Here is a 115,343-nt window from a genome sequence, read left to right on the forward strand (position 1 = left end):
GTGGAATACTCAACGGTTACCATCAATATTGAGCAAGCCCAGAGTAACTTGACGGTTAAGGATCCCTGGCAGCCCATATCGCTGAATAATACCTTGATTGCCGTAAAGAATGCTTTGATCAAGACCATAAGCTTCCTCTGGAATGCGCTCAACTATGTGCTGGTCTTCATCGGCTATGCGCTGCCGGTATTGGCGGTTCTGCTGCTGATCTGGCTGGTCTGCCGGATCATTAGAAAACGCAGGATGCTTTCGGAGAAAAGTTTTAGACGAAATAAGGAAGATGAAGAATAAAACCTTATATTTATAACGAAACGATTGATGAAAAAGCTGGGATGTCGTTGTACGACGCTACATCCCAGCTTATTTTTTATCAATTTATTTTAAATAAAAAAGCAGAGAAATTCCTGGAATTAGAAAAATAATCACTAATTAGTAGCTACTAAGAGATATTACGTATTACAGATATATAATGCGAGTGACTTGAGTTTATTTTATAGACTCGATGTGAAAAAGTATGGAAAGGGGGTGTTAACGTGTTGAATGTAGTTCTCATTTTTGTTGTTGGAATGCTCTTTTTAGCAGGTATTTTAGCCCTGAGACCTTACGCAAACAAGACGGACAAAAAGAAAACTGTGCTTAATTGGTTTCTGTATTTGGTATGGTTTCTGATTACTTGTATCGGGCTATCTTTCATTGTGCTTAATGCTCAGATTGGTCATGTCAAAGCTACGAGTACCGGAATCTTTCTCTTTTTTGGGCTATCTATCGTCATCGGAATCGTATTAGCAAGATTAGTGGGATTGATAGGTCTAGGTAAGAAACAGAAAAGTTCTAATTTGACGAGTTAAGAGGTGAAAAGTAATGTCGAAATTTCTAGAAGAAAAACAGCAGGAACAAGGATTCCAGATGAACCGACGTAAATTTTTAAAGGCAGGGGCTGCTTCTGCACTGGCAGTAGGGATTGTTGGCGCAATCGGAGTTTTGCCGTCAGAAGCTATGGCAAGCCAGACAGGTTCTCAAAACGGAGCCAAATCCAAGCTGCATCCCAATGTAGATTATGGTGGTGCCACTGTCCGATTCGTTGAGAATAACGATCAATGGCTTGGAACTTCAAAGATCGTCGGTTCTATTAAAAACACCCATGCAGCAGACGCGGGATTCAATTATGCTATTCGTGGTAAACTAACCCCCGAAGCTCGAAAAGAATCCTTCCACTATCACTTTGTTGGTAAGCATCCTTTTAATGCTGCTCTTATGGGATTTGTCGGTGTTATCGCTCCAGACGCAATGTGCGGTGGAAAACCGGCTCCTGAAAAGCTGCCGATTCCTGATCCTGAACAAATGTCCCAGCACATTAAGGATTGCGCGTATTATTTACGCGCTGACGAAGTTGGAATCGGCAAGATGCCCTCTTATGCTTATTATAGTTACAGGTCCCCTTCGCAGGATGATTTGTTTAAGAATGGGGATGATTTGTCTAAGTCAATTCCGGTCACGGAGAGGATGCCTTATGTCATTACGTTTATGGTTGACCAGCATTTGGAAACGATGTTGGGTTCGACCGGATATGATGGTATCAGTGCTGGTCAATCCTTCCGTTCATACCATGCGTCCGGTGTTATTGCTGTCATCTTAGCGAGTTATATTCGTAACCTGGGTTATAATGCCAGGGCAAATCATATTTCCAACTATGAAGCAGTCATGGGTCCCTGCCTGATAGCGTCGGGATTGGGCGAGTTATCCAGAACAGGAGACTGCGTAGCTCATCCCCGTCTGGGATTCCGCCATAAGTGTGCAGCTGTAACCACGGATTTGCCGCTCGTTCCCGATAATCCCATTGATTTCGGCTTGCAGGATTTTTGCCGGGTGTGTAAAAAATGCGCGGATAACTGTCCAGGGGGCGCTATTACATTTGATGATGATCCAGTCGAGCACAACGGATACTTGCGATGGAACACTGACTCTCTAAAATGCACAATATTCCGGTCAACGAACAAAGAAGGTTCTTCCTGCGGCAGGTGTATGAAAGTATGCCCTTGGGACTCAAAAGAACAATCCTGGTTCCATGAAGCAGGTACTTGGATCGGCAGTAAAGGTGAGACCTCATCCAGATTGCTTAAGACAATCGATGATATGTTTGGCTATGGTACGGAACAGATCGAAAAATATAAATGGTGGCTGGAATGGCCCGAGAGGTATTAGCCATCAAACAATAATCGATTCAGTTTTCTCATTAGGTGTATCTTTAAGCGGCCGGGGCTTTATCTTGCCGCTTAAAGATATAAATGTCTATTACTTGCAATCGGTCTTCATCAAAAAATATTGCAGAGATTTAATCGTCATTTGAAAAGAATCTTCCTTCTTTTTTCTAATGACTTTTTTGGTTTCAGCAAATAGCCAAGGGACTAATAATCTATTAAATTTTAGAAGACTAGGCTTAAAACAACAAGAAAACTACCATAACGGGTATAATGAGGGTGACCACAGTATTATATTTTTTTTTAAAAGGTGGGGATAACTTTGGAAAACGGGAAACTATCGGATTGTATAATAAAGATGCCTATTATTCCAACATTTGATCCCATTGAAGAGCTAAACATGTATACTTCTCTTGGAAGCCTGCATACATTTGCAAGAGGAAGCAAGATCGTTTCGCCCGGCATACCTTTTAGCAATGTTATTTTCTTGATTTCGGGACAACTTGACGTGAGTATGGTATCGCGGAATGGTGAGGAAAAGTATCTACTTGAAGTTTTTAAGAACGGTATAGCGGTGGCTTTAAACCAAAATGATGATCATGAATTTCAAATTACTGCAGTAAAAGATTGCACTGTTTGTTTTTTTTCTTTGGATATAATGATTGCAATATTATCGCAGAATACCCGTTTATTTAAAAATTTTATCTTGAATCTTATACAAAAAACGCAATACTTCATGTATCAATCAAGGGACTTATATCAAAGCCGTCCTTCTGCTAGGGTATTCTCTTTTCTATATAACCTCTGTCTGACAAAAGGAAATCGGGTGAATGACTATTATGAGTTAGCGGTTGAGAATGTGTCTCAAAAGACGATTGCCAAAATAACAGGAACCCATCCTGTGACGGTTTGTAAATTATTTACTTATCTTAGTAAAGAAGGCATCATAAAAAAGAATAGAAAAGTCATAAAGGTTTACGATCTCAATAAATTATGTAACCTTATTGCGAATGAGGAATTAACGTATTAAATCACCCGGATAATTAAAAATGCGGCGGGGTAATGTAAAATATCAAGGGATCTGTCCCTTGATATTTTACATTATGATATGCTTTAATAAAACTTTTTATATCTTTTGATTTGTGTAAAATTTTATCTCCCTAACTCGCTTTTTCGGGTATTGTATTCTTCCAGATCGATTTCCCCTTTGGCATATCGTTCGCGCAAGATGGCCATAGCGTGGTCTTCCGGTTTACCGGAGGTGTTCTGTCTGTCCAGATAATTTCTAATCAGCCTGACTGCAAGAAAAATAATTCCCAGCCAGAAAAGCAATTGGATGATCATGACTGCAAATCCCATCCAGGAATAATTGCCTCCCATCATCCAGTCTCCACCTGGTCCATACCAGCCTCGCATCATTTTTAGTTACCTCCTTTTATATTCTCTTGGATTTTCTAGGCCATTAAAAAAGTAAATCCTAGTTTTGAAAACTATTTTTTTGATTAAACCATTGTCATCAATATCTTGTACCATTTGTACCTGATTTATGATGGTTGCAAATCTGAGGGAAGGAAATCAAATCAATGAAATAGGTAATGAATATGCTGCAGGTTTTTGGCAAGTATAGTGACAGAATGAAAGCCTTGCAGTTTGATCCTAGGAATATTTGTGAAGAAAGTACTGCATGAACGATGGCAGGAAAAAATAATTTTTCGCGTGTAAAGGGGATTTCTAAAAATTAGCGAAACAATATGTTTAAAACTAAACCATGCCAGTGGATGAACAGAGAAAAATGATCGAGAAAATGACCGAGAAAAACTAAGATGATAGGAAGATGAGAATGAGCCAGCAGAAATCGCAGAAATCATGGTTTGCTGTTGTGAATCCCCGGTCAGCAAATGGAAAAACGCAGGGACTTTGGCCAGGGTATTACCAGCAGCTTCAGCAGGCGGGAATACAGGTCGATTATGCGCTGACCTCCCGCTCCGGGGGAGGAACAGAAATAACACGTATGGCTCTGGACGAAGGGTATCGGAGGATGATTGCGGTCGGAGGAGACGGAACTGTCAATGAGGTGCTTAATGGTCTTATTGAGAATGACCGGCTTGTCGCGGACGATATCGAACTGGCTGTTTTTGAACAGGGAACAGGCGGGGATTTTGTAAGGACAATAAAAACAGGCAAAGAAAAAGGTCTGAACGCCTTGATCAGGATGCTGAAGGAGCCCAATATTATTCTTTCTGATCTTGGCCGAGTCGACTTTCTGAATTTTGAAGGGGAAGAACGGACACGTTATTTTCTGAATGCATCCAATGTCGGAGTCGGCGCGGAAGCGGTCCACAGGACCAATTGCCGGAGTAAAGCGATGGGTAGCAAGCTCTCTTATCTGACCAGTACTTTAGAAGCCGTTCTATCGTACAAGAGCGTCTGTGTTTCTCTGAAAATGGACCAGGATACATTCTGGGAAGGGAATATCTGGGGGCTTATGGTCTGCAACGGTCAATATATTGGCGGCGGAATGCGTATTGCGCCTGATGCCCGCCTGGATGATGGTTTGTTCGATCTGGTTGTGATAAAAGAAATGAAGCTGTCCAGACTCTTTTCACGCTTTCCGCTGCTTTATAAAGGGCAACATATCCATCTTCCTGAAGTCCAAGTGTTCCGCTGTAAGGAAATTGAACTGCATATGCCGGATTCCATACTTTTTGAAACCGACGGGGAGATCCCGGGGGTATGTCCGAAGGCATACCGGGTAATCCCTAAGTGCTTGAAACTATGGGTATAAGTTTCCGTTAACGTTAAAACCATACGGATGAATACGCATATAGATGAAGATTCTGCAAGGTCAGCTGAAGACAAATATATGTCTGACCAATATTGACCTTTAAAAGGATTTTGCATATAATACAATTAATGGGTAAGGAAAGCAGTTTTGAGGTGGTGAGGACAGTGGATTTTAAAGATTATTATCAAATCTTAGGCGTTTCTCCGGATGCAGACAATAAGGCCATCAAAAAAGCATACCAGGCACTGGCCAAAAAGTATCATCCTGATTTAAACCAGGGTGATAAAGCCTCAGAAGAGAAATTTAAGGAAATTAATGAAGCCTATCAGGCGATATCCGATCCTGCCAAAAGAAAAAAATATGATGATTTAAGGGCAAACTACCAGCAATGGCAGTCGCACGGCGGCAGAGGGAATTCTTTTGACTGGTCGGCCTGGCAGGAATCACCGGGGAGCAACCGCTATACCCGTACAATGACGCCGGAAGAGTTCGCGGAAACATTTGGGGACAGAGGTTTTGGCTCTAGTGCCGGCAGGGGTATGGGGGGATTTTCTGATTTCTTTTCCTCTATCTTTGGCATGGGAGCAGACTATGCTGATGAGTCCGATGATTATTATTCGAATAGGATCAGAAGACCGCAGGCCGGCAGGGACATTGAAGGTGAAATCAGTATTACGCTTGAAGAAGCCTATCATGGAACCAAACGGATGATTGAAGTCGGCGGCCGGAGAATTGAAGCCACTGTTCCGAAAGGTATTAAGAATAACAATAAAATTAGGCTCAGCGGACAGGGACAAGCAGGAGCGAAAGACGGAAACAAAGGAGACCTTCTGTTAACGGTAAAAATCGTTCCACATCCTGTCTATACCCGGGACGGAGATGATTTGTCCGCCAACATCGAAATCGATTTCTTCAAGGCTGTACTTGGCGGAGAAGCCCGAGTCAAAACATTAGGCGAAGAAATATCCATCAAGATTCCTCCGCGCACCCAAACCGGAAAAAGTTTCCGTCTGAGAGGGAAAGGAATGCCTATTCTCAATAAATCCGGCCATTTTGGCGATTTTTACGCAAAGATTACGCTTGTCCTGCCCGAAGAGATGTCTGAGAAAGAAATTAGTATGCTTCAGGAATTAAGCCAGGAAAGAAACAGCTGATTACTCCAGAGTTAGGTCTGCATGCCGCAATTACCGGCGTCAAGCGGAGCATGGAGTGCGCAGCGCGGCTGTTTGACAGCCACGGATGGACTAATGTTGCGATGCCATGGATGGCAAGGAGCGACTCGCCATGGAGGGCGCAACCTGCCGAAAACGGCTATATATTCCGTTGACCTACCACAAATACCGGTATGTTAACTCAAAGGAGTGATACGCATGGCTTTTGATACCAACCGTTTTACCCAAAAATCCCAGGAGGCAATCATCGCTGCGCAAAACAACGCAGAAAGTAACCATAACAGTCAGGTGGAACCCGAACATCTGCTACTAGCCTTATTGGAACAAAATGAAGGCGTTGTGCCTCAAATCCTGAATAAATTAAATATTTCGCTAGCTAGCGTCAGCGAGAAGACCAAATCCAGCATCGCAAGACTGCCCAGAATGATGGGAGCGGCTTCTCAGTTGAGCATTTCTCCGAGAATGAGAACCGTTTTGGTTAACGCTCATGATCAAATGGAGCCGTTTGGAGATGATTATGTCAGCACGGAACATCTTTTACTGGCCGTTGCTGATCAGGCCGGCGGAGATGCCGGAAAGATCCTGAAAGAAGCCGGAGTTACCCGGGAAGCCCTGTTGAAAGTTCTAAAGGAAATCCGCGGATCTCAGCGGGTTACCGGTCAAAATCCGGAAGGAACCTATGCTGCCCTGGAACAGTACGGCCGAAATCTCGTGACACTGGCCAGAAGAGGAAAACTAGACCCAGTTATCGGCAGGGATGAGGAAATCCGCAGAGTACTGCAGATTCTGTCCCGCCGGACGAAAAACAACCCGGTTTTGATTGGCGAACCAGGCGTAGGAAAGACGGCTATTGTCGAAGGGCTGGCCCAGCGAATCGTGCGCGGTGATGTTCCTGAAGCGATTAAGAATAAAGAAGTAATCTCCCTTGATATGGGCGCACTGATTGCCGGGGCCAAATACCGCGGGGAGTTTGAAGAGCGGCTGAAGGCTGTTTTAAAGGAAGTTGAAAGCCGCGAAAATATTATTTTGTTTATTGATGAACTGCACACCGTCGTCGGGGCAGGAGCTGCCGAAGGCGCAATGGATGCCGGCAATATGCTGAAACCGATGCTGGCCCGCGGGGAGCTCAGGATGGTTGGGGCAACGACCTTGAACGAATACCGCAAGCACATCGAAAAAGATGCGGCGCTGGAAAGACGTTTTCAGACGGTGATCGTTGCACCGCCGACAGTCGAGGATACGATCTCGATCCTGAGGGGCTTGAAAGAACGTTATGAGACGCATCATGGCGTCAGGATTACCGACAGTGCGATCATCGCAGCGAGTATCCTTTCCGACCGCTATATCAGTGAACGGTTCCTGCCGGACAAGGCGATCGACCTGATTGATGAGGCAGCAGCCAGGCTGCGGATGGAAATCACCAGTGAGCCGCAGGAACTCGACGATATCAAACGCAGAGTCATGCAGCTCGAGATTGAAAGGGAAGCTCTGAAAAAAGAAAAAGACAAAGCGAGTCAGGAAAGACTGGCCAATATTGAAAAGGAACTTGGGGACCTGAAGGAAAAAAGAAGTGCCCTAGAGGCCCAGCTTCAGGAAGAACGCGAAAAATTGGGCAATATTCACAAGCTGAAGGAAGATATTGACCGGACGAGGGTGGAGATTGAAAATGCCCAGCAAAAATACGACTACAATAAGGCTGCCGAACTTCAGTACGGCGTACTGCCAAAGCTTGAGAAAGAGCTGGCCGAACTTGAACAGCTCGTATCGGGCCGGGAGAATACGCTGCTGAAGCAGGAAGTCTCAGAAAGCGATATTGCTGAGATCGTTGCCAAATGGACGCATATCCCAGTCTCCAAGCTTCTGGAAAGTGAAGCCGAAAAACTGATTACGATGGAGGAAAACCTGCATCAACGGGTCATCGGTCAGGACAAAGCTGTCCAAGCGGTAGCTGATGCGGTCCGGAGAGCTCGTACCGGTTTGCAGGACCCTAACCGTCCACTGGGTTCATTCCTGTTCCTCGGCCCTACCGGAGTAGGGAAGACAGAGCTGGCCAAAGCCCTGGCAGAATTTCTGTTTGATAATGAACAAGCCCTGATCCGGATTGACATGTCGGAATATATGGAGAAGCATTCCGTGGCCCGGCTGATTGGGGCCCCTCCCGGCTATGTCGGCTATGATGAAGGCGGACAGCTGACGGAAGCAGTCCGCAGAAAACCGTACGCCGTCATTTTACTTGACGAGGTTGAAAAAGCGCATGGTGATGTCTTTAATGTTCTGCTGCAGCTGCTTGATGACGGCAGACTCACAGACGGCCAGGGCAGGATTGTCAATTTCAAGAATACGGTTGTGATCCTAACCAGCAATATTGCCGGACAGGAGATCCGGGAAATGAATGAAAACCACAGCAGTCGGGAATTGATTCGTAAAACCATTGAAGCCGAGTTAAGCCGGTATTTCCGGCCGGAATTTATCAACAGGCTTGATGAGACGATCATCTTTGATCCGTTAAAGAAAGAAGATCTTGTCCGGATTGTGGAAATTCAGCTTGACCTGCTACGGAAACGGCTGAAAGAAAGAGGACTTACCCTGACTTTATCCGATAAGGCTTTGTACATGCTCACCGAGGAAGGTTATGATCCCGTATTCGGGGCCAGACCGCTGAAGAGAGTGATTCAGCAGCGAATCCAGAATCCGCTGGCTAAACAGATTCTGCAGGGCGAATTTCCAGAAGGCACCAAAATCCTCGTGGATTATGACCAGGACTATCAGTTTAAGAAGATTTAACAAAAAAACGATCGAACGAGTCTGAAACATTAATATAAAAAAACAACATGGGTTTTATCTGTTAAACCCATGTTGTTTTTATTATTATGACAGGGAATAATGCATAAATTCAGCTCTTTTTGTATATCCTGAAAATACTTAATTCTAAAATACTTAAGAATTTTGGAAGGTGGGATATCATGCAGCATAGTCAAAGCGAAATCAAGAAAATTCTCGATCAGGGAATGATAACAAGATCTTTAGTTGAAAGCGAAGTATCGATGAGGAAATGTGAAATGTTCAGTGAAATGGCTCACGACAGGGAAGTAAAAGCATTTTTTAAGGATCAGGCAAGCGCACTCGAGGGAGTAACCGGCTTCCTTAAAAGTAAACTTGCTCAAATCATGTAGGAAGGGGATTATTAAGTTTATGAGTAATTTTTCGGATCTAGATATGATGTATGACTACGAAAAAGATGTCTCGGCAGCGGCTTCCGGGTATATGACATTTGCCACCAAAGCCTCGAATGATGAAATCCGGCACCGCTATCTTCAGCTGGCGAATGAAGCAAGCAAAGTCTATGAACGTCTGGGAAAACTTATTGAAAAATCCGGAGGATCGATCTAAGATTATTTGTTAGCAAGTGGAGATCCATGCGTAAAAAAGACGGGTAAGGTTATATAGCGGTATATCCTTCCCGTCTTTTATTTGCCTTGTTTTAAGAATCGATCTACTACGCAAGCTGCTTAAACAGATTCGCGGTTTCAATCGCGGTTACGGCAGCATCAAAACCTTTATTGCCGGATTTCGTGCCTGCCCGTTCAATGGCCTGCTCAATCGTGTCGGTGGTCAGAACGCCGAAGATCACAGGAACGCCTGTTTCCAGACCGACATTAGCGACACCTTTGCTGACTTCGCTGCTGACATAGTCAAAATGCGGCGTAGCCCCCCTGATCACTGCACCAAGGCAGATGACCGCATCAAACCGTTTTTGTTCAGCAATTTTTTTGGCGGCCAGCGGAATTTCAAAAGCACCGGGGACCCAGACGAGCTCGATATTGTCTTCATCAGCGCCATGTCTTTTCAGCGCATCCAAAGCGCCGCCAATAAGTTTATTCGTAATAAACTCATTAAATCTTCCGGCAACAATCGCAAATTTGAGGTTTTCGGCCAACAGTTTTCCTTCAATGGTTTTCAAATGATATCCTTCCTTTCTTTTACAGCCTGTTTGGTCTTATTTCTTTTATGCTATTTGGTCTCTTTCGTTCTCTATTTTCTTTAATGTCTTTGTCATTCGTCAATTAAGGATTGCCGATTATCACTGGTCAGCGAATATTGGTCAGAAAATGGCCCATTTTTTCTTTTTTGGTTGTCAGGTAGTATTCATTTTCCGGTTTCGCGGGCATTTCGATCGGGACGCGTTCGGTGACTTGAATGCCGTAGCCTTCCAGACCTACGATTTTCTTAGGATTATTCGTCATCAGACGGACTTTGGTGATACCGAGATCAGCTAATATTTGGGCGCCGACGCCATAATCACGCAGATCAGGAGGGAAACCCAGCGCCAGATTTGCTTCGACAGTGTCTTTGCCTTCTTCCTGAAGTTTATACGCTTTCAATTTATTCAGAAGTCCGATTCCGCGGCCTTCCTGGCGCATATAGAGAAGTAGGCCGCGCCCTTCGCGTTCGATTTGCTGAATGGCTGCCGTTAACTGGTCCCGGCAGTCGCATCTTCGCGAGTAGAAAACGTCTCCGGTCAGACATTCGGAGTGGACTCTGACCAAAACGGGTTCCCCGTCGTCGACATTGCCTTTGACCAGGGCCAGATGTTCCTTGCCGTCAATTTTGCTTTTAAAACCGACTGCTTTAAACGTCCCAAATTCTGTTGGAAAATCAATACTTTCGGCTCTTTCAATAAGTCTTTCGTTCAGGCGGCGGTAACTGATCAAGTCTTTGATCGTTACCATTTTCAGATTATGTTTCTCCTTGAATTTCAGCAGGTCGTTCACCCTGGCCATGGTCCCGTCTTCATTCATGATTTCACAAAGGACACCAGCCGGTTCAAGACCGGCCAGCCGGGCCAGATCGACCGATCCTTCGGTGTGGCCGGCTCTGACCAGGACACCGCCTTCCCGGGCCTGCAGCGGAAAAATATGACCCGGTCTGCGCAAATCCTGCGGTTTGCTGTCTTTGTTAATCAGAACCTGAATCGTATCGGCTCTTTCAAACGCTGAAATCCCGGTGGTACTGGTTGCGGCATCGACGCTTATCGTAAAAGCTGTGCCGTGGGGATCTGTGTTGTTCTGGACCATCAGATCCAAATTCAGCTCTTTAAGCCGTGCAGCAGTCAGGGAAGTACAGATCAATCCCCGGCCGTAGGTGGCCATAAAATTGATCCCTTCGGGAGTCACCTTGGAAGCAGCCATGATAATATCGCCTTCATTTTCCCTGTCTTCATCATCGACGACGATAATCATTTTGCCCTGACGAATATCTTCGATGGCTTCCGGAATGCTTGCAAAAATATTTTCTTGTTGTGTCATCTGTTTAAGCTCCTTTCGTTAGATAAAACGTTTGCTAAACGTTAGATAAAACCATTTTCAGTTAAGAATTCAACGGATATATCTTTTTTGGTTTGGGGTGGGCTGTGGTCCTTTTGCAGGAATCTGGCCACATATTTTCCGATGATATCGGTTTCCAGATTCACCGTAGAACCAATGCGTTTAAAGCCGAGTGTCGTATGCTGAAAGGTGTGGGGGATCAGGGAGACCGTAAAAAAGTCATCCCCGACATCAATGACCGTTAACGAGATTCCATCGATGGCCACTGACCCTTTCGGCAGCAGGGAGGAGGTTATCTTCGGGGACGTTTGAATTCGATAGGTTTGAGCAATGCCGACTGGAGTCATTGCAGTAATTTTTCCGATGCCATCGACATGGCCGCTCACCAGATGGCCGCCCAAACGGCTTTGCAGCTGCAGTGCTCTTTCCAGGTTGACTTTGGTATGCTGCTTTAATTCTTGAAGGTTTGTTCGCTGGAGCGTTTCGTACATAACATCGACAGAAAAACTTCCGGAACCGATGGCGGTCGCTGTAAGACAGACCCCGTTGACGGCAATGCTGTCTCCGATTTGGGATCCCTTCAGTACGAAAGAAGCTTCAATCGTTAATCTGGCGGAGTCTTTCAGCAGATCTAGACTCTTTATTATGCCCAGTTCTTCAATGATTCCTGTAAACATCATTTGTCACTTCCCATTTTGTTGGTATGGTTATAGTCAACTGTCCCGGTAAAACTATAATTTCCTCCCAGTTCGCAGACCACCAGTTGACTGACAGTTACTGCCTCGGACATGCTGGCGAGGTGCAGGCCTGAGAGCGGGGAGAAGCCGGATCCGGCCAGTTTCGGGGCCAACATAAACATGATTTGATCAATCAGCCTGGATTCCAGCATTTTACCGGCGAGCGTGCCGCCGCCTTCCAATAAGATGCTGTTTAAGCCTCTGGCCGCGATATCTCTCAGCAGGTCCGGCAAGGGAACCTGCCTGGACGTATCATACTGCCAGATCTCAACCTTGTCGGCAGCAAATGTTTCACGCATCCGCAGCAGTTTATTCTCGTCAGCAGCCTTTGTTGTCGCGATGATGCAGCGGCTGGCGGATTCGTTCCGGAGGATCTGAGCGTTTAAAGGAACAGACAGGGAACCATCGACGATCAGCCGGACCGGGTCCCGGCCATTCTCAATATTGCGGCAGGTTAAGAGCGGGTTATCCTGAAGGACTGTTTGACTGCCGACCATAATGACGTCAAAAGTATTTCTTAACCCATGAACGAAATGTCTGGCCTCTTCCGAAGTGATCCATTTGGAGTCTCCTGATTCTACGGCAGTCCGGCCATCGAGCGTCATTGCAGCTTTATACAGTACAAAGGGCATTTTTGTGATAATCGCTTTCAGAAAAGGCTCATTAATTTTTCGAGCTTTTTCAGCCAGCAGACCGGTTTCGACAAGAATACCGGCATCCTGCAGCTTTTTCACACCCTGACCGCTGACCAGCGGATTCGGGTCCGTCATCGCGACAATCACTTTCTTTACGCCTGCTGCAATCAGCGCATCGGTGCAGGGAGGTGTACGGCCGTAATGGGAGCAGGGTTCCAGTGTGACATAGACATCGGCACCTTCTGCGCTTGATCCTGCAGCATTTAAGGCATGGACTTCCGCATGCGGCGTACCGGCTTTCCTATGGCAGCCTTCCCCGACAATCTGCCCATCCCGGACAATGACACAGCCCACAAGCGGATTTGGACTGGTTCTGCCTGCTGCCAGTAAGGCAAGATTCAGCGCGCGTTCCATGTAGTTTTTATCTTCTGCGGTAAAACGATCAGGCAATGGATGTACCCTCCAGTCATTAGCGTGTCAACGACAAATGAAAATATAAATCATTGATAAATCATAGAAAAAATAATAAAAATGCCCGGAAATACTCCGGGCGTCATCATTCAGATCAACAGTCATTCAAAACAAGCAGGTGAGAGGCTACGCGACAAACACGACAAGCACGTGCACGATCACACCATGTTTTGCTCTTTCCATCCAGACTTTAACTGTCGGCTTCGTAATTTCAACGAATCTGCCATAAGGCTCGCGGGCTGTACCGCCGGTAAGGAATTACACCTATCCCCAGAGTAAAGAACGTATTCAGTTTTACTGCATAGATCGGTCAAGCTGCAATTATCATACTGCAATCCTGTCAAGAATGCAACCATTTTGCACAGAGATCAAGAGAGTCTAAAGGCGGACGACCTCGGCATAATCTTTTTTTAATAAACCTAAGATGATTGCGTCATAATATTGCCCTTCCACATAATAGGCTTCACGCAGCCTGCCTTCGGCAATGAAGCCGAGCCTTTCATAGCAGGAGAGAGCTCTGGTGTTATTGACCCAGGTTTCGGCGGTCAGTCTCCGGAAATTCCACTGGCCAAACAGGTAGCGGATAAAAGCAGTCAGCGCATCGGTCCCATAACCCTTTCCCCAGTAATCTTGGAGACCAATTCCGATATAGATGCGGGCCGATCTGGCCGGAATATTGACCTGATCGAAACCAATTGTACCGATAAGGCTGCCTTGTAAATCCGTAATCGCATAGCGGTTGGTATCCTCTTCAAAAAGTTTGCTCTCCAGATCTTCCCGGCGCAGCAAGGTTGCAAGCGGCCAATTGCCGCTGATCCAGTAAGAGAAGTCGTGATCATTATACCATTCATACAAGGTGTCCAGATCATCAATTTCGAGCGGACGGATTCGGGTTAATTTGCCGTTTAACATGGCAGTCACCTTCCAAACAAAAATGCGTTTAAGTAATCATAGTTTAGCATGTAGAGAAATAAGATCAAGTAGAAGGAGAAGCAATTGCAAAATTAGGTAAAATATAGCAAAAATGCTTGAATTTTGTTGCTTCTTTCGTTAAGATGAAATTATTCATCTGGAGTCATCATTAATAATTTTGAAAGGGGACTAGAAAATGCTTGAAAACAAAGAATTAAGAGCCATGGCCCGCATCCAGTTAAAAGGGCACTGGCTGAGACCAATCCTGGCCTGTCTGATTTATGCCGTAATCGTGTTCATCCTGTCTTGGATCCCGTGTGTTGGTCCGATTATTACGATTTTAATTGCGGGCCCGCTCATGATTGGTCTGGTGACCTTTACCTTAAAGTTCTGCCGTGCGGAAGACCCGAATGTTGAAGTGGTCCTTTCTGGATTTAAAAATGCCATTAATTGCGCCGGGCTATATCTCTGGTATATGCTGTGGACACTTTTATGGTCACTGCTACTGATTATTCCGGGGATCGTTAAAGCATACGGCTATATGATGAGCTTTTATATTTATGCTGATAATCCTGATATGGGTATCAGAAAGGCCTTTGATCTCAGTAAAAAAATCAGCTATGGCTATCGCGGCAAGCTATTCCTGCTTACGCTCAGCTTCATTGGCTGGGCGATCCTGGCCACGATCCCGTTCTGTCTTGGCTATATCTGGCTGATGCCTTACATGCAAATTACGTTTACAAATTTCTATCAGGAACTGAAAAAAGAAAGCATCAAAAATGGTGTCTGTACTGCGGAAGAGTTTTGAGTCATATTTTGAGTTATATAATAATTTACTCCGGGCAAAAACCCGGAGTAAATTATTTTTTATTGGCTTGATGACTAGATTCTACTGTTAATATATTCAAAAGTTTTCTTAACCATACTGCCCCCAACAGAGCCATTCTGTCTTGCGGAGGTGTCTGGGCCTAGGTTAACATTAAGCTCGCTGGCAACACTTTGTTTGTTAACCGGCAGTTTATACTTAGCCATTCAATATCCCTCCTTTTTATTTATTATTTATTTATCTGTAGTATCTGCATATAGGAATAAAATACACAGGTAGTTTATTTTAGTTCAGTAAGTTTTTAACATTTAACCTAAATATGACAATTCATAAAGAGGTTCAAAAGTGGGTCAAATATATAAATATAAAAAATAAGCTCCGGGTAAAAACCCGGAGTTTCTTTTGAGTTTCAATGGTCGGGGCGACAGGATTCGAACCTGCGGCCTCTTGGTCCCGAACCAAGCACGCTACCAAACTGCGCCACGCCCCGATGTCTCTTTTAAAGAACAAATAAAATCATAACAAAAGGCTGAATTCATGTCAAGGATAAAATGCTTTGAATATTTGTTATTGAGCGATAGCTAACCTTTGTTTGACAATAACTTTTCTTAAAAGAGGGGACACTTTCGAGGAAAATAAAAGATTGATCAGGTTTTGTGCTGATAATTCCAAATAATAATCTGGCTCGTAAAGCGGGATTATTTTTACTTTGTTGAAAAGTTGAATCTATTTTGATATATTTTCTTTATAAACATAGGGGGAATTGCATGAAACGTTGCCTCATCTGCCTAGAAGAATTGGATCTGTTTCGGGGTCTGGAAAAAGAACAGATTACAAACTTGTGTCAATGTACAAATAAAAAACGGCTGTCCAAAGGACACTATCTTTTTTATCAAGGGGATATTACAAGTACTATATTTCTTGTGAAATCAGGAAAACTTAAACTTGTGCAAAGTGCTGAAGATGGACATGAAACAATTCTGGATATCTGTGGTCCCGGTGAGGTACTAGGTGAGTTGTCGCTATATCAAGAACAAAAGGAATGTTCTAGCGCGTTAGCCATGGAAGAGGCTTGCATCTGTTGCTTTAGTAAAATGCAATTTGAAATGTTAATTAAGAAAGATCCTTCTTTTGCCTTAAGGATAATTGATTACCTTGGGCAAAAGCGTTATGCCAATATGAATTCAGATAAGGAAACTAGACGAACTGTAAAAGAAAGATTATTAGGTCTATTTTATAACCTTGCCAACCAATATGGGAAAAAGCTGCCAAACGCGACAATGATCGATTTAATAATTACGCAGCAGGAATTAGCTGATATGATTGGTTCTTCACGGGTAATGGTCATTCAGGCCCTTAATGAGTTAAAAGAAGCCAAAATAGTCGACCGCACTAACAGATATTACATATTAAAAGATGACCCTTGTCTTAGTACGCACATATTTAAATAATAGGGTCAAGCAGCTACTTCTCTGATTTTTAGGTATGGAAATTCAACTTTTCAAATTTTTTTATTAATTGTTAAATACTTAACAGTATTAGAAACATAAATCACCTTATAATAAATCATAATTATATTTTAGGAGGGATTTTCTTTGATAGCTTTAGGTCCTATAGAAATAATGAATCATACTCCCTGGCATTTTCTGGCTGCATGTGTGCTCCTGGTCTTATTTTTTATCGCTACTTTTAGTGATGACCAAAACCTAAAAACAAAACTCCGTAAAATCATGTATGTTGTCTTTGGCTTCGCAGTATTAACAGGATGCTATGTTTGGACACTTGTTGATTTTAGCCTTCCATTGTTAATCAAGAGCATTGGAGGTTTCGCACTCTTTTGGGTGATGATCCAACTCACAAAGAACCGATTCAATAAACTTTATTGGGGGTTATTTATTTTAATTGCCGCTGTAGGTTTGACATTGGCTTTCGTCTACATTTAATTGAATTAATTAACCTGTTATAAGACTAATTATCCGAAACAATATCAGGCCGCTTCTAACGGAGTAAAGGGTTGAACAAAGGGAAATACAAACGCTGTCAAGTAGTAAAATATACTATAGAAATTGATTAAAATGGGGGGCTGTAACGAAACTTAGCCCCAAGCGAAAGACGTCAATTATGGCGTCTATTCTTTTTGGGGTGTTGCAGGGTTGCATAGATTTTCCGCTCCCCCGTTCCCGCAAGCTAAAACCAGAAATCCGCGCTAACCTGCCAAAACCCCGCTGCTTACAGCAAGTTAACCGTTGGCAGGTCTTAACGCTCGAATTTCTGGTTTCTTACGCTTACTCCCACTAACGTTCGCTTGTAAATCTATGCAACCCTGCAATATTTGAAGAAATAATAAGATATATGGAGATATTTTGGTATGAATGTGGCATAATGTTCATAGATATAAAGATTGCCATATTGGGAGGTATTTGAGTGTCTAAGAAAGGACAGAAAGTACATACCAAGAAAGTATTCAAACCTTATGTGCAGGAACAACAAACCCTGCCTTTAAGCATCGACAGCCTGATCCCACAAAATCATGTCGTCCGCGTTGTGAATCGCGCCATCGATCGCATGAATCTTGAACCCTTGTTTGCCAAATATCCTGGAGGCGGCCGTTCCAGCTTTCACCCTGTCATGATGACCAAATTATTGGTTTATGCGTATACAGACAGGGTTTTTTCATGCCGCAGGATAGCGAAAGCAGCCCGTGAAAATATTATGTATATGTGGCTCTGTGGCGGCAATAAGCCGGATTTTATGGCGATCAACCGCTTTCGGTCTCAGCGGATGAAAGAGGTTATCCTGGATGTATTTGCGGAAGGATTTAGAAGAACTGGGCAATGGCAAACCAATCGACACAGAGGCGATTGAGGAAGCCGTCAGAAAGATCGACGAGAGACTGGCCAAAAAATCGGAAGAAGAGAAAACAGACGCTGAAACCAAAAAGTTAAAGAAAACAAGAAATACCCTTACGAAAGATTATCTGCCCCGCATGCAAAAATATGAGCAGCAAGAGCATATCTTGGAGGAAAGAAACAGTTATTCCAAGACAGATCATGATGCCACCTTTATGCGGATGAAAGAAGACCATATGAAAAATGGCCAGTTAAAGCCGGGTTACAATGTTCAGATCGGGACAGAAAACCAGTTTGTGGTCGGTTACAGTATTCATCAGAGGCCAGGCGATACCAGCTGTATGAAAGACCACCTGGAAGAATTAAAATCGATTCTCCATGGCAAATTACCAGAAAACATTATTGCCGATGCCGGGTATGGCAGCGAAGAAAACTATGACTATCTGCAGGAGAAAAAGTTAAAGCATTACGTCAAATACAATACCTTCCACAAAGAAGCCAGTAAGAAATGGAAAGACGACATAATGAAGCCGCAGAACTTCACCTACGATCATGAAAACGATGAATATATCTGCGGTTATGGGAGAACACTTAATTTCTTATATGAGCGGCACCAAAAAAGTGATAACGGCTACAGGAGTTTAATCCGAATCTATGAATGCCTGAATTGTTCCGGTTGTCCTCATAAGAACCAGTGCGTGAAGTCGTCGGATCCACACGCCAACAGAAGAATATATGTCAATCGGAGACTGAATGCTTATAGAGAACAGGCTCGCAGGAATTTATGTTCAGAAGAAGGTTTGCGCATGAGGAGCTTGAGGCCGGTCGAGGTTGAAAGCGTCTTTGGAGACATTAAAGGGAATCACGGTATGCGAAGATTCCTGTTAAAAGGGCTAGAAAAGGTTAAAATCGAGTGGGGATTACACTGCATCGCTCATAATATGAGGAAGATGGCGCTGAGTACAGAGTAGAAACTTACTTTTTAAAAAATTTCTCCATAAAAGTGAGAGGGGACGTAACTGAAACATAAAGTTTCGTTACATCCCCTTTTATTTATAAAGTATGTGATCATCGTTTAATCTCGACCTTTGCTACTCGCTACAAGTTTCCAGTTCACCAGTGCTTTAGGTTTACTTAGGTTTTCTGCGATTTGCCGAATATTTATATACCATAGACATTGACAAGTATCAATGTCTTGACTAATATATAAACATATTGATGTTTATCAATATATAAACCTACAACAGGGGCGGTTGAATTGGAACAAAATTATCAAGCTTATGCCTTAGCGATGAGAGCATTATCTGATGAAACAAGATTGAAAATATTTGACATGTTGGGCAATGGGGAACTATGTGCTTGTAAGATACTCGAAGCGTTCAACATAACCCAATCCACGCTTTCTTATCACATGAAGATCTTATGTGAAAGCGGTCTGGTGAATGGCAGGCGGGATGGCATCTGGATGCGGTATTCTATCAATGAAAGTAAACTTGAAGTCATTGCCGGCTTTTTAATAAGGTTACAAAAATCAATGTAACAAAAAGTAAAAAAAATAACTATTGAATTAAACAAATAAACAGCAAGAAGGTGACTTAGATGGTATTTGAATGGCTAAACAACCAATTGCTCAGGATGGAATGGCTTTCAAATTTGGTAAAGCGCTTGGTTGAGAATGTATTAGGGTTTAGTATCCAGGATCGCTGGGGAGGCGGTCTCCATTTTTTTATCTATGACGTTCTTAAAATATTTATTTTGCTAGCCGTCCTGATTTTTGTCATTTCTTATGTCCAAAGCTTTTTCCCGCCGGAGAGAACAAAAAAAATACTCGGCAGGTTTAACGGTATTTCAGGAAATATTATTGGCGCTTTACTCGGTACGGTAACGCCTTTTTGCTCCTGTTCTTCTATTCCGCTTTTTATTGGCTTTATTAGTGCGGGGCTTCCCGTCGGTGTTACTTTCTCGTTTTTAATATCATCCCCCCTGGTGGATTTGGCTTCGGTGCTTTTGCTGGCAAGTATCTTTAATTGGACCATTGCCATTGCCTACGTTGTCGTCGGCTTGATTCTGGCAGTGATCGGCGGAACCGTGATTAGCAAAGCAAAGCTGGAAAAGTATGTAGAACCGTTTGTATTCAGCAATAAAATGCCGGAAATAGAACCGGAGCAGTTAACAGCCCGGGAAAGGCTGGACTTTGCTAAAGATCAGGTTCGTGATATTGTGAGAAGAGTGTGGGTCTATATTCTAATAGGTGTCGGTATAGGTGCCGTGATTCACAATTTTATTCCTGAAAACGTGATTTCCTTGCTTCTGGGTCAGGATAAATGGTATTCGGTATTGCTGGCTACATTGGCAGGGGTTCCAATGTATGCGGATATTTTTGGGACGCTGCCGATTGCGGAAGCGTTAGTGGCCAAGGGAGTTGGTCTGGGAACTGCTTTATCCTTCATGATGGCTGTAACTGCACTTTCTCTCCCGTCGTTGATCATGCTCAAGAAAGTTGTAAAAATGAAACTGCTTATCATATTTGCAGGGATTGTAACCATTGGTATTCTTATCATCGGTTATACATTTAATGCCTTCGGATATTTGCTCATATAAGAGGTTATAATATTTGAATTTTCAAGTAAAAGGAGTGTATTGAATATGATGATTAAAATTTTAGGAACCGGCTGCAAAAATTGCGTTACCCTTGCTGAAAACACGAAAGCTGCTTTGGAAGAGACGGGCATTGCTGCCGAAGTAATCAAAGTTACCGATATTAAAGACATCATGGCCTATGGTGTGATGTCCACGCCGGCCCTGGTTATTGACGAAAAGGTGGTATCTTTTGGGAAAGTTCTAAAACCCAAGGAAATCGTAAAGATTCTAGAAACTGCGAAGTAGAAAAAAATGAAGCTATCGCTAGCATTTGGCTTGTAGTGATTGAATAAAATAATTTTGGTATGATTAAAAGCGAGTACGATGAAAAAGTACTCGCTCGTTTTTTGCAGCTTACTGCAGATACTTTCATATTTCACACGTGTTTAAGTAGGAAATATCAAGAAAATGTCGAATCAAATATAATTAACCCATTCAAAGATTATTGGGGAGTTACGCCATGGATAAATTAACAGTCATTTTTGAATCAACGCTCAAAGCAATCGAGAACAGTAAAGAAGAAATATTCAATATTTATGAGATGACCCGCAATGAAATACAACGGTTAAAAAAAGAGCTGGAATTTATGCGCAGGGAAATCGAAGACACCATCAAAATGGTGGATACCCAGTTTATGAAAGAAAAACGCTTCCGTCGGAAGCTGATGGAAGTCAACAAGAACTTCGATAAGTTCAATGAGAAGCAGATGCTCGAAGCGTATTCGGAAACAAAGGATGCACAGGTAGAGCTGCAACTGCTCCAGGCGAAAGAGCTTCAGCTGCGTTCCCGCAGGGATGAAATCGAAAGAACGTTAAAAAATTTGGATATCACAGTGATTAAGGCTGAGGACCTGATGAGCCAGGTCAGTCTTGCCCTGCGGCTTTTAAAAGAAGGAATCAGTGAGATCAGTCAGTTCTATAGCAGTGACCAGAGAAAAGAAACCGCTTTTCAGATCATCAAGGCCCAGGAAGAAGAACGCCTGAGGGTCGCCCGTGAAGTTCACGACGGTCCCGCCCAGAGTCTGGCCAACATTGTTCTGCGTCTGGAAATAGCGGAGAAGCTTCTGGAGCTTGATCACCGCCAGGTGAAAAAAGAATTGAAAGAACTGAATATGCTGGTCAGGGATAATCTGAAGGATATCCGCAGAATCATTTTCGGACTCAGGCCAATTCCTTTAAATGGGGCGGGAATTGTTGATACCATCAATCATTATATGAAAAATTTTGAAAAAACGTATGGGCTGACCTGTGAACTTATCGTGGAAGGACAAGAAAGGGAGCTTGATTCTTCCGTAGAAGTGGCCCTTTTCCGACTGGTTCAGGAAGGGATGACCAATGTGGCCAAACATGCGGAATCTCCGAAGTGCAGGGTTCATTTGAATTTTCAGGATGACAGAATTGTCGGTCAGATTATCGATGATGGTAAAGGATTTGATATCAGCAATGGCTTGGATAATTCCGGTGCCCATTTCGGCTTGATTGGAATTAATGAGCGAATTCAGGCTTACTCCGGACAATTATCGATTCAATCAGAACTGGGCAAGGGCACTGTTGTTACGTTTAACATTCCATATTCTGAATAAAGGAGGAAAGGATCAAGATGATAAGGGTTGTAATTGCCGATGATCACCCGCTTCTCAGGGAAGGATTACGAAGAATTCTGGAATTTGAAGAAGGCATTCAGGTTGTATCCGAAGTTGGAGATGGTCAAGGGGCAATTAATATGGCGAGGAAGACGCCGTTTGATGTTCTGCTGATGGATTTGAATATGCCTGGGGTAAATGGTCTTGAAGCCTGTAAAGTCATCAGAAGGGAATTCCCGAACATTGGGATTTTGATTCTTACTGTTGATGACTCGGATGAAAAGGTGTTCCAGGTATTACAGCTCGGGGTAGCTGGATACCTGCTGAAAGACGTTATTCCGAAAGCTCTGGTTGATTCCATCCGCAAAGTATATGCTGGAGAACCCATTCTGTCCCCGTCGGTAACCGGCAAACTGCTTGGCCAGCTTTCCAATCCGAACAGTCCAAAAGATCATTTCGGATTAAGCAACAGGGAAATGGAGATACTTACCTATGTGGTCAAAGGCTCGTCAAACAAAGATATTGGCTTAACTCTGTTTATAAGTGAAAAAACAGTCAAAAATCATCTTTCCAGTATTTTTAGAAAACTAGAGGTTGAAGACCGCACCCAGGCTGCTTTGAAAGCAGTGAAGACGAAACTTATTACACTGGAATAAATTTTTTGTGGCTTCACAAGGCTGCAGAAGGGAATACGCATGAAGCTTTGTTTTTATGGTGCCAGTCAGACTGTGACGGGGTCCTGTTATTTGCTGGAAACAACAGATACCAGAATCCTGATTGACTGTGGAATGTTTCAGGGTTCCAAAATCATGAAAGAACTGAATTACGGCGCGTTTCCGTTTGATCCCAACCTTCTTGACGCTGTGATTTTAACGCACGCCCATATTGACCATTCCGGGCTTATTCCGAAGCTCATCAAAAAAGGTTTCAGCGGGCCGATCTATGCGACGACGGAAACCATAGAACTATGTTCTGTGATGCTGCCGGACAGCGGGCACATCCAGGAAATGGAGGTCACCAGAAAAAACCGCAAGCAGAGCAGGATGGATGTTCCATTAATCGAACCGATTTACACGGTTGAAGATGCAGTGAATGCTCAAAAGCACTTTGTCGAGGTGGCCTATAATCAAAAGACCGCGATCTCGCAATCGCTGTCCTTTCAGTTTGCCGATGCCGGGCATATCTTGGGCTCGGCCCATGTCATTGTCAGCGTCAAAGAAAACAACACGATGAAAAACATTGCATTTTCCGGAGATATCGGGACTTCCGGTCAGCCTTATGTCGAAGACCCCAAAGGAATTAAAGAAGCGTGTATGCTTAAGGATCCTGATGGTATACGAGATGCCTGTATGATTGTGATGGAAACAACCTACGGCAATCGGATTCATCCGGATAAAACCAATCGAATGGAAAACCTGGCCAGGGTCATTAATAATGCCCACCAAAAAGGCGGCAATATTATCATTCCGGCTTTTGCTATAAATCGGACACAGGACCTTTTGTACTACCTGCGCAAACTTCAAGATGACAAGAAAATTCCGGTAATGCCGATTTACATCGATAGTCCGCTGGCTGTTGCAGCGACGAGAATATTTGGGCGGAATACCCGGAATTTTGATCAGGAAACAAAGCAGCTGCTGGAGGCGGGACAAAGCCCGTTTGCCATGACGAATCTTCATTTGAGTGAAACCGCAGAGGATTCGATCCGGCTGAATGCGATACAGGGCGGCGCGATTATTATTTCGGCTAGCGGGATGGCTGATGCCGGAAGAATCAAGCATCATTTAAAACATAATCTGTGGCGGCACGATGCCACGGTCATCTTTGTCGGTTATCAGGCTCAAGGGACACTTGGCCGGTTTTTAACTGACGGTGCCAAAGAAGTGACCATCCATGGGGAGAAAGTGGCGGTCAACGCCGAAATCGTTGCGTTCCAAGGTTTTTCAGCGCATGCGGACCAGAATGAATTGCTGGCCTGGCTTAAAGCCGCCGGCGGCAACGCAGAGCATCTCATCCTGGTCCATGGCGAAGATGATGCGATTCAGGCGTTTTCATCTCTGGTCCAGCAAAAATTCGGAATTGCGTCAATCATTCCGGAACTGGGTGAATGCCTGGAGATAGCGGACGGTGAAATCAAGCGTCTGAAGCCTTCCAAGCCCTGGCTAAAGGAAATTGAAGATAGGATGGGTTATCCTGCGCCTCAGGAATGGCAGTCACATCTGTCCAAATCTGTTAAGCAAAGATCTTCAGAAGAAGGATCAGGGGGAAGAACGTTCAAACGCCGGAGAAAAGTTCTGCTTTCCGAAGCAAACAGAGCCTATACAAAACTGCGCAAAGACCTGAAACTATTCATTGATAGGAGCAATGAGCGCAAAGACTATGAAAACCTGATTGATACCTTTGAGAGCATTTCTGATCTTTTAAAAACAAGAATGAAACGGTAAAACGAATCAGATCCAGGCATACTCCGAGGTCTGACGCTTAATCCCTGACAGAAAACGCATGATCTCTTCGCGCCGTTTGACAGCGATTCTCCTGCCGGTCTTGGAGTACACTTTTTTGGGCAGTGCTTCAGCAAAGGTCTGCGCCCGCATTAAAGCCTCATCGGGACTCGGGATCAGCTCGTCCTGTCCGACAAGGCTCAGTAGTTTCATTAATCCGATGTTTCCGAGATTATCGAGGATATTGGCGTCCCTTAAATAAATAGCCTCGTCACTGTTCCCCGGCTCGGAATAATACATGTGGCATTCAATGGCGTCCAGAATTTTTGCCAGTTTTTCCTGCTCAAAGTGATAGCTCTTCAACAGGTTCATCGCGACGCCTTTTGATCTGAGGGTATGATCGACGTTGGGAAGCGCGTACATCGGGTACTTTCCCGTATCGTGAAGCATTGCAGAAATATAAAGTACTTCATCATTCAGGTTGAGATGCTGAGATAATTCTTTGGATAAATGATAGACCCGCTGACAGTGTTTCCAGCCAAGAGCCGGATGAGCACCGGATTGGTTGATAATTTGAAATAGTTCTTTGGAGATATCCATATCCTGCACCACCTTTCTGTTAAGTATTACGGCAAAAAAACGCAAAAGTCCTTCCAATACATGGAAAAAATGTCGTCAAAAAAATTGTTTTTCCTCCTAAAATCTTTAGGATTTCAGGACAGTAATAGTGTAATATATAGAATAGTAGCAATAATGCCAATAATTTTTTTCTAACATCAATGAATGGTATGAGGTGGTAGCATTGTCAAAAAACAAGGTATACGGGGGCTTTTGTCAAGCTCTTTTATTTTCCGGTTCTGTTTCAATTCCTGATTTTATTCTTAATCATTATACGGAACTTGGAATCGGTCACAAGGAAATGATGCTGATAATTCATATGATGACTGAGTCAAGTACGAACAGTGATCGTATTGAGGAACAGATCACCAAGAAAATGGGACTCTCGCTTGAAGAATACAATATCATGATCCAGAATCTTCAGACCAGGGGACTGCTTTCTGTCAATAGTCGCAAAGCGAAAAACGGCACGAACCGTGAATATGATTTCAGCGGGCTGATCGATCAGTTATTGGAATTATGGGGAATCAATGAGTTTAAGCAGATGTCCTTAGGCAGTGAACGTAATGGCAAAACGAGCACAGAGAATATGCCGGACCTTTCTCAGGCTAAGCTGACTTCGCTGTTTGAACAGGAATTAGGGAGGCCGTTAACCGGTCTGGAGTGTGAACATATTGAAAAATGGCTGATGGCCTCGTATTCCGAAGAACTGATAATTGAGGCTTTACGAAGAGGCGTTGGCGCCGGGATTCGGAGTTTCCGCTATCTCGATTCTATTTTAAGAGAGTGGGAGAAGAAGGGGATCAAAACGCGTCTGGAAGTCGAGGCTGAGGATCAGAATTTCCAGTCCAGACAAAACAGGAAAAATGTCAAGCCGTTGAAAGGCTTACCAAAAACGAAAAGCAAATATGATAATATTTATCTTTAGTAGCGCGTTCTGAGAATGATTATACAAATTGTAGAGATAAGCTCTTGTATATGAACTATTTTATTAGGGCTTGTCTGCGTGCCACAATTTCGCTTTCGGCCGTTGCGTCCTCCGTGACGCGTCGCTCCTTGCCATCCATGGCATCGCGACATTAGGCCATCCGTGGCCGTCAAAAGGCCGCGCTACGCACTCCATGCTCCGCTTGACGCTGGAACTGTGGCACGCAGACTAATAACAAGCATGTTAGGGCTTGGCTGTGATCCCCAGACTGATTATTGGCTTAGACAAGCAGGTCTGATCGTCGGAATGTATCTCATTATTTGTGGGGTTATTTTAAGAACATTTTCTCGCATGTTAAAATGGTATTTGAAACATAAGTAGATAGAGATCATTGAAAGGTAACGAGATTGTTGTCAGAGGAGGGATTTGATCTGGAAAGAACGGATCGTATCATGGAGAGAGTGCTGCCGAATCAGGGAAACGCGAACATTGAAGATCGGACTGGAATCCAGACTACAACGGATCTAAATCCAGTCAATCAGCAGAAAACGGAGTCAAAGGTTCAGTTAAATATTCAGCCTGAAATGAATACCGAGTCTGGTGCCGTATGCCCGCTCTGCGGAGACAGGGGAATCGTCCTGAATGGAGATACGGCGGCACCCTGTTCGTGTATGGAGAAAAAGAGGATTGAAAACAGCTTTAAATATGCACGTTTGTCCAGGGAACTGATGAACTGCCGTTTTGAAAAATTCAGCCTCGAATACTATAGGAACGCAAACACACAGCAGGATCAGGAAGATTACCTGAATGCCCAAAAAGCACTGAGGGCCGCCAGGGAATTTGTAAAAAATGTCCGGACAAATCCCCATGAAGTCGGGCTGCTCTTCACCGGCTCCGTCGGAAGTGGCAAAACGTTTTTGGCAGCTTCCATCGCGAATGAGATTCTGGAAAATAATCACAAGCTGCTCTTTTTGATTGTCCCGGACCTTTTGGATGAACTGCGCGCTACATTCAGCAATAAAAGTGAAAATACGGAATACGACTTGCTGGATATTGCCAGAACCGTACCAATTTTGATTCTCGATGACCTGGGTGCGCATAATTATACCGAATGGTCCCGCAACCGGATCTACTCTATCTTGAATTACCGTATGAACGAGCAGCTGCCGACTGTCATTACGACCAATCTTGATTTTGATGAGATCGATCATTATTTGGGAGAACGGACCTGCTCCCGGCTTCTTCAGATGTGCAGGATTTTCCGCTTGTCTGCACCGCAGGACATCCGGATGCAGAATTATTTAAAACGGGAAGGATTAAAAAAGGATAAAAAATAAGAGTACAATCAGAAAAACGCTAAGATATTTTCCTAAGCTGTCTGCTTAAGGCGAATTTCCTCAAACCATAAGGATTTTTCGGGTATAAACCTATGCATGTCCATGAAAAGCATGCATAGGTTTTCTATTAGAAATGGTTTTATGGAGGTGCAGACACTTGGCTAAATTCTTCATTATTAAAAGAAGGTATTTGTTTGTCGGAGGACTGGTCATATTGGTTGCTCTTATTGGCCTTATGGGCAGCTTGATCGGAAATACGGAGATCGTTTCCACTCCGGAACAAACAGAACCTGAGATTAAAATTGTAAGTATTGATTTTGATCCTCAAATTGTCATCCGGGACATCACTTATGGGGAGGAAATGTTTAAGGGAGTTCAGATCCTACCGGCAAGTCATTTTAAAGTCTCTGCGATCATTCAAAACATGACCGAGAACACGATGACCAATGTGCCGGTTGTCCTGACCATTCAGTCCCTGGAAGATAAAAACAAACAGATCAGCAAGGAAGGGATTATACCGACACTGGAACCCGGAGCAACAGCTAAAATTGCCTTTGAAAATATTGAAGCATTAGGTGATGCAACCGGTAAGAGTGCGACGGCAGGCCAGCATGAGATGGTACTGGCGATCAAAGCCAATCTTGAAGGCGGTGCGTCTCAAAATACGGAAGCCAGGGTGGTTTTCAATGTCGATTCGTCAATAAAGTCCTGACTTTATCGAACCATGTAACCATAGTAAAACAAAGTGTAAGGAAAAATCATTGCTTAGAAGCTTATAAATATAGTATCATTAAGTGCCTGGTACCTTGTTATCCAAAAAATTCTTGGTACAAAGCACTTATTTTTTTTTGCCTTGCCAAATAGTATAATAGAACTGTTGACCGATTTCTTGATGGAGTAAAGAGACTAAATGAAAAGAGCCATACTGATTAGCCAGGAAAAACAAATTAATGAATTGAATGCCATCCTGCCTTTAGCCAATTATCAGGCGATTGCAAGGACCGACAGCGGTATAGAGGCTCTGCGCATGGCGCAGCGGGTTGAGCCTGACCTGATCATTTGCGGAGGGGATATCCATGGGATTTCGCCGCTTGATCTTGTTCAGAATCTCGTACACGCCAATATTTGTCCGGTTATTTTCGTGCTTGATCAAAAGGATTATGTGAACCTGGATTTTGCGCTGAAAACCAATGTCCACCATATCATGACGGCTCCGCTCAGAGCGATAGATGTCGTCTCCGGGATCGCCCAGGCTGAACACCGGTTTAACAGAGAAATAGAACTGCGCAAAGAAATGAATAAATTAAATGATGAACTTAAAACAAGAAAACTGGTGTATCAGGCAATTTTAATCCTGATTGCAGCCGGGACGGATGAAGAAACAGCCTATGCCTCGATTCGAACAGAAGCGATGACCTCAAGAAAAACAATTCGGGCAATCGCTGCCGAAGTCGTAAAAGGAACGTGGAGACCTTGATAACAAAAAAACAATTTCTGATCCGGTTCATCGTTGGGAATATGTTGTTGTTCATCCTCTTAGGACCTTTCATTGTTTTTTACGGTCCTTTTCATTCGTTGACTTATGTTACAGTCAGTACGATTCTGTCGTCCCGCCATCCTCAAGTCGCGGATTTTTTTTTAGCGGATCAAAAAATTGCTGAGATCACTCAGAAATATGGAAATACATCAGTTACCGTGGAACCTGTCATCCAGCATATTGACCATCAAATTGTGGATGAAGAAAACGGGATCAGGCTAGAGAATATTCAAGGTAAATATTTTAAAGGCATTGTCATGCTCGTACGTAATCCTCTTCAGATTGAAGTAGCGGCTACCAAAGAGATTGGCGTAGCCGGACAACGCTTATCAGAACTGGTCACTGCGGAGGGTGCGGTAGCCGGTATAAATGGCGGAGGCTTTTATGATCCAAATTCTCAGGGGAACGGCGCTTATCCGGATGGGATCACCGTCAGGGATGGGCAGCTCATTCATGAAAACCTGAACGCAGAAAGTAGTGCGAATCTGATCGGTTTTAATAAGGAAGGCAAGCTGATCCTCCGGACAGTATCTGCCCAGGAACTCTCGTCCGGACTGATCGGGAACTTAGGGATTCAGCAGGCTGTCAGCTTCGAGCCAAACCTTATCCTGAACGGAGAACCTCAGATCAAAGGTGACGGAGGTCAGGGCCTTGCTCCCAGAACAGGAATCGGGCAAAAAGCCGATGGTACGGTTGTTTTTGTTGTGATCGACGGCAGACAGCCTGAATGGAGTATGGGAGCCACACTGCGGGATCTGATGAATGTATTTATAGAATACGGGGCTGAAAATGCAGTGAATCTTGACGGCGGTTCTTCAACGGAATTGTTCTATCAAGGTCAGATTATCAATCAACTGTGGAACATCTACGGTGAACGTTATATGCCTACAGCTTTTGTGGTCATGCCAGGAAAGAATCAGAGTGGGGTGGGGCAGAATTGAAAAGACGATGGATGATCTGGCTGATAATGCTTTCCCTGGTCTTACAGCTTGCTGTTTATGCGCTGCTGAACTGGAAAGCAGATCAGCTGTTAAACCCTTCTTTGCACATTAATCAGGTTTATGTTTTGAAGACGGATCTCAGTCAGGCTGATAGTTTCATGCTGTCATACAATAAAAAGTTTTTGGCTTATCAAACTGGACGTTATCTTGAAGTCATTGACTTGACGACCAACACGAAAATTTTTGCGGAGAGTCCGGAAAAGGACACGGCAAAGATTGTTGGCTTCGCTTGGCTTCCGGACCGGAACGGTATGGTCTATCTGATAAGGGAGCAGAACAAGAACGCCGTAACAAGCTTATATTCAGTGGATTTCAGCACCGGCTCTTCTGAATTGAACAGCTTTAAACCGATGCTGGACAGGGAATTAAGTCTTGCGGTCGATCAGGTGCTGCAAATTGAAATGTCGACGTATACGAACAAGCTATTTATCTTGTTTAAGGATGACAATCAGACTCACCAGCTGATTACAATGGATATTATGAAGACCCTGAACAGGGTGAATCAGCAGGGAGAAGAAATTCTAAACATTGCGGTTTCCAATAAATTCGGCAGCATCTATGCAGAGAGCAGAATGGGGATGAACAAGACGATTGATGTTTATCAGGCCGGCAGTAAGAATCATATTTCTGTTGATCCTGAAGATACGCTGCTTGGCTGTCGTGACGACAAAATCTATGTTGGCAAAATCAGCGGGAACATTCTTCAGGAGGTGACCGTTTATCAAGTACAGCCATCCGGCCCGGCGATGACGGAAACCGTGGTCTGGCAAGGGGAGATTCCGTATGCGGAGACAGAAACAAAAATCAGCAATACGAATCAGGTCATGATCAAAAGCAAGGGACGCCTGGACGTCATTTCCGCTAACGGTAAACATCAATGGCTGAGATTACCGGATGTGTCCGCTACAGAATCCAATACGGTCATCATCTTAGCTCCAACGGGTGATTTGTACCTGGAGCTTTTGCCGGGAAACGAGAAGTCTGTTTATTACTGGAGGGAAGTATAGTTCATGTCAATTTTAAAGTTAACGAGGTACTAGTCCCATGATGGAGCATATGCCTGAAAAGGTTTTAAATGAATATAACCGAGCTCGCTTAAATGAAGAAGCCGTAAATATTGAAAAAATAGTTTTCTATAAAACCGAAAGGCGTGTCAATCCAAAGCAGGAAACTCCATTCCTGTTAACAATCGGGGAACTGCCCGTACTGGTGTCTGCCCCGCATGCGGTCAGGCATTACAGGCAGAAAAAGATCCTGATGTCGGATCAGTTCACAGGCTCCGTTGTCTTCCTGTTAAACAAATTGACGGGATGCCATGCCATAGCAGCGACAAAGCTCTACGGCGGAGACCCGAATGCCGATAATCCCTGCTTGTATAAAGACCGGATCGCCGGCTTCTGCCGGGAAAAGAAAGTAAAGGTCGTTCTGGACATTCACGGGGCTGCCCGGGAGAGAGATTTCGATGTGGATCTGGGCACGAATCAAAAGAAGAACCTGCTTGGAAAGGTGAATATTTTGGAAATCCTGGAACAAAACTTCCGGGATTTCGGCTTAGCCAGAGTTTCGACGGACTTTTTTGCCGCTTCCGACGCGAATACCGTCTCCCATTTTGTCTCACACGAACTGGGAATTCCGGCAGTACAGATAGAGATCAACAAACATTACCGGGTTCCAGCTCAAAATGGCCCTGGATTTCACCGTCTAATGGGTGCCCTGGCGGAAAGTGTAAAACGGATGACCTGAACGCGCGAATGCGTACCAAAATTTTTCTGATCAGGAAATCAATAGCCAGGCACGATCTGTGAATTAATGAGATAGAATAAACCAACAATTGATGTTGGGGAGGTATCTTATATGATTCAGGGCACAAGCTCATTAACACAAGATTTAGTCAGGGCGATCAACGGAGAGTATAGTGCGATCGCCTGTTACGCGAAGCTGGCCGAAAAAGCGCCGAATCAGGAAATAAGAAAACAGATCCTGGAGATCCGCCAGGACGAGGTGCGGCATTATCACATATTTTCGCAGATATTTACTGAAATAACAGGGACAAAACCAAACCCTCAGATGACTGAAGAATGTCCTGCTGCTTACAGGGTGGCTTTAAAGTCTGCCTTTCAGGATGAGCAGCATACGGTTGATTTCTATCATAATGTTGCTGAAAAGACACAGGATCCTTTTATCAAGGAACAATTCAAAAGAGCAGCCGCCGACGAACAAAACCATGCAGTCTGGTTCTTGTGGTTTTTAAAAGTCTAAAGGAAGCTCACAGCCCCATATGCCGCAGATCGTATCCGGTGGGGCTCTGATAAATCCGCAGCTCAAACTCCGGAACAATGGCCAGGATATGGTCAAAAATATCGGCCTGGACGGTTTCATAGCTTTCCCAGGATGTATCCTTGGTAAACGCATAGATTTCGATCGGAATCCCGTACTCGGTCACCGGAAGCTGACGTGCCATCCGGGTCATTTCCGGGTGGATTTCCGGGTGGTTTTCAAGATAGGCCTGAAGGTAGGCCCGAAATGTACCAATGTTGGTAAGTCTTCTGCCGTTTACGAGCTGAGCAGGATCAATGTTATGTTCCAGGTTGTATTTCTCAAGTTCCAGTTTTTTATTCTCGATATACTCAGAAAGATATCGGAATTCCTTGAACTTCTCCAGCATATCATCGGTGCAGAAACGGATGCTGGAACTGTCAATAAAAATGGACCTCTTAATTCTTCTGCCGCCGGATTCCTGCATACCACGCCAGTTTTTAAAGGAATCGGAGATCAGGGCATACGATGGAATCGTTGTAATCGTATTATCAAAGTTTCTGACTTTGACGGTGTTCAGGGAAATGTCCGTAACGTCACCGTCAGCACCGTACTTGGGCATCTCTATCCAGTCACCGATCCTGAGCATATCATTGGAAGACAGTTGAATCCCCGCTACCAGACCCAGAAGAGAATCCTTGAAGATCAAGAGGATGATTGCCGTTACTGCTCCAATTCCGCTTAGCAGAAGGAGAGGGGAACGGTCAATAATCGTAGAAATGATCCAGATGCCGCCGATGATCCAGACGACTATTTTCAGGGCCTGGACGATGCTGCGGATCGGTTTGAAACGGGAAGCTTCAAAAGTCTGATAAATATCGTCAATCGCGTCAAGCAAAGCAAGCATGGCCAATGTGCCGGCCATGATGATGTAAATAATCGCTATTTTTTGAATGGAAACGGAATATTCCGGGAACAGTCCGGCTACGGCGTAGATTACAATTGCCGGGATCATATGCGCCAGGCGTCTGAAGACTTTCCTGCCAAGAAGCTTATCATCCCAGAGGATTTTGTTTCGATGGATGTAGAAAGCAAGGATTCGCAGGAAAACTTGCTTTGTAACGATGAAGGCCAAAATACTGATCAACAGAATCATAACCACCGCTGCAGCATTGGCGATCAGGACTGCAGCCGTTTCTTCAATTCCTTTGTAAATCAGCCATTGATCCAGATTGAATATCATACGCACTACCTTCTACAAATTAGTGACCAGCGTTCACGGTAGCCTCAACAGTGCCTTTAACAGAACCAGCGGAGGTATTCTCATCCGTCAAAAGCTCCTGACCGGTACCCAGCCCACTGTCCAGAGTGGAGCCTTCGTTGTTGATGGTTGTGAGCTGATTTTCCAAGGCATCGAGCATATCACGGATTTGTTTGATTTGATCCAGAACACCCTTCAGTTCTGTTTTCGAGGTATCAGTCCCGTCCTCTGCACCGGATTCCTCAAGCGGTTTCTCCTGCAGCGTATTCAAAGACGGTACATAACGACCAAAGATTCCTTTCAGTCCTTCTTCCAGTGTATCGGCCATGACAATTTTATCTTCATAGACGACCACAATGCGCTTCATTTCAGGAATACTGCCGTTGGTCGTGGACTGCAGATAAATGGGCTCCACAAACAGGAAATTCCCGCCAATCGGCAATACCAGGAGATTTCCCCTGAGAACGCTCGATCCTTTTTGGTTCCATAATGCAAACTGTTGGGAAATTACGGGATCCTGATCGATTCTGGACTCAACCTGGAATGGACCGTCAATCTCCATATTTTTAGGCATTTTATATAAGACGAGTTTGCCGTAATTCTCGCCGTCCATCCTGGCGGCGAGCCAAGCGACAAGATTATTCCGACTGTTCGTAGTACTTGAGGCCGGGGTAAAAGGCTGCATCAGTACAAATTCTTCGTTCGTTTCCCCGGGCAGTTTCATGATCACGTAATAGGGTTCCACATTTTGTTCCGATGAACCGTAAATTTCCTTTGCAACGTTCCAGGCATCTTCTTTATTATAGAATACTTTGGTGTTGGTCATATGAAACGTGTTCAGCATGTCACACTGGATTTTGAACATTGTTTCCGGATAGCGCAGGTGCGATTTTATAGAATAGGGCATTTCCGAAATACTTTTAAATACACCCGGGAAAATCCTTTGATAGGTCTGAAGAATAGGATCTTCTTTGTCGACCGCGTAGAAATCAACAGTCCCGTCATAAGCATCGACAACGACTTTAACGGAATTGCGGATATAATTAAAATCCTGGGTGGAGTATTTGCTGGAGTAAGGAATGCTGTTCGTTGTCGTATAGGCATCAATGATCCATTTAATCTTGCCGTTGTCAATGATTGTATAAGGATCGTTATCATAGGTCAGAAACGGCGCCAATTTCTTGGCCCGCTCCAGAACATTCCGGTACAGAAGAAGCTTGCTTTCCGAAGTTACTTCTCCGGCTAGATAAAAACGCGGGGTCATCTGATGAAGAGACAGCATCAGTTTGTTAAAGGCAGTAAATGGGATACCTGTCTTGCCGGTATAGCTGCTTTCCGCATTTTCATTGCCTAGGGGATAATCAAATTCTTTGGATTTGGTGTTGGCGACGACCCAGTCATTCGTCAGTTCGCCAAAGTAGATTCGCGGTTCGGTAATCTTCAGTTCCGTATAGTCTGTTTGCGGCGGCACATTGCTTACTGCAAAAGCAGGAAGCCCTTTGGTGGTGACAGCATTGGCGAACGAAGCGGTTAAGCCGAAACCATGCGTGTATTTAAACCGGGTGTTAACAAAGGTCAAGGCTTTCGGATCGAGGTCCTGAAGCGAAATTTCCCTCGCCGAGAGCATTACCTGGCGATATGTATCACCAATCTTGTAGCGGTCCACATCAATATCATTAAATTTATAGTACTGGCGTATCCCTTGTTTTTGCGCGTAGATCTGCTGCATGGGGCGGGGATCATTCAGGCGGATATTATTCAGCGTTCCGAGTTCGTTTTTTAAGTCTTGTGCAGTAACCGTCTCAACCCCGGTGTAATCCTGCTCCTTAATTTTATCCAAACCGTAGGCGTAGCGGGTCATTTGGATTTCACTGGCAATATACGGCGCTTCTTTTTGCAACTCGTTTGGAACGACAACCAGGGACTGGAGCATGCTAGGAAAGATACCGGAAGTGAAAAACGAAAAGACAATCAAAAACGAGACCGGCAGGGTCAACAAACGGGAATCTTTTCGGAAAAAAGCGATAAGGGAAAACAGGAAACAGACCAGGCTCACAACGACGAGGATTTTAAAGACTGGAAGCGAAGCGTAAATGTCGCTGTATCCGGCACCGACGACGTGACCTCGATGCGAGTAAACGATTTCATAGGCGCTGATATAGTAGCCAAAGCCTTTCAGCGCAAAAAGAAGGGTTAAAAGGATTCCAAGATGCCTTCTGGCTGTGGGACTGATTACAACAGCATCTTTCTTCCAAAACCGGATGGAATGGAAGCGGACGACCCCGGTCATAATATAAAAAAGCGCGGTAAACAGGGTTAAAATAAGGATTGGGGAGAAAAACGCGTTATAAATGGTCTCAAAGAAAGGAAGTTTAAACACAAAGAAACCAAGATCCTGATTAAACAGCGGGTCGGAATAATGAAAGGAAGAGGCATTCACAAAGGACAGAAAATCAAGCCAGCCGGTAAAACCGACGATGAAACTCACAATAATACTGACCACGGCAGATAAGACAAGCAGGGAAACGGTAACCCTGCGCGGACTGACAGCAGGCGGAAGATTGACCTCTTCGACCAGTCTGATCCTTTTGCGGAATCTTTCATTGTAAAACGTAGTAAACGCATGTCTTCCCGACATCAGTGTCACGAAAATCACTAAAAACAACATCGTTCCGTTAATGGCCTGAATGAGTACTTTGCTGAAGAACGGTGTCCAGAAAAGAGTTGCGTACCCTAAGTCGGTAAACCACAGCCAGTCTTCGTAGAATCCGCTCAAGGCCGAAAGCACAGCAATAATAATGATGAGTAAAACGAGTACCTTGAGAACAGGTTTAAAAATAGATTTTCCGCGCATATTTCCCTCCTGAGTTAAATTGTTCAAATCACAAAAAATATATGTAAACTTCTGCTTCATTTATTTTTTGTTGTTGGCAATATATTCATAGTTTATCATAAAATTCATCTTATTGGCTTCCTGAAAATAAATTTCTGAGCTATACTTTTAATAAACAAGAAATTAACCTGAGAATAAAACAAAAGGTTGGTGCAGCAATGTATGATCTGATTATTATCGGAGGCGGCCCCGCAGGGCTTACGGCGGCCATTTATGCGGCAAGGGGCGGATTAAAAACAGCAGTTGTCGAATCCATGATGCCGGGCGGGCAGGCAGCGGCGACAGAAAAAATTGAAAATTATCCGGGATTTCCGGAAGGGATTACCGGCTTCGATTTGATGAATGCTTTTTATAAACAAGCCATGAATCAGGGCGCCGAATTCATTTTCGAACCGGTCCTGCAACTGGATCTTCAGAAAGAAATGAAGACGGTTGTGACCGGACAGCAAACCCTCGAAGCGAAAGCGATGATCATTGCTGCCGGATCCAAGCCGCGTTTTTTGGGCGTAGCGGGAGAAGATACCTTTCACGGACGCGGCGTATCGTATTGTGCCACTTGTGATGGGGCGTTTTATAAAGGAAAGAAAGTCGCTGTCATCGGCGGCGGAAACGCCGCGCTTGAGGAAGGTGTATACCTGACAAAGTTTGCATCTGAAGTCTATATTGTTCATCGCCGAAAAGAATTCAGAGCTTCGCAGATCGCAGCCCAGAGGGCGAAAGAAAACCCGAAGGTTAAGTTTGTCCTGGATAGTGTTGTCCAGGAGATCGCCGGTAAGGATAAAGTACAAAAAATAATTCTTAAGAATGCCGGTTCCGGGGCTGTGGAAGAAATCGAGGTTGACGGTGTCTTTATTTATATCGGCACCGAACCAAATACCAAGTTTACGTCAGAATACTTTGAAGTCGATCAATATGGGTATATTATCACAGATGCTTTGCTGAAAACAAATATTACTGGGGTCTATGCGGCCGGAGATATCCGTAATACCCCTTTGAGGCAGGTTGCAACCGCAGTCGGGGATGGAGCGCTTGCGGCAGTTCAGGTTGAAAAGTTTCTGGCGAAAATGGAATAGAAACACGTAAAAATAATCAGACAATTATTACCATGTACAGACACTTTAGCAGTGTTTCTCCATATCCTATAACAAAAAGGAGGTATGGAGATGTACTTCGGAAGAAAATCCGGCTATATGAATCAGCCGCCGGCTGTAAATATGATGAATCAGCCTGAGATGACTGGTATGATGAACCAGCAGGATATGATGGGCATGATGAACCCGGAAATGATGTCTCAGTATGAACAGATGGGTCCTGAAGGCATGTATGCGGAGCAGACGCAGTCAGGGTATACCTGCGATCCATGCGGCTGTACACCTTATTATGAACACATGGAGGTTCATAAGCCGCTGCCGGAAGTTTATGTCGTTCAAAAAGGGGATACCGTTTACAAAATTGCGCAGAGATATGGACTGGATTGGCGTGAACTTGCTGGGTATAACCATCTAGGCAATCCCGATCTTATCTATCCCGGTGAAAGACTTTTTATTCCTCCCAGATATTAAGTGAATCATGTTCCCGCGTCAGGTGCGGAGGACAAAACCGGCAGCCGGATACACATTCAGGGCTCTTAAGGTGCACACATTCCGGCTGCCGTCTTTCTCATGAATTTTCTAGTGAATGCCGATAAACATGGGCATTTTTAATCATTATGATGATTGGTGGATGGAATGAATACGACATATAAGGAAGAATGCGCTTCTCCTCTTCTTGCAGCGCCAAAGACAAAATTTACATTGAATGCTTTCGTTTAATTGGGGGAGAATAGATTCAAGCTCACAGATCTTAGCAAGGTGGTTTTTATCTAATTGCCATCGATAGTTAAGATTATGTGAGCTTTTGATGTTTTGGATCTTATCAACTTGAAAACATATGGTAAAATAGAAGCAGAGCATCATGACAGGAAAGGAACAACACCGTGAAAAAAACGAAGCAGTATTTTTACCGGGAGTGGGTTATCTATGGCCTGCTCATCGGTTTGAGCGTTTTAATATTAGGAAGACTGTTTTACCTCCAGGTTATCAATTCCGCAGAGTTAAAGGCCAGAGGTGCGGATTTCCAGGCGATAAGACAGACCATGCTTTATGAGCGGGGAACCATTATGGATGCACAGGGCAATGTGCTGGCGAAAAGTGTGCCGGTGAAGGATGTCTATGCCGATCCGAGAATGCTGGATAAATCCATTGCCAAGGATAAAACGCTGACAAGCGAACAAATATTACAAAAAAAAGAAAAAATCGCTGAAAATATTGCGGCCATTTTGGGGGAAGATAAAAATGATATTCTTACCCTACTGCGAAAAGACTTGGCATGGGTCAGCCTGAAACGGCAGGTAGATATCAGTACGGCGGAAAAAATTAAAGAACTTGATATTCAAGGGATCGGCTTCAGTGATAATTATAAAAGAAGCTATCCGGCAGGGGAGATGGGAGCGGCGATCCTTGGTATTGTCAATATGGCTGGAGACGGGGTTGAAGGTCTGGAGTATTCCTACAACGCCGAGCTTAAAGGGGAAGCAAATCTAGAGAATCCGGTAGAAACGGATCAAAACAATGAGATTCAGGATAATGTACAGTCAGGGGACAATTTAACCCTGACCCTCGATTCCACCATTCAGCATCTCATTGAACACGAACTGGATGATATTGTCGCAGAAACCAAGCCACAGAGAGCGGTTATCCTGGCCATGGATCCCAAGACCGGCAAAATACTCGGTATGGGCTCCAGACCGTCCTATGATCCGAGCAACTATGCCTCCACCAAACCGGATCAAAGGAAAAACCTGGCCATCAGCATGATTTATGAACCCGGGTCCACGTTTAAAATCATCACCGGATCGGCAGCACTCGAAGAAAATGCCATTAATACGACCCAACTCTTCAAAGATCCGGGCTATTGGGTTGTCGGGGGCCGCAGGATCACAAACTGGGATTCCGACAAAAAGGCGCATGGCAACATTACTTTCGTCGATGGCATGAAGCTGTCTTCCAACGTTGTACTTGCCCAGGTCGGACAAAAACTAGGCAGAGACCTATTCTATACATACTTAAAGTCTTTTGGCTTCGGAAGTCTGACAGATATTGATATTTCCGGTGAAGAAAGGGGCCTATTGATTGACAAGAGCAGGGTCAAAAGCCTTGAACTGGCGACCATGTCGTTCGGTCAGGCCAACCTTGTCACCCCGATCCAGCTCTTAACGGCGATCTGTGCGGTGGCCAACGGAGGCCAGCTCATGCAGCCGTATATTGTAGAAAACATTAAGAATAAGGACGGGGAGATCGTCAGTAAAACCCAGCCGAAGATTGTCCGTCAGGTTATTTCCAAGACAACCAGCAAGACCATGAGCGATATCCTCGTGAGTGTCGTAGACAGCGGTACCGGAAGCCGGGCTAAAATTCCCGGTATCAAAGTTGCCGGCAAAACGGGAACAGCCCAGAAAATTGATCCTGAAACCGGGAAGTACTCGGATACCGATTATATCGTCTCTTTTGTCGGCTATGCTCCGGCCGACGATCCAAAGATCGCAGTACTGGTAGTTATTGATACACCGCATGCACCGGTCATCCAGGGGGGGACACTCGGTGGACCGCGCGTTAAAAATATTATCGAGGGCACCCTGCAATATTATGGCGTGCCGGTTTCCGCTGAGACCCCGAGTGATCTTACCAAGGTTGACCCTGACGTTCTGGCGGAGCAAGCGGCCGCGAAAAATGGTAATACGGAAGCAGACAAGAACAGTCCCCCTGCCAGACAGGCCGGGGAAGGCGAAGTGCTTGTACCTGATCTGAAAGGACTGACCATCAGACAAGCCGGCGAATTACTAGGAAAACTGGATTTGCGCTATGAATTTGGCGGCAGCGGCCTCGCCTATAAGCAGTCACCGGAGGCCGGCAAAGTTGTCAATCGGGGAGATACGATCGAAGTTCTGTTTGGGACAGGTGAGTAGCTTCGATTGAGGGCTAACAGGGTACTAAGGAAAGGAAGATGCACGTGCTAAGGAATTCCTTCGAGCTTGCGCGGGAACTTACCTGTTCGTTGACGGAAATGACAGGTGTTTCCGGATATGAACAGGGTTTAAAAACAACACTTCAGGATATTTTTGCGCCACTATCGACAGAGACTTTCTCTGATTTTATCGGCAATTTCTATGCGGTTAAGAAAGGAGAGCACAGCGGGAAACATTCCGTAATGCTCGCTGCCCATATCGACGAGATCGGGTTGATGATCACCCATATTGATGAAAGAGGATTTTTACACTTTGCCACGCTCGGCGGAATTGACCAGAGAACCTTGCTTTACCAGGAAATCCTGGTACACGGAAAGGGAGATCTGCGTGGCATAGTTTGCCTGGGATCTTCCCACAAGGACAGCAAGAAGCGGCAGACCCTCGATATAGAGGACCTGGTGATCGATATCGGTCTTAATGATGCAGCGGCAGCTCAAATGGTTAAACCGGGAGATATCGCCAGCATCAAAAGGGGCCCGCTGCAGCTGCTTAACGACAGAATATCCGGCAAAGCGCTTGACGACAGAGCTGGAGTCGCAGTACTGGCGGTATGCCTGAACGAACTGATGGGTATGAAACATCAGCATGATGTGGTAGCGGTCGCTACGGTTCAGGAGGAAGTGGGTTTAAGAGGAGGGCTTACCAGCTCGGAGCGGCTTTTGCCGTCGCTGGCAGTTGCCGTTGATGTGACGCATGCCCAAACGCTGGATACCAAAAGTCAGGTTTCCGCTGAACTGGCGAAAGGACCGGTGATCAGTCTCGGCCCGAATATCCATCCCTGGGTCTACGCCAGGCTCTCCGACAGTGCGCAGCAGAACAGGATTGTCTGTCAGCGGCAGGCAGTTCCAGGAGCGACAGGCACCGATGCCAGAGTGATTCAGCTGACCGGTTACGGCATACCGACCGGGTTGGTGTCCATACCTCTCCGGTATATGCATACATCCGTCGAGACGGCCTCGCTGCAGGATATTGTTGAATGCGGCAAGCTGCTGGCGTATTTCATTGCATCGTTGCCGGAAGAATTGGAGGAAATCTAACATGCTGTTAAAAGAATTATCTGAGCTTAACGGCGTATCCGGTAATGAAAAGACTGTCAGGGATTTTATCCTGGAACATCTTAAAGACCGACTCCAAGACAATTTGAATTCGTGCAGGACAGATCAGATCGGAAATCTACTGATAGAGAGAAAAGGGGTCGGCAAAGAGTTCGGTGAAAATCTGCCAAAAGTCCTGGTCTGCGCCCATATGGATGAAATCGGCCTGATGATTACGGAAATTACCGCGGATGGCTATCTGAAATTTCAGACTGTCGGCGGTATTGAACCAGGGATTTTGATTGCCAAGACCGTCGTATTCGACAGCGGTCTGCAAGGCGTCATCGGTTTGAAAGCCGTTCATTTGCAGAAAACGGAGGAAAGAAAAAAAATCCCGGATATCGAGGATCTCTACATCGATATCGGGGCATCTTCCAAGGCAGAAGTAGAAAATGTTGTGAAACTGGGCGATTACGTCACGTTCCCAACAGTATTTGAAGAGATTGGTTCAGGACTGTACAAAGGCAAGGCCCTTGATGACAGGGTAGGCTGCGCGGCGGTCATAGAGCTCTTAGAACAGGATTATCCCTGTGATCTGACAGCTGTATTCACAGTACAGGAGGAGGTTGGCCTGCGCGGATCGAAAGTGGTAAGCAATTATCTTCAGGCAGATCTGGCCCTGGTTGTTGAGGCGACAGGCGCTGCAGATTTTACTGAATCCGAACGGGAAAACTGGATTGTCACACTAGGAAACGGTCCGGCCTGTTCGCTGATGGATTCCGCAACCGTCTATAGACCTGGACTCGTCCAAAAAGTGATGGCTGCAGCTGCAAAAAATAATATTCCGCTCCAATTCAGACAAGGGGCTGCCGCGGCCAATGATGCAGGAAATATCCATCAGGCCGGTATCGGCATACCTACGATTACACTCAGTGTACCGTGCCGGAATATCCATACGATGAGCTCCATTATTTGCCTAAAAGACTATCAGCACTGTATACAGCTTCTTCAATGCATTTTAAACGACATTCACGATTTCTTAAATTTTAATATTTCTTAATATAGTCTGAGGACCACAGTTCGGTGAAAAGCGAAGCTGGATGCGGAGCGCGGCTCTTTGCGCCAAGGATGGCATAAGAGCCGAAAAGCGGTATTGTGGGCCTCGAACTTACCCGAGAAAATACATCTAATGGAATCCCTGATAAGAAGTAGGAGGCTCTTTATGAGAGATACAAAACCTTTAGACTCTTTAGATTTCACCTTACTTCAGCAGCTCACCCAGACTTTTGGTCCTTCAGGCCAAGAACATAACGTTGCGGCGCTGATTTTAGACCAGACAAAAAATGATGCTGATACCGCTTATACGGATACGTTGGGTAATCTGATTGTCAGAAAAAAAGGTTCTGGGAAGAAGATTATGATTGCCTGCCATATGGATGAAGTCGGCATCATGGTTACCCATATCAATAAGCAGGGCTATCTGTATTTTGCACCGGTTGGCGGTTTACGAGATCATGTTCTGCTCGCGCAGCGCTTTGTTTTTGCCAACGGAGCAGTAGGTGTCGTCAGCCGTGAAGAGAAAAAGAAGCCGGATGAAAATTCACCGGAACGGCTGTTCCTCGATCTTGGAGCAACCAGTGAGCAAGAGGCCAGAACGATGGTTCGGGAAGGCGATATGGCCGTATTCTCCGGAGCTTATCAGGAGACCAAAGACTGTATGATCTCCAAAGCGCTGGATAACCGGGCAGGCTGTTTTATCGCCTTGGAAGTATTGAAAAGAGTCAGCAGCCAGGATGATTTGTACTTTGTGTTTACTGCCCAGGAAGAAGTAGGCGCGCGCGGAGCAAAAACAGCCGCCTACGCGCTGGAACCGGATCTCGCTTTGAATATCGATACGACGTTCAGTTTTGATATGCCCAGGGAATACGAGGTGCCGCGGACTTCTCTGAATAAAGGTATTGCGATTAAAGTGATGGACAGATCGATCGTCGTATCTCCCCAAATTAAAAACTGGATGGCCGAAATCGCCGAACAGCACGAGATACCCTATCAATGGGAAATCATTACAAACGGAGGTACCGATTCCGGCCCAGTTCACCTGACCAAAGGCGGGATCCCTACCGGGGGCTTGGCTGTTCCAGTCCGGCATCTGCATACGCCAGGGGAAATTGCGTCTAAAAACGATATTAGATCCGGTATATCACTGTTGCTTGCCTTACTTGAATAAGAGAGAGTAGGAATAACATGAAAGATAAAATCAAACAAATCCTGAATCAGGTTCAGGACAGTCAGATTTCAATCGATGAAGGCTTGCAGCAGCTTGAGCAGATGTACAGCTGTGACATGGGCTATGCGCGTTTGGATACTCACCGTCAGTATCGTAAGGGGTTTCCGGAAGCAATCTTTTGTCCGGGCAAAACGACAGACCAAATTGTTCAGATTGCCAAAAAACTGCATGAGGTTTCCGATCAGAACGTACTCGCAACGAGGGCCGGCAGGGAAGTCTATGAGGCCGTCTGCCGGGAGATCCCGTCGGCTGAGTTCAATGAAACCTCCCGCACGATTGTGATCAGAAAAGGGGTTCAAAGGTCTGTTGGCAATATCCTGGTTGTGAGTGCAGGTACTTCAGATCTGCCAGTTGCCGAAGAGGCAGCTGTAACCGCGGAGGCTATGGGCAATAAGGTCGAACGCATGTATGATACAGGCGTAGCAGGTCTTCACCGACTATTGTCCCAATCGGAGCGGCTGCAGCAGGCCAAGGTGCTGATTGTTGTCGCCGGGATGGACGGCGTGCTGCCAAGTGTTGTCGGTGGACTGGCCGCCAGTCCGGTCATCGCGGTCCCAACAAGTGTCGGTTATGGCGCGAATTTTGGCGGACTCGCCCCTTTGCTTACCATGCTGAACAGCTGCTCGGAAGGAATCGGCGTTGTTAATATTGACAACGGGTTTGGAGCCGGGTATCTGGCTTCGCTGATTAATCAGGCGGGAATATAACCAGACCTAAACAATAAAAGAATTTGTAAAATTATAGCGATTATCTTAGTCTTAAATGGAGGAAGGAGGGGGAATCATGGGAAGCAGCGGAATGGATATTCTGTTATTCTTTACAATCTATTCTTTTTTAGGCTGGATGCTGGAATCGGGGTTTGCCTGCATCGTCCATGGAAAATTTGTCAACAGGGGCTTTTTAGCCGGATTCTTTTGCCCGCTTTATGGTTTCAGCACTGTTTTAGTGCTTCTTTCTTCCGAATGGGCGAGTTCCGTCTTTGGAAGCTCACCGGCCGCAGTACTGATCAGTATTTTGATGGCTGTCCTGGTTGTTACCGGATTGGAATATCTGACGGGGTTTCTTCTGGAAAAAATATTTCACTACAAATGGTGGGACTACAGCAATAAAATCGCCAATCTAAAGGGGTATATCTGTCTGGAATATTCTGTACTCTGGGGTTTGCTGGCCTTTGTGCTGCTCCAGTATGTTCATCCGGTCATTTCTGCAAGGGTATTCTTGATACCGGCGGAAGTCAAGGCGTATCTGGTCATTGCGTTTGTTGTCTACTTTTTCGCAGATACAGTGAAATCTGTCGGCGATGCGCTGAATCTCAGGGAAGTCATTCTGAATTATGCCAACGTCCCCGTAATCAAATATCGAGAAAAGGTATTGAAATACAAACGGTTTTTCCTGGCTTTTCCACGCCTGATGGTTTTGAATGCGGGTATCATTAACCGTGATGTAAGGAGCATCCTGAATGAAAGGCTTAACAAAATTAAGATCGAACTTAAAGACAGGTTTCAGTGATTTCGATGAATACCGGGACTGTATTCAGGAATTGATCATTAACGAAAAACTGTATGTCATGGAGAAGTATATTCATCATAAGCATATTACCTGTCTGGAACACAGCTTTTCCGTGTCTTACACCAGTTTTATTCTTTGCCGTAGACTGGGGCTCGACTTCCGGTCTGCCGCGCGGGGCGGACTCCTGCACGACTTTTTTCTGTATGACTGGCATACGACGAAACCGGAAAAGGGGTTGCACGGATTTACCCATCCGTCAGCTGCCCTGGAAAATGCCGGAAAGTATTTTATTTTGAATGATGTGGAAAAGGACATTATTGTCAAGCATATGTGGCCCTTAACTGTGAAACTGCCGCGCTATACGGAATCGTTTGTTGTCGCCTTCGCAGATAAATACTGCGCACTGTTTGAAATCATTATTCCAAGATCGGCGATAGCAAGGAAGGATTGTTTAAAAACGTTGATGATCACTAACCACAATTAGAGAGAAAATAAAAAACCAGGATAGTATCTCATTAGGTTATCCTGGTTTTTTCATGCAGTAATCCTTGAAATTTCCTGAAAGATTTGTTCTTTTCTGGGGACGCTATGTTCATATGCAAATACCAAAACAAAAACCAAAACAAAAATGTGCGAATTAACATTTTAAAGCAGGAATATGTTCATTTACACGGAATATATATGTTTAAATAAACATTTGGAGGATGATATTTATGTCCGTTAAAGTAGCAATCAATGGTTTTGGCAGAATTGGAAGGCTTTGTATGAGAGCTTTTCTTGAATCTTCAGGGGATTTGGAAGTCGTTGCAGTGAATGATCTTGGCAAAGCAGATATGCTGGCGCATTTGCTGAAATACGATTCTACCCACGGTACACTGCCTTACGATGTTATCGTCGAAGATGGTGTGATGAAGGTCAAAGGAAGCACCATCAAACTTTTGGCCGAAAAAAACCCAGAAGAGCTGCCCTGGAAAGAACTGGGCGTCGATGTCGTGATTGAATCGACCGGAAGATTTGTGGACAGGGAAGGTGCAGGTAAACACCTGAAAGCAGGGGCTAAAAAGGTTGTTATTTCGGCACCCGGTAAAGATGAAGATCTCACGATTGTGATGGGTGTCAATGACGACAAATATGATCCGGCCAAACATCATATCATTTCCAACGCTTCTTGTACCACCAACTGCCTGGCTCCTGTTGCGAAAGTGATTATGAAAGAATTTGGCATCGAGCACGGAATGATGACGACAACGCACTCCGTAACCAATGACCAGAGAATTCTAGACTTTGAGCATTCTGACTGGCGCAGAGCCAGAGCTGCATTCCAATCAATGATCCCGACAACCACAGGAGCGGCAAAAGCCGTGGCCCTTGTTTTGCCAGAGCTCAAAGGAAAGCTGAATGGTCTGGCAGTAAGAGTCCCGACACCGAATGTGTCTTTGGTCGATTTTGTTGTGAATGTCAGCAAAGCGACGACGAAGGAAGAAGTCAATGCCAAGCTTAAACAGGCTGCAGAAGGTGAGCTAAAAGGAATCCTTTCCTATAACGAACTGCCCCTTGTTTCGAGCGATTATAACGGCAATAACGCCAGTTCGATCGTTGACGGACTGTCCACAATGGTTATCGGTGATAAGATGATCAAAGTCCTGGCCTGGTATGACAATGAATCCGGCTATTCGAACAGGGTGATCGATGTGATCAAGATGATGGCTGCCCGCGGGTTTTAATTAATATTGGGTTAGTCTCCATAATGGATAGCCGCTTTCGGCTATTGTGCCTTCCATGGCACAAAAAGCCGCGCTGCGCAATCCATGCTCCGCTTGGCGCTGGCTATCCATTACGGAGACCTAGTCTGGGGTTAGTAGAAGAATCTTAAGTAAATGTTAATTTAGAATCGCAGTGTTAGCCGAATTCAGTAAGAGAGGGCGATATGATGCGAAGAACCAAGATCATTTGTACGATCGGTCCTGCCAGTGAGCATCCGGATAAGATCAGACAGCTGATTCAGTCCGGCATGAATGTGGCCAGACTTAACTTTTCTCACGGCAGTCATGAGGCGCATGGAAGAACAATTGTGAACCTCAGGGTTGCTGCAGAACAAACCGGTGTTAATCTGGGGATCCTGCTGGATACCAAAGGTCCGGAGATTCGTACAGGCTTGGTTCCTGAGCAAGGGGTCCATCTGGAAAACGGAAGCAACTTTATGCTTGATCAGGATGAAAGCCTCGGTTCAGCTGAGCGGGTCTTTGTGACCTATCCGGATCTCTGGAGCGAGGTTGTGCCCGGAAATCATATTCTGCTGAGTGACGGGCTGCTTGACCTGGAAGTCACCTCAGCTGAGAATGGACAAATCACGACGATCGTCAGGAACGGGGGCCTGCTAAAATCCCAAAAAGGGGTCAATGTTCCCGGCGCCAGCATTCAGCTGCCGGCTCTCACGCTGAAAGATATCGAAGATATTCAGTTTGGGCTGCGAAACGGGATTGATTTTATCGCGGCTTCCTTTACCCGCAAGGCTTCGGATATTCTGGAAGTGCGGAAAGTTGTCGAGGAAGCGAACGCTGCGGTAAAGATTATCGCCAAGATTGAAAGTCATGAAGGCATACGTAATATCGACAGTATTTTGGAAGTTGCCGACGGTATTATGGTAGCCCGGGGAGACCTCGGCGTGGAGATCCCGGTGGAAGAAGTCCCAATTTTTCAAAAAGAGATTATTTGCAAATGCAATGCGTTGGGCAAAACAGTCATTGTAGCGACGCAGATGCTGGAATCGATGACGCACCAGCCGCGTCCGACCAGAGCAGAAGCAAGTGATGTTGCCAATGCAATTTTAGACGGCACGGACGCGATCATGCTCTCCGGTGAGACTGCAGCCGGTGAATTTCCGGTCGAAGCGGTACAGACAATGGATAAAATAACGCACAAGGCTGAAGGGATATTTTTTAAGACCAGTGCCCCGTTGGAAAAAGGACGCAATATTGCCGACGCGATCGGTCATGCCAGTTATACTATAGCAGCGGATCTGAACGCGGCCGCAATCATTACGCCGACCCAGTCCGGCAAAACAGCCAGAATGATTTCCCGTTACCGGCCGAAGTCGTTGATCATCGCAACAACGCCTTATCCCGAAGTAGCGAGAAGCCTGACCCTCAGCTGGGGTGTTCATACCATCATTGTCCCGGAAAGTACAGGAACGGACCAACTGCTTTCCGTTGCCGTGACAAGATCTTTGGATCAGAAATTGATTCAAACCGGCGATGTTGTTGTGCTGACTGCGGGTGTCCCGGTCGGTAAAGTTGGCACGACCAATCTGATCAAAGTCCAGGTGGTCGGGAATGTGCTGGCAAGAGGTACAGGGATCGGACGAAGAGCTTATTCGGGGAAGGCAAGCAAAGCTAGCGATCCGGAGAAATTCAGCCAAGGGGATATTTTTATAGCACCTTTTACCGATGCCGAGCAGCTGCCGGTTATGGCGAAAGCCGGTGCAGTTGTGGTTGAACGCGGAGGACTGACCTCGCATGCAGCCATCGTTGCTTTGGAATATGGGATTCCGGCAATCGTCGGAGCGGATGATGCTGTACAGAAGATTCAGGAAGGTGTTTTAATTACTGTAGACGCCTTGTCCGGCGTTGTTTATGAGGGCTCCGTTGCAATACTATAAACAAAGAACTGGCAGATCTAATACCTTGTCATACTTAAATAAACTTCAATATGGCAATAGCATGAAATGCATATGTAAAGCTGGAGGTGGGCAGTTGACAGCGGGCAGACAGGAAAAAATCAGATATTTGCTCCAAAAACACGGGCATTTGACGGTAGCGGAACTGGCTGCTGAGTTTAATGTTTCCGAAATGACCATACGCCGTGATCTTAAACAGCTTGCTTTGATGGGCTTGATTCAGCGGGAACACGGCAAAGCCGTTTATCCTCAAAACCCTCAAATTAAGAATACCGTCTTTACTACGCGGATCGGCGAAGCCCAAAGTGAAAAGCTTAGCATTGGCCGAGCAGCTGCTGGTCTGATTAATGAAGGAGAATCCGTAATTCTAGATTCAGGAACGACGACACTGGCGATTGCGCTCGCCCTTGACATAAAATGCACGGTTGTAACGAATTCCCTTGCCGTTGCCGAAATTCTCAGTATGCGTGAAGATATCACGACCGTCTTAACAGGCGGGGAAGTGCAAAGCACGACCTATTCGCTGCTGGGGCCGATGACCAGGGAAAACCTGGATGGATTCTACGCGGACAAACTGTTTCTGTCGGCAACCGGCATCAGCACGGAAAAAGGTCTTTCGACATCGAGCATGATTGAATCCGAAGTCAAACAGGCCATGATTACTTCGGCCAGGGAAGTTATTCTTGTCGCTCACAGTGCGAAACTTGGTCATATTCTCTACCATACATTTGCTAAATGGGAAAAAGTGAATCAATTTATCACAGATGCTGGAGCTTCTCCGGAACAAATAAAAAGAATTGAACAATATGGTGTAAAAGTCACGCTTACTTCTCCCTGAGCATTACTTTTCTTATACGCTAGCACCGAATATTGCACCGGTAATCATCGGGATCAACCAGATAACCCACACAAGAATACTGAATTTATGAAATTTACCAATCATTTGCTCATTGTTTTTCATCAAGACGACTGTTGCCCAAATGGCATGAAAAAACATAATGATAATCGCCGCGAGACCGGTGAGACCATGAAAAGTGAATTGAAGCAGGCCTCCTACCATAAGTCCCATTGCCCCAGTTCCAATGGTATCGCAGATCAGGCCGCAATAAAAGGTTATGACATGCCACCATTTCAGTCTGCGTTGAAAATGCTCGCTCCAGACGCCGATGCTGTAAATCAGTAAAGCTAAAGAAATGAAAACCATTCCGATTAAACCATACGTACTCATTAATAATCCTCCTGTATGATCCAGTTAATGCTACTTTGTAACTATCATATCAGAAAGAGGTAAAAATGGTAATATGTAATGATTGCCCATCTCTCGCAATCATTTTTTTATCTGCGCAGAAGGGAACTTGTCCTTCGTTGTAGAAAATTATATAGCAGTTCAGAATTCAGGAGGAAATTAATGAATCAGCCACAATTCTTTGCAGGACAAAAACTTAATTTTACGACTAACTCCGAATTGTTTCACGACATCTATACTGCAGAAATAAAGAATGTATTCCCTGACCGCTTGGAATTGGCAATCACTTTACATAAAGGTTATCTGCTGCTGATCCCGATTGGTACCGTGATACGCTGGCTGGTTTCCGATTCGAAAATCGTCCTTACATCCGAAGTGATTTCCCGGCAGCCGGCTCAGCAGAGCTGGTGCGTTACGATTCCAACTGTCCAGAGACAGCAAAAAAAATCCAGAGTCATTGCGATCGGCAGCGGTAAGGGAGGAGTTGGTAAAACTTCACTCGCTATCAATTTGAGTATGGCTTTAAGCCAGCTTGGTAAAAGAGTCATTATCCTTGATGCCGATATTGGGATGGCCAATGTCGAATTATTGTTGAAATTGAATAATCCGCTGAACCTTACCCATGTCCTGAAAGGCGAGTGCACCTTAAAGGACATTCTGACTCCCGGCCCGGGAGGAATTAAGCTTCTGCCGGGTTCAAGCGGCATTTCATCATTAACAAATCTCAGTCCTCTTCAGTTTAACCGTATCATATCCGGATTTGCGGATCTGGAAGGTGAATGCGATATCTTTCTGATCGATACCGGAGCAGGTATTTCGGAAGTCGTACTTAAATTTTTGGAGGCTGCGGATGACCTGCTGCTGGTTACCACCACAGAACCGCACGCGATGATGGATACATACGGACTGACCAAAGCGCTGGCGTACCGCAATTCGAATATCCGTCCTTACCTGGTGATCAATCGCTGTGAAGATGAAGCCGAAGCGATAAAGTGCTGTGAAACATTTAAGAAAGCTTCGTCCAAGTATCTCAAGCTGCAGCCGGAACTGCTTGGCTGGATTTACGATGACAAAAAAGTCACAAAATCCTTAAAGAGTCAAAACCCCTTATTTTTATCCCAGCCTAATTCTGAATATGCAGTTCAGGTCCTCAGCATCGCCAAAACGCTTCTTGGGAAAAGAGTCACCCATGAAAGGTCCACGGGAATTTTGTCCTTTATCAATAAAATTAAAAGAAATTTTGCCTAGAATATAAGGAATTTCTCAAGGAATAAACGTGTGAGCCAATGAATTGGAAAATTCCTGTATTTTCTTAAGGCTTAATTAATGGTATGATATAGCAGTGTACGAATGACAAGCTAAGGGAGGCGAGAATGATTAGTAGAAAGATAAACAAAAATTATCTGGACAAAATCATACAAAAATTTAAAAAAGCGAATACTGCAGAGGCTTTGGCTAAGCAAGCGAAAAAAATAAAATTTGGCATCGTGAACTTAGCAAATAAAATCGAATATAAAGAAATTTTTTCGAAGACGGCAGCAAAGATTAAAAATATTTCCTGGAAATCTCCAAAGACGATCGGGATCACCGTGCTGGCTTTGGCAGTGATTTTCAGTGGTTGTTTTTATTTTAGCTCGACAACTCCGGCAGTAGGTATTGTTGTAAACGGTAAAAACATTGGTTATGCAGCAAGTAAGTCTGAGGCTAAACGACTGGTTCAAGAGATTCTTACCCAGCAGGGGAACGCAGCCGGAACCGTTGCTCAGACCAGCGATACCATAGAATATAAAAGTCTAAGATTAAAGAATGAAGATTATACCGGGCCGGTGTCTAAAGATGTTTTGGCAAATGCCATTAAGCCGTACGTCAATGGCTATGGGCTACAGGTGAATGGCAAAGTCGTGGTTGTTTTAGCCAACGAACAAGACATCAATACTTTGTTGAAAAAGTATGAGGATTATCAGACGAAGCCTTCGAAAAATAATACTGTTTCTTCAGTTAAAATTGTCGAACCGGTCTCCAAAATTGCATCAAAGGTTCACCCGAGTGAAGTCAAGACAGTTGATGCCGCTTTGGAAATCTTGGTTAAAGGCGATGTGGCAGAAACCACGTATACCATTCAAGAAGATGATTCTTTATGGCTGATTGCCCGTAAGAACAATATGCTGACAGACGAAGTGATTGCTGCTAACCCGGGATTTACTGAAGACTCAGTAATTCAGCCAGGACAGAAAATCAAGCTTGTTCAAACAAAGCCTTACCTTACAGTACGAAGTGAAGGTACGAAAGTAGTCAGTGAGGTTGTTCCGTTTGATGTGCTTTCCAAGACGGACAGCAGTCTCGGCTACGGCAAGAGTATCATCAAGCAGGCGGGTAAAGATGGTGAAAAGGCCGTTACATATTCGTATGTTGAGGAAAATGGTAAAATGATCGAAAAGCAGGTTGTCAAGGAAGAAGTCGTCAATAAACCTGTAAATCAGATTGTTGCTAAAGGACCTGGCCGCTCAATTGTCTATGTTGGGACATCCCGCGGATCCGGCAGTATCTCCGGTTTAAGCTGGCCCATCAGCGGAGGTATTACCTCCTATTATGGTTCTCGTCATGGCAGCTTCCATACTGGAATCGACATTGATGGAGTTACCGGCCAGCCCTATTATGCGGCAGCTTCCGGCACCGTTGTAGAAGCAGGATGGGATGGCGGATATGGATACTGCATCATGATCGATCATGGTAATGGCGTATCTACCCGGTATGGTCACTCATCCAAACTGTTTGTCAGTGTCGGACAAACTGTATCGAAAGGCCAAAACATCGGCAATGTAGGCTCAACCGGCAATTCAACAGGATCACATTTGCATTTTGAAGTAATCATTAACGGCAGTACTGTAAATCCTTTGAACTATCTGTAAAACAGGAATAAAATAGCGCTTGGACAAGCGCTATTTTTTTTAACTGTCTAGGTTATCGAAAAGCTGTACATTTTCCGATAGATCGAAGTGCAACCTAAGTTTTCTAAAAAACTTGACAAATAGGATGTAATTGGTAGGATTATTTATAATATCTTTTTTTGGATGGAGTGATAGCATGCCATTTCAGATCGTAGTAGACAGCGCTTCAGATATGCCAAGAGATCTAGCTGAAAAACTTGGGATTGTTGTTGTCCCGATGCCGGTAAATATTGATGGGGTTACCTATGCAGAAGGGATCGATATTTTTCCGGACAAGTTTTACGCTAACTTCAAAGACTATAAAGAACTCCCGAAGACTTCGCAGCCTAATTTGAATCTCTTAAAGGACGCCTACGAAAAAGTATTGGCTGAAGGTAAAGAAGTCATTGCCATACACCTGTCTTCCGGCTTAAGTTCAACTTGTCAAACGGCAGTGATGGTGCGGGAAATGTGCAGCGCTTCGGAGAAAATACATATCATCGACAGCCTTGGTGCATCTTTGGGATTTGGGCTGCAGGCAATACTTGCGTCAGAAATACTGAAGCATACCGATACCTGGCAGGAGATTGAACCGCAAATCATGGAGATTAAAAATAAAATGCGGTACATTTTTACCATTGATACGCTGGAGTACCTTGTCAAAGGTGGAAGATTAAGCAAAACAGCCGGATTCGTCGCCGGACTTTTGGATGTCAAACCGATCCTGCACATGAATACGGAAGGAAAAATTGACGTATTTAACAAAGTCAGATCCAGAAAAGCTGCGATCCGCAAGCTTATTGAAATCATGAAAAATGAGATCGTTGAAGCAGAAAAGCAAGTGATCGGGATTTCTCATTCGGCATGTTTGGAAGAAGCCAAAGCCCTGGCTGAAGAAATCAAAAATACACTGCCGGTCAAAGACGTAATTATTAGTGATATTGGCTGTGTTGTAGGCAGCCATGTCGGACCGGGAACGCTGGCACTTTACTACCAGTCCGTTCCCAAGATGTAATAAACCGGGTAGGTCTGAAGGCCACAATACCGCTTTCTGGCCGTTGCGTCCTCCTAGACGCAAAAGGCCGCGCTTCGCAATCCTGCTCCGCTCACAGCGGAACTGTGGCCTTCAGACTGATCATAAGTTTTTTAAGTAAGTCTTCATAGCAACAGTTTTTATCTGCATAAATATTATAGCTTTCAAGCAGAGGATTGATTGAATACATGTCGAACGAAATGAATAAGAAAGTGTGTACGATTTCGTATGGCTGTCAAATGTCCGAGCGGGATGCCGAGACCTTGACGGCCATTTCGGAAAAAAACGGGTACGCGCGCACCGAGAACCCTGAACAAGCCGATTTGATTATCATTAATACCTGCTGCGTCAGAGAAAGCGCCGAAAATAAAATTATTGGCAAAATCGGTCAATTGAAAAAACTGAAAGAAAAGAAACCGCAGCTCAAGATTGCGGTTGCCGGATGCATGATTCAACAGCCCGGCCTTCTGGAAAAACTCCAAAAAAGAGCCCCTCATGTCGATATCTGGACAGGGACCTTTGATCATCATCAATTTGAAGGTTTGCTGAGAACAGCGGATCAGGGCGGAAAAGCCGCGCTTGTTTCCGAGGCGGCCTGTGAAACTACTGAGGTTGTTCCTTTGGCTGAAAAAGGAAAGCTCCGGATCAATGTCAACATTATGTATGGCTGTGACAATTATTGTGCCTATTGCATTGTTCCTTATGTCAGGGGAAGGGAACGCAGCCGGCCGATGGACGTCATTCTGGACGAAATCAGGACACTTGTTAAAAATGGCTGCCGTGATGTGACCTTGCTTGGCCAGAATGTCAATTCCTACGGAAAAAAAGACGGTTTTGCCTATGATTTTTCCGATTTGCTGACTGAAATCGATAAAATTGAAGGGCTTTACCGAATCCGGTTTATGACCTCTCATCCGAAAGATTTCAGTGATAAGCTGATCGAGACGGTAGCCCGCGGTGAGCATATCTGTGAACACTTCCATCTGCCATTCCAGGCCGGAAGCAATCAAGTGCTGGCGGCAATGAACAGAGGGTACACCAGGGGATATTATCTGGAAAGAATTGCGCGTATTCTGGAAATTGTACCCGAGGCCCGATTGACAACCGATATTATTGTTGGGTTTCCCGGAGAAACGGAAGAAGATTTTGAACTGACGCTTGATCTTGTCAATACAGTGCCTTTCAACCAGGCTTTTACCTTCATGTTTTCCAAACGGTCCGGGACAGCGGGGGCGTTGCTTCAGGATCAGGTTCCGCTCGATATCAAGAAAAACCGTCTGCAGAGACTGATGGCGCTTCAAAATTCTCAGAGTCTGAGCTGGCGCCAGAAAATGATTGACAACCGCTATGAAATTCTGGTGGAAGGACCCAGTAAGTCGGATCCTAAATATTTAACAGGCCGTACCAGAGGAAATGAGATTGTTGTATTCGAAAGCAGGGAGGACTTGGTTGGTTCACTTGTTTCGGTTACAATCAGATCTGCAAATTCCTGGACGCTTTTTGGGGAGCTAAGTGAACCATGAATACACCCATGCTGCAGCAATATCAAGAGATAAAGAACAGGGTACCGGATACGATCCTGTTTTTCAGGCTTGGTGATTTTTATGAAATGTTTGGCCAGGATGCCGAGACCGCTGCTCCGGTTCTGGAAATTGTGCTAACGGCGCGGGACGCAGGCAAGGGCCAGAAAATACCCATGTGCGGAGTTCCGCATCATGCCGTGGACGGTTATCTTCTGAAATTGGTCGCTGCCGGATTTAAAGTTGCCATTTGTGAACAAATGGAAGATCCTCAAGCCAGTAAAGGAATTGTCAAAAGAGACATTGTCCGGATTGTGACGCCGGGTACGCTGGACAGTATCAGCTCGGAAACAAAGAACAACTTTCTGGCGTGTGTCTATAAGGAGAAAACGTGGGCGCTCGCTTATCTCGACATCACAACGGGTGATTTCCGGATCATGGAGACGCCTTCCATTCAGATCCTGCAGGCAGAATTAAACCGTATTGCACCTTCCGAACTTATCCTGTCCAAGGACGTTGCGATGCTGTCCAAACTATTTACGGATTATTATTTGACAGCGATCGAAAAAAATTTGTTCCTGAGGACGGCTGAACTTAGTGAAAGATTTAAGAAGCAGGCAGAGCTTTTGCAGCAAATGCCGGTTGCCTGCAAAGCTGCAGCCGGACTTTGGCAGTATATCAGTCAGAATATCCCCAACTCGGGACAGGAACATATCCTGCGCATTTCGGTGAGCCAAAGCAGTACGGCAATGGTTCTCGACAAATGGACTAGAAGGAATCTTGAACTTGTCGAATCACTGCGAACCAGCGATGAGAAAGGGACCTTATTTTCCACCCTGAATTTAACCAAAACGGCCTTTGGAGCCAGACTGCTCAGAAACTGGGTGCAGCAACCCTTACGCGATCCTGAAAGCATTAATGAACGACTGGCTTCTGTCGAAGAGTTAACACGGAATACTTTTTTACGCCAAGATATACAAAAAGCTTTGACAACAGTGTATGACCTGGAAAGGCTGCTTGGAAAACTGTCCCTCGGCAAAGCAAGTCCCCGGGATCTGCTGGCGTTGGGCAGCACGTTATCCTGCCTGCCTAAGGTCAGGGATTGCATCACTGACAACGGTTCTCAGAAATTAGCTAAATATCTGCCGTCCCTGGCAGGACTTGATGACCTTGCGCAGGAACTGCTTGCGGCCATAAACCCTGAAGCACCATACTCTCCGAAGGACGGAAATATTATTCAGAACGGCTATTCAGCAGAAATTGACAGTTTGCGGGCGATATCGTCCGGCGGCAAAGAATGGATTGCCCGCCTGGAAAATCAGGAAAGAGAACGCACCAGAATCCGTTCGTTGAAGATCGGCTTTAATAAGAACTTTGGGTACTTTATTGAAATCACCAATGCGAATGCCCATTTGATTCCGGATGATTATCAGCGAAAACAGACGCTGGTCAATGCCGAGCGATTCATCACCCCGGAATTAAAAGAATACGAGCAGCGCGTCCTGACTGCGCAGGACAGGCTCAGTGATCTCGAATATCAGCTGTTTTCTGTGCTTCGGGACAAGGTTCTGGCTTGTTCGCTGCTAATCATTAACGCTGCCCAGTCGTTGGCTGAAATCGATGTTTTTGTCTCCTTGGCCGGAACCGCCATTCAAAACAATTATGTCAAACCGGAAATACGCTCCGATGGGATCATTCATATTGTTGAGGGACGGCATCCGGTTGTGGAAAGAATCTGTGATACGTTTGTTCCGAATGATACGCATCTTACCCGTAATAAACACCTTGCACTGATTACCGGCCCCAATATGGCCGGGAAATCGACCTATATGCGCCAGGTAGCCCTGATCGTTTTAATGGCCCAGATCGGCAGCTTCGTGCCGGCTCAGAAGGCCGCCATTTCGATCGCCGACTGTATTTTTACCCGGGTAGGAGCTGCCGATAACCTGGCAGCAGGGCAAAGTACATTTATGGTCGAAATGAACGAAGTCGCCCATATTCTTAAAAATGCCACGGCGGACAGTTTAATTATTTTGGACGAAGTCGGCAGGGGAACAGCAACGTTTGACGGTCTCAGTCTGGCTTGGGCGATTGCCGAGCACCTGGTTGAAAACCCCGAAATTAAAGCCAAAACATTATTTGCGACACATTACCATGAGCTAACCGAATTGGAAGAACGTTATCCTGAAGTTTTTAATCTGCATGTGGCTGTTAGGGAACAGGGTGACGATGTTGTTTTCCTGCATAAAATACTTCCCGGCAAGGCTGACCGGAGCTATGGCCTTCATGTGGCGAAGATTGCTGGCCTTCCGCCCCATCTCTTAAAAAGAGCGGCCATCATTCTCGGTGAACTCGAAAATTCCCCGACCCAGCGCAAGATAGTGAAAGCTGTTGATGCCAATATGCTGCAGCCGTCGCTGTTCGATAACCAGAGCACGCATCCGATATTCAAGGAGCTTGAAGAGCTGGATCTGGATAATCTTGCACCGCGTCAGGCGATGGATTACTTGTATGATCTTATTAGCCGCGTTAAGGCTACGAAGATTATTTAACGGCATTTCTGTGTGTTATTGTGTAATATCGTAATGAGGTCTTTGTGCATTCTATAAATCAGTTATTATGTTGTGGCCTTTTTTGAAAGAACTAATCTCATTTGGGGCCTGTCTGGGTGCCACAATACCGTTTTCGGCTATTGTGCCCTCCATGGCGCAATAGCCGAAAACGGTACTGATTACGCAGACCAACCCCATATAATAAAAATCATTAGATCTAAACATATTGATTTAACTGTTCAAACCAGCCTGAGCAAAACAGAAGGAGGAGATAACATGGCCAGCCTTATTGGCATCGATGTGGGCGGAACGTTTACCGATGCTGTCATGATCACGAATGGCGTGATCGAGCGTAAGGGTAAAATTCCGACCAATCAGGATGACATTCTGAATACACTTATCAGCGCCCTGGATTATCTCCAAATTTCCGAGGCTAAAAACATCGAAATGATTACCGTCAGTACGACGCTTGTAACGAACGCGATTTTACAAAAACGATTGCCCGAGGTCAAATTGATCCTTTTTCCGGGGACCGGCATGAAGCTTTCCTCATTGCCTTGGCCGGTGGATTACAGTGTTTTAACCGGTGTTTTGGATTATCGCGGAAGGGTCGTTGTGCCAGCGGATCAATCAGAGTGGCAGACGCTTGCTGAAAAATTGAACAAACAATCCATTAAGCCGCTTACGGCCATTGTCAGCAAATTCTCCCATCGCAACAATGTCTTTGAGGAACAGCTGGCAGCATATTTGCATAGAGAGGCACCTGGAATTATAACAGCTCTGGGAAGCCAGTCCGGGCAGGCCAATTTCTACCGCAGAAGTCTGACGACTTATCTGAACCTGGCCGCAACAGAATTGTTTCAGAACTTCGCTTATCAGTTGAAAATGGCGGTTGAGGCAAGGGGATGTCGGGCGCCGATCCGGGTGCTAAAGGCGGATGGCGGGGTCTTGCCGCTGGCAAAGATCAGACCGGTTGAGTCGATTTACTCCGGACCGGCGGCAAGTGTACTTGGAACGCTCGCCCAGAGCAATCCGGAGGAATCCTATGTCGTTGTCGATATCGGCGGAACCACGACCGATATAGGACTGGTATTATCCGGATCTCCGTTAATCAGCACCCACGGCGCGCAGATCGGACCCTTCCTGACGAATGTCCGCTCGCTGGCTGTACGTTCAGTCTCTATTGGAGGGGATTCAGCTGTCTGTCTGGAGCAGGGAGAGGTTATGCTGGCCGACTACCGCTTAGGTCCTGCCTACTGCATAGGAGGAATCAGCCCGACACCTACGGATGCGCTGCGCTACCTGAATCTGACGGATTACGGTGATCTGCAGCGGGCTGAAGAAGCGCTTGGCCTGCTCCTGCCCGAGAACCAAAGAACAGCATCTGCTCTGCGCCGGACAGCACAAATCATCGTTGGAAAAATGGTTGAAAAAATTGCCCGGGCCATTGAGCAGCTGCTAGAGGAATGGAAAACCGAGCCGGCCTATAAGGTCTGGGAAGTCATCCATCATCATGATGATTTTAAATTCTATATCCAGCTCAGCGGAGGAGGAGCACCGGGGCTTGAAGCAGCGCTGGAGAATCGGATGAGACTGCGGACGGTTCTGACTGAATTCTCCGAAGTTTCGAATGCCATCGGAGCATCGATGGCTAAACCAACCTTTTCCTGGACACTCCACCTGGATACGAAGTTCTCTATTTACAGGATAGAGGAAACCGGGGAGCAGGGCATTTGGACCGGACCTAAAAAACCCCATCGAGAAGTAGAAGATTTCTTGAAAGAATTAGCGCAAAAACAGGCAGTCGGTTTTGGAATAGAAACAGACGACCTGGAGAAAGAGATCTTTGATTATTTTCCGCTGGTTGAGAATTATCATACGGTCGGCCAGATTGTCAAAGGTGCGATGCATGTTCCGCCGGGAGTCATTGGGAGGATACGGTCATGAACAAGACAGGAATTATCTTCTTTCCGGCTTTTGACTGGTCTCTTGGGGAATTTCATCCGGAACGGGAAGAACGCTTGCTTTACACCCAGGAACAGATCTTTGAAGAAGGGATCATGGACCTTCCCCAGGTCAAGCAATACTCTCCCGGGGTGGCGGATCTTTTTGATGTCTTACGAACCCAGGCGATTTTTCCGGATCTCCAACAGCATAATCTCGATGCCCATCTGATCGCTGTTGGAAGTTCGCTGGTTCTGGGCAACGCGCTGATGAAAAAGGAAATTACGAACGGCTTTGCGCTGGTGCGCCCGCCTGGCCATCATTCCGGAGCGACAGTCTGGGGAAACAGAGGATTCTGCACCCTGAATAATGAAGCTATTTTAATTAATGTCCTTCGGGCCAAATACGGCATCAAAAAAATTGCCGTCATCGATACGGATGTTCATCACGGTGACGGGACGCAGGATATTTTTTATCATGATCCGAATGTCTTTTATATATCGATCCATCAGGACGGCAGAACCATATTTCCCGGAACCGGATTTACGGAAGAGAAAGGTGGGCCGAATGCCTGGGGATCGGTACTGAATATCCCGCTTCTGCCGGGAGTTGGTGATGAAGGTTTCCTCTATGCGCTGGAAAACTGGATTATGCCTGCAGTGGAAGCATTTAAACCGGATCTGATCATCAATTCCGCCGGACAGGACAATCATTTTACGGATCCGTTGGCTTCGATGAATGTGACGGCCAGAGGCTATGGCAAAATCACTGAAATGATCAAGCCCGATCTTGCAGTACTGGAAGGCGGATACGCGATTGAAGGCGCACTGCCCTATATTAATATGGCTATTTTCCTGGCGCTGGCCGGAGAAGATTATTCCGGGGTGGTGGAGTCGCAGAAACCTCAGAATACTGAAATTGGCGGTGATACGATCCGCTCTTTTCTGACCGATTTGAAAAGAACGAATGAGGCTGTCCGGCCTTCCTGGGCTTTCCGTAAAGAACCGTTTTTGCCGACAGGTGACTGGGTATATTCCGAGAAAAGTATTTATTATGATACGGACGGATTTAAAGAGAACCGCAGGGAATACATCCGCAAATGCAGGCATTGCGGGGGGACGGTGCTGATGATATCCCAAAAACCGTCGGCTTTTCAAAAAGCGGTGCTTGTCAGAATTCCGTTTGAAGCATGTCCCGATTGCGAACAGGCCGGATACGACCTGGCAGAAACTTTTCAAAAATCAGAAAAAACCGTTCTACTGCAAAATCAACGGAGAGATCAAGTCCATTTTTGGACAGATGGTAGGGAAGTGAATCCATTTGGCGGCTAGAATTAAGCTCCTTGATGAGCATTGCATCAATCAAATTGCAGCCGGCGAGGTTGTGGAAAGGCCTCTTTCCGTAGTCAAAGAACTGGTCGAAAACGCGCTGGATGCCGGTGCCCGAAAAATAGATATCAGTGTAGAGGGCGGAGGTACGGCCCTGATCAGAGTGAAAGACGACGGCGCCGGAATTCTGGCTGAAGATTTGCGTCTGGCAGTTCTTCCGCATGCTACCAGTAAAATATCGGCAATTACAGACCTCGATGACCTTAGGACACTGGGCTTTCGCGGAGAAGCGCTTCCGAGCATCGCTTCGGTATCCAAATTGAGTATTATGACGCGGACACCGGATGATGTCGCAGGACAGGAATTAAAAGTTGAGGGCGGCACGTTCCTTTCCATGACGGAAATCGGATGCCCGCCGGGTACAGTCGTAACTGTCAATGACTTGTTTTATAATACACCGGCCAGACACAAGTTCCTGCGTTCAGCCGTTACGGAGTTTGGCTGGATTTCCGACATGGTCGGCAGGCTTTCCCTGGCTAGACCTGATGTTGCTTTTTCCCTGCGTCACCCGAATAATATCTTACTGCATACGCCTGGAAACGGCAGTCTTATCGAGGCTATAGCAGCCGTCAGTGGCAATGATGCTGCCCGTAAGATGCTGCCGATATCCTACCAGGATGAAAGCCTTGAGATTTCCGGTTATGTCAGCATGCCGGAGCATGTCAGGTCGTCACGCAGCGGTCTTACCTTTTTTGTTAACGGCAGGGTTATCCGTTCCCAGTTAATGAATCAGGCCATCAAAGACGGTTATCATACGCTGATTCCTGCTAATACCTATCCGGTATGCGTTATTTCGCTGAACTTGCCTCCTTCAGATTATGATGTCAATGTTCATCCAGCCAAACTGGAAATTAAATTTAAAGAAGAAAAAAACTTAAGCAGAAAGATTGCGGAGGTTATCCGGAAGAACCTTCTGGACGGTGTTCCAATGCGGAGATATTCCTTTACGGAAAAAACAAGGACATCAGAATCCGGTCCGTCTAAACCCAGTCCGTCTCAATGGGAACAGCTCAAGATATTATACCGGCCATTGGAATCGAATAGGTCAGAACAAAGCTCTCCGGCGTACGATCCTGATACACCAATCATCCCAGAAAATCAGTCTTTCAGGGACGTAGAGAAGATAAAAGAACATCATTACCCATACATTAACGGACAGCTGTCTGAACAGCAGCCAGACCAGACGGAATACATTTCTGGCAGATTATCCGGGGGTATACGAGAAAGTATAGCGGATCGGGTTCCTGAGCGTATTTCTGATATGATTTCTGATCGTAATTCAGAGATTGCTCCGAACCGTAATCTTGAGCGCATCACGGACAATATTACGGATAGCCTCCCTGATAAAATTGCTGAAGTATCTCAAACTTTGCAGCAGGATAAGGAAACCGTATCGAAATTCCTGGAATTGAAAGCTGTCGGCCAAGTTTTTCATATGTATATTCTTGCTGCAGACGACAAGAATCTGTATATTATAGATCAGCATGCAGCCCATGAGCGCATCAGATACGAAAGCCTGCTTCAGCTTGCCAGACAACGCGAGACAGCAAGCCAGCTCCTTTTGATTCCGGAGACGGTAGAACTTACAGTTCAGGAGGAGCAGATCCTGCTTGCGCATTTTGACGAGCTGCATGGAATGGGCTTCATTTTTGAACACTTCGGAGACAGGACGTACTTTCTGCGGGGGATTCCGCTGCTAGATAGCCTGGAATCACCGGGGAAGATGTTCAAGGTCTTTATCGATGAAATTCTGAACACATCTTTTTCTCCATCCTTGGAGAAACTTCTGGAAGAGTGGATCATGATGCTGGCCTGCAGGTCGGCTGTCAAAGGCAAAGAGCGCTTAATGGTTCAGGAAATGGATGAAATCATACAGAAATTGGGCAGAGCAGATAATCCTTACTCCTGTCCCCATGGCCGGCCTACGATCATTCAGATATCCGAGAAAGAACTCAATCATAAGTTTGAGAGGGAATAAGTCAAATAAATAACATAATGGCAGAACGGATAAGATCATGGATCAAATGGATAATGTGATTGCCTATAAACGGTCAGATGAAAAACTTAAACTGCAGCTTGAAAAGCTCAGTATGCAATCCGGGATAAAAATTGTTCCGATGGATGCCTTATCAGAAGCTGATGGTCTTCCGATACTTCGTTACGTTAAACAGAAGCTCTGTCTTGAAGATGATGGAGAAAGACTCTTTTTCCATCCAAGTATGGCGTTATTAAGGATGATCAATATCCTGCGTGGCGTACCGGATCGTTTTCTTCAGGCAGTGAATCTTGAGGCCGGGGACATTTTTCTTGATGCGACCATGGGTCTTGCGTCGGATACACTGATCTCGGCGTACGCCGTCGGTTCCAATGGAAGCGTACTTGCTGTGGAAAGCTCGCCGCTGATCCATTTTTTGGTTCAGGATGGTCTGGATCAGGTTAAGCAGTTTAAACCTGCCAAGAAACTATCTCAGGTAAAGGCCCAGGCCTGGGTGGAATTGAGCCAGGCCACTTCCTGCATTGAAACGGTCTGGGCAGATCATACCAGGATATTGGAAGGGCTGCCGGATGCATCTGTAGATGTCGTCTATTTTGACCCAATGTTCCGTGTTACGGTTAAAGAATCTTCCTCGATCCGGCCGCTGAAGAAATGGTCCAATCCGAATCCTTTGGATAAAGATACGATCCGGGAGGCATGCCGCGTGTCCAGGAAAAGAGTTGTGTTGAAAGAACGAAAAGGCAGCAGTGAATTTACCCGGCTTGGTTTTTATGTTAAAGAGAAGAATAAATACAGCCCTGTGGATTTTGGTATCATCGATTTAACTAGGGTGGGGGAGGGTTTCCAATGAATCCCCTGATCGTTATTATCGGACCGACAGCAGTCGGCAAGAGTGCTCTTGGCATTGAACTGGCACTCAGGCTGCACGGAGAAATTATTTCCGGAGATTCCGTTCAAGTTTACCGGAAGCTTGATATCGGATCAGCAAAACCATCTAAGGCTGAACAGAAGGGTGTACCGCATCATCTGATCGATCTGCTTGATCCGGCTGAACCGTTTACAGTGGCAGGATTTCAGTCTCAGGCCAGAGAATGGATTGAGAATATTCAAGCCAAAGGGAAAATCCCGATTATCGTTGGCGGAACTGGACTTTACATTCGTTCAATTTTGGATGAATTTGAATTTCCGGAAGAAGGATCGGACCCAATCAAGCAAAAGTGGCTGGCTTATGCCAATCAGCATGGCAATAAGGAGCTGCATCTAAGACTCGCGGAATGTGATCGGGCTTCTGCCGAAAAACTTCATGTGAACGATACGGCAAGAATCGTCAGAGCCCTGGAAATCTTTGAATTAACCGGTAAACCATTATCTGAACAAAGGTCATACATGGAAAAAATGTATGCTGAATTGGATGAATCGGTCATTTATTTAGGGCTGACGGCTCCAAGAGACGTGATTTATGAACGAATCAATGATCGTTGCCGGAAAATGGTAGATTGTGGTATAATCGAAGAGACTCTACGTTTACTTCAGGAGGGTTATTCACCAAGGCTAAAATCTCTTCAAACCATCGGCTATCGTCATGTCGTTTATTTTTTAAGAGGTTTGGTCACTCAAAAAGAAATGCTGCGTCTGCTTCAGAGAGATACCAGGCACTTTGCCAAAAGACAATTAACCTGGTTTAAGAGGGATCCCAGAATCAAATGGTATGACTTGACAGAATGTTCGTCTCAACAAATTCTTGACGAAATTTGCGATTCTCTTGACTTGCGCAGTGATGGAAACTAAGGTAAAATTAGACAATAAGAAAAATGGTGATGGAGGTAAAAAATAAAATGAATAAATCACCGATTAACTTGCAGGATGTTTTCTTGAACCAAATCCGTAAGGATAACATACCTGTTACGATCTATTTGGTCAATGGATTCCAGCTCAAAGGATTAGTCAAAGGCTTTGATAATTTCACGGTTGTTCTGGACTACGAAGGCAAACAACAAATGGTATATAAACATGCCATTTCTACCATAATGCCAATGAGACAAGTCAATTTAAATGCCTTAGTCGGGGAAATGACTGAATAATTTCCTGCTGGGGCCATAATTGGACTGGGACCATATAGCTGATAGATATCACTGAGACATAGAAAAGAAAAGAAATGAATAGAACATCGTGTTGTGTACCCTACATAGCACGATGTTTATTTTTCTTATTATTTATATTTTTCCCAAATTAATGATTCACCTTTTTCACGCTTCGCTATATATATATAATGACGTTCTTATGGGGGGTGCTTCTTTTATGTCCATTAAGATAACCTTCAGATCAAATCTTCCGCCGGTACTCCAAACCCAGCCAATGACATCAGAACCTGAGTTGCCGGACTATGCCGGCAGCAGTAACAAAAAGACTGAAGAAATCATTACGGAACTCGATAGTTTAATTGGCTTAGAGTCAGTAAAAAAACTGATTCATGAGTTGTATGCTTTTGTAGAAATCTGCAAACGACGGGAAAAAGAGAAGCTGAATACGGAGCCTTTAGTCTTACATACCGTTTTTAGCGGCAATCCGGGTACAGGAAAAACCACAGTCGCAAGGCTGATCGGAAGATTGTTTAAGGAAATGGGCGTTTTGCCGAAAGGACATATTATCGAATGTGAAAGAGCAGATCTTGTTGGGGAGTATGTCGGACATACAGCCAATAAGACCAGAGAATTGGTTAAAAAGGCGCTCGGCGGGATCCTGTTTATTGATGAAGCCTATTCTCTGGCAAGGGGTGGGGAAAAGGATTTCGGCAAGGAAGCAATTGATGCCTTAGTCAAAGCGATGGAAGACCATAAGGATAACCTCATCCTTATCCTTGCCGGATATAAGGTTGAAATGGATGCATTCATAAAGACAAACCCTGGTTTGCGGTCGCGCTTTCCGCTCCATATCGATTTCCCGGACTACTCTCTAGATGAACTGATGTCTATTGGTGAACAGATGCTGACAGGTAGGCAATATACATTTTCTCCGCAGGCAAAAATTGTGTTCCGAAGAAACCTGCAGAATATGAATGCCATACAGCCTTATTCCGGTAATGCCCGGATGGTGCGCAATTTTGTGGAAAAAGCGATTCGCAGACAGGCCGTCAGACTCTACAGGCAGCCGAATCTGTCCAGGGAAGATTTAATGTGTATCAAAGAAGTGGATATTTCTTGATCGGGGGCATTTACCCTTTTACATATCAACGAGAAGAAGATACAATATGCCTATAACCGCATAAATCCGGAGGAATAAAATGGGAAAGACAAATCAATTAGGATTATCATTTTTAGACCGGTTTTTGACATTTTGGATCTTTATTGCGATGGCTATTGGCGTTTTTGGAGGTTATCTGTTCCCAAACCTTGCTGTATCGTTGGGTGAGTTCAGCACGGGTACGATTTCCTGGCCGATTGCCATCGGACTCATTGTAATGATGTATCCTCCGCTGGCCAAGGTAAAATATGAAGAGATCGGCAAAGTCGTACAAAATAAAAAAGTCTTCAGCTTTTCGCTGCTTCAGAACTGGATTATCGGACCGGTTTTAATGTTCATACTGGCTATCGTGTTTTTGAGAGATATGCCAGGTTATGCTATTGGTTTGATCATGATCGGTTTAGCTCGCTGTATTGCCATGGTCATTGTCTGGAATACGCTCGCGAAGGGTGATAATGAGTATTGTGCCGCACTCGTGGCCCTAAACTCCATATTCCAAATACTCTTGTATTCAGTTTATATCTATCTTTTTGTTACTTTAATTCCTAAATGGCTTGGCCTTTCCTGGGGTGGGCAAATCGTGGATGTTTCGATATGGGATGTTGCTAAAAGTGTTCTGATTTACTTGGGGATTCCTTTTGCAGCGGGTTTTATTACTCGTTTTAGATTGATCCGAGTTAAGACAAGAGAATGGTACGAGAATGTATTTATCCCTAAAATTTCACCGTTAGCTTTGATCGCCCTGCTCTATACAATCGTTATTATGTTTATGACCAAAGGGCAGGAGATTGTCACCAATCCAATGGGAGTCGCAAGAATAGCCATTCCCTTATTGATCTATTTTGCAGTCATGTTTTTTGTCAGCTTCTTTATGTCTTACAAAGGCGGCTTTCAATATGACCAGACGGTAACACTGGCTTTTACAGCAGCAAGCAATAACTTTGAACTGGCGATTGCTGTAGCTGTAGCGGTATTTGGCATCGCCTCCGACGTAGCTTTTACAGCCGTTATTGGGCCGTTGGTGGAGGTGCCAGTCATGATTGGCCTAGTGAATTCAGCACTTGCCTTAAAAAACAAATTTTATGACCAGCAGGGTTGGCCACGTAGGCATAAAGAAGAGCTTTAACCAATGCCGGAAAAGATAAAAGTAGCCTTTAATACATTTGATTTTTCTAAATAAAGTCTTATGTGTCTCTGCCTTGATCGTTAAGTTATATTTTTTCGTATATTGAAAAGTAAGCCAATTCGATGTAGTATTTTAGAAGAACTTTACTTAATGGAGGATAGTTTTTTGTCCGATTTGAATTTATCCGCGAAAATTACAGACGCGCTGTGCTATGCTGAACAGGTTTTGGCAAAACAAACCTGTATCATAAATCCAATCATTGAGAAGAACCATCAACGTGTCCTCAAAGCTTTCCAGGAGGCCAGAGTCTCAGCCTATAATCTGAATGGAACAACCGGCTACGGACTTGGCGATTCCGGGAGAGAAAAACTTGATACGGTGACCGCATCCATCATGGGTACTGAAAAAGCCATCATCAGGCACCAGTTTGTATCGGGTACCCATGCGATTGCATCCGCGCTCTTTGGTGTTCTCCGGCCTGGAGATCATTTTATTTCTGTTACCGGGATGCCGTATGATACGCTTCAGCAGGTGATCGGAATCAAAAACAACATTTCCGGCAGCCTGGCTGACTGGGGAGTGTCCTTTGATATCCTGCCTTTGGATGCTGATAGTCAGATTCAAATGGAAAAACTGGCTGCGATGGTGACTCCGCAAACGAAGCTGTTTATCATCCAGCGTTCCAAGGGTTATGAATGGAGAAATTCTGTTTCAATTGCCCAGATCAGTGAATTTGTTGGCTATGCCAAAACGCATTTTCCAGAGATCGATATCTTCGTCGATAATTGCTACGGCGAGCTTGTTGAGGATCAGGAACCCGGACATGTGGGGGTAGACCTGCTGGCAGGATCACTAATCAAGAATCTCGGAGGCACGCTGGCCCCGACAGGCGGCTACATCGCCGGCAGAGAAGATTTGGTCACGAAAGCCGCTGCCAGGTTTACCGCACCCGGCATCAATGCCGATGTCGGAGCAACCCTCGATAATCTTCGGCTCATGTACCAGGGATTGTATTTCAGCCCGCTGACGGTCAGTGAAGCGATCAAAGCTGCAGTTTTTTCCTCGGCCTTCTGGTCAAGACTGGGTTTTGAAGTCCATCCAGGTCCGAAGGATCTGCGGACGGATATCATTCAGGCGGTAAAACTGAATTCCAAAGAAAAGATGCTGGCCTTTTGCCAGGGTCTCCAGAAAGGTTCGCCGATCGATTCACATGTTCTGCCGCTGCCTTCGGAGATGCCAGGCTATACGGACGAAGTGATCATGGCTGGAGGAACTTTCATTCAGGGGGCCACGAGCGAATTTTCTGCCGATGGTCCGATCAGAGCCCCTTATGCCATATATATGCAGGGCGCGATTTCTCATATCTATGTGAAAAACGCTAATCTTTCAGCTGCGCAAATGCTTGAACAAAATCATCTGTTATAACGGTCTAAGCTAATAACGCGCCGGAAGCAGGGATAGTCAATATGGTAAGAATAAGACGCGATATGATGAACAATCCGTATAGCCAATTTCTTCAGGAAATCATTGAGATTATCCTGATCGTTTTTGCCTTGTCCTGGCTGCTAAAAACTTATCTGATCGGATTTGCCCATCTTGAAGGAGCGGAAATGATGCCGTCACTTTCGCTGGACAGCCAGGTGCTGGTTGAAAAATATTTTTACCGCAGCATTGACGCTTTGGACAGAGGAGATGTCATTCTCTATTCAGATAACGGTGTAGAAAGCATCAAACGGGTAATCGGCTTACCAGGTGAGAAAGTAGAAATTAAAAACGGTTATACGTATATTAATAGCAAACCAATTTACGAACCTTATGCTAATACACCAAAGACATATACATTTTCAACGGTTGTTGTGCCGGAAGACCATGTTTTTACGTTGAATGACAATCGGGCGAGTAAGAATGATTCCCGTTCATTCGGCAGTGTTCCGGTTCAGAGCATTGAAGGCAAAGCCCTATTCTGCTACTGGCCGCTGAGCAGTGTTCAGATCCTGTTGTAGGGCCATGTCGATCCATCATTTTAGATTGACAAGGTACTATTTTTACTTAACAAGATGTAAGGAACGGAGCATATGAATAAGAATGATTAAGGGTAATTTTACCTGGAATCTTAATTTTACCTGTAATCTATCGTAAAAAAATAACCGGGAATTTAGACACGGTATGAGTTGAAGGGAGTACAATCAAAATGAACAACAAAACGAAAGTGCTTGTTATCTTTGGCGGTCAATCGGGGGAGCATGAAGTTTCGGTCATTTCTGCAGCGTCAGTCATCAAAGCGCTACATGCTGACCGGTATGAGATTCAGACCATCGGGATCACCAAGGACGGAAGCTGGTATTGGGGGGCAAGACCGGAAGCGTGGAAGGAAGCTAAAGCCGATATCACGAACGGCGCCAAGCAGGTCGCAGTCGTTTTGAACCCGCAAAAACCTTACTTTCAGGCTATAGACGGAAGCGAACTGCCGGATCAGGGCAGATGTGATATTATTTTTCCGGTCATGCATGGCCCCAAAGGGGAAGATGGTACGATTCAGGGGCTTTTCGAAATGGCGGGGTTCCCATATGTTGGTTCAGGTGTGCTGGGTTCTTCTCTCGGAATGGACAAAGACCGGATGAAGGCCGTTTTCAAAGAAGCCGGGCTGCCGATAGTGCCGCACCTTACCTTGCTTCGAAGTGAAATCAATGCTGCTCCCAAAGCAGCGGTGAAACGCATCTCAGACAGCATTGGTTTTCCATGTTTTATCAAACCAGCCAATCTTGGTTCCAGTGTCGGTATTTCCAAAGCTGAAGACGATAAGCAACTGCTGGAAGCTTTGATCTACGCAGCAAAATTTGACCGGAAAATTGTGATCGAAAAAGGTGTGAAGGCAAGGGAAGTTGAATTGAGCGTCCTTGGCAATGAAAGTGCCAAAGCCTCCATCCCCGGTGAAATTAAACCGACCAAAGATTTTTATGATTATGAAGCTAAATACCTGGATAATAGCTCAGAATTGATTATTCCAGCCATATTGAGCCAGAAATTGATTGAACAGCTTCAGTCCTATGCAGTGACTGCTTTTGAGGCCGTCGGCGCTTCGGGGCTAAGCAGAGTTGATTTCTTCGTTACTGAAGACAAGCAAATCTTTATTAATGAAATCAATACGATGCCTGGCTTTACGCAAATTTCGATGTACCCGAAACTGTGGGAAGCCAGCGGCTTAAGTTACAGCCTGCTTCTTGATGAACTGATCAGACTTGGATTCGAAAAATTCAAGGATGATGCCGATAGAAGACTTTCCTGAGTACATCTCCTAAAGTGAGTCTATCCTTAATCAGGTGACCGCAAACAAGAATTTCTTCTTATAATACTTCAAGTCTTACCCGCCAAAAAAGGGCGCAGCAGATAAATATTTCTGCTGCGCCCTCGCTTTCTCCCCCGTATTATGTATCAGTGGATATCTCGGAACAGTCCGATCACTTTGCCGAGAATGGTTACGTGATCGGAATAAATCGGCGCCATATACTGATTCTCCGGCTGGAGCCGGATCTGGTTCTTTTCTTTGTAGAAACGCTTGACTGTGGCTCCGTCCTCCGGTCCGTCTGAGACTAAAGCAACAACAATATCGCCGTTGCTGGCATTCTGCTGTTGTCTGACCAGAATTAAATCATCGTCAAAAATACCGGCATCGATCATGCTTTCGCCCTGAACCTTGAGCATAAAGACCGTGTCTGATTTTACCATATCATACGGAACAGGGAAGGAATCCTCAATGTTTTCTATGGCTAGGATCGGTTCACCAGCGGCAACATGTCCAACTACTGGAACGTGAACGATTTTTCTGGAATTATATTCGCCGAAGGAATCGAGGACTTCTATGGCCCTTGGCTTCGTAGGGTCTCGTCTGATATATCCTTTTTCTTCGAGAATGTTCAGATGATTATGCACAGTCGAACTTGATGAGAGCCCAACAGCTTCGCCTATTTCACGGACCGAAGGGGGATAACCTTTTAAGGCAATCTCCTTCTTGATAATATCCAAAATCTGCATCTGACGTGAGGACAGATCCGAAGTCATGACATCCCTCCTGATTATTTATTTTGAATCAATATTTGGTCTAGCTAGATCGTAACATAAAAATTGGAAAAAGGCAAACAAATGTTCGTGATTTTTCTTGACACGAACGTTTGTTCGTATTATAATCAAAACATAAATAGAACATATGTTTGATCTAATGGAGGTTGATGATCATGATTGCAGTATCCAGATCCTATATGCGTTATAGAAGAAATTCAACTAAAATTGTATTTGTATTGGGGCTGTGCCTAACAATTATTGCTGCACTTTTAATGTCTCTGGTGGTAAATTATCTAACTGCTGAAAATTCCAACCCTACATCATATAAGGCGATCACAATACAACAGGGAGATACGTTGTGGGAACTTGCTGCAGAATCCAACTACAGCAGTGATATCAGTGCACTGGTGGACAAAACCATGCGCTATAATAACCTACGCAGCACGTATATTGAACCAGGACAGGTGATCTATATTCCGGTTCGGTCATAATTTAGAATTTAGTTTATCATTAACGATAACGATCTTTCAATTCTTACGAACTTTAATTATGTCTCTATATTGTCTATATTTTAGTCTATATTTTAATATAACCTCCATATATACAACTATGGAGGTTATTGTTATATGAAACTCATTAAACAATTAAAAAAGACAATATGGCCTGATTCTATCGTATTGATCATTTTTGTGATGATTGCTATCACCGTCATTATTGTCAAGCAAATAGTCATCCATGATGAATCAAAATCAGACGCCTATAACGATCTTTCACTTATATCCTCGGAAGTTGTTATTCATTTTCAGAAAGTAAAACTGGACTCATGGAAGGACTATGTAGCTATTATTCATGTTTGCGATCCAACAGCAAATCGCCTCGTTCAGCAGCTGGATAATGGAATTAACTTCAATAATCTTGACTGGTCCGGACTAAATAGCGAAGAATTCAAACAAGTAAAATATTACCATTATTTACTTGATCAGTATCTGTTCTTTACGCCGGGAGAATATCAGTTCCCACTTCAGGAACCTTCGCATTATACAGATACCTATGGTGCCGATAGGGAGGGGGGACAGCGAAAGCATGAAGGTACAGATATTTTTAATCAAAAGGGTACGCTAATATTCAGTGTATGCAATGGTACACTGGAAAGGATTGGATGGAATAGGCTTGGTGGAGAGAGGGTGGGCGTAAGAGGCCAGGACGGAAACTATTATTACTATGCCCATCTGGACACGGTCAATGAAGCATTGGTTGTCGGGAACAGCATTTCCAAAGGAGAACTGATCGGAACAATGGGGAACACAGGTGACGCAATTACAACTCCTGATCATTTGCATTTCGGAATCGAACTGCCGAATGGCAAATGGATCAATCCATATTCCTGGTTAAAAGTTTGGGAATATAACAGTCGCTAAACAGCTAGTCGATCAGCACGCAGCCAACATCGGCAATCGTATTTTGTCCTAATAATAAGGAATACCGTTCGCCACAAACATTGCTGACGACGATGTATATGTAAAGCTACACCATGTGTCTTATAAAATCCATATTAGTCCGATAATAAATATTATGTAAAGTAAAGTGTAATGCAAAGATGGGATAATGCGTTGAGGATTGTAATCAGCAATAAATCTGTTATGTCGCACTGCTCCGGTGTTTTTGATTTATTGTTTGTCATACATTTTATTCTTTGCTCTTGCTTGGACTTTTGTTTTACTAAGCTTTTGTTAATTATATAACTTCTATTCTTGTCACGCGTATATCTTTTTCATAGCCCTTGTATTTTTCATATTTATTTCTGCTATGTCTGCCTGGCCTGTTTTACTTTATCAGTCTTTTTTCTATATTTTATCTGAATAATTGCTTTTCTTTTTTTTGCCAAAAAATGCTTCTGAATAGCAGCCCCAGATTTGCCCTGTAAGGCGTTAAAATGTATTGGGTAAGGTATTTGTACCTTGGAATATTTGTACGCTTAATTGAGTTAATCAATATCGAGGCAATTTTAGTTCTTTTGTGATTTGTAACCAGATTCTGGTCTAATTGCAAAGCTTAAACTTTATCCTAAAGTTTAATAATTTTCGTTAGATTAAATATAAAGTAATTTTAATCCTCATATTTAGAATTATTCAATTATATAAATATAAATGGAAAATGAGTTCTGGGATTTTCGATTAAACACGCCAGTCGATAGGATTAATTATTTCATCGTTATAGGTCAATTAGATAAAATATCTACTAATTAAAAAAGGATATTACATTTTGATTAAGAAATCTCATTGATTTAAGTTTCCCCTCTTTTAATAAGTGATATATTTCACATGTTATATTAATATTACTTCTAAATTTCGATATGTCTTTTTACTTTCAAATCTGTATAAAAATGAAATTATTAATATTTCCCTGGCTTATCAAAACAAAATAATATAAGGCCCCTGCCCTATCAAGACTCTTTGATCGATCCTTACAAATTGTTTGAGCTTTTAATAAGAATTAGCGGTATTCTTATTTTAGACCCGACCGGTCGTCAGTATTTAAAGCTCACATTTGTATAATTTACATTCAATATAAACATATTCCATCCCATCAGGCCGTTTTATCGTTGCTATAATATCTTTTCCACCGTCGCAAGTTGGTGGAGTCCATTTTGTGTCAATTCGTCAATATGTCACTCATTCGACCGGCCTCAAGTCAAATAAACTTTTATTACTTTTTCCCAAATATGGTTCGGGAATACTTCCTTTAGGTGTAATTAATTATCTAACATAATAGACAGCAGGTCTATATCTAATCTCTAACTATCAACAGCATAATAACATATTATCCATTTTCATTCTTGAGCATTTGTATTTTTACTACGTCCCCTTCCTGAATCACCTGTAAGGGGATATAAGACTTTCGATTTTTTTCATCAAATTCCTTGTTATTTTTCTTTGAATAATTCACTTCTTTTATACAAATATTAAATTGACTTAGTTTCATTCAGTAGAAGGAAGGGATTATTATGGATAATAATAAAAATAGAATCAAAGACAGAGAAAAAAGCAATGCTGAATTAAGAAAAATGAAACCAAAAGATAACGCAGATGTAGGAATTATTAACGGCAATAAAATTGGTGTACATGATGGCAAACATGAAAAGAGTAAATAATGCTCTTTCAAGAATCTTTTGGCTTTAGTTAGCTATTTTTATTACCTTAATGCTTTTTGCGTGTAATAAACAATGCCAATGGTACCTGGACCAACATGCAGGCCAATGACCGGTCCGATAGCTATGATATCTATGTTAACTTTCAACTTTTCTTTAATCAGTTGTGCAAGTTCCTTTGCTTCGTCCAGACAATTGATATGATGAATAATGACCTCTCCTAAACCATATTTGCTTATGTTATCCAGCATGATATCAATCATCGATAATACTGCCTTTTTCTTCGTTCTTACTTTTGTTACAACGGTCGTTATGCCGTTTTCCACAGTCAGAATCGGAATAATCCCAAATAAGTCACCAATTAAAGCACTGGCCCCGCCAATTCTGCCGCCTTTTTTTAGGTATTTGAGGTTTTCAGGAATAAATAAGAACCTACTTCTTTGAATATTTTCTAACGCTGCTTCTTTAACTTCCTCTAATGTCTTATTTGCTTTTGCTTCTCTTGCAGCCATAATGACCGCTAACCCTAGCTGCATGGAATTTGACCTAGAATCAATGATCTCTATCCTGGCATTTTTATGCTTCTCTAATACCATCTCTTTCACTAATTGCCCTGTTGAAAAGGTCCCGCTCATTTCTGAAGATAAGAAAATACAGCAGAGGCTATCTCCCTTCTCGATTACCGCAAGCATTTCATTATATAACTCGCCAATAGAAGGCTGCGAAGATGTCGGAATTCCATAAGAATCCATTTTTTTATAAAACAGATCGTTATCGATATCTACTTCTCGTATACTGTCACTCCCAAATGAAAGGCTCAAAGATACCATTCTAATATTTAGTTCTTCTTTGATTTCCTTACTTATATAGCTTGTACTGTCAGTTAGAACCTGTACTGCCATCTGTTTATCTCACTTTCTTTATTGGCCTATTTTCTATTTCGACAATTATTTTTCTTTTTTATCATATAATGTAAAACACTGCTTGTCTATTATTGTTCAAAATATACTTCTAAAATGCCTATTATTGTGAATACTACATCCAGATAATTTTGCTTTTTTAGGGGGAATTCCGTTTGAAACATATTGAAGTATTTGGTACGGAAAAATTAGCTCGTTTACGTAAAGTCATTCTTCATAAGCCCCAACAGTCTTTGAATTTAGTCAATCCGGCAAATTATCAGGAATGCTTATTTAATTTTGTCCCTGATATTTTTCAATATCAGTTGGAACATGACCGGTATGCTGACCTTCTGCGCTCTCAAGGAATTGAGGTACTCAACCTTCAGGATTATGTACAGAAGAATAGAACGCTCATGGATTCTCTACCGAATTTACCCTATCTTAACGATACTTGCCTGATTACAAGTCAAGGAGCTATCCTCTCCAAGATGTGCCCCGGCAGCCGCGCAGGAGAAGAAAAGGTTGTCGGAGAAGCTCTGGAGAATCTCGGCATTCCCATCTTTCATGCCTTTGAGGGTGAGGATCAATTTGAAGGGTGTCTGGCAATTTCGCCTGAAATTCTTTTTTTAGCGGATACCGAGCGGCATGCTCAAAAAACACTCGAAGAATTTTTCAATAAAGCACTCCATCTTTTTTCGCAGATCATCTATGCGGAGATTCCCCAGGAAAGACGGTATATGCACCCTGATATGATTTTTGGCAGAATCAGTGAAAGTCTGGCCTTAGCTTATTTGCCGGCTTTTTTGAAAACATATCTGATTACCGAAAAGCAGCGCACGGAAATTAATATACGGGATTATCTTGCTCACCGGGAAATGGAACTTATTGATATCTCCGACCAGGAACAGCAGTTATGGGGCTGCAGTTTTGTTTCTGTGGATGCTAATATTCTCATCCATTATGATATTGCCTTAAATCTTAGGACCCAAAATGAGCTGAGCCGCAGAGGGGTGGAAATGATTCCCTTCCATCCTGAGGCCTTATTAGCTGGGGGCGGAAGTCTCCGCTGCCTGACTTTGCGCGTTTGGCGAGACTCTAATCTTTAACTAAAGACTTCTCAGAGCGTCAATCGGATTTAATTTACTGGCTCTTCTCGCAGGCATATAGCCAAAGATAATTCCGACGACAGCTGAAAACCCTACCGCTAAGATAACGGTGGATAATTGCATGGTGTAACCGACACCAATCAGGGTGGAAGCAATATAGGCGATGACACTTCCCAAAATCAAGCCGATGAGCCCGCCAAAAATGGAGAGAAAGATCGATTCGATTAAAAATTGCACCTGGATTCTATTGGGGGTGGCTCCCAGGGCTTTGCGCAAACCGATTTCCGTCGTGCGCTCGGTAATCGATACCAGCATCATATTCATGATCCCAATCCCGCCTACAACCAGAGAAATAGCGGCAATTCCTCCTAAGAGCAGTGACATCATCCCCATCATAGACTGAAAAAAAGCAATAATATCTCCCATGTTGAACACAGAGTAAGCCTGATCGTTATAGTTAAAAGCAGTGTTTAAAACCCCTTTAATGTCCAATACCGTATCATCGGCTAAGCTTGTATCCACTAAAAAGACATCAAGAGCAGTGATATTTTTTACACCCAGACTGCGAAGTGCAGTCGTATACGGGATTACGATCGTGTCATTTGTGGAGGTGATGCTAAAACCGCTTGATGGAGCCATTGTACCAATGATCTGATAAGTTGTTCCGTTGATGATCAGGTTTTTTTCAAGGGGGTCGACTCCATAAAAGAGTGCGGTTACAAGTTCCTGCCCGATAACGGCAACCTGGTTTTTACTCCGAATATCCAGGATATTGATGGCTCTGCCTGATTGGAGCAGGCTTTTATTCGATTGAAAGTACACCTCATTTTTTCCCTGAACATTGATATCTTCTTTGACTTGGTCCTGGTAAACAATATTGGTTTTGGTTAACACAGTCGGTGATACGCCTTTGATATTTTTAAGATGAGCAATGTTTTTCATATCTTCCTCGTTTAGTCCTTGTTTCAGCGGAGTACCCATTGCATTGACCGTAATTTTATTAGCGCCGAGGGAGGTCACTTGTTGACTGATGCTGTTGGTCGCACCCTGAACAATGGTTATAAGCGCAATGATTGAGGCCACACCAATGATAATACCCAGCATGGTTAAGAACGAGCGAAGTTTATTGGTGACGATGTTTTTCCAGGACATCATGATACTTTCCCACAGCATATCAAGCTCCCTCCCCCTCTGTTAAGTTTCCATCCAAAATATGAACAAGGCGTTTGGCGTGACGCGCAATATTTTGATCATGGGTTATCATAATGATGGTTCTGCCTTCATGATTTAATTTTTCGAAAAGATCCATGACCTGATTGCCGGTTTTTTGGTCCAAGGCTCCGGTTGGTTCATCCGCAAGCAGAATAGTCGGGTCGGTAACGATTGCCCGGGCGATGGCCACCCGTTGTTGTTGTCCGCCTGAAAGTTGATTGGGGAGGCTTTCTAGCTTGTCTTGAAGTCCAACACGCGTGAGAATGGCCTTGGAGCGTTTTAGGCGTTCCACGGGAGACAGACCGCTATAAATGAGTGGAAGCTCGACATTTTGCTGGGCAGTCATGCGCGGCAAAAGTTGAAAGTTTTGAAAAACGAAGCCAATCTCTTTGTTCCGTACTCTGGCCAATTCAACCTCATTCAAATCGTCGATATCGTTGCCGGATAGAAAATATTTGCCGGTTGACGGGACATCCAAACAGCCGATGATATTCATCAGCGTAGTTTTTCCTGAACCGGAGGGACCAAGAATGGATAAGGATTCGCCTGAACGGATAGTAAGATTGACATGATGCAAAACTTGAAGTTCCTCTTCTCCCATGAAGTAGCTTTTACAAACATCTTGCATCTTAAGGATTTCCGTCATTGATCTGGCCTCCTTGCATTCTGCCGCCAAAGGTCAAATTATTTGCTGTCGTTGTTTTGGGATAATAGATGGTTTCTCCTACGGCTACCCCTTTTTTGATTTCTACGGTTTGGCCGTCATTAACACCGGTAGTAATCTCCGTATGCACGACGGCATTGCGTTCCCCTTCTTTGAAGACGAAGGGCGTGTTGTTAGCGTCAAACTGGATCACTGACATGGGCAGGGTAACCACTCCGACGGCTTTTTGATTTTGGATGGTTACTTCTGCCGTCATGCCGATGCGTAGACTTGGATCTTTATTAATGTCAACAGCCGCCGTAAAGTAGGTCACACCACCTGCAACCGTACCTTCTCTGGAAATACTGCAGATTGTACCCTTCAGTTTTTTTTGAATAGCGGCAATTTCAATATTTGCTTCGTTGCCTGTCTTTATGGCAGGGAGATCATATTCATCGACTTTGATACTAATCTGAAGGTTGTCATAATCAACGATGTCCATGAGCATTGTACCGGCCATGACCTGGGACCCCTCTTCCGCGGTCAGGTTTGTTATTTCACCATTAATTTTGGCTTTTATCGCCTCACCGGTTGTTGTTTTAAGTAAGATATCTCCTTTTTTAACCGTATCCCCTTCTTGAAAATTAAGCTTTGAAACCTGCATGATTTTTTCTGACATGACGGTTTGACGGTTTTGGGTTTCAATATTTCCGGAAAATGTATAATTGGTCGTGATATCCCCCTTTTGGGCAGTTACACTATCATAGGAAAAAGGTTTTGGTCGTAAGAGGTAAGCCGACGCAACACTAATAACGACAAGGGTGATCAAGCTATAAATCATCCATTTGCGGATTTTTGATTTTCTTTTTGTTTTCATTTTAGGTGCCTCCCGTTTAGCAAGTGCCTCCATTTATTTAGAAGCATTCAAATATTTAAATATTTTTTGTTTCGCTTAGTATGAACGAAAAAGTTCAATTCAATTAATTCATTATGATTACATAATCGCCGCTCCTTACCATCTATGGCAGTGAGGTATAAGGCCATCTGTAGGCAAATAAAAAAAGCAAGAACCATACAGTTGATTCTTGCCTTTTGCTTACTCGGTTTATATTTGTTTCCTCAGTTATATTTGTAAATCTTGAATTTTATTCTCTTTGCTATAATAATGGTTAGTACTGTACATCGACTAAGCATAAACCTTTGGCTTGTGCCAAGGGCCCTGCTTCCCAACGTTTCTTTTCCTGTAAGATTTTTTTGACATCGTTCGGCTGCAACGTGCCTTTTCCTACTTCGAGCAGCGTTCCAACGATAATTCTTAGCATATTCCATAGAAAGCTATTGCCGTTAAATTCAATTTTAATAAGGCCTTTATTTTCGTTAATCAAAATAGAATTGATTGTTTTAACAGTGGATTTAGCACTGCGCTCATTTGTAAAGCTCTGAAAATCATGCGTTCCAATGAGCAGTTCTGCAGCAGTCCTCATTTGTTCCAGATCCAGCTTATCCGCTAAGTGATAGGTATATTTTCTGTTAAATACATCCCTGAATTTATTATTATTGATGGTATAAACATACGTTTTTGCTTTGACGTTATATCTGGCATGAAATCTTTCAGATACTTCTTCCATTGATTTTACAACAATATCTTCCGGTAAAAATTCATACAAATAGGCTAAGATCTTCTTGGTCTTGAAGGTAGATGTTGTATGGAAATTAGCAATGTAATTTTCGGCGTGTACCCCGGCATCTGTCCTTCCACAACCGATAACCTGAATCTTCTCCTCTGCCATTTTTGCTAAGACAGTTTCAATTTTACCTTGAATGGTCAGATCGGTATCTTTTTGTTTTTGCCAACCTTTATATTTGGTCCCATCATAGGCGATTGTCATTCTTAAATTTCTCATTTAGAGTCTGCCTTTCTATATTTTTTTAAATGTCTTAATTATCCCTAGAATAACTTACTACAATGATCAACATAATAATAATGAAACAAAAACAATTTGGAGGTGTGTTCCATGTTTGGGACTGTTAAGTGGTTCAACTCTGAAAAGGGATTTGGATTTATCGAAGGAGATGGCGGACAGGATGTGTTTGTTCATTTTTCATCTATTAAATCCCAAGGATATAAATCGCTCAATGAAGGTCAAAAAGTACAATTTGATGTAGAAAAAGGACAACGCGGGCTCCAGGCAACAAATGTAACTCTTTCTTAAAAATATATCTTTATAATAGCACTGTTTGTTTTTATACGGTGCTATTTTTCGGTTATGGTACTTTGGGGTAGGTCTCAGATGCGTTATTCAAAGCCTGAAGTGCTTGTTCTTCAGGCATATTTCCAATTATGGCAGCACATTTGTTACACAGTATTTTTCCTTTACCTTGAAAAGCACTAATACTTCTTTCATCACTGCAAGCGTTACGGAATATCGGCACATTACAGAATTCACATCGTTGAAATTCAGCATCCTGATGACCTTTAAGATAACCTTGAGCATTACTGCGTCTTAATTTTTGATGTCTCATTTTTTTCACTTCCACAAAAAAGTTAATGTTATTTTGTCCAAAATCCAAGTTCTTGAATAAGGGAAAAGAAAAAGGGTTCGGAATCGAACCTCTTAGTTTTACTTTATTAATCTAAACTCATTATAACATAAAAATGTTTTCTTTACTATAACAGCCGAGCTTGCATCAATCAACCATTCTAGCATGGACACGGGTATTATTAGGTATTTATCTATTTCTTACCGAAACCAAAAGAGAAATAAAAGGCAGCCTTTGGTTATGGTATGTTATGGATATCTAGAGGTGGCAAATAATAAAAGGTATCTTTTTAAAATTTAGGATAAGAATAATACTGTTCATTAAAAATAATAAAAAGGTATTCGAACTCTTCGAATTAAGCATTACACGTGAGGTGATATTACATGAATAAAGATTCGGGAGATTTCAGTTTTTCTTTTAAGGCTCTCGGCTCCATTGCAGCCATTTTAACAGCTGGTTACGCCATAGGACATCACAAAGAACAAAAGTCCCTAAAAATCCGCCGCTCAAGAAATCGAAAAATAATGCTGGCATCTTTACCGCTAGCTTTATTAACTACCGGACCACTAACGCGTAAGTTAATTCAAAAAAATGTAGCAAAAGCAATTACTATTTTAACAACAGATGAATACGGTAAAAACGTCATGGAGCTATGGACTGCCATTCATCGGGCCGGTGTTCAAAACATTGTTGAAAACAACTTAAGGGCAACACAAGGGACAACGATTAACAGGCCAATTGGCAGTTCAAAAAGGTTTGACGGGTTCGATAACCTTATGTTTGTTCCACCTCAAATGACGATGCTCTCTAAATCAGGCGATACCGCAGTTGACATGAAAGTGACACTGGGCCCTAAGGCAACCAAGCCTCTTACGGTCAATATACCTCTTCTTATTTCTGGAATGGCTTATGGAATCGCTCTAAGCGAGCCAGCAAAAATAGCTTTAGCCAGAGGAGCAAAACTAGCAGGGACAGCTACAAACTCCGGTGAAGGCCCCTATCTGAAAGAAGAACGCGATGAAGCGGATAAATATATTCTGCAAATTGCCAATTGGCCATGGGGATTACGCACGGATCAAGAGATTGCCTCTGCGGACATGCTGGAAGTACATATTTCGCAAGGAGGGCAGAAAGGCGTCTTCTATGTAGCTCCGGATGAAATTAAAGGCAAAGCACGTAAACTTATGGGCTTATCCCCCAATCAAGGGATATCGGGTCTACCTGCTCCTCCCGGTGTACAAAGTGCCGCAGATTGGCCCATACTGGTCAATAACCTGCGTAATAAAGCGAATGGAATACCTATTGCTCTGAAATTGATGTCCACAGACAAAATTGAAGAAGATTTAGGTTTAGCTGTAGATGCAGGGTTTGATGTCATTGCCGTCGACGGAACGCAAGGCGGATCGCTTGTTTCCAACCCCACGATGCAGGATGACTTTGGAATTCCCAGTCTCCATGCGTTAGTTCGCGCGGTCCGTTACTTACAAAACCGCGGAGTTCGAGAGCAGATAAGTCTGATTGTCTCTGGCGGCTACTTTAATCCCGGAAGCTGTTTAAAAGCACTTGCGCTTGGTGCCGATGCTATTTATCTGGGTACCGTCCCCTTATATGCCTTAGCCAACAAGCAGCATCAAAAAGTAATCCCCTGGGAACCTCCTACAGTCCTTGTTAGCTATGCATCGAAATATAACAAAAAGCTAAACATAAACTTAAGCGCTGAAAGAGTATCCAATGTCTTACGTTCTATGGCTGTTGAAATGGAACAAGCCATTCGTGGCTTGGGGAAAGCTTCTGTTAAAGAGCTAAGCCCTAGCGACTTAGTGGCGCTTGATACGTTCTCTGCTGAATTAGCAGGGGTAAAAAGAGCATATTAGTTTAATTATAAACCTAGAATTTGCTTGAATTCTTCTTTTAACTGTTTCTTAAACTGTAGATTCGGCTTCACGGTTACCTTATTTTCGCGCAATTGAGGCAGAATCTTGAGGAACCCGTAGTATTCTTTTTCAGCTGTTTCAATAATTTCCTTTACCTTATAAGATTTTCGCATATTCATCAATCCCCTCCCCCTCTTAAATATCTCGTTCACGATTAATTACCAATTCCTCATAGGCTTCGTTGTTATGACAGATGTTGTTCCAGATACTATCGATGATCATAGCATCGACCTGCTGAAACAGATACTTTTCGCTTTGAACGTAGATGATGGCGCATATCTCACTTCTAAAGAATAAGGGAACAGCCATAATTGATGCGTCGTCGCTGATCCTAAAGTCCTTATTAATAATCGATTCCTGAGCCAGCTCCTTTAATGTGGCTCTATTCACAATCGGTACATTATTATATGAGGCAATCTCTTCAGATACAATCAGATAATTGCAGTGTGTCTTTCTAATAGTATATAGTTTAAATTGGATATTGATTACCTTTGTTATACTTTTAATAAAATATGGATCCGTAATTTCTTTTCCAATGTTTTTAATATCTTCAATCATTTCCATTATCGATGCGTTATTTAAGATTCTTAATATCCCCATCAAGGCAACACTGATTTCATTCAGCATGGCATTTTTAATAACAGCAGACTCAGACAATATAGCCTCCATGCTAAGCTCTCCATAAGGTGTTTTAATGCCAATTGTTTTAAAACTTATAAACGGCAGCTTAATCATTAATAACCATAATAAAATATATAAGACGATTCTTATCGCTTGAAATACGGGTGCTTGAAGAATTTGGGCAAAAACACCTAAATGATCTATATTTATCCCTACAGGATTACTTAGAAATAACTCCTCACAGAAATAAAGGCCAATGAATATTGCGATCAGTGCGATGAATATCCCCCATATTTGTCTGGCATTTAGCCGTTTTAGCTGATAAAGTGTTTTAGACAAAAACATTTCAAATATGTCTTTTATAATCAAATTATTGCCCTCACTTTTATCCGATTACAACATCGGTACCAATATATGGTAAAGTATAGTCAAAAATAACTCCTTGTGAAAAAGTAGAAATAATTTCTAATATATAAATATATAAACAGCTCCTTCCAGGCAGTATCCTCAACAGGATCCACTTCAGAAAGGAGCTGTTTGTCCCATACATTCATTTACAAAATTACGACAATTGTTTTTTATTTCGTTTTATCGAATTCTACCAGTTTCTGTGCGAAATCATAAAAATATTTATTCAACGGATGAGTAGGATTAGCCGGCAGCTCCTGGCTTTCGTCATAAGCCAAAGTTGAAACTATCATCGAAGCTGCCGCTACAGCAGGCAGTACGCTTGGAGCCGCTTTGATCGGACCATAAAATAAGAAATCGCTCCACAGGACGGCCGATACTGCATGCACTGCAGCATTCATGGCGGAAAAGCCTTCCCCACCCCACATCTCCCGACTTTCTTTCCACATATACGTCCCATTAGCAGGAGCTGATCCAACCGGCCAACCGGTTTCCGCTTTGATTTGTTTGCCTGCCAGGGATGAAAAAGAAATGGACGGAAGATTCATTACTGTCGTATCGATTAAGACCGAGGCAAAATCTTTCGCTCCAATGGCTTTCAGCATTTCACGGCATGCCTGTACCCTGCCGGAAGGAGTCTGGTTCGTTTCATCGAATACTTGCAGGACCACGTGTTTGATTTTCAATTCTTTTAATGCCGCTGCCTGGCCGATGCTGTCTTTATCCCAGGGTGTAATGCTGTTATATAGAATTTTGTCCTGAATACCAAGACTGGCAGCATATTCTGCCGCGTCAAGACGCGCTTTTTCGCCCCAAATGTCTATAGCAAAAGGGCGGTTGCTGATTGTAAGATAAAAATCAATATATTCCTTCATTTCATCTGCGGAAACCGCTGTCAAAGCTACTATGGCAGGTATCCCTGTCTGATCGGACAGCTCTTCCTGCCTGAGAATGTATGAACGGGCTTTTTCACGGTCAAATTTCCTGTCACGGCGGCTTTCCAGAATACGGTCTCCGTTATGAAACATTGAAGATATAAGCAGAGGCGGATTATCTCCAGCTTGGCCACCGACAATCATGTCACAGATGCGGCAAACTTTTGGTGTTAAGTCATATTTAAACATTTCTTCTCCCATATCTGTTTGGATGATTTAGCAAATCGTATTATACCATATATCATTAAAAATAACCATTAATTAACAGTAATTGCCAAATTGAGTGAGTATTTTGAATTAATTAGACTTGACTTTATTGATGATTTTCGTTATCTTAATAGAAGTTAAATATATTTATATAATCTTAGGTGCCCCACTAAGGGAGAATAGGAAAATCGGTAATAATCCGATACGGACCCACCACTGTATAGACGAGTCCCCGCTGATCCACTGGCGTATGCTGGGAAGGTGCGTTCAGGACGTTTGAGTCTGAGTCAGGAGGCCTGCCTAAGAGGTAAAAGTCTTTCCTGGGTAATGGAAAGCGGCGGTGATGACGGCAAAATCCCGACCACAAGAAAATTTGTGGCGGGGTTTTATTTATTTTTAAATATTTTATTGGAGGTTTTTAAATGAGCAGTCTTACAAAATTTCATGGTTTGGAAAATTTAAAAAATGCGACTGGGCAGGAACTTGAAATTGCCTTGCAAGAACTGATGGGCGGAATCAAAGCGCTCGATCAGGAAGCCTTGGCAGGCATGCAAAGCCGTGTAGATGCGAAAATTAAGCCCCTCGGAAGCTTAGGTGTCTTAGAGGATATTGCACAACAGCTCGCAGGCATATTTGGCACCACGCATCCAAAAATCAATAAAAAAGCAGTCCTTCTTATGGCCGGAGATCATGGTGTTGTCGTCGAAGGCGTCAGTGCTGCACCTCAGGAAATCACGAAACAAATGTTCTATAGTTACCTGAATGGCGGTGCCGGCATTAATGTCCTCGCCCGGAATGCCGGAGCAGATGTTATCAGTACGGACATCGGCATTGCCACCCCATTGGACGCTCCTGAGCTTATGGCCTACCGGGTTAAAAACGGAACAGACAATATGGCGAAAGGACCGGCAATGACCCGTCAAGAGGCCATGCTTGCAATACTGACAGGTGCAAGAATTGCGGCCAATGCGATTGACTCTGGTGTTAATCTGTTAGCAACAGGTGAAGTCGGTATTGGCAATACAACGCCGAGCGCTGCCTTGATCTCTGTGTTTACCGGTCACTCTGTTGAGGATGTTACCGGCCGCGGAACTGGCTTAAAAGATGATGCCCTGATTAATAAGCAAACCGTGATTAAATGCGCAATCGAAATTAATCAGTGTAATCCTGACGCTCCAATCGATACCCTGGCCAAAATTGGCGGACTCGAAATTGCTGCGCTCGTTGGAGCAATCCTCGAAGCTTCCTATCAGCATGTACCAATTATTCTCGACGGCATCATTTCATCTGCTGCAGCAATCACTGCAGCAAAACTGGCACCCCTGTCCACTTCCTATATGATTGCTTCTCATAGTTCAGAAGAGCTTGGACAGCATCTAGCTCTTCATCAGCTTGGGCTCAAACCCAGACTTGACTTCCATATGAGACTTGGAGAAGGCACAGGTGCCGCTCTGATGTTCCCGATGGTCGAGGCAGCCCTTAAAATCGCTGATGAAATGGCCACATTTGAACAAGCTGCAGTTACCACTGGAGACTTCTAAAATCTGCAAAGAAAGATGAAAAAGACATGTGCGAAATAATCCGTGCATGTCTTTTTTGCATAATCATCGATAACGGAAACTCTTGATAGTTTAATTAGATCCCAATCTTTTGCATCAGCTTGTCACTTGCTAATACAAAATTCTTGCCGATAGCTGTCTGCATAAACGCCTGAAAAAAAATTCCGATGTTTGCAGGGATAAGGATCACTTCGATCAATGGATATACGTTAATTTGAGATGCGATCCATCTGGCAGCCAATGACAACCCGGTAAAGAAAGCCATGGAAAAAACCAGACAGCGCCGGTAGCTGGAACAATGAGAACCGCCGGTAAATACCCGTAAAGCCAAAGCGGAAAATATTATCACGAGCGTATACACAATGGTACCGAATATTGCAGATACCCCTACGGTTAGAATTAATTCGATTATTACTCCAAGAAGCAAGGCTAAACCATATTCTATTTTCGCTTTATGGACAGCGTCCATTTCTTCACCTTTTACCATACGATTTGTCAAATGATGTGCAACACCCTCGAAATCAAACAATTGTTCACCCATCCTCCAGTCCGTGTTTAGGAAAATCGTTTAGGAAAATGATCCAAGATCAATTACCTTTCTGTGGATAATGTAGAAAATATAACCATACAAGATATATAATTCTATATATCTTTGGTATTTCCTGCTAAATTGTTTGTTGGAATTACATAATAGTCCTATATGAAATGCGCATATAAAAAACGCCTCGTATTTTTTACGTGGCGTTAATCTTCGATATTATGCTATTTATTATTACACACCTTGGTTTTGCTCAAGATTATATTTGAAATCTGCGACACGTTGGACATAACTATCTGGATCAGCTGAGCCGCCGTCTTCCATCTGCTTTTGACAGCCTTCAAGGCCGTAGTGATTAGACAACAGCATCAGATCAAAGACGAACTCATCGGCATAGCCCCGAGCCGCCCAGTAATTCCTGTAGTATGCCAACTTTTCAATCTCTGATTTTGCGGTGTCAATGGTGATATTATCAATTCCTTCTGCCTGATAAACTGCTAAAACCAACGCATACGATAAATTGTTTTGCTCACAAAGACTCCGGATCGCGCCCTGCGGGTCTTCCGGCAGGATGCCCTGACCTGCTGGGATCTCCTGAACGGTAGCAGACTTACCTTCTGCTTGTTGAATGGAATGAGCACAAACGGATATAAGGATAACGAGAGGGATGATAACGGATAAACTACGAATAAAACCTCTTCTCATAAACATGATGCCCACACCTTCCCATATATTTATTTCCTGGATACCTCAATCCCCTTTCGCGAAATACAATAAAGTTCTTCATTCACCGTTCATATATTCTTATATATATTCTCTCCATAATATATTGTTTTTAATAGAAAAATAGTTTTGCTATCATATTTTTAAGGATATTTTTTAATTAGACGCATTTTGTCGTGGTGATCTGATAACTGGTTTATTAAAAATTTTAATTAATTATCTGGTTAAAGAATCCGCATAATGTTACAATATTTTTATCCTTCGCAGATTATTTGTAGATAAAAATTTGATAAAGGGTGTAAGAATGGACATTTTTTTAATTATTGGAATCGTTGTAGGTGCTCTTGCCGTAGTCGTAGGCATGATTGTCAAAGGAGCCAATGTAGCTGTGCTATTGAATCCAGCTGCGGCCATTATTATTCTGATCGGGACAACTGCAGCCGTGATGAACTCATTTCCAAAAAAAGAATTCTTGAACATTCCAAAAGTATTAGGTGCCCTTTTTCGAGAAAAACAACCGTATGATGCGGTGTCGTTGATTGAACTTATCACCGATATGGCGATGACAGCCCGTAAAGACGGTTTATTGTCCCTCGAACAGACGATTATGGAAATTGAAGACCGTTATTTGCAAAAAGGGCTAAGCCTGGTAGTTGACGGATTGGAGCATGACTATATTCAAGAGATCATGGAAATGGAAATTGATAATATGGAGGATCGTCACCGTGCCAATGCCTCGATATTTTCTGCGGCAGGCAGCTATGCTCCGACGTTGGGAGTATTAGGCGCAGTCGTAGGACTAATCGGAGCGCTCGGCAATTTAAATGATACGGAAAAACTTGGTCATATGATCGCCGCCGCATTCGTTGCGACATTGTTTGGTATTTTTCTCGGCTATGTTGTCTGTCACCCGATCGCTTCCCGCTTAAAAAGAAAATCAGCTGCCGAAACTAAGAATATGCGCATTATCGTTGAAGGGGTTCTGGCCCTTCAGGCCGGAGAGAACCCCAGCAGTATTAAAGTAAGATTGACTGGCATGCTCGATCCGAAAGAAAGAAAAATCCTAGAGGAAAAAGAAAAAAATAAACAAGGCAGCGGTGAATAAGGATGTCCAAGAAAAAGCAACACCATGAAGAACATGTTGATGAATCCTGGCTGCTGCCTTATTCCGACCTGCTGACGCTTCTGCTTGCGCTTTTTATCGTTATGTTTGCCATTAGTCAAGTTGATAAAGTAAAACTGCAGCAGTTGAGCGAGTCTTTCAAAGAAATCTTCGCAGGCGGGGCCAGCTTTTTAGAAAAGGAAAGCGACCAAGTGGTAGAACTTGAACCATCCAGTTCTGAGAATGATTCTGCTTCTGCTCTTGAACAGGATAAGATGGCGGATATAAAGAAACAGCTCGAAAAGGAAATCTATGAAAGCGGTTATTATAATAACGTCAAAGTAAATCTGGATAAGGAAGGTTTGCAGATCGTTATTCAAGATGTGATGCTGTTTGCGTCGGGTGACGCGGAAATCCTTGATGCGTTCTCCCCTCTCCTTCTGCAGATCGGGAAAATGTTAAATGATATGGACAATGATATAAAAGTCGTAGGCCACACGGACGACCGGCCCATCCATACTGAGAAGTTTCGTTCCAACTGGGAATTAAGCGCGATTCGCGCGATCAACGTCATGAATTTCCTGGTTGATCAGGGTGGAATGAATCCTGAAAGATTTTCAGTCCAGGGTTACGGGCAGTACTCCCCTATTTCCGATAATACGATTGAGGAAGGCCGGGCAGAAAACAGGCGCGTCGAGATCTTCCTTCTTCGTAAGTACCCTGTTGCAGAATAAGAAACTTGGTCTAAGAAAACATGATTATTGAAAAAACACGATTGCATTCAGACAATCGTGTTTTTTAATATATTCAGGAAAATTAAAATCTACTTGACAGTAGTATAATGTTGAAATATCCTGAAAATAGTCGAATCGTTACATCCAGGTGAGAGCGCAGGTGAGATTTATGATGGCCATGTCTTATATATCAATGATTGTCGCGTATACTTTTGTCTTATTTGGTCTCTACATTTTAAAATTGAATCATAAGGAAACCTTAAACAGATTGTCAGCCTCTCTGAATTTCTGTTTTGCATACTGGTCGTTCATTTATTCATTCCTTTATCTAGCCCCAAGTCCCGAGAGTGCTTTATTCTGGCATCGGATCGCGGCTATTGGTTGGGTGATGTTCTGTCCGCTGGCTACTCACTTTTTCCTGGTTCTATCGGAAAAAACAAAAAATATTCATGGTATCCACTGGTATATCCCCTTGTATGGCCTGCCGACAATTTTACTGTTAAAAACACTGTTGACAAATGAATCGCTGGTGGCGAAAGTCTTTGTTCAGAGTACAAGTGGCCTGGGCTGGACGTATGAACTCAATACGGGCTCAGTCTGGTTCTGGCTGTATTGGCTTATGCTTGTCGTTTACATCGGAGTTTCACTTTTTTTCACCTTAAGATGGGGCAAAAACAGTCAAAGACCGAGGTTCATTAAACAAGCCAAAAGTATTTCGATTCTGGCGGGCGTCATGATGCTGATCGGGATCGGCACTGATTTTATCCTCCCTTTGATCACTCCGTTTATTCCGCCTTTATTTCATTTTTTCTCGATCTTCTGGGGATTTGGCGGCATCTTTATGATCAGAAGGTATAAACTGATGGATGTGAATATAGCGGTGACTCCAGACATTATTTTGGAAACAGTGATGGATCCGATCGTTCTGCTTGATAATAAAGGAATTATCCGTAAATGCAACCAGGCCACATTTGACCTGCTGAAATATGATGCCAGTGAAATGCTCGGCCGGAGATTCTCAGATTTTTTTAAAGCCCAAAAGTATAACCTGCAAAGAACAGATTTTTTGTTCAAAAACAAGTTTTTGCGCAATATTGAGTTTGATATGGTTGATTCGACGGGTAAAGTTATCAGCATTATAGCATCATTCTCTGTGGCCGAAACCGAGCTTGACGGAATTGTCGGCGTTGTTGGCAATCTTCATGATATTACAGGATACAAAGCTATGTCCAAAGAACTGGAAAAGATGGCCAATTACGATAAACTGACCAATCTTCCGAACCGCAGGATGTTCTACAATAAATTGGAGAAGGCCATTGAGAAATACCATAAGCATGATCAGCAATTTGCGTTGGTATTTATTGATTTAGATGGGTTTAAGGTCATTAATGATACCTTTGGCCACGACATCGGTGACCAAATGCTGATGAAGGTTTCGTCGCTCCTGGCCGGGGTGGTCAGACGGCAGGATGTGATAGCGCGTCTGGGCGGCGATGAATTTGTTCTATTGTTTTCCAGATTGCAGGATATGACAGAGCTTGACGGAATTATGCAGAGAATGCAGGAAAAACTTGTCAAACCCATCATGATAAACAATAAGATTTGCAGGGTTGGAATGTCGTTTGGGATTAGTATATGTCCGGAGGATGGAATGACCCCTGACGAACTTTTGAAAACAGCTGATCTACGCATGTATCGGGAGAAAAAATATTCAAGTTAACGTTTGATGGACTTCATGCGGGAGCGGACATTCGGTTTAACGCGATAGTCTTCAGGAGACACGATTGCTTCGGGCGTTCGTGTTTTTTTATTGCCTGTTTCAGCCTCAGCTTTGTTACGGATATATTTATGGCTGATGTTGGGATTGCTGGTTCTGCGGGATTGAATCTCAAATTGTTTTAAGGAAGCAATCAGCGGTGTCAGCTTAACGTGGCCGTAGTTTCTGGTATCAAAATCAGGATAGCGCTTATTCAGCTTGATGCCGACTTCACCTAAAAATGCCCAGCCATCTTCATCGGAACTTTCAGTGACGATAATTTTGATTGCTTCAATAAGTTCATCAATGCTGGCCATTCCTTCCTGAGGTGTCCCCTGCACCCGCGTTTTAACCTGTTCGTTTGTCTCATAGGGACTTGCCGGAATGACACCTAGAACCTCAAGGTATTTGAACTTTTCACAGGCAGCGATAAACGGCTGCGGCGTTTTCTTCTCGCCCATACCCATTACATACATGCCGGCTTCCCTGAGTCTGGAGGCTAGTTTGGTAAAATCACTGTCGCTGGAGACGATGCAAAAGCCATCAACGCTTTTGGAATATAAAATGTCCATCGCATCAATGATCAAGGCAGCGTCGGTAGCATTCTTTCCTGTTGTGTAGCTGTATTGCTGTATCGGTGTGATCGAATAGTTTAGAAGCACTGTTTTCCAGGATGCGAGGTTCGGCTTTGTCCAGTCTCCGTAGATCCGTTTATAGGTTGGGGTGCCATGATTCGCAATTTCATCGAAGATGTATTTGATATATTTTTCTGAGACATTGTCTGCGTCAATTAGCACGGCAATCTTTTTATCATTTTCCATATGCATTCTCCTATTCTTTCCTTTTTATTTATTAATCTTTGTTCTGTTTATTCAGAGCCTCTTTAAGCAAATCACCAAGATTACTGCCAATATTTTGATGGTCACTGTATTGGGCAATCAGTTTTTGGTTAACCTGGCTTGCTCTCTTGGAACTGGTAAAGCCGGTGTCCCGTTCTTTTTCCGGCTGACGGTGGCCGCAGGCCCGGTCCTGACAAACCAGCATTTTGCCGCGTTTACCGTTGACCAGCAGCATGTATTTTTTGCAGACCGGACACCTGGTTTTCGTCATATTGTCAGCATGGTATGTGGCGCTGTCCGAGGCGACACTGTGAACCAGTTCACTGGCTTTAGTCCTGATCCCTTTAATGAATTCAGTCTTGCTTCCGTTCCCTTTAGCAATGTCTGTTAAAGCTTGTTCCCACTGGGCAGTCAGCTCAGGACTCCGAAGCTCAGGAGCCACAAGGCTGATCAGCTGACGGCCTTTGGATGTAGGCACCAATTCTTTCCCGCTGCGTTCAATATAACTGGTATGCAGCAGTTTTTCAATAATTTCCGCTCTTGTAGCCGGAGTACCGAGACCGCTCCCCTTCATCGTTTCCCGGAGCTCCTCATCTTCAATGAATTTCCCCGGATTTTCCATTGCAGTGAGTAGGGTGGCTTCTGTATAGCGTGCCGGTGGTTTCGTCTTCCCTTTTTGGGGCTTCAGGTTTTTTAGCATCCGTTCCTCGCTCTGCTCCAGTTTCCCGAGCGTTTGTTCAGGCAAAGCATCCTCCCTGCTTTCTTCTGATTCCGTCTGATGGGAAGTGATAGAGCGCCAGCCCTGGTCTTTCATCACTTTTCCCGTTGCATAAAACATTTCGCCATTAATACCGGCAATAACCGTCAGTTGGTCATAGCGGTACGGCGGAGAGAGGACGGCCAGAAAACGTCGTACGATCAGGTCATACAAAGATTTTTCATCATGGGTCAGATCCCCGAGCTTCAAAGGCTGCTCAGTCGGAATAATCGCATGATGATCCGTTACTTTACTGTCGTCCACCAGTCGTTTCGTCGGCTTGTAAGGCTGTGCCAACAGCTTTTTGGCCGTTTCGGCATAAGGCCCTGCAGCCAGACCTTTGAGCCTGGACGGCAGAGTCGGTACAATATCGGCGGAGAGATAGCGCGAATCTGTACGCGGGTAGGTAACCAGTTTATGCCGTTCGTATAAATTCTGCAGCGTACTGGAAGTTTTCTGGGCGGAAAAGCTTAGTTTGCGATTCGCATCACGCTGCAGTTCAGTAAGGTCATAAGCCAGTGGGGCTGGTTCGCTTTTACTCTCGCGCTTGACCTGCATAATTCTTGCAGATTGCTTCTCCAGCTTGCCCAGCAGGGCTTCAACCTGCTGGTAATCATAAATCCGGCTGCCGTCTTTGCCACGCCAGTCAGCAAAAAAGTCGCCGAAGTCCGCTCGGATTGTCCAGTAATCAACGGGAACAAACTTTCTGATCTCATCCTCCCGCTGAACGATCATGGCAAGTGTTGGGGTCTGTACTCTTCCTGAATTCAGCTGGGCATTATACTTACAGGTTAAAGCCCTGGTCACATTCAGGCCGATCAGCCAATCCGCTTCGGCTCTGCAAACAGCGGCATCGTAAAGATCATTATATTCGGGTCCGGGCTTTAATCTCGCGAAGCCTTCCAGGATGGCGGCATCGGTCTGGGAAGAAATCCAGAGACGTTTGAAAGGTTTCTTCCAGTTGCTCAGTCTCATGATCCAGCGCGCGACCAGTTCGCCCTCTCGTCCGGCATCGGTGGCTATAATTAGTTCGTTGATATCGTTTCGTTTCATCAGTTTGCTTACCGTCTGATATTGCTGGGAAGTCTGACGGATCACCTTGAGCTTTAACTGTTCCGGAAGCATTGGCAGATCTTCCATTCGCCATTCTTTATATTTCTGGTCATAATCCTCCGGTTCTGCTAACGTGACCAGGTGTCCCAAAGCCCAAGTAACGACGTATTGTGGCCCTTCGATAAAACCCTTGTTTTTGATATTGCATTTAAGAACCCGGGCAATTTCCCGGGCCACACTCGGCTTTTCAGCCAGAACCAACGATTTCATGCATATTCCTCCGGTTTAAGATCCTATGTATCATTATAGCATAATTGTATAAGGATTTTTTTATAAAGAAACGGCCTGTCAATCATGATTAAACGCGAATTTAAGTTTTCCATTAGCGGCATCCTCCCAGACCAGACAGGCGTTGAAAGATTTCCCGCTTTTGGATTTGAATCCTTTGATCAAGGGTGTTTTACCTTTCTTCAGCAGGCTTTTCATCTGGGCCTGGCTAAGTGTCTTACCGCAAATCGGTGTTTTCCAGACCACAAATCCACAGCCGCTTTTCCAGTTGGAGCAGCCGTAACCTTTATTGCCTTCAATGACACCTTCCCCGCACCGCGGACAGGGCCCCAGTTTTTCAGGTCCGCTTTCCCGGGCTGCCGAAGAACCATTTTCTTCTTTGGCGCCCTTTGTTTTTTTAGCCGACTTGTCTGTTTGATCTGATTGATCTTCCGAAGATGTGTGAACTTTCTTGGAAGATTTCGCAGATTCGGCAGATCTGGCTGACCTGGCCGGAGCCTGGGCCAACGGCGTTTTGCCATATTTTTGTTCATAGGCCCGAAGTTCATTAATGATTCGTATCACCGCTTCTTCGACCTCAGACATGTATTTTTCCAGCGCCAGTTCGCCTTTTTCAACCTGCGCCAGGTCATATTCCAGCTGACCGGTCATTTCAGCGCTGATCAGCAGGGCGGCATGCGGAAGCCTGTTTTGAATTAATGAAATCAGCTGGGTTCCCTTTTCTGTCGGCCGCAGCGTTTTTTGCTCCTGTCTGATATAGCCACGCTGAAGCAGATTTTCAATGATCGCAGGCCGGGTAGCCACTGTCCCGAGGCCCTTCCCTTTCAGCTGCTGGCGCAGAACATCGTCTTCAATTTGTTTGCCCGCACTCTCCATCGCTTTAAGCAGGTCTCCCTGGGTAAAACGTTTCGGGGGTTTGGTACTCTTTTCGTCGATCCGGACTTCGGTCGTCTGAACAGAGTCACCCTGACTGACCGCCGGAAGTTCTGTGTTCTCTTCTTGCTGGTTCTCGCGATTCTTATTTTTTCTCCTGGTCTTTCCTGTTGTTCCGCTGCTTTCAGCCTGAGGATCCTGAGCGTCTTCGAAATCATAGACCATTTTCCAGCCTGAGCTGAGCAGAATCCTGCCTTTGGAGCGAAAATGTTCCTGGGCCGCTTCCGTAACGATTTCCGTCTGCTGATACCAGGCAGGAGGAAACCAGACAGCCAGAAAACGCCGTGCGATCAGGTCAAAAAGTTGACGTTCGGCTTCCGGCAGCTTATTCAAATGAACAGTTTCTGTCGTTGGAATGATCGCATGGTGAGCCGTAATTGTGTTGATGACCCGTTTGTTTTGAGGCACACTATAGGTCATTGCTTCATCTACATTTTCCTGATAAGGCTCCTGACGCAGGGCTTTCAAATGGGCTGGCAGCTTTGGAATCATATCCGCGGGTAAATAAGCACAATCCGTACGTGGGTAGGTAATGGCCTTTTTATCATAAAGAGACTGGGCTAGTTCCAGGACCTTTTCGGCACTAAATCCGAATCGTCTGGAAGCTGTGACAGTCAGGCTTGTCAAATCGAAAAGCAAGGGCGGAGCTTCGGAAACCTTTTTTTGTTCAGCCCGGATGATTTTCCCTGGCTGCCCCTGTGTTCTCGCAGCAATGTGTTCGGCAGTTTCCCTGTCGGTCAGGCGTCTGTTTTCCTGAGCCGGATCAAACCAGCGTCCGGTGTATTGTCCCTGCTCCGCAGAGAAGGCTGCACTGATTTCAAAATAGGTTTCAGCAACAAATTGCTCAATTTCCCACTCTCTGCGGACAATCAGCGCCAATGTCGGGGTTTGTACTCTGCCGATGGAAACCACATTCGGCTTTTTGCGGACTGTATCGAAGCTGCCAAATAAAGAGGTGAAGCCTTCGGTCAGATTCATCCCAAAGTCCCAGTCCGCAAAGGCTCTGCCGTTGCCTGCGGCTGACAGACCTTCCACGGCCTGACCCGGTCTTAACTGATTCATGCCTTCCAAGATAGCCTCTCGCGTCAGCGAAGAAATCCAGAGCCGGGAGAGCGGTTTTGTACATCCCACCAAATCCCAGACTTCCTGAAAGAGAAGCTGCCCTTCCCTGTCGGCGTCCGTTCCGCAAATAACCTGTGTGATTTCAGAAGATTTCAGCCATTTTTGTAAAACTTGAAATTGTTGGCGCGTTTGGGATTTGATTGTACGCCGAAACGAATCGACAGCTGGCAGAACGGGCAGACGTTTCAGACTCCAGCGTTTCCCGACGTGTTCCAGATCCATATAGCCTTCCGGCCTTTCCAGCTCCAGAAGATGACCGATACACCAGGTTATCACATACTGGTCATTTTCGAGCCAGCCTTGTCCTTTACCTTTTACCCCCAGGGCTGCAGCATATTCCCGGGCCTGAGCCGGTTTTTCAGCAATAATCAGTATTCTTTCCATAGGATCTTCTTTCCATATAATTTTTTTTGCATGTGAATCTTACAGACATCAAGTACCATGTTAGCTCTAAAATGCATGTAACATTGAAAAAAAGTTTAGCTTAATTTTCCATAATACTCAGTATAGCATAAAATTAACCGGTACTTTGAGATAAAGAATGTCAACTTTTCTGTTGAAAGCTGAAACTTTTTATTATTTCATGTGTATTAATAAGTGTGAATATGAAAAGGGATGGTCAGGTGCTATGTTCTTGTTAACAATCCTTGGCTATATGTTGCTGGGTCTCGTGATGATTCTGGCAGCTATGATCTTTATACCTTACCATTATCAGGCTGCTGCAGAGAATCTTGGCCATTCTCAAATGAAGGGGTCCGTTTCCTGGCTCTTTGGCGGAATCAGGATGGAGTTTGTCAAATATCCTAAACGTAAGGCTGAAACGACGTTGATGATTCTGGGTCTGACTAAAAAATTCCAGGAACGGCCAGACTCTAAGAAAGAAGATCAACAGAAGTCCGGAACAGCGTCCAAGAACAATGCCAAAAAAGATCTGCACGCTGATTCTGTGAAAGACTTAATATCTTCCAAAAAAAACATCAAAATGAATTTGGTATTCGTCAATTCCTGCGGACCGATGTTTTGAAAAAAATCCTGGCATCCCTGAGGAAAATCGCCAGGCATATCCTGCCGGATCAGCTGATCGTAAACGTCAAAATAGGCTTTTCTGATCCAATGTATACCGGTTTCCTGTTGGTACTGCTGACTCAGGGATACCTTTGGTATGACAGATTTGATATTGCTGTCGAACTTGTATTTGGTCAGGAAATGCTGGAAGGAAGGTTTTTCATTGGCGGAAGGATCTGGCTGCCCTATCTGCTCTCTGTAATCATCGGGCTTCTGGTCACGAAACCAATTCGCAATATCATGTTAACGAACTTAAAAATCAAATTTAAAGGAGGATCCCCCTATGTCGGATAGTTTTAACATTGGCGAAAATATCACCAACATCTTTGAAAAACTGGAAAGCTTTCTGAAGACCAAGACCGTCGTCGGCGAACCTATGCAGGTCGGAGAAATCATTCTTGTTCCATTCATCGATTTTACATTTGGTCTGGGTACGAGCGGCGGAAGCGGCATTGAACAGAAAAACAACCAAGGCTTGGGTGGCGGTGCCTGTAGTGGCGGCCGTATTTCGCCAACAGCAGTTCTGGTTATCAGAGGCGATCAGGTCGAACTGCTGCCAATTGAAAAATCAGGAGGGCTCGAAAAACTAATCGATATGGTTCCCGAGATCGTGAATAAAGTCAAAGATCAAAAATGCAGTGAAGAATAAATCATATGTCTAATATTTAGTGGTGCTTCCCGGCGGACGAAAAGTTCACCAGGAAGCACCACTTCTAATTTAAATCATGCGTGTTCATTCTATTAATGGAATGTAATCATTCCGTAGACATGCATCTTTTGTTGTTAAGAAAGCAGTATTTTATCAACTAACACGATCAATTGTTCGATTTCTGGCTTCGTGATTTGGGCATAGGCGCCGAGCGACTGCCCTTTCCTTTTTAGCTCTTCACTGATCATCGAGGAGAAGATAATGACGGGCAGCTCTTTAAGTTTGTCATCCTCTTTTATTTTTTTGATCAGATGATGACCATCCATTTGGGGCATTTCAATGTCTGTAATGACCAGCTGCACTTTATCCTCGATCGAACTGCCGTCAGCAATCATTTTGTTCAGACTATCCCATGCTTCCAGACCATTATCGTTGGGAATCACATGATAACCTGCAGCGCTAAGTGTTCTGATTAGTAGTTCCCGAAGAACGCGGGAATCCTCTGCGATTAATATTGTTTTTGTCTTTCTGAGGCCGTCCATTTCTTCAGCTACCGCGGGTATCGTTGATAATCTTTTGTTCATGGTCGGATCAATCTCAGAAATAATCTTTTCGAAATCGATCAGAACGATGATTTTTTCTTCCAGCTTAACGACACCGACTGCAAAGTCCGAACCGGCAATATCCGACAAAGGTTCCATCTGGGTCCAGGATACGCGGTAGATCCTCGTGACTTCATCAACTCTGAAGCTGATCATTTCACCATTGATTTCACAAACAATGATCTGCTGGTTATCTGTGACCTGCTTAACGCCGGTTAGGCATCGCGTCAGATCAACAAGCGGAATGATCTTATTCCGTAAAGTAAATAGTCCCTCTATATATGGATGTGAACCTACCAGGTGTGTCACCTTGACATTGTTGATAATTTCCCTTACTTTGGCGACGTTAATCCCATAGAATTTCCCGTCTACGGTAAACTCGATAATTTCAAACTCATTGGTTCCGGATTCCAGCAAAATTCCTTTATCATCCTGCATCGTCTGTCTCCTCTTCCCTGGAGTATTTATATCTTGTATTTTCGCTAAAGAAGCTCCAAAATCCTTCAGAATTCGTCTTTTCTACAATTAATTATTTCGGTTTATTTCAATAAATACAGTTTTATTATGACATTTGAGCATTCAGCGATTCACTTTTCTTACTTTCCGCAGTTTACCTTTGAGCGGCGTTGTTTGCAAGGCTTCAAGGACAAGTGACCCTTTAAAGTTCAGGATTTCCACATAACTCAATTCATCCAAAATATTGATAATCCCGATGTCAGCCGCAGTCATACCCGCAATATTCGTCAGTGCGCCCACAATATCCGCCGGCCGGATCTTGGATTTCTTTCCGGCATTGATCTGGAGCTTCATGATTTCCAAATTGATCCGGGTGCCTTTCATGGCTTTATTATCCGGCAAAACGGTTATTTTCTCCTGAAAGACGGCTTCGGCATTGCGGACAGTATCCTGAGAAGGTCTTTGTTTCAGTGGGATCTCCTGTCCAACATATTTCTGTATATCCTGCAGGTAAATGTCATCTTCTTTGGTAACAAAAGAGATTGCTTTGCCGTTTTTATTCAAACGCCCTGTTCTGCCAATCCGGTGTACATAGCTTTCCTTTTCCTGCGGCAGATCAAAGTTAATGACGAGTGAAATATCTTCGATATCAATCCCCCGGGCTGCCACATCTGTTGCAATCAGGTACCGAAAATAACCCCGTTTAAAATCATCCATGACACTCAGGCGGTGCCCTTGTTCCATACCGCCATGAATTTTGGCGCAGGGATAATCGAGCAATTTCAATTCCGCATAGACCTCATCCACCTGATGTTTGGTATTGCAGAAAATCAGACAGCTATCGGGATTCTCAGTGACTGAAAGATCTTTAAGAAGCTTTATTTTATCCTGTCTGGCAATGAGGTATCTTTCCTGGGAGATTCTTTCCGCAGCGGATGTTTCTTCTTGCGTTTCTACATAGACTGGCTCGCGCAAATAATGATCACACAGTGTTCTGACATCAGAAGGCATCGTGGCCGACAGCAGGGCTGTTACGCGGTCGGCAGACAAGCTGCCAAGGATGGTTTCCGTCTGTTCCAGAAAGCCCATATTCATCAGTTCATCCGCTTCGTCAATAACCAGGTATTTGATACAAGAAGTATCCAGCGTCCCTTTCTGAAAATGATCGATCAGCCGGCCAGGCGTTCCCACCACAATATGCGTTTTTTGCTTCAGCTCTTTCTCCTGATAATAGAAAGGAGATTTGCCGTATACCGCAGCAATTTTTAGTCTTTTAAAACGGCCGATATGAAACAGATCCTCTTTGACCTGGATGGCCAGTTCTCTCGTTGGCGTGATGATCAGGGCCTGGGGTTTATTTTCTTCCCAATCCACCATCTGGCAAAGCGGAATAGCAAAAGCGGCCGTCTTGCCGCTGCCGGTCTGAGATTTAACAATCACATCTTTTTGCGCCAGAAACAATGGGATGACCTGTTTCTGGACGTTCGTAGGCTTGTCATAGTTCAGCAGCTGAAGGGCTTTTAATATTTCCGGACTTAACGGATATTGGTCAAAAGAAACCTGGTGCATGCGGTCATCTCTTTCTTTATCAGGAGTATGTATAAAAGGAATATTATAAATTTTTTAGATTTACTCGGGCTCGTCAACGTAATGGATGGCCGCTTTCGGTCGTTGTGTCATCCTGACACAAAATCCCGCGCTTCGCAATCCATGCTCCGCTTGACGCTGTCCATCCATTACGTTGACTTAGTCTGGAGTTAGTAAGTTGTTTTTTATTCTATTTAGTATTATTTCTGCAGATCAGGAATCAATTCCTTTATTCTTTCAAGTACCTTATTAACGTTAAATGCACAGCAGCAAGCTAAACAAATACGACCCCCTTGCAGAAAGGAGGCCGTAGTCCGCGCCATGGATTTAAATTACATATTTGCAGCAAGCGCATGAAAGGACAGATCATCTGATCTTTCAGCGATATGGTTCAAAACCTTGATAATGGTTGCAGGGGAAGATGTCTGTTTGACAACTTTATACTCTCTGGAGGTTTCACCATATATATTTTCAAGGACGACGAGTACATCTTTTTTGACGGCCGCAAATTGATCCGCTTCAAAAGCCTTCGCCAGCTTTTTAAGTTCATGACAAAAACGCATAAAAAAAACACCTCCTTCTCACATGCTCCAATACTTCAGGGAGTGTTACTTCAATATTTCAGAATTCAGTAAAACAATGATGTAAATGAAATCTTGATGTCCGTAAAAATACTCCGAAATGTATTATATAGAAGGAATAACGATGTGTCAACCATCTTTTACGGCAGCATACACTTGATCTTCAGCGCAAGCTGATAAAGCAATATCACATGAAAGTGAGGTTTGTCGCTGAGAAAATTGAAACGCGGGAAGAATTTCAGCGCGCTTATGAAATGGGATATGATTATTTTCAAGGTTATTTTTTCAGCAAACCTTCGATCATTAATTCTAAAGAGATTGTATCACTGAACAGCAATATATTGAAAATCATTCAGGAACTCAAAATGCCTGAACCGAACTATACGGTGATTGGCAATATTGTTCAAAGTGATCTCGGCCTGACCTATAAAATTTTTAAACTTGCCAACTCCACATATCTTGGGACAAAAAATAAAATCAATTCTATCCCACAGGCGCTCGCCCACCTTGGCTTAAAAGAACTGTACCGCTGGAGCTCAATCATCATGCTGAAAGATCTGCAAAATATCGAAAACGCGGAACTGATCAAATTGTCACTTATCCGAGGAAAACTAATGGAACTTTTAGCTTCAGAACTGGGAGATAAAACGAGCAGTTCTGAATTCTTTTTTACTGGGATGTTTTCTTCCATTGACATTCTGCTGAACAAAAGCATGGAGCAGGTGCTCCATGGCCTTTCCCTACCGGATCATGTAAAACTGGCCTTGCTCGGCCAGGATAATAAACAACGGCGCTTATTGGATTTCATCATTGACTTTGAAAAGTGAAGTCGTATCATTGGAGCGTATCATTCGAGCAAAGACAGGAATGAAAAGTTCAGACAATCAATCAGTCCACGGTTCGTCAGGCGCAGTTCCGGGATAACAGGCAGACTTAAGAGCGCCATGGTCATAAATGGCGAGGCCAAACTGCATCCAAGCTCTTTCCAGGCTTTATCAAGCTGAGTCACCATTCCGGCCACTTCCTCGACCGGTCTGTCCGACATTAAGCCGGCGATCGGCAGTGGCAGTATGGCCAGCACTTTCCCATCCCTCACAGTGGCCATACCGCCGCCAAGGTCTGCCAGTGTATTGCCGGCAAGCGCCATATCCGCGTCATTTACACCGATGATGATCAGATTATGACCGTCATGAGCCACTGTTGATGCGACTGCCCCGCTCTTCATCTGGAAACCCTTGACATACCCGAGGCCGTAATTTCCCGGGCCGCCGTGCCTTTCCAGGACCATAACCTTGGCAATATCGGCTGTAATGTCAGGACATACCTGCCCTTGCGCTGTTCCCATCTCGATCACGCGATGAAGGGTTCCGGCCTGGGCTTCTTTGATCTCGATGACGTGCGCCCTGACCGTCGTTCTTCCTTCCGGAGCTTTGATGATGAAGTCTCCGGATTTCAGTTTATGGGACAGATGAACGGAACTGCGGAACTTCTCCGGATAGCTGACGGACGAAATTTCAGCCAGCATCCGTCCTTGTTCTGCTATGATTTCCCCGTCTATCATTACTTTTTCTACGGTGACTTCCGCGAGGTCACGCAGAAAAACAATATCTGCACATCTGCCAGGTGAGATACTCCCGAGATGCCGGTCAAGCCCGAAACACTGAGCAGGATTAATGGTTGCCATTTGAATCGCCGTAACCGGATTGACACCCTGGCGAATCGCCTGGCGGATCACATGGTTGAGGTGTCCTTTGGCCAAAAGGGTATGCGGATGCACATCGTCCGTCACCAGCACGGCATACCGGGAATCTACTTTGTTTTCAGTAATGGCCCGGACGGTTTCCTTAACGTCCTGCCAGGCTGAGCCTTCCCGCAGTTTGGCATACATACCGAGACGCATCCGGGCCAGGGCATCCTCCCTGGTCGTACTTTCATGGCAGGACAGGATCCCGGCTGCTGCATAAGCCTGCAATCCTTTTTCGAGATCAGCAGAAGCGTAATGCCCGGTAACCGGCTTGCCGGCGTTCAGCGTTACCTTTAATTCGGCATGAACCTGCGCATCACCAGAGATGACTGCCGGATAATTCATCATTTCCCCGAGCCCGATGATCCTGCTGTCCTGCAAGGCTTCTTCGATTTCAGCCGGGCCGATGATCGCTCCGGCATCTTCAAAACCCGGAGCAGCAGGTACACAGGACGGCATTGTTGCAAATACTTTAAGTGGCATGGCCTGTCCTTCTTCGACCATCATCTTAACGCCTTCCAGACCGAAGACATTGGCAATCTCATGCGGGTCCATCACAATGCACGTCGTTCCCTGCGGCAGGACAGCTCTGGTGAATTCCCTCAGCGTGACCATGCTGCTCTCGACATGCAGATGTCCGTCCAGAAAACCCGGTGCCAGCGTATAGCCCGAGGCATCGATGATCTTCGTCTGTTCCCCGATAGCAGGCGCGGCATTACCGACTAGGACAATCCGGCCGTGTTTGATCGCGACGTCCTTGTTTTCTTCGATTTCACAAGTATTTACATTGATGATGCGGCCGCCCCGGATCACCGTGTCCGCTTTCAGGATACCCATGGCGGTTTGAGCCAGTTCGGCTGTTTTCTCCTGAAAATCTTTCACGAGAAAATTGAGTACACAATCATTCAACACTTTAATCCCCTCGTTTTATTTCATGGATGATTCCTTTTGCTATGATTACTTTTATCAATGGATTTTTTCATCTCATTGACTATAGACTGTTTTCTGTCTGGGCGGCAATCAGGGTGGCTGCCCCGTATTTTTCCCTTAAACGCGGTTTCTCAATCTTACCGGTTGGATTGCGCGGGACCTTGTCGAAGATAATCCGGCGCGGACGTTTATAGCGGGGCATTGGTGCACAGAAAACGCTGATATCTTCTTCTGTGCAGATACTTCCCGGTTTGAGTTCGATGATTGCTGCGGTAATCTCACCCAGGCGCGGATCAGGCAGACCAATCACTGCGACATCCTTAATCGACGTATGTGCACGCAGGAAGTCTTCGATCTGAACCGGATAAATATTTTCGCCGCCGCTGATGATCACATCTTTTTTCCTATCGACCAAATATATAAAGCCGGCCTCATCCATCCTGGCCACATCACCGGTCAGCAACCAGCCGTCTTTCAGGGCTACAGCCGTGGCTTCAGGGTCGTTGTAGTAGCATTTCATGACACCCGGACCTTTGACCCTCAGTTCCCCTACCTGACCCTGTTGGACCGGACAGCCGTTTTCGTCAGTAATTTGAACTTCCCACTGATAACCGGGTACCCCAATCGCGCCCACTTTATGGATGTTCTCTAGGCCAAGATGCACACAGCCCGGTCCGATGGACTCACTCAGGCCGTAATTCGTATCGTACAGATGATTTGGAAAATAGTTTTTCCAGCGGCGGATCAGGCTGGGAGGTACCGGCTGGGCCCCTATATGCATCAGGCGCCATTGAGAGAGCTCATAATCCTCCAGCTTAACTTTGCCGCTCTCAATCGCATCCAGGATATCCTGGGCCCATGGAACGAGAAGCCAGGCGATGGTGATTTTTTCCTCGCTGATCGTCTTCAGAATCCACTCCGGTTTGACGCCGCGCAGCAGGACAGCTTTGCTGCCTGAGAGCAGGCTGCCGAACCAGTGCATTTTGGCACCGGTGTGATAAAGCGGCGGTATGCACAGGAAATTGTCGTCACGGGTCTGTCCATGATGGTTTTGTTCCGTATAACAGGCCGACATTAAGCTCCGGTGTGTATGGAGGATGGCTTTCGGGAAGCCGGTCGTCCCGGAAGAAAAGTAGACGGCCGCATCATCATCGTCAGACAGTACAACTTGCGGCACCTCCGAGGAACTGTTCGCTGCCAGCCGGTCGTAATTCTCTGCGAAGGACGGACGGTTTTCACCCGCAAATAAAAGCGTTTTGACTTTAGGGATCTGATCGTAAATCGTTTCCACACGGCCAATAAATTCCGGTCCAAAGATCAACGCAATTGTATCGGACAATTCCAGGCAGTATTTGATTTCTTCAGCTGTGTAGCGAAAATTTAAAGGGACTGCAACGGCGCCGGATTTTAAGATACCGAAGTAAATCGGCAGCCATTCCAGGCAATTCATTAATAAAATGGCGACTTTATCGCCTTTCTTAATGCCTCTTTTCAGAAGCAGATTCGCCATACGGTTCGCTTTCTCGTCAAAAACCCGCCAGGTCATTTCCAGCCGGTATTCCCCTGCCGGATTATTTTCGATCAGTTCATACTCTCTCCAGGTGATTTTATGGCTTTCCTGAAGATCCAGATTAATCTCGGTCAGACATTTCTCCTGTCCGTACAACGCTGCGTTGCGTACCAACAATTCAGTAATGGGCATTGTTTAATCTCCTCCCGTTCTACCATGACAATATTTGTTTGTGATGAAATAAATTGACTTATATAAAACTGTAAATTTAAAATGCAAAATTAATAGCGGTTATCAAAGATGCGGGTCGATTTCTTTTCGCTCCGGGGAAGTTCCCCGATAGCTACGGCTTTCGGGACGACGGAAATCCCAATTTTTGCTTTACAATGCTGTTTGACGTCTTGTTCGAGCTGCTTTTTATCTGCATTGTTTTCGGTCTCAAAGAACAGCGTCATAATATCTTTGCCGCTTAAATGGTCAATCATGACCTGGTATTCACTGCTGGCACCTTCTACTTCGCGCAGAAGCTCGTCAATCTGACCCGGGAAAATATTCACACCCTTGACTTTGACCATATCATCGGTACGGCCGATAATGGTATCGATTCTGGGGTGAGCCAGACCGCAGGCACATTCTCCTGGCAGGAAACGGGTTAAATCATGGGTGCGGTAGCGAATCAGCGGAGCACCTTCCTTCTTTAAGGTCGTGATCACCAGTTCCCCAATTTCGCCTTCCGGTACCTGCTGGCCGGTATGCGGGTCGATAATCTCAAAGTACAGATAATCATCCCAATAATGCATGCCGCATTCGTAATCGCAGCTCATCGCAATGCCCGGTCCGTAAATCTCAGTCAAGCCATAGATATCGTATAATTGAACGCCCAGTTCACCGGCGATGCGTCGGCGCATTTTTTCGCCCCAGCGTTCCGAACCGATGACACCTTTGCGCAGGTGGATTTTGTCCTTGACTCCCCTTTTGGAGATCTCTTCAGCCAGGAGCAAGGCATAGGATGAAGTCGCGCACAAAACGGTACTTTTTAAATCAATCATCATTTGAATTTGTTTATCGGTATTGCCAGGGCCCATCGGAATAACCATGGCCCCTAAAAGCTCAGCTCCGTTCTGAAAGCCGATGCCTGCTGTCCATAAGCCGTAGCCCGGCGTAATATGGACCCGGTCCAGGTTGGTCAAACCGGCTGTTTCATAGCAGCGTTTAAACATGATGGCCCAGTCTTCGACATCCTGCCTTGTATACGGAATAATGACCGGGGTGCCGGTGGTTCCGGAAGAGGAATGAATCCGGACAATCTCACTGTCGGGAACAGCCTGCAGGCCAAGTGGATAAGCTTCTCTCAGATCATCTTTATTGGTAAACGGTAGTTTTTCAAAATCTTCCTGGCTTTGCATGCTCTGAAGTAGTTCGTACCCTGCAAATTTCTTGCTGTAAAAACCGTCGAGACTGCAGAGTTTGGTCAGATTTTTTCTAATCGCTGCAAACTGGGTTTCATTCATCCGTTTCATACACAAATATTCCCCTCTTCTATGTTTTGGGCACCGGCCCGAAGGGCCTGAATGTTCATGTCCAGCAGTTTAGCCGGCAATACGCTTTCCAGAGCAGTTTCCATGTCCGTAAGTGTAAAGCCAAGTACACCGCTGCCTGCTGCTGCACCGAGTAAGGCAGTGTTTAAGACTTTTGGTGAGCCGCAGACAGAACAGACTGCATCGCTATCCACAATATAGAACCGGCTGACACTGTTTTGCAGATAGTCCAGCATCGTCTTCCCCTCATAACCTTCAGCCGAGAGTGAAGCTGTGACCGGTTTAATCGCTTTTTGACTGACAATGACGGTCCCTTGCGGCTTTAAAAAAGGAAGCGCCCGTACAGCTTCCGCGGGTTCAAAGCCTAGCACCAGATCAGCTGTCTTCAATGCTACCAGCGGAGCGTGAATATTTTCACCGATCCTTACATGGCTGACGACGCAGCCACCCCGCTGGGCCATGCCGATCGTCTCCGCTGTACGAACTTTTAAGCCTTTTTGCATCGCGGATTGGGCAATAACTTTGGAAGCCAGGACAATTCCCTGACCGCCTACCCCAGCTAAGATAATATTCATACCGGCTCACCTCCTATCGCAGCAAAAGAACAGACTTGTGTACAGAGTGAGCAACCGTAGCATAAAGCCGAATCAATTTCAGCCTTATCTACTTTCCAGGTAATGGCCGGACAGCCCAATTCTTTGATACAGCGCTTGCAGCCGCTGCATTTTCCGGGATCAACTGTGAATTGCGGCCCTGGTTTGGCTATTGCAATGCACGGATATTCAAAGATCACCGCTGAAACGCCACGCACCGCTGCAGCATCTTGGATGGCAGCGACCGCTTGTTTTAAGTTGAGCGGATTGCATGTCGTAATCTGTTTAACACCCAAGGCTTGAAGGACAGCCGGAATACTAATTTTTTCAGCGATATTTCCCATCATGGTTTTCCCGGTGCCCGGGTGTGGCTGATGACCTGTCATCGCCGTTGTCGAATTGTCGAGAATGATCAATACGATATCGGTTTCATTGTAAACAGCATTAATCACACCGGCAATGCCTGTATGAAAAAAGGTTGAATCACCGATAAATGCAAAATTAACCGTATCCGGTTCAGCGCGGTGCAGTCCCTGGGCAATCGTAATGCCTGCACCCATGCAGAGGCAGGTGTCAACCATCTCCAGCGGACTTGCATTACCAAGTGTATAGCAGCCGATGTCACCGGAAAAGACCGCTTTCTTACCTTTCATGGCTTTTTTCACCGCGTAAAAAGAAGCGCGGTGCGGACAGCCGGCACAGAGTACCGAAGGCCGGACCGGCAGAGCCGGCTGCTCAGGCTGTATAACTTCTACAGTCTGTTGATCCTCTTCAGCTATGCATTCTTCTTTATTGTTTATATCCTCATGTTTAGCATTCAATGTGGAGAGATTTAGACGGCAGTCTTCATCCTGATTAGGCTTCTTTAAGAATTTCGTGATTGCCTTGCGCGCGATTTCAATGCTGTTTTCCCCAGCCTGAGGGGTATGGCCGCTCAGTTTGCCGAAGACTTTGACAGGCAAATGGTATTGGCCGCACAGGAAAATCAATTCTTTTTCAATCACTGGATCCAGTTCTTCGATCACCAGTACTTCATCGAGGCCGCTTAAGAATTCCAGGGCCAGTCTTACCGGAAAAGGATGCGGCGTTGAAACTTTGAAGAGTTTATAGTCAATATCCGAACTATTCTTCTGAACATCGTTTTCGCGTTGACGGCACTCCTTTAGCGCCTGGATCGCTTCACACGTATAAGCATAACTGATGCCGCCTGTGGCAATACCTTTTTTACCGCTGCCGGTTAATATATTGCAGGGATAGGAGGAAAAGTCCGCTTCCAGTATTGGACGTCTGGCTTCAATTTGCAGATGCTTTTCATAAGAAAGGCGAGGAAAAATCGTCCATTTCGGATTTTTGACAAAAGCGCCGGCCGAAGAAGCCGCCTGGGCGGGTTCGAGTACGATAGAGGCGCTGCCATGACAAACACGCGTGGTTGGACGAAATAAGACCGGGGTCTTGTATTCTTCCGAATAGGCAAACGCATCGCCAATCATCTGATAAGCTTCTTCCGGTGAAGATGGGTCAAAGACAGGCAGTTTGGCAAAAGAAGCAAAATGACGGGTATCCTGCTCTGTCTGGGAAGAAATAGGTCCGGGATCATCGGCAACAACGATGACCATTCCCCCCTCTACCCCGATATAAGCGAGGCTCATTAATGGATCGGAGGCAACATTAAGACCAACTTGTTTCATGGTGACCATCGTTCTGAGACCAGCATAGGCTGCACCAGCCGCAACTTCCAGCGCGGATTTTTCATTGACGGACCATTCAACATAAATATTCCCGGGATTCTTCCGGGCGACTGTTTCCAATATTTCAGTGGAAGGCGTGCCTGGATAGCCGGTTACAACCGCAACGCCGGCCCGGATAGCTCCCATGGCAATTGCCTCATTCCCCATTAAGAGTACTTGTTCCATGAATCGTCCTCCTAAAACAGATCAAGACCAATAGACTAATATTGACGAACAAACCAATAAGCTTGCCCTTTAAAGAAAGACAAGCTTTGAAATTGCAAATAACATATTTAAGTATAATTCTTTTTTGGCATGATCGTCAACGACATTACTGTTTTTAAGGCAATTTTTTAAGAATTTTTATCGATTTGCTTCGGTAATGATCTGATTACGCTCCATTGACAGAAGACACTTTATTTTATATAGCTGTTATCCTTCAGAAGGACGTCATGTGAACCGCCTTCCACGATGCTTGTTGCGGATACGAGCGTGAGTTTGGCATTTTTGTGCAGTTCTGGAATCGTCAAAACCCCACAGTTGCTCATGGTTGAACGGACTTTGTTCAGGCTCAGGGTTACGTTGTCTTTTAAACTGCCGGCGTATGGCACATAGGAGTCAACGCCTTCTTCAAAAGAAAGCTTGCCGTCACCGCCGAGATCGTAGCGCTGCCAATTCCTGGCACGGTTAGAGCCTTCTCCCCAGTATTCCTTCATGTAGCTGCCATTGATATTGACTTTGTTCGTCGGGCTCTCATCAAAACGTGAAAAATACCGGCCAAGCATGATAAAATCGGCCCCCATCGCCAGCGCCAGTGTAATATGGTAATCATGGACGATACCGCCATCCGAGCAGACGGGGATATAAATTCCGGTTTCCTTGAAATATTGATCGCGCGCATTGGCAACTTCAATCAACGCGGTAGCCTGTCCGCGGCCTATCCCTTTTTGTTCGCGGGTAATGCAGATCGACCCGCCGCCAATGCCGACTTTGACAAAGTCGGCCCCCGCTTCGGCCAGGAATAAGAATCCCTCGCGGTCCACGACGTTCCCGGCGCCAACCTTTACGGATTCACCGTATTTTTTGCGGATAAAATCGATCGTCCTTTTCTGCCATTCCGAAAAGCCTTCGGAAGAATCAATGCAAAGAACATCTGATCCGGCATTAACCAGCGCAGGCACTCGTTCTTCATAGTCCCTCGTATTAATCCCTGCTCCGACAATATACCTTTTGGAGGCGTCCAGAAGTTCCCTTTCGTATTCTTTATGGGAATCATAGTCTTTGCGGAAGACCAGATACTTAAGGTTTTGGTCTTTATCGATCAAAGGTAAAGCATTCAGCTTATGGTCCCAAATAATATCGTTGGCTTCACTCAGGGTGATCTGATCACTTCCGCAGATCAGATCCTCAAACTTTGTCATGAATTCTTTGACTTTCGTATCTTTGGACATTCTGCTGACGCGGTAATCTCTGGTCGTAACAAGACCCAGCAGCTTACCCGTAGCTGTACCGTCTGAGGTCACCGCCACTGTGGAATGATCCGTTTTGGCTTTCAGGGCCAAAATGTTCGCCAGCGTGCTGTCCGGGGTTATATTGGAATCGCTGGTCACAAAACCTGCCTTATAGTTTTTGACCCGCGCAATCATCTGAGCCTGGGTATCAATCGGCTGAGAACAATAAATAAACGAAATACCGCCTTCTCTGGCCAGAGCAATTGCCATTTTATCGTCCGAAACAGACTGCATGATTGCCGATACCAGAGGAATATTCGTATTAATGGAAGATTCCTCACCTTTTTTGTATTTTACAACGGGAGTCTTCAGACTTACATTTGTCGGGGTACAGTCTGCCGAAGAATACCCGGGTACTAATAAATATTCTCCAAAAGTATGGGAAGGTTCATCAAAATAAGTTGCCATATCAATCTCTCCTTTGTCATTAATAATAATCATTCAAAACATTTTTATTGCATAAAGCTTGTACTTCTTCATTTATATATCAGGCGCCAGCTAAGTCTTCTTTAAAATCAATAACGAAGATATAACCATAAATATTCTTATTCGCTAAATATTATCACATTCCCTTCAAAAATCAAGATGTCAGTAGAAATTCAGACAATTTTAAATGTTAACCTCAATTGACTTTGTAAATGCAACCTATACATTACTGGGTGATTGCATTTAAATCTTCAAACAGGATAGTGGCATTAAGTCTTACAATCGAAAGTCTCCTTTTTCTTCACTCCCCCATGGGGGAGTGATTGCATTTAGTCTGGCAATATTCCGACAAGAACTTTAGGATGTGTTCTGCGGGAATCTTTGAGTCAAAGGAGAATTTACCATGGCAAAAAACAAGCATCTCACTGATTCGGAGCGTCTACAAATTGAGCAGCTACTGCGAGAGGGCGTATCTCTTAAGCGGATTGCCGTCACCCTTGAAAAAAGCGCATCCACCATTTCCCGTGAAATTCGCGCCCGCGCCATTGAAAGCAATAAATATGCGCCATACCGTATCCATAACCGCTGCGCCAATCTCAATGTCTGCCAAAAAATGCAGATCTGCTCCGACAAGCCTAATTGCACAAGAAAGTGTTCCCGCTGTAATTACTGCAATGCCGTATGCGAGGAATTCGAGGAGCGACGCTGCCACAGGCTTTATGATCCACCGTATGTCTGCAACGGTTGTCTTGAAGCTTACCAGTGTGTCCTACGGAAAAAGTATTACCTCCACAGAAATGCTCATGAGGCATACCGAGAGATGCTGGTGGAATCCCGCTCCGGTGCAAATATTACCGAGGATGAACTGCTCTACCTTGACGAATGGATCAGTCCCCTCATCCAGCGTGGGCAATCTGTTCATCACATCGCAGTCCACAATGCCGACAGGCTTATCGTCAGTGAGAAATCCATCTACCGCTATGTTTCCGGCGGACTCTTTAAGGCGAGAAACATTGACATGCCCCGGGTCTGCCGCCTTAAGCCCAGAAAAACCAAAACGGTGGAGCATAAAATCGACAGCACCTGCAGGCTTGGCCGCACCTACGCCGACTTCCTGGCCTTTACGGAAGCATCAGACGCTCCGGTCGTTGAGATAGATTCAGTTATCGGGCGTGTCGGTGGAAAGGTCCTGCTCACGATGATGTTCAAGTCCTGTGACTTGATGCTGGCCTTCATCAGGGAACGCAATACCTCCCAGTCCGTTATCGACGTCTTCAACTGCCTAGACGAAACTCTTAGCAGAGAGGTGTTCAGCCGCCTTCTTTCCGTTTGCCTCACTGACAACGGTTCAGAGTTTTCAAACCCGAAAGCTTTGGAGTATGATGCACAGGGCCGCCGCAGGACGCGGCTGTACTACTGCGACCCATTCGCATCATACCAGAAGCCCAACGTGGAGTTGAACCACGAGTTCATTAGGAAAATATTGCCCAAAGGCACATCGTTTGACGCCCTGTGCCAAGGGGATATTGACCTTATGATGTCGCATATCAACTCCTATTCCAGGGAGAAACTGGGCGACAAATCGCCGTTGGATGTGTTTAGTTTCATCTACGGGTACGATGATGTCCTTAAAAACTGGGAATCAGCAGGATTCCTGCTAATAAAATCCTGCTGAAGCCGTCGCTTTTGAAAAAATAATTTCAGTATCATTTAACCCGCAGAACACATCCATACCGATCCTGATCAAGGGGACGCGGTTACTCTGTCCGAAAAACGATTTCCGGGTACCCCTTTTATTAGTATACTCTTTTTTAGAACTCGGCTGGCAGATTTTCACTCCATATAATCTGAATCGGCTATTTTTAACAGGTACTATACCTGTTATTCCCAGTATTTTGACAGACTCAATGAAACCCCACTATATTTACTCTGTCAAAGGTTGCATTTACTTTGACCGCTCACCTTTTAAATGTTAAGCATCGCAAAAAACAAAGGTTAGCAGGATTTCCCTGCCAACAAAGATAGTGTATAGTATTCATAGTATTGATTGTTTAGAAAGGATGACGCCTGTGTACGATAATATTCTTGAGACCATTGGCCATACTCCGCTGGTCCGGATTAACAGATTAAATCCGAAGCCGCACGTTGCGCTGTATGCAAAACTGGAGGGCTTTAATCCGACTGGAAGCATCAAAGACCGCATTGCCTTAAAAATGATCGAGCAAGCCGAAGCGTGTGGCTCGCTTGTCCCCGGCAAGACCATTATTGAACCGACTTCCGGAAACACAGGGATTGGCCTCGCCATGATCGGTGCCGTCAAAGGATATAAGGTAGAAATCGTGATGAGCGAAGCCGTATCTCTGGAGCGCCGCAAAATGATTGAAGCTTTTGGTGCCAGGACAATCCTGACCGACCCATCCGAGGGAACTGACGGAGCGATCCGCAAAGCACACGAGCTCTGCAGGATGTATCCAGAGAAATATTTTATGCCAAACCAATTCTCAAACGAGTACAATAAGCTCGCCCATTATTATACGACTGCGCATGAAATATGGGAGGAGACCCACGGAAAAGTCACTCACTACGTTTCCGCACTTGGTACCTCAGGGACGCTCATGGGTGTTGGCATGGGTCTTAAGGACAAGAATCCTGCGGTTCAAATTATTGAAGCCCACCCTGAAAAGGGCCATTATATTCAGGGTCTTAAAAACATGGAAGAGGCTATTGTACCGGAAATCTATGATCCCAGCAAGATAGACCGGACAGTCATGATTGAATCTGAGGCCGCTTTTGCCATGGCCAGAGCCATCGTTCTCCAGGAAGGCATCTTTGTCGGGATGAGCAGCGGAGCCGCAATGATTGCAGCTTTGGAATGCATCAAAGATATTGAGGAAGGATTGATCGTGGTCCTGTTTGCCGATCGCGGGGAAAAATATCTGAGTACGAATCTATTTAATTTAGCTGAATAAGCAGCAGATATAGGATGTTTGAACCAACACAGCACATGCCTAAGTGTATCAATATATTGTCAAGCGATCAGTTGTGAATCTTCGATACGACAAAATTTCTAAATTTAAAAAATTGTATACGTGTACAATTTCTTGGATTAATGAAATAAAATGATCATCTTTTACGGTATTATCCCTTGCCACGTAGTATTATGGGGTAATACCGATATTATATTGTCTGGTTCTTGAACTGCGTGTCATACAGTTTTTTATAGATCCCGTCCCGTAACAATAAGTCCGCATGTTTTCCTACTTCTGCGATCCGTCCTTTTTCCACGACAAGGATCTGGTCGGCCGCCAGTACCGTGGAAAGCCTGTGGGCAATAATAAAACTTGTCTTCCCTTTCAGCAG

At 44.5% G+C, this 115,343-nt stretch carries 106 protein-coding genes, 1 tRNA gene, 1 pseudogene and 2 riboswitches (2 of these 110 running past the window's edge); of the genes and pseudogenes, 71 read left to right on the forward strand and 37 right to left on the reverse strand.

The window, feature by feature from the left end; genetic code table 11:
* The 4 genes from DEHRE_RS06780 to DEHRE_RS06795 all read left to right on the forward strand — a co-directional run.
* Window positions 1-291: the end of a DUF4349 domain-containing protein gene (locus tag DEHRE_RS06780; RefSeq protein WP_025205595.1), read on the forward strand. Its footprint begins 1,065 nt before the window's first position; only the last 291 of its 1,356 coding nucleotides appear in the window; the start codon falls outside the window, past its left edge; its stop codon occupies window positions 289-291.
* Window positions 292-533: 242 nt separating this feature from the next.
* A complete protein-coding gene (locus DEHRE_RS06785) occupies window positions 534-848 on the forward strand; it encodes a hypothetical protein (RefSeq protein WP_025205597.1) in 315 nt (104 codons plus the stop codon).
* A 13-nt stretch (window positions 849-861) separates the two neighbouring features.
* A complete protein-coding gene (locus DEHRE_RS06790) occupies window positions 862-2,202 on the forward strand; it encodes a reductive dehalogenase (protein WP_025205599.1) in 1,341 nt (446 codons plus the stop codon).
* A gap of 318 nt (window positions 2,203-2,520) precedes the next feature.
* Entirely contained in the window at window positions 2,521-3,228 is a 708-nt protein-coding gene (locus tag DEHRE_RS06795) for a Crp/Fnr family transcriptional regulator (protein ID WP_025205601.1), read from the forward strand.
* Between the two features lie 122 nt (window positions 3,229-3,350).
* On the opposite strand, the gene DEHRE_RS06800 is transcribed toward DEHRE_RS06795, so the two are convergent.
* On the reverse strand, window positions 3,351-3,617 hold the full coding sequence (locus tag DEHRE_RS06800) for an SHOCT domain-containing protein (RefSeq protein WP_015042620.1): 267 nt from the start codon (window positions 3,615-3,617) through the stop codon (window positions 3,351-3,353).
* Window positions 3,618-4,038: 421 nt separating this feature from the next.
* Here DEHRE_RS06800 and DEHRE_RS06805 point away from each other — a divergent pair, with 421 nt between their 5' ends.
* The 5 genes from DEHRE_RS06805 (at window position 4,039) to DEHRE_RS06825 (ending at window position 9,545) form a co-directional block, all read left to right on the forward strand.
* Window positions 4,039-4,983: a diacylglycerol/lipid kinase family protein gene (locus DEHRE_RS06805; RefSeq protein ID WP_015042621.1), complete on the forward strand. Its 945-nt coding sequence runs from the start codon at window positions 4,039-4,041 to the stop codon at window positions 4,981-4,983.
* A 164-nt stretch (window positions 4,984-5,147) separates the two neighbouring features.
* Window positions 5,148-6,137: a DnaJ C-terminal domain-containing protein gene (locus DEHRE_RS06810; RefSeq protein WP_015042622.1), complete on the forward strand. Its 990-nt coding sequence runs from the start codon at window positions 5,148-5,150 to the stop codon at window positions 6,135-6,137.
* 216 nt (window positions 6,138-6,353) lie between these two features.
* Complete coding sequence (gene clpB, locus DEHRE_RS06815; protein ID WP_015042623.1) at window positions 6,354-8,939, forward strand: ATP-dependent chaperone ClpB; 2,586 nt, start codon at window positions 6,354-6,356, stop codon at window positions 8,937-8,939.
* A gap of 179 nt (window positions 8,940-9,118) precedes the next feature.
* Window positions 9,119-9,328 carry a hypothetical protein gene (locus DEHRE_RS06820; RefSeq protein ID WP_015042625.1) on the forward strand — a complete coding sequence of 70 codons (210 nt, stop codon included), beginning with the start codon at window positions 9,119-9,121 and terminating at the stop codon, window positions 9,326-9,328.
* Window positions 9,329-9,347: 19 nt separating this feature from the next.
* Window positions 9,348-9,545: a spore coat protein gene (locus DEHRE_RS06825; protein ID WP_015042626.1), complete on the forward strand. Its 198-nt coding sequence runs from the start codon at window positions 9,348-9,350 to the stop codon at window positions 9,543-9,545.
* A gap of 106 nt (window positions 9,546-9,651) precedes the next feature.
* Here the strand turns inward: DEHRE_RS06825 and ribH are convergent, their stop codons facing one another.
* From ribH to DEHRE_RS06850, 5 genes are all read right to left on the reverse strand, one after another.
* The gene (gene ribH, locus DEHRE_RS06830) at window positions 9,652-10,116 is read right to left on the reverse strand and encodes a 6,7-dimethyl-8-ribityllumazine synthase (RefSeq protein WP_015042627.1); all 465 of its coding nucleotides are present in this window, start codon (window positions 10,114-10,116) and stop codon (window positions 9,652-9,654) included.
* Window positions 10,117-10,243: 127 nt separating this feature from the next.
* Entirely contained in the window at window positions 10,244-11,461 is a 1,218-nt protein-coding gene (locus DEHRE_RS06835) for a bifunctional 3,4-dihydroxy-2-butanone-4-phosphate synthase/GTP cyclohydrolase II (protein WP_015042628.1), read from the reverse strand.
* A 41-nt stretch (window positions 11,462-11,502) separates the two neighbouring features.
* Window positions 11,503-12,156, reverse strand: coding sequence for a riboflavin synthase (gene ribE, locus DEHRE_RS06840; RefSeq protein ID WP_025205606.1), 654 nt, complete (start codon window positions 12,154-12,156; stop codon window positions 11,503-11,505).
* Window positions 12,156-13,301 carry a bifunctional diaminohydroxyphosphoribosylaminopyrimidine deaminase/5-amino-6-(5-phosphoribosylamino)uracil reductase RibD gene (ribD, locus tag DEHRE_RS06845; RefSeq protein WP_015042630.1) on the reverse strand — a complete coding sequence of 382 codons (1,146 nt, stop codon included), beginning with the start codon at window positions 13,299-13,301 and terminating at the stop codon, window positions 12,156-12,158. Before ribD ends, ribE begins: the two co-directional genes overlap by 1 nt.
* Window positions 13,302-13,489: 188 nt before the next feature.
* Window positions 13,490-13,604: riboswitch (FMN riboswitch) on the reverse strand.
* Window positions 13,605-13,700: 96 nt separating this feature from the next.
* The gene (locus DEHRE_RS06850) at window positions 13,701-14,234 is read right to left on the reverse strand and encodes a GNAT family N-acetyltransferase (RefSeq protein WP_015042631.1); all 534 of its coding nucleotides are present in this window, start codon (window positions 14,232-14,234) and stop codon (window positions 13,701-13,703) included.
* 196 nt (window positions 14,235-14,430) lie between these two features.
* On the opposite strand from DEHRE_RS06850, the gene DEHRE_RS06855 reads away from it, so the two are divergent.
* On the forward strand, window positions 14,431-15,042 hold the full coding sequence (locus DEHRE_RS06855) for a DUF975 family protein (protein WP_015042632.1): 612 nt from the start codon (window positions 14,431-14,433) through the stop codon (window positions 15,040-15,042).
* A gap of 74 nt (window positions 15,043-15,116) precedes the next feature.
* Here DEHRE_RS06855 and DEHRE_RS06860 read toward each other — a convergent pair whose 3' ends face one another.
* Both DEHRE_RS06860 and DEHRE_RS06865 read right to left on the reverse strand, forming a co-directional pair.
* Window positions 15,117-15,266, reverse strand: a complete 150-nt coding sequence (locus DEHRE_RS06860; RefSeq protein WP_019226900.1) for a small, acid-soluble spore protein, alpha/beta type — start codon at window positions 15,264-15,266, stop codon at window positions 15,117-15,119.
* 207 nt (window positions 15,267-15,473) lie between these two features.
* A tRNA-Pro gene (locus tag DEHRE_RS06865) sits at window positions 15,474-15,550 on the reverse strand.
* A 277-nt stretch (window positions 15,551-15,827) separates the two neighbouring features.
* Between DEHRE_RS06865 and DEHRE_RS06870 the strand changes: the two genes are divergently transcribed.
* The 9 genes and pseudogenes from DEHRE_RS06870 to DEHRE_RS06910 all read left to right on the forward strand — a co-directional run bounded on the left by DEHRE_RS06870 (window position 15,828) and on the right by DEHRE_RS06910 (window position 24,575).
* Complete coding sequence (locus tag DEHRE_RS06870) at window positions 15,828-16,511, forward strand: Crp/Fnr family transcriptional regulator (RefSeq protein WP_015262316.1); 684 nt, start codon at window positions 15,828-15,830, stop codon at window positions 16,509-16,511.
* Between the two features lie 144 nt (window positions 16,512-16,655).
* Window positions 16,656-17,003, forward strand: coding sequence for a hypothetical protein (locus DEHRE_RS06875; RefSeq protein WP_015262315.1), 348 nt, complete (start codon window positions 16,656-16,658; stop codon window positions 17,001-17,003).
* 481 nt (window positions 17,004-17,484) lie between these two features.
* Window positions 17,485-18,880: pseudogene (locus DEHRE_RS06880) on the forward strand (transposase).
* A gap of 287 nt (window positions 18,881-19,167) precedes the next feature.
* Complete coding sequence (locus tag DEHRE_RS06885; RefSeq protein ID WP_025205616.1) at window positions 19,168-19,449, forward strand: ArsR/SmtB family transcription factor; 282 nt, start codon at window positions 19,168-19,170, stop codon at window positions 19,447-19,449.
* A gap of 59 nt (window positions 19,450-19,508) precedes the next feature.
* A complete protein-coding gene (locus tag DEHRE_RS06890) occupies window positions 19,509-20,510 on the forward strand; it encodes a permease (protein ID WP_015042638.1) in 1,002 nt (333 codons plus the stop codon).
* Between the two features lie 45 nt (window positions 20,511-20,555).
* Entirely contained in the window at window positions 20,556-20,795 is a 240-nt protein-coding gene (locus DEHRE_RS06895; protein ID WP_015042639.1) for a thioredoxin family protein, read from the forward strand.
* 214 nt (window positions 20,796-21,009) lie between these two features.
* On the forward strand, window positions 21,010-22,131 hold the full coding sequence (locus tag DEHRE_RS06900; RefSeq protein WP_015042640.1) for a sensor histidine kinase: 1,122 nt from the start codon (window positions 21,010-21,012) through the stop codon (window positions 22,129-22,131).
* A 17-nt stretch (window positions 22,132-22,148) separates the two neighbouring features.
* Complete coding sequence (locus DEHRE_RS06905) at window positions 22,149-22,787, forward strand: response regulator (protein WP_015042641.1); 639 nt, start codon at window positions 22,149-22,151, stop codon at window positions 22,785-22,787.
* A gap of 39 nt (window positions 22,788-22,826) precedes the next feature.
* Complete coding sequence (locus DEHRE_RS06910) at window positions 22,827-24,575, forward strand: MBL fold metallo-hydrolase RNA specificity domain-containing protein (RefSeq protein WP_025205619.1); 1,749 nt, start codon at window positions 22,827-22,829, stop codon at window positions 24,573-24,575.
* A gap of 6 nt (window positions 24,576-24,581) precedes the next feature.
* On the opposite strand, the gene DEHRE_RS06915 is transcribed toward DEHRE_RS06910, so the two are convergent.
* Window positions 24,582-25,172, reverse strand: coding sequence for an HD domain-containing protein (locus tag DEHRE_RS06915; RefSeq protein ID WP_015042643.1), 591 nt, complete (start codon window positions 25,170-25,172; stop codon window positions 24,582-24,584).
* A 202-nt stretch (window positions 25,173-25,374) separates the two neighbouring features.
* Between DEHRE_RS06915 and DEHRE_RS06920 the strand changes: the two genes are divergently transcribed.
* The 8 genes from DEHRE_RS06920 to DEHRE_RS06955 all read left to right on the forward strand — a co-directional run bounded on the left by DEHRE_RS06920 (window position 25,375) and on the right by DEHRE_RS06955 (window position 32,252).
* Window positions 25,375-26,118: a DnaD domain-containing protein gene (locus DEHRE_RS06920; protein ID WP_025205622.1), complete on the forward strand. Its 744-nt coding sequence runs from the start codon at window positions 25,375-25,377 to the stop codon at window positions 26,116-26,118.
* Window positions 26,119-26,570: 452 nt separating this feature from the next.
* Window positions 26,571-27,455 carry an ATP-binding protein gene (locus tag DEHRE_RS06925; protein ID WP_345787667.1) on the forward strand — a complete coding sequence of 295 codons (885 nt, stop codon included), beginning with the start codon at window positions 26,571-26,573 and terminating at the stop codon, window positions 27,453-27,455.
* Window positions 27,456-27,612: 157 nt separating this feature from the next.
* On the forward strand, window positions 27,613-28,167 hold the full coding sequence (locus tag DEHRE_RS06930; protein ID WP_019225339.1) for a hypothetical protein: 555 nt from the start codon (window positions 27,613-27,615) through the stop codon (window positions 28,165-28,167).
* A 198-nt stretch (window positions 28,168-28,365) separates the two neighbouring features.
* On the forward strand, window positions 28,366-28,932 hold the full coding sequence (locus tag DEHRE_RS06935; RefSeq protein ID WP_025205623.1) for an ANTAR domain-containing response regulator: 567 nt from the start codon (window positions 28,366-28,368) through the stop codon (window positions 28,930-28,932).
* Entirely contained in the window at window positions 28,929-29,933 is a 1,005-nt protein-coding gene (locus DEHRE_RS06940) for a phosphodiester glycosidase family protein (protein ID WP_025205624.1), read from the forward strand. The genes DEHRE_RS06935 and DEHRE_RS06940 overlap by 4 nt, the downstream gene beginning before the upstream one ends.
* Complete coding sequence (locus tag DEHRE_RS06945) at window positions 29,930-31,000, forward strand: hypothetical protein (RefSeq protein ID WP_242837065.1); 1,071 nt, start codon at window positions 29,930-29,932, stop codon at window positions 30,998-31,000. Before DEHRE_RS06940 ends, DEHRE_RS06945 begins: the two co-directional genes overlap by 4 nt.
* Before the next feature lie 37 nt (window positions 31,001-31,037).
* Window positions 31,038-31,736: a hypothetical protein gene (locus DEHRE_RS06950; RefSeq protein WP_084544188.1), complete on the forward strand. Its 699-nt coding sequence runs from the start codon at window positions 31,038-31,040 to the stop codon at window positions 31,734-31,736.
* Between the two features lie 111 nt (window positions 31,737-31,847).
* Window positions 31,848-32,252, forward strand: coding sequence for a ferritin family protein (locus tag DEHRE_RS06955; RefSeq protein ID WP_025205629.1), 405 nt, complete (start codon window positions 31,848-31,850; stop codon window positions 32,250-32,252).
* 7 nt (window positions 32,253-32,259) lie between these two features.
* Here DEHRE_RS06955 and DEHRE_RS06960 read toward each other — a convergent pair whose 3' ends face one another.
* Both DEHRE_RS06960 and DEHRE_RS06965 read right to left on the reverse strand, forming a co-directional pair.
* Window positions 32,260-33,492 (reverse strand): mechanosensitive ion channel family protein, encoded by a 1,233-nt coding sequence (locus DEHRE_RS06960; RefSeq protein ID WP_025205630.1) that lies wholly within the window; start codon window positions 33,490-33,492, stop codon window positions 32,260-32,262.
* A 19-nt stretch (window positions 33,493-33,511) separates the two neighbouring features.
* Window positions 33,512-36,364 carry a UPF0182 family membrane protein gene (locus DEHRE_RS06965; protein WP_025205632.1) on the reverse strand — a complete coding sequence of 951 codons (2,853 nt, stop codon included), beginning with the start codon at window positions 36,362-36,364 and terminating at the stop codon, window positions 33,512-33,514.
* 197 nt (window positions 36,365-36,561) lie between these two features.
* Here DEHRE_RS06965 and trxB point away from each other — a divergent pair, with 197 nt between their 5' ends.
* From trxB to DEHRE_RS07025, 12 genes are all read left to right on the forward strand, one after another.
* A complete protein-coding gene (gene trxB, locus DEHRE_RS06970) occupies window positions 36,562-37,476 on the forward strand; it encodes a thioredoxin-disulfide reductase (RefSeq protein ID WP_019225347.1) in 915 nt (304 codons plus the stop codon).
* 90 nt (window positions 37,477-37,566) lie between these two features.
* Complete coding sequence (locus DEHRE_RS06975) at window positions 37,567-37,965, forward strand: LysM peptidoglycan-binding domain-containing protein (protein ID WP_025205633.1); 399 nt, start codon at window positions 37,567-37,569, stop codon at window positions 37,963-37,965.
* Between the two features lie 413 nt (window positions 37,966-38,378).
* Window positions 38,379-40,406, forward strand: a complete 2,028-nt coding sequence (locus tag DEHRE_RS06980; protein ID WP_025205634.1) for a penicillin-binding protein — start codon at window positions 38,379-38,381, stop codon at window positions 40,404-40,406.
* Window positions 40,407-40,444: 38 nt separating this feature from the next.
* A complete protein-coding gene (locus DEHRE_RS06985) occupies window positions 40,445-41,503 on the forward strand; it encodes a zinc-binding metallopeptidase family protein (protein WP_038603217.1) in 1,059 nt (352 codons plus the stop codon).
* A 1-nt stretch (window position 41,504) separates the two neighbouring features.
* Window positions 41,505-42,560: a M42 family metallopeptidase gene (locus DEHRE_RS06990; RefSeq protein WP_025205636.1), complete on the forward strand. Its 1,056-nt coding sequence runs from the start codon at window positions 41,505-41,507 to the stop codon at window positions 42,558-42,560.
* A gap of 162 nt (window positions 42,561-42,722) precedes the next feature.
* Window positions 42,723-43,727: a M42 family metallopeptidase gene (locus tag DEHRE_RS06995; RefSeq protein WP_025205638.1), complete on the forward strand. Its 1,005-nt coding sequence runs from the start codon at window positions 42,723-42,725 to the stop codon at window positions 43,725-43,727.
* A gap of 17 nt (window positions 43,728-43,744) precedes the next feature.
* A complete protein-coding gene (larB, locus tag DEHRE_RS07000) occupies window positions 43,745-44,494 on the forward strand; it encodes a nickel pincer cofactor biosynthesis protein LarB (protein WP_025205639.1) in 750 nt (249 codons plus the stop codon).
* A gap of 76 nt (window positions 44,495-44,570) precedes the next feature.
* Window positions 44,571-45,296, forward strand: a complete 726-nt coding sequence (locus tag DEHRE_RS07005) for a putative ABC transporter permease (protein WP_025205642.1) — start codon at window positions 44,571-44,573, stop codon at window positions 45,294-45,296.
* Window positions 45,247-45,780, forward strand: coding sequence for an HD domain-containing protein (locus tag DEHRE_RS07010; protein ID WP_019225355.1), 534 nt, complete (start codon window positions 45,247-45,249; stop codon window positions 45,778-45,780). Before DEHRE_RS07005 ends, DEHRE_RS07010 begins: the two co-directional genes overlap by 50 nt.
* A 229-nt stretch (window positions 45,781-46,009) precedes the next feature.
* Window positions 46,010-47,020, forward strand: a complete 1,011-nt coding sequence (gene gap / locus DEHRE_RS07015; protein ID WP_025205644.1) for a type I glyceraldehyde-3-phosphate dehydrogenase — start codon at window positions 46,010-46,012, stop codon at window positions 47,018-47,020.
* Between the two features lie 206 nt (window positions 47,021-47,226).
* Window positions 47,227-48,954 (forward strand): pyruvate kinase, encoded by a 1,728-nt coding sequence (gene pyk, locus DEHRE_RS07020; RefSeq protein WP_025205647.1) that lies wholly within the window; start codon window positions 47,227-47,229, stop codon window positions 48,952-48,954.
* Window positions 48,955-49,048: 94 nt separating this feature from the next.
* Complete coding sequence (locus tag DEHRE_RS07025; RefSeq protein WP_019225358.1) at window positions 49,049-49,810, forward strand: DeoR/GlpR family DNA-binding transcription regulator; 762 nt, start codon at window positions 49,049-49,051, stop codon at window positions 49,808-49,810.
* A gap of 12 nt (window positions 49,811-49,822) precedes the next feature.
* On the opposite strand, the gene DEHRE_RS07030 is transcribed toward DEHRE_RS07025, so the two are convergent.
* Window positions 49,823-50,200 carry an HsmA family protein gene (locus tag DEHRE_RS07030; protein ID WP_019225359.1) on the reverse strand — a complete coding sequence of 126 codons (378 nt, stop codon included), beginning with the start codon at window positions 50,198-50,200 and terminating at the stop codon, window positions 49,823-49,825.
* A 180-nt stretch (window positions 50,201-50,380) separates the two neighbouring features.
* On the opposite strand from DEHRE_RS07030, the gene DEHRE_RS07035 reads away from it, so the two are divergent.
* The 16 genes from DEHRE_RS07035 to DEHRE_RS07110 all read left to right on the forward strand — a co-directional run bounded on the left by DEHRE_RS07035 (window position 50,381) and on the right by DEHRE_RS07110 (window position 71,230).
* Window positions 50,381-51,466, forward strand: a complete 1,086-nt coding sequence (locus tag DEHRE_RS07035; RefSeq protein WP_019225360.1) for a MinD/ParA family protein — start codon at window positions 50,381-50,383, stop codon at window positions 51,464-51,466.
* Between the two features lie 125 nt (window positions 51,467-51,591).
* Window positions 51,592-53,127, forward strand: a complete 1,536-nt coding sequence (locus tag DEHRE_RS07040) for a peptidoglycan DD-metalloendopeptidase family protein (RefSeq protein WP_025205649.1) — start codon at window positions 51,592-51,594, stop codon at window positions 53,125-53,127.
* A 175-nt stretch (window positions 53,128-53,302) separates the two neighbouring features.
* Window positions 53,303-54,160, forward strand: a complete 858-nt coding sequence (locus tag DEHRE_RS07045; RefSeq protein WP_019225362.1) for a DegV family protein — start codon at window positions 53,303-53,305, stop codon at window positions 54,158-54,160.
* Between the two features lie 206 nt (window positions 54,161-54,366).
* Window positions 54,367-55,701 (forward strand): tRNA (N6-isopentenyl adenosine(37)-C2)-methylthiotransferase MiaB, encoded by a 1,335-nt coding sequence (gene miaB / locus DEHRE_RS07050; protein ID WP_025205650.1) that lies wholly within the window; start codon window positions 54,367-54,369, stop codon window positions 55,699-55,701.
* A complete protein-coding gene (mutS, locus tag DEHRE_RS07055) occupies window positions 55,698-58,250 on the forward strand; it encodes a DNA mismatch repair protein MutS (RefSeq protein WP_025205652.1) in 2,553 nt (850 codons plus the stop codon). The genes miaB and mutS overlap by 4 nt, the downstream gene beginning before the upstream one ends.
* A 276-nt stretch (window positions 58,251-58,526) precedes the next feature.
* A complete protein-coding gene (locus DEHRE_RS07060; protein WP_025205654.1) occupies window positions 58,527-60,197 on the forward strand; it encodes a hydantoinase/oxoprolinase family protein in 1,671 nt (556 codons plus the stop codon).
* Window positions 60,194-61,525 carry a histone deacetylase family protein gene (locus DEHRE_RS07065; protein WP_025205656.1) on the forward strand — a complete coding sequence of 444 codons (1,332 nt, stop codon included), beginning with the start codon at window positions 60,194-60,196 and terminating at the stop codon, window positions 61,523-61,525. The genes DEHRE_RS07060 and DEHRE_RS07065 overlap by 4 nt, the downstream gene beginning before the upstream one ends.
* Window positions 61,515-63,560: a DNA mismatch repair endonuclease MutL gene (gene mutL / locus DEHRE_RS07070; RefSeq protein WP_025205657.1), complete on the forward strand. Its 2,046-nt coding sequence runs from the start codon at window positions 61,515-61,517 to the stop codon at window positions 63,558-63,560. Before DEHRE_RS07065 ends, mutL begins: the two co-directional genes overlap by 11 nt.
* A 37-nt stretch (window positions 63,561-63,597) precedes the next feature.
* Window positions 63,598-64,428: a class I SAM-dependent methyltransferase gene (locus DEHRE_RS07075; RefSeq protein WP_025205659.1), complete on the forward strand. Its 831-nt coding sequence runs from the start codon at window positions 63,598-63,600 to the stop codon at window positions 64,426-64,428.
* Complete coding sequence (gene miaA / locus DEHRE_RS07080; RefSeq protein ID WP_025205660.1) at window positions 64,425-65,366, forward strand: tRNA (adenosine(37)-N6)-dimethylallyltransferase MiaA; 942 nt, start codon at window positions 64,425-64,427, stop codon at window positions 65,364-65,366. The genes DEHRE_RS07075 and miaA overlap by 4 nt, the downstream gene beginning before the upstream one ends.
* A gap of 47 nt (window positions 65,367-65,413) precedes the next feature.
* The gene (gene hfq, locus DEHRE_RS07085) at window positions 65,414-65,659 is read left to right on the forward strand and encodes an RNA chaperone Hfq (protein WP_015045117.1); all 246 of its coding nucleotides are present in this window, start codon (window positions 65,414-65,416) and stop codon (window positions 65,657-65,659) included.
* A gap of 217 nt (window positions 65,660-65,876) precedes the next feature.
* Complete coding sequence (locus DEHRE_RS07090) at window positions 65,877-66,779, forward strand: AAA family ATPase (RefSeq protein ID WP_019225371.1); 903 nt, start codon at window positions 65,877-65,879, stop codon at window positions 66,777-66,779.
* A gap of 79 nt (window positions 66,780-66,858) precedes the next feature.
* A complete protein-coding gene (gene arsB, locus DEHRE_RS07095; RefSeq protein WP_025205661.1) occupies window positions 66,859-67,944 on the forward strand; it encodes an ACR3 family arsenite efflux transporter in 1,086 nt (361 codons plus the stop codon).
* 150 nt (window positions 67,945-68,094) lie between these two features.
* The gene (locus DEHRE_RS07100; RefSeq protein ID WP_025205662.1) at window positions 68,095-69,369 is read left to right on the forward strand and encodes a methionine gamma-lyase family protein; all 1,275 of its coding nucleotides are present in this window, start codon (window positions 68,095-68,097) and stop codon (window positions 69,367-69,369) included.
* A 41-nt stretch (window positions 69,370-69,410) separates the two neighbouring features.
* A complete protein-coding gene (gene lepB, locus DEHRE_RS07105; protein WP_019225374.1) occupies window positions 69,411-69,947 on the forward strand; it encodes a signal peptidase I in 537 nt (178 codons plus the stop codon).
* A 188-nt stretch (window positions 69,948-70,135) separates the two neighbouring features.
* On the forward strand, window positions 70,136-71,230 hold the full coding sequence (locus DEHRE_RS07110) for a D-alanine--D-alanine ligase family protein (RefSeq protein WP_025205664.1): 1,095 nt from the start codon (window positions 70,136-70,138) through the stop codon (window positions 71,228-71,230).
* Between the two features lie 146 nt (window positions 71,231-71,376).
* Here the strand turns inward: DEHRE_RS07110 and lexA are convergent, their stop codons facing one another.
* A complete protein-coding gene (lexA, locus tag DEHRE_RS07115; RefSeq protein ID WP_025205666.1) occupies window positions 71,377-72,003 on the reverse strand; it encodes a transcriptional repressor LexA in 627 nt (208 codons plus the stop codon).
* A gap of 173 nt (window positions 72,004-72,176) precedes the next feature.
* Here lexA and yneA point away from each other — a divergent pair, with 173 nt between their 5' ends.
* The 3 genes from yneA (at window position 72,177) to DEHRE_RS14990 (ending at window position 75,154) form a co-directional block, all read left to right on the forward strand.
* Window positions 72,177-72,494, forward strand: coding sequence for a cell division suppressor protein YneA (gene yneA / locus DEHRE_RS14660; RefSeq protein WP_034378295.1), 318 nt, complete (start codon window positions 72,177-72,179; stop codon window positions 72,492-72,494).
* A gap of 135 nt (window positions 72,495-72,629) precedes the next feature.
* Window positions 72,630-73,421, forward strand: a complete 792-nt coding sequence (locus DEHRE_RS07125; RefSeq protein WP_025205668.1) for a M23 family metallopeptidase — start codon at window positions 72,630-72,632, stop codon at window positions 73,419-73,421.
* 1,586 nt (window positions 73,422-75,007) lie between these two features.
* Window positions 75,008-75,154 carry a hypothetical protein gene (locus tag DEHRE_RS14990; protein ID WP_167539426.1) on the forward strand — a complete coding sequence of 49 codons (147 nt, stop codon included), beginning with the start codon at window positions 75,008-75,010 and terminating at the stop codon, window positions 75,152-75,154.
* Between the two features lie 41 nt (window positions 75,155-75,195).
* Here DEHRE_RS14990 and DEHRE_RS07130 read toward each other — a convergent pair whose 3' ends face one another.
* The gene (locus DEHRE_RS07130) at window positions 75,196-76,053 is read right to left on the reverse strand and encodes a DegV family protein (RefSeq protein ID WP_025205669.1); all 858 of its coding nucleotides are present in this window, start codon (window positions 76,051-76,053) and stop codon (window positions 75,196-75,198) included.
* A gap of 173 nt (window positions 76,054-76,226) precedes the next feature.
* On the opposite strand from DEHRE_RS07130, the gene DEHRE_RS07135 reads away from it, so the two are divergent.
* Window positions 76,227-77,159 carry an arginine deiminase family protein gene (locus DEHRE_RS07135; protein WP_025205670.1) on the forward strand — a complete coding sequence of 311 codons (933 nt, stop codon included), beginning with the start codon at window positions 76,227-76,229 and terminating at the stop codon, window positions 77,157-77,159.
* Here the strand turns inward: DEHRE_RS07135 and DEHRE_RS07140 are convergent, their stop codons facing one another.
* The 4 genes from DEHRE_RS07140 to truA all read right to left on the reverse strand — a co-directional run bounded on the left by DEHRE_RS07140 (window position 77,160) and on the right by truA (window position 80,918).
* Window positions 77,160-78,332: an ABC transporter permease gene (locus DEHRE_RS07140; protein ID WP_025205672.1), complete on the reverse strand. Its 1,173-nt coding sequence runs from the start codon at window positions 78,330-78,332 to the stop codon at window positions 77,160-77,162.
* Window position 78,333: 1 nt separating this feature from the next.
* Window positions 78,334-79,017, reverse strand: a complete 684-nt coding sequence (locus DEHRE_RS07145; protein ID WP_025205673.1) for an ABC transporter ATP-binding protein — start codon at window positions 79,015-79,017, stop codon at window positions 78,334-78,336.
* Window positions 79,001-79,891, reverse strand: coding sequence for an efflux RND transporter periplasmic adaptor subunit (locus DEHRE_RS07150; RefSeq protein ID WP_025205675.1), 891 nt, complete (start codon window positions 79,889-79,891; stop codon window positions 79,001-79,003). The genes DEHRE_RS07145 and DEHRE_RS07150 overlap by 17 nt, the downstream gene beginning before the upstream one ends.
* Window positions 79,892-80,183: 292 nt before the next feature.
* Window positions 80,184-80,918: a tRNA pseudouridine(38-40) synthase TruA gene (gene truA / locus DEHRE_RS07155; protein ID WP_025205677.1), complete on the reverse strand. Its 735-nt coding sequence runs from the start codon at window positions 80,916-80,918 to the stop codon at window positions 80,184-80,186.
* 111 nt (window positions 80,919-81,029) lie between these two features.
* On the opposite strand from truA, the gene DEHRE_RS07160 reads away from it, so the two are divergent.
* Window positions 81,030-81,227, forward strand: coding sequence for a cold-shock protein (locus tag DEHRE_RS07160; RefSeq protein WP_019225393.1), 198 nt, complete (start codon window positions 81,030-81,032; stop codon window positions 81,225-81,227).
* Window positions 81,228-81,279: 52 nt separating this feature from the next.
* Here DEHRE_RS07160 and DEHRE_RS07165 read toward each other — a convergent pair whose 3' ends face one another.
* Window positions 81,280-81,537 (reverse strand): hypothetical protein, encoded by a 258-nt coding sequence (locus DEHRE_RS07165; RefSeq protein ID WP_019225394.1) that lies wholly within the window; start codon window positions 81,535-81,537, stop codon window positions 81,280-81,282.
* 401 nt (window positions 81,538-81,938) lie between these two features.
* On the opposite strand from DEHRE_RS07165, the gene DEHRE_RS07170 reads away from it, so the two are divergent.
* Complete coding sequence (locus DEHRE_RS07170) at window positions 81,939-83,429, forward strand: FMN-binding glutamate synthase family protein (RefSeq protein ID WP_019225395.1); 1,491 nt, start codon at window positions 81,939-81,941, stop codon at window positions 83,427-83,429.
* A gap of 5 nt (window positions 83,430-83,434) precedes the next feature.
* Here the strand turns inward: DEHRE_RS07170 and DEHRE_RS14995 are convergent, their stop codons facing one another.
* From DEHRE_RS14995 to DEHRE_RS07180, 3 genes are all read right to left on the reverse strand, one after another.
* Window positions 83,435-83,608 (reverse strand): hypothetical protein, encoded by a 174-nt coding sequence (locus tag DEHRE_RS14995; protein WP_019225396.1) that lies wholly within the window; start codon window positions 83,606-83,608, stop codon window positions 83,435-83,437.
* A 16-nt stretch (window positions 83,609-83,624) separates the two neighbouring features.
* A complete protein-coding gene (locus tag DEHRE_RS07175; protein WP_019225397.1) occupies window positions 83,625-84,479 on the reverse strand; it encodes a hypothetical protein in 855 nt (284 codons plus the stop codon).
* Between the two features lie 209 nt (window positions 84,480-84,688).
* Entirely contained in the window at window positions 84,689-85,642 is a 954-nt protein-coding gene (locus tag DEHRE_RS07180) for a tetrahydromethanopterin S-methyltransferase subunit H family protein (protein WP_019225398.1), read from the reverse strand.
* Between the two features lie 160 nt (window positions 85,643-85,802).
* A riboswitch (cobalamin riboswitch) is annotated at window positions 85,803-85,978 on the forward strand.
* A 104-nt stretch (window positions 85,979-86,082) separates the two neighbouring features.
* Here DEHRE_RS07180 and cobT point away from each other — a divergent pair.
* Entirely contained in the window at window positions 86,083-87,201 is a 1,119-nt protein-coding gene (cobT, locus tag DEHRE_RS07185; RefSeq protein WP_019225400.1) for a nicotinate-nucleotide--dimethylbenzimidazole phosphoribosyltransferase, read from the forward strand.
* A 94-nt stretch (window positions 87,202-87,295) separates the two neighbouring features.
* Here cobT and DEHRE_RS07190 read toward each other — a convergent pair whose 3' ends face one another.
* Together DEHRE_RS07190 and DEHRE_RS07195 are read right to left on the reverse strand one after the other, a co-directional pair.
* On the reverse strand, window positions 87,296-87,760 hold the full coding sequence (locus DEHRE_RS07190) for an accessory gene regulator B family protein (RefSeq protein ID WP_019225401.1): 465 nt from the start codon (window positions 87,758-87,760) through the stop codon (window positions 87,296-87,298).
* 231 nt (window positions 87,761-87,991) lie between these two features.
* On the reverse strand, window positions 87,992-88,468 hold the full coding sequence (locus tag DEHRE_RS07195; RefSeq protein WP_019225402.1) for a hypothetical protein: 477 nt from the start codon (window positions 88,466-88,468) through the stop codon (window positions 87,992-87,994).
* A 316-nt stretch (window positions 88,469-88,784) separates the two neighbouring features.
* Here DEHRE_RS07195 and motA point away from each other — a divergent pair, with 316 nt between their 5' ends.
* The 3 genes from motA (at window position 88,785) to DEHRE_RS07210 (ending at window position 92,036) form a co-directional block, all read left to right on the forward strand.
* A complete protein-coding gene (motA, locus tag DEHRE_RS07200; protein WP_025205682.1) occupies window positions 88,785-89,585 on the forward strand; it encodes a flagellar motor stator protein MotA in 801 nt (266 codons plus the stop codon).
* Between the two features lie 2 nt (window positions 89,586-89,587).
* Window positions 89,588-90,316: an OmpA/MotB family protein gene (locus tag DEHRE_RS07205; RefSeq protein ID WP_019225403.1), complete on the forward strand. Its 729-nt coding sequence runs from the start codon at window positions 89,588-89,590 to the stop codon at window positions 90,314-90,316.
* A 178-nt stretch (window positions 90,317-90,494) separates the two neighbouring features.
* Complete coding sequence (locus DEHRE_RS07210; protein WP_242836898.1) at window positions 90,495-92,036, forward strand: diguanylate cyclase domain-containing protein; 1,542 nt, start codon at window positions 90,495-90,497, stop codon at window positions 92,034-92,036.
* Here DEHRE_RS07210 and DEHRE_RS07215 read toward each other — a convergent pair.
* The 3 genes from DEHRE_RS07215 to DEHRE_RS07225 all read right to left on the reverse strand — a co-directional run bounded on the left by DEHRE_RS07215 (window position 92,033) and on the right by DEHRE_RS07225 (window position 97,448).
* Window positions 92,033-92,893 (reverse strand): NYN domain-containing protein, encoded by an 861-nt coding sequence (locus DEHRE_RS07215; protein WP_019225405.1) that lies wholly within the window; start codon window positions 92,891-92,893, stop codon window positions 92,033-92,035. The two genes, DEHRE_RS07210 and DEHRE_RS07215, sit on opposite strands and share 4 nt — an antisense overlap.
* A 31-nt stretch (window positions 92,894-92,924) precedes the next feature.
* Window positions 92,925-94,991 (reverse strand): DNA topoisomerase III, encoded by a 2,067-nt coding sequence (locus tag DEHRE_RS07220; protein ID WP_025205685.1) that lies wholly within the window; start codon window positions 94,989-94,991, stop codon window positions 92,925-92,927.
* Window positions 94,992-95,069: 78 nt separating this feature from the next.
* Entirely contained in the window at window positions 95,070-97,448 is a 2,379-nt protein-coding gene (locus tag DEHRE_RS07225) for a type IA DNA topoisomerase (RefSeq protein ID WP_019225407.1), read from the reverse strand.
* Window positions 97,449-97,692: 244 nt separating this feature from the next.
* Here DEHRE_RS07225 and DEHRE_RS15255 point away from each other — a divergent pair, with 244 nt between their 5' ends.
* From DEHRE_RS15255 to DEHRE_RS07235, 3 genes are read left to right on the forward strand one after another with little or no spacing between them, the layout of a single operon-like run.
* Complete coding sequence (locus tag DEHRE_RS15255; RefSeq protein WP_242836899.1) at window positions 97,693-98,088, forward strand: hypothetical protein; 396 nt, start codon at window positions 97,693-97,695, stop codon at window positions 98,086-98,088.
* Window positions 98,085-98,423, forward strand: coding sequence for a hypothetical protein (locus DEHRE_RS15260; RefSeq protein ID WP_242836900.1), 339 nt, complete (start codon window positions 98,085-98,087; stop codon window positions 98,421-98,423). Before DEHRE_RS15255 ends, DEHRE_RS15260 begins: the two co-directional genes overlap by 4 nt.
* Complete coding sequence (locus tag DEHRE_RS07235; protein ID WP_019225409.1) at window positions 98,413-98,778, forward strand: GerW family sporulation protein; 366 nt, start codon at window positions 98,413-98,415, stop codon at window positions 98,776-98,778. The genes DEHRE_RS15260 and DEHRE_RS07235 overlap by 11 nt, the downstream gene beginning before the upstream one ends.
* Window positions 98,779-98,912: 134 nt before the next feature.
* Here DEHRE_RS07235 and DEHRE_RS07240 read toward each other — a convergent pair whose 3' ends face one another.
* The 3 genes from DEHRE_RS07240 to DEHRE_RS07250 form a co-directional block, all read right to left on the reverse strand.
* Complete coding sequence (locus DEHRE_RS07240) at window positions 98,913-99,818, reverse strand: chemotaxis protein (protein ID WP_019225410.1); 906 nt, start codon at window positions 99,816-99,818, stop codon at window positions 98,913-98,915.
* A gap of 141 nt (window positions 99,819-99,959) precedes the next feature.
* Entirely contained in the window at window positions 99,960-101,405 is a 1,446-nt protein-coding gene (locus DEHRE_RS07245) for a DEAD/DEAH box helicase (protein WP_019225411.1), read from the reverse strand.
* Window positions 101,406-101,755: 350 nt separating this feature from the next.
* A complete protein-coding gene (locus DEHRE_RS07250; RefSeq protein WP_019225412.1) occupies window positions 101,756-101,986 on the reverse strand; it encodes a hypothetical protein in 231 nt (76 codons plus the stop codon).
* Window positions 101,987-102,195: 209 nt separating this feature from the next.
* On the opposite strand from DEHRE_RS07250, the gene DEHRE_RS07255 reads away from it, so the two are divergent.
* Entirely contained in the window at window positions 102,196-102,831 is a 636-nt protein-coding gene (locus DEHRE_RS07255; RefSeq protein ID WP_019225413.1) for an EAL and HDOD domain-containing protein, read from the forward strand.
* A gap of 20 nt (window positions 102,832-102,851) precedes the next feature.
* On the opposite strand, the gene ade is transcribed toward DEHRE_RS07255, so the two are convergent.
* From ade to DEHRE_RS07285, 6 genes are all read right to left on the reverse strand, one after another.
* The gene (gene ade / locus DEHRE_RS07260; RefSeq protein ID WP_019225414.1) at window positions 102,852-104,660 is read right to left on the reverse strand and encodes an adenine deaminase; all 1,809 of its coding nucleotides are present in this window, start codon (window positions 104,658-104,660) and stop codon (window positions 102,852-102,854) included.
* A 79-nt stretch (window positions 104,661-104,739) separates the two neighbouring features.
* Window positions 104,740-106,380, reverse strand: coding sequence for a class I adenylate-forming enzyme family protein (locus DEHRE_RS07265; RefSeq protein WP_019225415.1), 1,641 nt, complete (start codon window positions 106,378-106,380; stop codon window positions 104,740-104,742).
* Window positions 106,381-106,469: 89 nt separating this feature from the next.
* Complete coding sequence (locus DEHRE_RS07270) at window positions 106,470-107,708, reverse strand: phenylacetate--CoA ligase family protein (RefSeq protein WP_019225416.1); 1,239 nt, start codon at window positions 107,706-107,708, stop codon at window positions 106,470-106,472.
* Window positions 107,705-108,301, reverse strand: a complete 597-nt coding sequence (locus DEHRE_RS07275; RefSeq protein ID WP_019225417.1) for an indolepyruvate oxidoreductase subunit beta — start codon at window positions 108,299-108,301, stop codon at window positions 107,705-107,707. The genes DEHRE_RS07270 and DEHRE_RS07275 overlap by 4 nt, the downstream gene beginning before the upstream one ends.
* Complete coding sequence (gene iorA, locus DEHRE_RS07280; protein ID WP_019225418.1) at window positions 108,298-110,232, reverse strand: indolepyruvate ferredoxin oxidoreductase subunit alpha; 1,935 nt, start codon at window positions 110,230-110,232, stop codon at window positions 108,298-108,300. The genes DEHRE_RS07275 and iorA overlap by 4 nt, the downstream gene beginning before the upstream one ends.
* Before the next feature lie 230 nt (window positions 110,233-110,462).
* Complete coding sequence (locus DEHRE_RS07285) at window positions 110,463-111,965, reverse strand: IMP dehydrogenase (RefSeq protein WP_019225419.1); 1,503 nt, start codon at window positions 111,963-111,965, stop codon at window positions 110,463-110,465.
* A gap of 421 nt (window positions 111,966-112,386) precedes the next feature.
* Between DEHRE_RS07285 and DEHRE_RS07290 the strand changes: the two genes are divergently transcribed.
* Window positions 112,387-113,658, forward strand: a complete 1,272-nt coding sequence (locus DEHRE_RS07290; protein WP_051408100.1) for a helix-turn-helix domain-containing protein — start codon at window positions 112,387-112,389, stop codon at window positions 113,656-113,658.
* 394 nt (window positions 113,659-114,052) lie between these two features.
* Window positions 114,053-114,952, forward strand: a complete 900-nt coding sequence (locus DEHRE_RS07295; RefSeq protein WP_019226867.1) for a PLP-dependent cysteine synthase family protein — start codon at window positions 114,053-114,055, stop codon at window positions 114,950-114,952.
* A gap of 208 nt (window positions 114,953-115,160) precedes the next feature.
* Here DEHRE_RS07295 and DEHRE_RS07300 read toward each other — a convergent pair whose 3' ends face one another.
* A protein-coding gene (locus tag DEHRE_RS07300; protein ID WP_025205688.1) for an ABC transporter ATP-binding protein crosses the window boundary here: on the reverse strand, window positions 115,161-115,343 show its 3' portion. It continues 1,611 nt past the right edge of the window; the window shows 183 of its 1,794 coding nt (coding positions 1,612-1,794); its start codon lies off the right edge, out of view; the stop codon is at window positions 115,161-115,163.

Source organism: Dehalobacter restrictus DSM 9455, from assembly GCF_000512895.1.
Lineage (GTDB): Bacteria > Bacillota > Desulfitobacteriia > Desulfitobacteriales > Syntrophobotulaceae > Dehalobacter > Dehalobacter restrictus.

Bases quoted from the DNA above. Each gene is read 5' to 3' on its own strand.
- DEHRE_RS06790 (WP_025205599.1), top strand. From the start codon at position 862: ATGTCGAAATTTCTAGAAGAAAAACAGCAGGAACAAGGATTCCAGATG.
- DEHRE_RS06800 (WP_015042620.1), bottom strand. From the start codon at position 3,617: ATGATGCGAGGCTGGTATGGACCAGGTGGAGACTGGATGATGGGAGGC.
- DEHRE_RS06805 (WP_015042621.1), top strand. From the start codon at position 4,039: ATGAGCCAGCAGAAATCGCAGAAATCATGGTTTGCTGTTGTGAATCCC.
- clpB (WP_015042623.1), top strand. From the start codon at position 6,354: ATGGCTTTTGATACCAACCGTTTTACCCAAAAATCCCAGGAGGCAATC.
- DEHRE_RS06820 (WP_015042625.1), top strand. From the start codon at position 9,119: ATGCAGCATAGTCAAAGCGAAATCAAGAAAATTCTCGATCAGGGAATG.
- DEHRE_RS06825 (WP_015042626.1), top strand. From the start codon at position 9,348: ATGAGTAATTTTTCGGATCTAGATATGATGTATGACTACGAAAAAGAT.
- DEHRE_RS06835 (WP_015042628.1), bottom strand. From the start codon at position 11,461: ATGACACAACAAGAAAATATTTTTGCAAGCATTCCGGAAGCCATCGAA.
- ribE (WP_025205606.1), bottom strand. From the start codon at position 12,156: ATGTTTACAGGAATCATTGAAGAACTGGGCATAATAAAGAGTCTAGAT.
- DEHRE_RS06850 (WP_015042631.1), bottom strand. From the start codon at position 14,234: ATGTTAAACGGCAAATTAACCCGAATCCGTCCGCTCGAAATTGATGAT.
- DEHRE_RS06855 (WP_015042632.1), top strand. From the start codon at position 14,431: ATGCTTGAAAACAAAGAATTAAGAGCCATGGCCCGCATCCAGTTAAAA.
- DEHRE_RS06860 (WP_019226900.1), bottom strand. From the start codon at position 15,266: ATGGCTAAGTATAAACTGCCGGTTAACAAACAAAGTGTTGCCAGCGAG.
- DEHRE_RS06870 (WP_015262316.1), top strand. From the start codon at position 15,828: ATGAAACGTTGCCTCATCTGCCTAGAAGAATTGGATCTGTTTCGGGGT.
- DEHRE_RS06890 (WP_015042638.1), top strand. From the start codon at position 19,509: ATGGTATTTGAATGGCTAAACAACCAATTGCTCAGGATGGAATGGCTT.
- DEHRE_RS06895 (WP_015042639.1), top strand. From the start codon at position 20,556: ATGATGATTAAAATTTTAGGAACCGGCTGCAAAAATTGCGTTACCCTT.
- DEHRE_RS06900 (WP_015042640.1), top strand. From the start codon at position 21,010: ATGGATAAATTAACAGTCATTTTTGAATCAACGCTCAAAGCAATCGAG.
- DEHRE_RS06905 (WP_015042641.1), top strand. From the start codon at position 22,149: ATGATAAGGGTTGTAATTGCCGATGATCACCCGCTTCTCAGGGAAGGA.
- DEHRE_RS06910 (WP_025205619.1), top strand. From the start codon at position 22,827: ATGAAGCTTTGTTTTTATGGTGCCAGTCAGACTGTGACGGGGTCCTGT.
- DEHRE_RS06915 (WP_015042643.1), bottom strand. From the start codon at position 25,172: ATGGATATCTCCAAAGAACTATTTCAAATTATCAACCAATCCGGTGCT.
- DEHRE_RS06925 (WP_345787667.1), top strand. From the start codon at position 26,571: ATGGAGAGAGTGCTGCCGAATCAGGGAAACGCGAACATTGAAGATCGG.
- DEHRE_RS06935 (WP_025205623.1), top strand. From the start codon at position 28,366: ATGAAAAGAGCCATACTGATTAGCCAGGAAAAACAAATTAATGAATTG.
- DEHRE_RS06950 (WP_084544188.1), top strand. From the start codon at position 31,038: ATGATGGAGCATATGCCTGAAAAGGTTTTAAATGAATATAACCGAGCT.
- DEHRE_RS06955 (WP_025205629.1), top strand. From the start codon at position 31,848: ATGATTCAGGGCACAAGCTCATTAACACAAGATTTAGTCAGGGCGATC.
- DEHRE_RS06960 (WP_025205630.1), bottom strand. From the start codon at position 33,492: ATGATATTCAATCTGGATCAATGGCTGATTTACAAAGGAATTGAAGAA.
- DEHRE_RS06965 (WP_025205632.1), bottom strand. From the start codon at position 36,364: ATGCGCGGAAAATCTATTTTTAAACCTGTTCTCAAGGTACTCGTTTTA.
- trxB (WP_019225347.1), top strand. From the start codon at position 36,562: ATGTATGATCTGATTATTATCGGAGGCGGCCCCGCAGGGCTTACGGCG.
- DEHRE_RS06975 (WP_025205633.1), top strand. From the start codon at position 37,567: ATGTACTTCGGAAGAAAATCCGGCTATATGAATCAGCCGCCGGCTGTA.
- DEHRE_RS06985 (WP_038603217.1), top strand. From the start codon at position 40,445: ATGCACGTGCTAAGGAATTCCTTCGAGCTTGCGCGGGAACTTACCTGT.
- DEHRE_RS06990 (WP_025205636.1), top strand. From the start codon at position 41,505: ATGCTGTTAAAAGAATTATCTGAGCTTAACGGCGTATCCGGTAATGAA.
- DEHRE_RS06995 (WP_025205638.1), top strand. From the start codon at position 42,723: ATGAGAGATACAAAACCTTTAGACTCTTTAGATTTCACCTTACTTCAG.
- larB (WP_025205639.1), top strand. From the start codon at position 43,745: ATGAAAGATAAAATCAAACAAATCCTGAATCAGGTTCAGGACAGTCAG.
- DEHRE_RS07005 (WP_025205642.1), top strand. From the start codon at position 44,571: ATGGGAAGCAGCGGAATGGATATTCTGTTATTCTTTACAATCTATTCT.
- DEHRE_RS07010 (WP_019225355.1), top strand. From the start codon at position 45,247: ATGAAAGGCTTAACAAAATTAAGATCGAACTTAAAGACAGGTTTCAGT.
- gap (WP_025205644.1), top strand. From the start codon at position 46,010: ATGTCCGTTAAAGTAGCAATCAATGGTTTTGGCAGAATTGGAAGGCTT.
- pyk (WP_025205647.1), top strand. From the start codon at position 47,227: ATGCGAAGAACCAAGATCATTTGTACGATCGGTCCTGCCAGTGAGCAT.
- DEHRE_RS07030 (WP_019225359.1), bottom strand. From the start codon at position 50,200: ATGAGTACGTATGGTTTAATCGGAATGGTTTTCATTTCTTTAGCTTTA.
- DEHRE_RS07035 (WP_019225360.1), top strand. From the start codon at position 50,381: ATGAATCAGCCACAATTCTTTGCAGGACAAAAACTTAATTTTACGACT.
- DEHRE_RS07040 (WP_025205649.1), top strand. From the start codon at position 51,592: ATGATTAGTAGAAAGATAAACAAAAATTATCTGGACAAAATCATACAA.
- DEHRE_RS07045 (WP_019225362.1), top strand. From the start codon at position 53,303: ATGCCATTTCAGATCGTAGTAGACAGCGCTTCAGATATGCCAAGAGAT.
- miaB (WP_025205650.1), top strand. From the start codon at position 54,367: ATGTCGAACGAAATGAATAAGAAAGTGTGTACGATTTCGTATGGCTGT.
- mutS (WP_025205652.1), top strand. From the start codon at position 55,698: ATGAATACACCCATGCTGCAGCAATATCAAGAGATAAAGAACAGGGTA.
- DEHRE_RS07060 (WP_025205654.1), top strand. From the start codon at position 58,527: ATGGCCAGCCTTATTGGCATCGATGTGGGCGGAACGTTTACCGATGCT.
- DEHRE_RS07065 (WP_025205656.1), top strand. From the start codon at position 60,194: ATGAACAAGACAGGAATTATCTTCTTTCCGGCTTTTGACTGGTCTCTT.
- DEHRE_RS07075 (WP_025205659.1), top strand. From the start codon at position 63,598: ATGGATCAAATGGATAATGTGATTGCCTATAAACGGTCAGATGAAAAA.
- miaA (WP_025205660.1), top strand. From the start codon at position 64,425: ATGAATCCCCTGATCGTTATTATCGGACCGACAGCAGTCGGCAAGAGT.
- hfq (WP_015045117.1), top strand. From the start codon at position 65,414: ATGAATAAATCACCGATTAACTTGCAGGATGTTTTCTTGAACCAAATC.
- DEHRE_RS07090 (WP_019225371.1), top strand. From the start codon at position 65,877: ATGTCCATTAAGATAACCTTCAGATCAAATCTTCCGCCGGTACTCCAA.
- arsB (WP_025205661.1), top strand. From the start codon at position 66,859: ATGGGAAAGACAAATCAATTAGGATTATCATTTTTAGACCGGTTTTTG.
- DEHRE_RS07100 (WP_025205662.1), top strand. From the start codon at position 68,095: ATGGAGGATAGTTTTTTGTCCGATTTGAATTTATCCGCGAAAATTACA.
- lepB (WP_019225374.1), top strand. From the start codon at position 69,411: ATGGTAAGAATAAGACGCGATATGATGAACAATCCGTATAGCCAATTT.
- DEHRE_RS07110 (WP_025205664.1), top strand. From the start codon at position 70,136: ATGAACAACAAAACGAAAGTGCTTGTTATCTTTGGCGGTCAATCGGGG.
- lexA (WP_025205666.1), bottom strand. From the start codon at position 72,003: ATGACTTCGGATCTGTCCTCACGTCAGATGCAGATTTTGGATATTATC.
- yneA (WP_034378295.1), top strand. From the start codon at position 72,177: ATGATTGCAGTATCCAGATCCTATATGCGTTATAGAAGAAATTCAACT.
- DEHRE_RS07125 (WP_025205668.1), top strand. From the start codon at position 72,630: ATGAAACTCATTAAACAATTAAAAAAGACAATATGGCCTGATTCTATC.
- DEHRE_RS14990 (WP_167539426.1), top strand. From the start codon at position 75,008: ATGGATAATAATAAAAATAGAATCAAAGACAGAGAAAAAAGCAATGCT.
- DEHRE_RS07130 (WP_025205669.1), bottom strand. From the start codon at position 76,053: ATGGCAGTACAGGTTCTAACTGACAGTACAAGCTATATAAGTAAGGAA.
- DEHRE_RS07140 (WP_025205672.1), bottom strand. From the start codon at position 78,332: ATGCTGTGGGAAAGTATCATGATGTCCTGGAAAAACATCGTCACCAAT.
- DEHRE_RS07145 (WP_025205673.1), bottom strand. From the start codon at position 79,017: ATGACGGAAATCCTTAAGATGCAAGATGTTTGTAAAAGCTACTTCATG.
- DEHRE_RS07150 (WP_025205675.1), bottom strand. From the start codon at position 79,891: ATGAAAACAAAAAGAAAATCAAAAATCCGCAAATGGATGATTTATAGC.
- truA (WP_025205677.1), bottom strand. From the start codon at position 80,918: ATGAGAAATTTAAGAATGACAATCGCCTATGATGGGACCAAATATAAA.
- DEHRE_RS07160 (WP_019225393.1), top strand. From the start codon at position 81,030: ATGTTTGGGACTGTTAAGTGGTTCAACTCTGAAAAGGGATTTGGATTT.
- DEHRE_RS07165 (WP_019225394.1), bottom strand. From the start codon at position 81,537: ATGAGACATCAAAAATTAAGACGCAGTAATGCTCAAGGTTATCTTAAA.
- DEHRE_RS07170 (WP_019225395.1), top strand. From the start codon at position 81,939: ATGAATAAAGATTCGGGAGATTTCAGTTTTTCTTTTAAGGCTCTCGGC.
- DEHRE_RS14995 (WP_019225396.1), bottom strand. From the start codon at position 83,608: ATGAATATGCGAAAATCTTATAAGGTAAAGGAAATTATTGAAACAGCT.
- DEHRE_RS07180 (WP_019225398.1), bottom strand. From the start codon at position 85,642: ATGTTTAAATATGACTTAACACCAAAAGTTTGCCGCATCTGTGACATG.
- cobT (WP_019225400.1), top strand. From the start codon at position 86,083: ATGAGCAGTCTTACAAAATTTCATGGTTTGGAAAATTTAAAAAATGCG.
- DEHRE_RS07190 (WP_019225401.1), bottom strand. From the start codon at position 87,760: ATGGGTGAACAATTGTTTGATTTCGAGGGTGTTGCACATCATTTGACA.
- DEHRE_RS07195 (WP_019225402.1), bottom strand. From the start codon at position 88,468: ATGTTTATGAGAAGAGGTTTTATTCGTAGTTTATCCGTTATCATCCCT.
- motA (WP_025205682.1), top strand. From the start codon at position 88,785: ATGGACATTTTTTTAATTATTGGAATCGTTGTAGGTGCTCTTGCCGTA.
- DEHRE_RS07205 (WP_019225403.1), top strand. From the start codon at position 89,588: ATGTCCAAGAAAAAGCAACACCATGAAGAACATGTTGATGAATCCTGG.
- DEHRE_RS07210 (WP_242836898.1), top strand. From the start codon at position 90,495: ATGTCTTATATATCAATGATTGTCGCGTATACTTTTGTCTTATTTGGT.
- DEHRE_RS07215 (WP_019225405.1), bottom strand. From the start codon at position 92,893: ATGGAAAATGATAAAAAGATTGCCGTGCTAATTGACGCAGACAATGTC.
- DEHRE_RS07220 (WP_025205685.1), bottom strand. From the start codon at position 94,991: ATGAAATCGTTGGTTCTGGCTGAAAAGCCGAGTGTGGCCCGGGAAATT.
- DEHRE_RS07225 (WP_019225407.1), bottom strand. From the start codon at position 97,448: ATGGAAAGAATACTGATTATTGCTGAAAAACCGGCTCAGGCCCGGGAA.
- DEHRE_RS15255 (WP_242836899.1), top strand. From the start codon at position 97,693: ATGTTCTTGTTAACAATCCTTGGCTATATGTTGCTGGGTCTCGTGATG.
- DEHRE_RS07235 (WP_019225409.1), top strand. From the start codon at position 98,413: ATGTCGGATAGTTTTAACATTGGCGAAAATATCACCAACATCTTTGAA.
- DEHRE_RS07240 (WP_019225410.1), bottom strand. From the start codon at position 99,818: ATGCAGGATGATAAAGGAATTTTGCTGGAATCCGGAACCAATGAGTTT.
- DEHRE_RS07245 (WP_019225411.1), bottom strand. From the start codon at position 101,405: ATGCACCAGGTTTCTTTTGACCAATATCCGTTAAGTCCGGAAATATTA.
- DEHRE_RS07250 (WP_019225412.1), bottom strand. From the start codon at position 101,986: ATGCGTTTTTGTCATGAACTTAAAAAGCTGGCGAAGGCTTTTGAAGCG.
- DEHRE_RS07255 (WP_019225413.1), top strand. From the start codon at position 102,196: ATGAAAGTGAGGTTTGTCGCTGAGAAAATTGAAACGCGGGAAGAATTT.
- DEHRE_RS07265 (WP_019225415.1), bottom strand. From the start codon at position 106,380: ATGCCCATTACTGAATTGTTGGTACGCAACGCAGCGTTGTACGGACAG.
- DEHRE_RS07270 (WP_019225416.1), bottom strand. From the start codon at position 107,708: ATGAAACGGATGAATGAAACCCAGTTTGCAGCGATTAGAAAAAATCTG.
- DEHRE_RS07275 (WP_019225417.1), bottom strand. From the start codon at position 108,301: ATGAATATTATCTTAGCTGGGGTAGGCGGTCAGGGAATTGTCCTGGCT.
- iorA (WP_019225418.1), bottom strand. From the start codon at position 110,232: ATGGAACAAGTACTCTTAATGGGGAATGAGGCAATTGCCATGGGAGCT.
- DEHRE_RS07285 (WP_019225419.1), bottom strand. From the start codon at position 111,965: ATGGCAACTTATTTTGATGAACCTTCCCATACTTTTGGAGAATATTTA.
- DEHRE_RS07290 (WP_051408100.1), top strand. From the start codon at position 112,387: ATGGCAAAAAACAAGCATCTCACTGATTCGGAGCGTCTACAAATTGAG.